General features: G+C 71.0%; 94 protein-coding genes and 4 pseudogenes. 47 read left to right on the top strand and 51 right to left on the bottom strand.

Going from position 1 to position 113,435, the window contains the following annotated elements; translation table 11 throughout:
* The first annotated feature begins 182 nt into the window (after positions 1 to 182).
* The 3 genes from STRAU_RS02345 (at position 183) to STRAU_RS02335 (ending at position 3,748) form a co-directional block, all read left to right on the top strand.
* Complete coding sequence (locus tag STRAU_RS02345) at positions 183 to 1,199, top strand: hypothetical protein (RefSeq protein ID WP_016638615.1); 1,017 nt, start codon at positions 183 to 185, stop codon at positions 1,197 to 1,199.
* 103 nt (positions 1,200 to 1,302) lie between these two features.
* A complete protein-coding gene (locus STRAU_RS02340; RefSeq protein ID WP_016638614.1) occupies positions 1,303 to 2,829 on the top strand; it encodes an amino acid permease in 1,527 nt (508 codons plus the stop codon).
* Between the two features lie 115 nt (positions 2,830 to 2,944).
* Entirely contained in the window at positions 2,945 to 3,748 is an 804-nt protein-coding gene (locus STRAU_RS02335) for a GNAT family N-acetyltransferase (protein ID WP_016638611.1), read from the top strand.
* A gap of 56 nt (positions 3,749 to 3,804) precedes the next feature.
* On the opposite strand, the gene STRAU_RS02330 is transcribed toward STRAU_RS02335, so the two are convergent.
* Positions 3,805 to 4,638, bottom strand: coding sequence for a PIG-L family deacetylase (locus STRAU_RS02330; protein ID WP_037657112.1), 834 nt, complete (start codon positions 4,636 to 4,638; stop codon positions 3,805 to 3,807).
* Between the two features lie 200 nt (positions 4,639 to 4,838).
* Here STRAU_RS02330 and STRAU_RS39865 point away from each other — a divergent pair, with 200 nt between their 5' ends.
* Together STRAU_RS39865 and STRAU_RS02320 are read left to right on the top strand one after the other, a co-directional pair.
* A complete protein-coding gene (locus STRAU_RS39865; RefSeq protein WP_016638609.1) occupies positions 4,839 to 5,441 on the top strand; it encodes a HutD/Ves family protein in 603 nt (200 codons plus the stop codon).
* A gap of 145 nt (positions 5,442 to 5,586) precedes the next feature.
* Positions 5,587 to 6,594 carry a helix-turn-helix transcriptional regulator gene (locus STRAU_RS02320; RefSeq protein WP_037657110.1) on the top strand — a complete coding sequence of 336 codons (1,008 nt, stop codon included), beginning with the start codon at positions 5,587 to 5,589 and terminating at the stop codon, positions 6,592 to 6,594.
* A gap of 39 nt (positions 6,595 to 6,633) precedes the next feature.
* Here the strand turns inward: STRAU_RS02320 and STRAU_RS02315 are convergent, their stop codons facing one another.
* Both STRAU_RS02315 and STRAU_RS02310 read right to left on the bottom strand, forming a co-directional pair.
* A complete protein-coding gene (locus tag STRAU_RS02315) occupies positions 6,634 to 8,175 on the bottom strand; it encodes an MFS transporter (RefSeq protein WP_016638606.1) in 1,542 nt (513 codons plus the stop codon).
* Positions 8,176 to 8,214: 39 nt separating this feature from the next.
* Positions 8,215 to 9,159, bottom strand: a complete 945-nt coding sequence (locus STRAU_RS02310) for a Gfo/Idh/MocA family protein (RefSeq protein ID WP_016638605.1) — start codon at positions 9,157 to 9,159, stop codon at positions 8,215 to 8,217.
* Positions 9,160 to 9,356: 197 nt separating this feature from the next.
* Here STRAU_RS02310 and STRAU_RS43400 point away from each other — a divergent pair.
* The 7 genes and pseudogenes from STRAU_RS43400 to STRAU_RS02290 form a co-directional block, all read left to right on the top strand.
* Positions 9,357 to 9,551, top strand: a pseudogene (locus tag STRAU_RS43400) (DNA-binding transcriptional regulator); the annotation flags it as partial.
* Between the two features lie 46 nt (positions 9,552 to 9,597).
* On the top strand, positions 9,598 to 9,723 hold the full coding sequence (locus STRAU_RS43395) for a hypothetical protein (RefSeq protein ID WP_016638604.1): 126 nt from the start codon (positions 9,598 to 9,600) through the stop codon (positions 9,721 to 9,723).
* A gap of 566 nt (positions 9,724 to 10,289) precedes the next feature.
* Positions 10,290 to 10,400: a keywimysin-related RiPP gene (locus tag STRAU_RS41245; protein ID WP_016638602.1), complete on the top strand. Its 111-nt coding sequence runs from the start codon at positions 10,290 to 10,292 to the stop codon at positions 10,398 to 10,400.
* A 26-nt stretch (positions 10,401 to 10,426) separates the two neighbouring features.
* Entirely contained in the window at positions 10,427 to 12,277 is a 1,851-nt protein-coding gene (locus STRAU_RS02305) for a lasso peptide isopeptide bond-forming cyclase (RefSeq protein WP_037657108.1), read from the top strand.
* A 44-nt stretch (positions 12,278 to 12,321) separates the two neighbouring features.
* Positions 12,322 to 12,576, top strand: coding sequence for a lasso peptide biosynthesis PqqD family chaperone (locus tag STRAU_RS02300; protein WP_016638601.1), 255 nt, complete (start codon positions 12,322 to 12,324; stop codon positions 12,574 to 12,576).
* On the top strand, positions 12,573 to 13,007 hold the full coding sequence (locus tag STRAU_RS02295; RefSeq protein WP_016638600.1) for a lasso peptide biosynthesis B2 protein: 435 nt from the start codon (positions 12,573 to 12,575) through the stop codon (positions 13,005 to 13,007). The genes STRAU_RS02300 and STRAU_RS02295 overlap by 4 nt, the downstream gene beginning before the upstream one ends.
* Positions 13,004 to 14,845: an ABC transporter ATP-binding protein gene (locus tag STRAU_RS02290; RefSeq protein WP_016638599.1), complete on the top strand. Its 1,842-nt coding sequence runs from the start codon at positions 13,004 to 13,006 to the stop codon at positions 14,843 to 14,845. The genes STRAU_RS02295 and STRAU_RS02290 overlap by 4 nt, the downstream gene beginning before the upstream one ends.
* A 1,686-nt stretch (positions 14,846 to 16,531) precedes the next feature.
* On the opposite strand, the gene STRAU_RS02285 is transcribed toward STRAU_RS02290, so the two are convergent.
* From STRAU_RS02285 to STRAU_RS02275, 3 genes are read right to left on the bottom strand one after another with little or no spacing between them, the layout of a single operon-like run.
* Positions 16,532 to 17,044: a flavodoxin domain-containing protein gene (locus STRAU_RS02285; protein ID WP_016638598.1), complete on the bottom strand. Its 513-nt coding sequence runs from the start codon at positions 17,042 to 17,044 to the stop codon at positions 16,532 to 16,534.
* 13 nt (positions 17,045 to 17,057) lie between these two features.
* Positions 17,058 to 17,789, bottom strand: coding sequence for a CBS domain-containing protein (locus tag STRAU_RS02280; RefSeq protein ID WP_016638597.1), 732 nt, complete (start codon positions 17,787 to 17,789; stop codon positions 17,058 to 17,060).
* 30 nt (positions 17,790 to 17,819) lie between these two features.
* Positions 17,820 to 20,591, bottom strand: coding sequence for a bifunctional acetate--CoA ligase family protein/GNAT family N-acetyltransferase (locus tag STRAU_RS02275; protein WP_016638596.1), 2,772 nt, complete (start codon positions 20,589 to 20,591; stop codon positions 17,820 to 17,822).
* Positions 20,592 to 20,870: 279 nt separating this feature from the next.
* Between STRAU_RS02275 and STRAU_RS02270 the strand changes: the two genes are divergently transcribed.
* From STRAU_RS02270 to STRAU_RS02255, 4 genes are all read left to right on the top strand, one after another.
* A complete protein-coding gene (locus STRAU_RS02270; RefSeq protein WP_016638595.1) occupies positions 20,871 to 21,767 on the top strand; it encodes a universal stress protein in 897 nt (298 codons plus the stop codon).
* 84 nt (positions 21,768 to 21,851) lie between these two features.
* On the top strand, positions 21,852 to 22,856 hold the full coding sequence (gap, locus tag STRAU_RS02265) for a type I glyceraldehyde-3-phosphate dehydrogenase (protein ID WP_016638594.1): 1,005 nt from the start codon (positions 21,852 to 21,854) through the stop codon (positions 22,854 to 22,856).
* A 23-nt stretch (positions 22,857 to 22,879) separates the two neighbouring features.
* Positions 22,880 to 23,731, top strand: coding sequence for a universal stress protein (locus tag STRAU_RS02260; RefSeq protein WP_016638593.1), 852 nt, complete (start codon positions 22,880 to 22,882; stop codon positions 23,729 to 23,731).
* A gap of 177 nt (positions 23,732 to 23,908) precedes the next feature.
* The gene (locus STRAU_RS02255; RefSeq protein ID WP_016638592.1) at positions 23,909 to 25,663 is read left to right on the top strand and encodes a sensor histidine kinase; all 1,755 of its coding nucleotides are present in this window, start codon (positions 23,909 to 23,911) and stop codon (positions 25,661 to 25,663) included.
* Here the strand turns inward: STRAU_RS02255 and STRAU_RS02250 are convergent.
* From STRAU_RS02250 to STRAU_RS02235, 4 genes are all read right to left on the bottom strand, one after another.
* Positions 25,649 to 26,650 (bottom strand): Acg family FMN-binding oxidoreductase, encoded by a 1,002-nt coding sequence (locus STRAU_RS02250; protein WP_016638591.1) that lies wholly within the window; start codon positions 26,648 to 26,650, stop codon positions 25,649 to 25,651. The two genes, STRAU_RS02255 and STRAU_RS02250, sit on opposite strands and share 15 nt — an antisense overlap.
* A 132-nt stretch (positions 26,651 to 26,782) precedes the next feature.
* Positions 26,783 to 27,484, bottom strand: a complete 702-nt coding sequence (locus tag STRAU_RS02245; RefSeq protein ID WP_037657149.1) for a response regulator — start codon at positions 27,482 to 27,484, stop codon at positions 26,783 to 26,785.
* A 79-nt stretch (positions 27,485 to 27,563) separates the two neighbouring features.
* Positions 27,564 to 28,286, bottom strand: a complete 723-nt coding sequence (locus tag STRAU_RS02240; protein WP_037657148.1) for a CBS domain-containing protein — start codon at positions 28,284 to 28,286, stop codon at positions 27,564 to 27,566.
* Between the two features lie 37 nt (positions 28,287 to 28,323).
* Positions 28,324 to 28,788 (bottom strand): cyclic nucleotide-binding domain-containing protein, encoded by a 465-nt coding sequence (locus tag STRAU_RS02235; RefSeq protein WP_037657105.1) that lies wholly within the window; start codon positions 28,786 to 28,788, stop codon positions 28,324 to 28,326.
* A 281-nt stretch (positions 28,789 to 29,069) separates the two neighbouring features.
* On the opposite strand from STRAU_RS02235, the gene STRAU_RS02230 reads away from it, so the two are divergent.
* Positions 29,070 to 29,738 (top strand): DoxX family membrane protein, encoded by a 669-nt coding sequence (locus STRAU_RS02230; RefSeq protein ID WP_037657103.1) that lies wholly within the window; start codon positions 29,070 to 29,072, stop codon positions 29,736 to 29,738.
* A 36-nt stretch (positions 29,739 to 29,774) separates the two neighbouring features.
* Here the strand turns inward: STRAU_RS02230 and STRAU_RS02225 are convergent, their stop codons facing one another.
* From STRAU_RS02225 to STRAU_RS02215, 3 genes are all read right to left on the bottom strand, one after another.
* Positions 29,775 to 32,201 carry a glycoside hydrolase family 65 protein gene (locus tag STRAU_RS02225; RefSeq protein WP_016638586.1) on the bottom strand — a complete coding sequence of 809 codons (2,427 nt, stop codon included), beginning with the start codon at positions 32,199 to 32,201 and terminating at the stop codon, positions 29,775 to 29,777.
* 2 nt (positions 32,202 to 32,203) lie between these two features.
* A complete protein-coding gene (locus STRAU_RS02220) occupies positions 32,204 to 32,947 on the bottom strand; it encodes an HAD family hydrolase (RefSeq protein ID WP_016638585.1) in 744 nt (247 codons plus the stop codon).
* A 69-nt stretch (positions 32,948 to 33,016) separates the two neighbouring features.
* Entirely contained in the window at positions 33,017 to 35,410 is a 2,394-nt protein-coding gene (locus tag STRAU_RS02215; protein WP_016638584.1) for a phosphoketolase family protein, read from the bottom strand.
* A gap of 82 nt (positions 35,411 to 35,492) precedes the next feature.
* Between STRAU_RS02215 and ppk2 the strand changes: the two genes are divergently transcribed.
* Entirely contained in the window at positions 35,493 to 36,302 is an 810-nt protein-coding gene (gene ppk2, locus STRAU_RS02210; protein WP_016638583.1) for a polyphosphate kinase 2, read from the top strand.
* A 14-nt stretch (positions 36,303 to 36,316) separates the two neighbouring features.
* On the opposite strand, the gene STRAU_RS02205 is transcribed toward ppk2, so the two are convergent.
* Together STRAU_RS02205 and STRAU_RS02200 are read right to left on the bottom strand one after the other, a co-directional pair.
* On the bottom strand, positions 36,317 to 37,204 hold the full coding sequence (locus STRAU_RS02205) for a universal stress protein (RefSeq protein ID WP_037657145.1): 888 nt from the start codon (positions 37,202 to 37,204) through the stop codon (positions 36,317 to 36,319).
* A gap of 24 nt (positions 37,205 to 37,228) precedes the next feature.
* Entirely contained in the window at positions 37,229 to 38,128 is a 900-nt protein-coding gene (locus STRAU_RS02200; RefSeq protein ID WP_016638581.1) for a universal stress protein, read from the bottom strand.
* A 381-nt stretch (positions 38,129 to 38,509) separates the two neighbouring features.
* Between STRAU_RS02200 and pflB the strand changes: the two genes are divergently transcribed.
* Positions 38,510 to 40,771, top strand: a complete 2,262-nt coding sequence (gene pflB, locus STRAU_RS02195) for a formate C-acetyltransferase (RefSeq protein WP_037657101.1) — start codon at positions 38,510 to 38,512, stop codon at positions 40,769 to 40,771.
* Complete coding sequence (gene pflA, locus STRAU_RS02190) at positions 40,768 to 41,514, top strand: pyruvate formate-lyase-activating protein (protein WP_016638578.1); 747 nt, start codon at positions 40,768 to 40,770, stop codon at positions 41,512 to 41,514. Before pflB ends, pflA begins: the two co-directional genes overlap by 4 nt.
* 32 nt (positions 41,515 to 41,546) lie before the next feature.
* Here the strand turns inward: pflA and adhE are convergent, their stop codons facing one another.
* From adhE to STRAU_RS43390, 6 genes and pseudogenes are all read right to left on the bottom strand, one after another.
* Complete coding sequence (gene adhE, locus STRAU_RS02185) at positions 41,547 to 44,207, bottom strand: bifunctional acetaldehyde-CoA/alcohol dehydrogenase (protein WP_016638577.1); 2,661 nt, start codon at positions 44,205 to 44,207, stop codon at positions 41,547 to 41,549.
* 180 nt (positions 44,208 to 44,387) lie between these two features.
* The gene (ppdK, locus tag STRAU_RS02180; RefSeq protein ID WP_016638576.1) at positions 44,388 to 47,075 is read right to left on the bottom strand and encodes a pyruvate, phosphate dikinase; all 2,688 of its coding nucleotides are present in this window, start codon (positions 47,073 to 47,075) and stop codon (positions 44,388 to 44,390) included.
* A 230-nt stretch (positions 47,076 to 47,305) separates the two neighbouring features.
* Positions 47,306 to 48,247: a universal stress protein gene (locus STRAU_RS02175; RefSeq protein WP_016638575.1), complete on the bottom strand. Its 942-nt coding sequence runs from the start codon at positions 48,245 to 48,247 to the stop codon at positions 47,306 to 47,308.
* Positions 48,248 to 48,571: 324 nt separating this feature from the next.
* On the bottom strand, positions 48,572 to 48,988 hold the full coding sequence (locus STRAU_RS02170) for an NUDIX hydrolase (RefSeq protein WP_203227338.1): 417 nt from the start codon (positions 48,986 to 48,988) through the stop codon (positions 48,572 to 48,574).
* Positions 48,989 to 49,053: 65 nt separating this feature from the next.
* Positions 49,054 to 49,239 (bottom strand): hypothetical protein, encoded by a 186-nt coding sequence (locus STRAU_RS38795; protein ID WP_016638573.1) that lies wholly within the window; start codon positions 49,237 to 49,239, stop codon positions 49,054 to 49,056.
* A gap of 417 nt (positions 49,240 to 49,656) precedes the next feature.
* A pseudogene (locus tag STRAU_RS43390) lies at positions 49,657 to 49,934 on the bottom strand (hypothetical protein); the annotation flags it as partial.
* 255 nt (positions 49,935 to 50,189) lie between these two features.
* On the opposite strand from STRAU_RS43390, the gene STRAU_RS02160 reads away from it, so the two are divergent.
* The 4 genes from STRAU_RS02160 (at position 50,190) to STRAU_RS02145 (ending at position 53,681) form a co-directional block, all read left to right on the top strand.
* Complete coding sequence (locus tag STRAU_RS02160) at positions 50,190 to 50,474, top strand: helix-turn-helix domain-containing protein (protein ID WP_037657098.1); 285 nt, start codon at positions 50,190 to 50,192, stop codon at positions 50,472 to 50,474.
* A gap of 290 nt (positions 50,475 to 50,764) precedes the next feature.
* Positions 50,765 to 51,001 (top strand): helix-turn-helix transcriptional regulator, encoded by a 237-nt coding sequence (locus STRAU_RS02155; protein ID WP_016638570.1) that lies wholly within the window; start codon positions 50,765 to 50,767, stop codon positions 50,999 to 51,001.
* 450 nt (positions 51,002 to 51,451) lie between these two features.
* Positions 51,452 to 52,285 carry a tyrosine-type recombinase/integrase gene (locus STRAU_RS44380; protein WP_310592215.1) on the top strand — a complete coding sequence of 278 codons (834 nt, stop codon included), beginning with the start codon at positions 51,452 to 51,454 and terminating at the stop codon, positions 52,283 to 52,285.
* 343 nt (positions 52,286 to 52,628) lie between these two features.
* The gene (locus STRAU_RS02145) at positions 52,629 to 53,681 is read left to right on the top strand and encodes a beta family protein (RefSeq protein ID WP_037657137.1); all 1,053 of its coding nucleotides are present in this window, start codon (positions 52,629 to 52,631) and stop codon (positions 53,679 to 53,681) included.
* A 227-nt stretch (positions 53,682 to 53,908) separates the two neighbouring features.
* On the opposite strand, the gene STRAU_RS02140 is transcribed toward STRAU_RS02145, so the two are convergent.
* Entirely contained in the window at positions 53,909 to 55,075 is a 1,167-nt protein-coding gene (locus STRAU_RS02140; protein WP_037657096.1) for a magnesium and cobalt transport protein CorA, read from the bottom strand.
* Positions 55,076 to 55,251: 176 nt separating this feature from the next.
* Between STRAU_RS02140 and STRAU_RS02135 the strand changes: the two genes are divergently transcribed.
* Positions 55,252 to 56,409, top strand: a complete 1,158-nt coding sequence (locus STRAU_RS02135) for a winged helix DNA-binding domain-containing protein (RefSeq protein ID WP_037657093.1) — start codon at positions 55,252 to 55,254, stop codon at positions 56,407 to 56,409.
* Positions 56,410 to 56,424: 15 nt separating this feature from the next.
* On the opposite strand, the gene STRAU_RS02130 is transcribed toward STRAU_RS02135, so the two are convergent.
* Positions 56,425 to 57,078, bottom strand: coding sequence for a LysE family translocator (locus tag STRAU_RS02130; RefSeq protein WP_016638565.1), 654 nt, complete (start codon positions 57,076 to 57,078; stop codon positions 56,425 to 56,427).
* A gap of 64 nt (positions 57,079 to 57,142) precedes the next feature.
* Positions 57,143 to 58,054 carry a helix-turn-helix transcriptional regulator gene (locus STRAU_RS02125; RefSeq protein ID WP_016638564.1) on the bottom strand — a complete coding sequence of 304 codons (912 nt, stop codon included), beginning with the start codon at positions 58,052 to 58,054 and terminating at the stop codon, positions 57,143 to 57,145.
* Between the two features lie 156 nt (positions 58,055 to 58,210).
* Between STRAU_RS02125 and STRAU_RS02120 the strand changes: the two genes are divergently transcribed.
* Both STRAU_RS02120 and STRAU_RS02115 read left to right on the top strand, forming a co-directional pair.
* A complete protein-coding gene (locus tag STRAU_RS02120) occupies positions 58,211 to 59,920 on the top strand; it encodes an AMP-binding protein (protein WP_016638563.1) in 1,710 nt (569 codons plus the stop codon).
* A 17-nt stretch (positions 59,921 to 59,937) separates the two neighbouring features.
* Complete coding sequence (locus tag STRAU_RS02115) at positions 59,938 to 61,575, top strand: AMP-binding protein (RefSeq protein ID WP_016638562.1); 1,638 nt, start codon at positions 59,938 to 59,940, stop codon at positions 61,573 to 61,575.
* A gap of 83 nt (positions 61,576 to 61,658) precedes the next feature.
* Here STRAU_RS02115 and STRAU_RS02110 read toward each other — a convergent pair whose 3' ends face one another.
* Positions 61,659 to 62,327 (bottom strand): hypothetical protein, encoded by a 669-nt coding sequence (locus STRAU_RS02110; RefSeq protein ID WP_037657091.1) that lies wholly within the window; start codon positions 62,325 to 62,327, stop codon positions 61,659 to 61,661.
* Between the two features lie 342 nt (positions 62,328 to 62,669).
* On the opposite strand from STRAU_RS02110, the gene gcl reads away from it, so the two are divergent.
* The gene (gene gcl, locus STRAU_RS02105) at positions 62,670 to 64,448 is read left to right on the top strand and encodes a glyoxylate carboligase (RefSeq protein ID WP_016638560.1); all 1,779 of its coding nucleotides are present in this window, start codon (positions 62,670 to 62,672) and stop codon (positions 64,446 to 64,448) included.
* An 82-nt stretch (positions 64,449 to 64,530) separates the two neighbouring features.
* On the opposite strand, the gene STRAU_RS02100 is transcribed toward gcl, so the two are convergent.
* The gene (locus tag STRAU_RS02100; RefSeq protein ID WP_016638559.1) at positions 64,531 to 65,070 is read right to left on the bottom strand and encodes a hypothetical protein; all 540 of its coding nucleotides are present in this window, start codon (positions 65,068 to 65,070) and stop codon (positions 64,531 to 64,533) included.
* A 152-nt stretch (positions 65,071 to 65,222) separates the two neighbouring features.
* Between STRAU_RS02100 and STRAU_RS02095 the strand changes: the two genes are divergently transcribed.
* Positions 65,223 to 65,801, top strand: coding sequence for a YdeI/OmpD-associated family protein (locus tag STRAU_RS02095; RefSeq protein WP_016638558.1), 579 nt, complete (start codon positions 65,223 to 65,225; stop codon positions 65,799 to 65,801).
* Between the two features lie 404 nt (positions 65,802 to 66,205).
* Here the strand turns inward: STRAU_RS02095 and STRAU_RS02090 are convergent, their stop codons facing one another.
* From STRAU_RS02090 to STRAU_RS02080, 3 genes are all read right to left on the bottom strand, one after another.
* The gene (locus STRAU_RS02090; protein WP_016638557.1) at positions 66,206 to 67,663 is read right to left on the bottom strand and encodes a catalase; all 1,458 of its coding nucleotides are present in this window, start codon (positions 67,661 to 67,663) and stop codon (positions 66,206 to 66,208) included.
* Positions 67,664 to 67,878: 215 nt separating this feature from the next.
* Entirely contained in the window at positions 67,879 to 68,769 is an 891-nt protein-coding gene (locus STRAU_RS02085; protein WP_016638556.1) for a 2-hydroxy-3-oxopropionate reductase, read from the bottom strand.
* 47 nt (positions 68,770 to 68,816) lie between these two features.
* The gene (locus STRAU_RS02080; protein ID WP_016638554.1) at positions 68,817 to 69,635 is read right to left on the bottom strand and encodes a TIM barrel protein; all 819 of its coding nucleotides are present in this window, start codon (positions 69,633 to 69,635) and stop codon (positions 68,817 to 68,819) included.
* Between the two features lie 145 nt (positions 69,636 to 69,780).
* On the opposite strand from STRAU_RS02080, the gene STRAU_RS02075 reads away from it, so the two are divergent.
* From STRAU_RS02075 to STRAU_RS02040, 8 genes and pseudogenes are all read left to right on the top strand, one after another.
* Positions 69,781 to 70,059: a thiamine-binding protein gene (locus STRAU_RS02075; protein ID WP_037657089.1), complete on the top strand. Its 279-nt coding sequence runs from the start codon at positions 69,781 to 69,783 to the stop codon at positions 70,057 to 70,059.
* Positions 70,056 to 70,433: a helix-turn-helix domain-containing protein gene (locus tag STRAU_RS02070; protein ID WP_016638555.1), complete on the top strand. Its 378-nt coding sequence runs from the start codon at positions 70,056 to 70,058 to the stop codon at positions 70,431 to 70,433. The genes STRAU_RS02075 and STRAU_RS02070 overlap by 4 nt, the downstream gene beginning before the upstream one ends.
* A gap of 180 nt (positions 70,434 to 70,613) precedes the next feature.
* Positions 70,614 to 71,153, top strand: a complete 540-nt coding sequence (uraD, locus tag STRAU_RS02065) for a 2-oxo-4-hydroxy-4-carboxy-5-ureidoimidazoline decarboxylase (RefSeq protein ID WP_016638552.1) — start codon at positions 70,614 to 70,616, stop codon at positions 71,151 to 71,153.
* Positions 71,150 to 71,566, top strand: a complete 417-nt coding sequence (gene uraH, locus STRAU_RS02060) for a hydroxyisourate hydrolase (RefSeq protein ID WP_016638551.1) — start codon at positions 71,150 to 71,152, stop codon at positions 71,564 to 71,566. Before uraD ends, uraH begins: the two co-directional genes overlap by 4 nt.
* 5 nt (positions 71,567 to 71,571) lie before the next feature.
* Entirely contained in the window at positions 71,572 to 72,504 is a 933-nt protein-coding gene (pucL, locus tag STRAU_RS02055; protein ID WP_016638550.1) for a factor-independent urate hydroxylase, read from the top strand.
* A 61-nt stretch (positions 72,505 to 72,565) separates the two neighbouring features.
* Positions 72,566 to 74,000, top strand: a pseudogene (locus tag STRAU_RS02050) (nucleobase:cation symporter-2 family protein).
* Between the two features lie 45 nt (positions 74,001 to 74,045).
* Complete coding sequence (locus tag STRAU_RS02045; RefSeq protein ID WP_016638548.1) at positions 74,046 to 75,446, top strand: 8-oxoguanine deaminase; 1,401 nt, start codon at positions 74,046 to 74,048, stop codon at positions 75,444 to 75,446.
* Positions 75,447 to 75,676: 230 nt separating this feature from the next.
* Entirely contained in the window at positions 75,677 to 77,143 is a 1,467-nt protein-coding gene (locus STRAU_RS02040) for a nucleobase:cation symporter-2 family protein (protein ID WP_016638547.1), read from the top strand.
* A 66-nt stretch (positions 77,144 to 77,209) separates the two neighbouring features.
* Here the strand turns inward: STRAU_RS02040 and STRAU_RS02035 are convergent, their stop codons facing one another.
* The gene (locus STRAU_RS02035; protein ID WP_016638546.1) at positions 77,210 to 80,158 is read right to left on the bottom strand and encodes a helix-turn-helix domain-containing protein; all 2,949 of its coding nucleotides are present in this window, start codon (positions 80,156 to 80,158) and stop codon (positions 77,210 to 77,212) included.
* A gap of 266 nt (positions 80,159 to 80,424) precedes the next feature.
* Between STRAU_RS02035 and STRAU_RS42170 the strand changes: the two genes are divergently transcribed.
* Complete coding sequence (locus STRAU_RS42170; RefSeq protein WP_016638545.1) at positions 80,425 to 80,571, top strand: hypothetical protein; 147 nt, start codon at positions 80,425 to 80,427, stop codon at positions 80,569 to 80,571.
* Between the two features lie 60 nt (positions 80,572 to 80,631).
* Here the strand turns inward: STRAU_RS42170 and STRAU_RS02030 are convergent, their stop codons facing one another.
* On the bottom strand, positions 80,632 to 81,501 hold the full coding sequence (locus tag STRAU_RS02030; protein ID WP_016638544.1) for a chitosanase: 870 nt from the start codon (positions 81,499 to 81,501) through the stop codon (positions 80,632 to 80,634).
* Positions 81,502 to 81,854: 353 nt separating this feature from the next.
* Here STRAU_RS02030 and STRAU_RS02025 point away from each other — a divergent pair, with 353 nt between their 5' ends.
* Positions 81,855 to 82,499, top strand: a complete 645-nt coding sequence (locus STRAU_RS02025; RefSeq protein ID WP_016638543.1) for a DUF4360 domain-containing protein — start codon at positions 81,855 to 81,857, stop codon at positions 82,497 to 82,499.
* An 89-nt stretch (positions 82,500 to 82,588) separates the two neighbouring features.
* Here the strand turns inward: STRAU_RS02025 and STRAU_RS02020 are convergent, their stop codons facing one another.
* Together STRAU_RS02020 and STRAU_RS02015 are read right to left on the bottom strand one after the other, a co-directional pair.
* Entirely contained in the window at positions 82,589 to 84,856 is a 2,268-nt protein-coding gene (locus STRAU_RS02020; protein WP_016638542.1) for an alpha-N-acetylglucosaminidase, read from the bottom strand.
* Positions 84,857 to 85,015: 159 nt separating this feature from the next.
* Positions 85,016 to 85,612: a hypothetical protein gene (locus STRAU_RS02015; RefSeq protein ID WP_158691995.1), complete on the bottom strand. Its 597-nt coding sequence runs from the start codon at positions 85,610 to 85,612 to the stop codon at positions 85,016 to 85,018.
* A gap of 250 nt (positions 85,613 to 85,862) precedes the next feature.
* Here STRAU_RS02015 and STRAU_RS02010 point away from each other — a divergent pair, with 250 nt between their 5' ends.
* Positions 85,863 to 87,707: an alpha-L-fucosidase gene (locus tag STRAU_RS02010; RefSeq protein WP_016638540.1), complete on the top strand. Its 1,845-nt coding sequence runs from the start codon at positions 85,863 to 85,865 to the stop codon at positions 87,705 to 87,707.
* Positions 87,708 to 87,726: 19 nt separating this feature from the next.
* Here the strand turns inward: STRAU_RS02010 and STRAU_RS02005 are convergent, their stop codons facing one another.
* The 3 genes from STRAU_RS02005 to STRAU_RS01995 form a co-directional block, all read right to left on the bottom strand.
* Complete coding sequence (locus tag STRAU_RS02005) at positions 87,727 to 88,308, bottom strand: TetR/AcrR family transcriptional regulator (protein ID WP_016638539.1); 582 nt, start codon at positions 88,306 to 88,308, stop codon at positions 87,727 to 87,729.
* A gap of 9 nt (positions 88,309 to 88,317) precedes the next feature.
* Complete coding sequence (locus STRAU_RS02000; protein WP_259299803.1) at positions 88,318 to 89,550, bottom strand: Cmx/CmrA family chloramphenicol efflux MFS transporter; 1,233 nt, start codon at positions 89,548 to 89,550, stop codon at positions 88,318 to 88,320.
* A gap of 183 nt (positions 89,551 to 89,733) precedes the next feature.
* Positions 89,734 to 90,501, bottom strand: a complete 768-nt coding sequence (locus STRAU_RS01995; RefSeq protein WP_037657134.1) for a GNAT family N-acetyltransferase — start codon at positions 90,499 to 90,501, stop codon at positions 89,734 to 89,736.
* A gap of 106 nt (positions 90,502 to 90,607) precedes the next feature.
* On the opposite strand from STRAU_RS01995, the gene STRAU_RS01990 reads away from it, so the two are divergent.
* Positions 90,608 to 94,102, top strand: a complete 3,495-nt coding sequence (locus STRAU_RS01990) for an nSTAND1 domain-containing NTPase (protein ID WP_016638536.1) — start codon at positions 90,608 to 90,610, stop codon at positions 94,100 to 94,102.
* On the opposite strand, the gene STRAU_RS39855 is transcribed toward STRAU_RS01990, so the two are convergent.
* Both STRAU_RS39855 and STRAU_RS01985 read right to left on the bottom strand, forming a co-directional pair.
* On the bottom strand, positions 94,050 to 94,265 hold the full coding sequence (locus tag STRAU_RS39855) for a DUF397 domain-containing protein (protein ID WP_078620919.1): 216 nt from the start codon (positions 94,263 to 94,265) through the stop codon (positions 94,050 to 94,052). The genes STRAU_RS01990 and STRAU_RS39855 overlap by 53 nt on opposite strands.
* Entirely contained in the window at positions 94,262 to 95,095 is an 834-nt protein-coding gene (locus STRAU_RS01985) for a helix-turn-helix domain-containing protein (protein ID WP_052028918.1), read from the bottom strand. The genes STRAU_RS39855 and STRAU_RS01985 overlap by 4 nt, the downstream gene beginning before the upstream one ends.
* A gap of 156 nt (positions 95,096 to 95,251) precedes the next feature.
* Between STRAU_RS01985 and STRAU_RS01980 the strand changes: the two genes are divergently transcribed.
* Complete coding sequence (locus STRAU_RS01980) at positions 95,252 to 95,686, top strand: ATP-binding protein (RefSeq protein WP_037657084.1); 435 nt, start codon at positions 95,252 to 95,254, stop codon at positions 95,684 to 95,686.
* Here the strand turns inward: STRAU_RS01980 and STRAU_RS01975 are convergent.
* The gene (locus STRAU_RS01975) at positions 95,667 to 96,347 is read right to left on the bottom strand and encodes a hypothetical protein (protein WP_016638533.1); all 681 of its coding nucleotides are present in this window, start codon (positions 96,345 to 96,347) and stop codon (positions 95,667 to 95,669) included. The two genes, STRAU_RS01980 and STRAU_RS01975, sit on opposite strands and share 20 nt — an antisense overlap.
* A gap of 86 nt (positions 96,348 to 96,433) precedes the next feature.
* Between STRAU_RS01975 and STRAU_RS01970 the strand changes: the two genes are divergently transcribed.
* Complete coding sequence (locus STRAU_RS01970; protein WP_016638532.1) at positions 96,434 to 97,309, top strand: oxidoreductase; 876 nt, start codon at positions 96,434 to 96,436, stop codon at positions 97,307 to 97,309.
* A gap of 16 nt (positions 97,310 to 97,325) precedes the next feature.
* Here the strand turns inward: STRAU_RS01970 and STRAU_RS01965 are convergent, their stop codons facing one another.
* From STRAU_RS01965 to STRAU_RS01950, 4 genes are all read right to left on the bottom strand, one after another.
* Positions 97,326 to 97,748: an acyl-CoA thioesterase gene (locus STRAU_RS01965; RefSeq protein WP_016638531.1), complete on the bottom strand. Its 423-nt coding sequence runs from the start codon at positions 97,746 to 97,748 to the stop codon at positions 97,326 to 97,328.
* A gap of 34 nt (positions 97,749 to 97,782) precedes the next feature.
* The gene (locus STRAU_RS01960) at positions 97,783 to 98,415 is read right to left on the bottom strand and encodes a hypothetical protein (protein WP_016638530.1); all 633 of its coding nucleotides are present in this window, start codon (positions 98,413 to 98,415) and stop codon (positions 97,783 to 97,785) included.
* Between the two features lie 64 nt (positions 98,416 to 98,479).
* Positions 98,480 to 99,391 (bottom strand): TIGR03619 family F420-dependent LLM class oxidoreductase, encoded by a 912-nt coding sequence (locus STRAU_RS01955; RefSeq protein WP_016638529.1) that lies wholly within the window; start codon positions 99,389 to 99,391, stop codon positions 98,480 to 98,482.
* Positions 99,392 to 99,540: 149 nt separating this feature from the next.
* Positions 99,541 to 100,134 (bottom strand): histidine phosphatase family protein, encoded by a 594-nt coding sequence (locus STRAU_RS01950; protein ID WP_016638528.1) that lies wholly within the window; start codon positions 100,132 to 100,134, stop codon positions 99,541 to 99,543.
* Between the two features lie 136 nt (positions 100,135 to 100,270).
* Here STRAU_RS01950 and STRAU_RS01945 point away from each other — a divergent pair, with 136 nt between their 5' ends.
* The gene (locus STRAU_RS01945) at positions 100,271 to 101,947 is read left to right on the top strand and encodes a glycine/sarcosine N-methyltransferase (protein WP_016638527.1); all 1,677 of its coding nucleotides are present in this window, start codon (positions 100,271 to 100,273) and stop codon (positions 101,945 to 101,947) included.
* A 103-nt stretch (positions 101,948 to 102,050) separates the two neighbouring features.
* On the opposite strand, the gene STRAU_RS01940 is transcribed toward STRAU_RS01945, so the two are convergent.
* Genes STRAU_RS01940 through STRAU_RS01930 form a run of 3 tightly spaced genes read right to left on the bottom strand, consistent with a single transcriptional unit; the run spans position 102,051 to position 105,212 of the window.
* Entirely contained in the window at positions 102,051 to 103,268 is a 1,218-nt protein-coding gene (locus tag STRAU_RS01940) for an FAD-dependent monooxygenase (protein WP_037657130.1), read from the bottom strand.
* A gap of 48 nt (positions 103,269 to 103,316) precedes the next feature.
* A complete protein-coding gene (locus STRAU_RS01935) occupies positions 103,317 to 103,967 on the bottom strand; it encodes a cysteine peptidase family C39 domain-containing protein (protein WP_016638525.1) in 651 nt (216 codons plus the stop codon).
* Positions 103,968 to 104,000: 33 nt separating this feature from the next.
* Entirely contained in the window at positions 104,001 to 105,212 is a 1,212-nt protein-coding gene (locus tag STRAU_RS01930; RefSeq protein WP_016638523.1) for a pyridoxal phosphate-dependent aminotransferase, read from the bottom strand.
* Between the two features lie 84 nt (positions 105,213 to 105,296).
* Here STRAU_RS01930 and STRAU_RS01925 point away from each other — a divergent pair, with 84 nt between their 5' ends.
* Entirely contained in the window at positions 105,297 to 105,953 is a 657-nt protein-coding gene (locus STRAU_RS01925; protein ID WP_016638524.1) for a winged helix-turn-helix transcriptional regulator, read from the top strand.
* A 96-nt stretch (positions 105,954 to 106,049) separates the two neighbouring features.
* On the opposite strand, the gene STRAU_RS01920 is transcribed toward STRAU_RS01925, so the two are convergent.
* Together STRAU_RS01920 and STRAU_RS01915 are read right to left on the bottom strand one after the other, a co-directional pair.
* Entirely contained in the window at positions 106,050 to 106,799 is a 750-nt protein-coding gene (locus STRAU_RS01920) for a hypothetical protein (protein ID WP_052028919.1), read from the bottom strand.
* Positions 106,799 to 108,100, bottom strand: coding sequence for a VWA domain-containing protein (locus tag STRAU_RS01915; RefSeq protein ID WP_037657080.1), 1,302 nt, complete (start codon positions 108,098 to 108,100; stop codon positions 106,799 to 106,801). Before STRAU_RS01915 ends, STRAU_RS01920 begins: the two co-directional genes overlap by 1 nt.
* Positions 108,101 to 108,170: 70 nt before the next feature.
* On the opposite strand from STRAU_RS01915, the gene STRAU_RS01910 reads away from it, so the two are divergent.
* Positions 108,171 to 109,094, top strand: coding sequence for a HipA family kinase (locus STRAU_RS01910; protein WP_016638520.1), 924 nt, complete (start codon positions 108,171 to 108,173; stop codon positions 109,092 to 109,094).
* A 119-nt stretch (positions 109,095 to 109,213) separates the two neighbouring features.
* On the opposite strand, the gene aceB is transcribed toward STRAU_RS01910, so the two are convergent.
* Positions 109,214 to 110,836, bottom strand: a complete 1,623-nt coding sequence (aceB, locus tag STRAU_RS01905; RefSeq protein WP_016638519.1) for a malate synthase A — start codon at positions 110,834 to 110,836, stop codon at positions 109,214 to 109,216.
* A 221-nt stretch (positions 110,837 to 111,057) separates the two neighbouring features.
* Positions 111,058 to 111,681: a nucleotidyltransferase family protein gene (locus STRAU_RS01900; protein WP_016638518.1), complete on the bottom strand. Its 624-nt coding sequence runs from the start codon at positions 111,679 to 111,681 to the stop codon at positions 111,058 to 111,060.
* Between STRAU_RS01900 and STRAU_RS44630 the strand changes: the two genes are divergently transcribed.
* A complete protein-coding gene (locus STRAU_RS44630) occupies positions 111,680 to 112,192 on the top strand; it encodes a DUF5955 family protein (RefSeq protein ID WP_397892049.1) in 513 nt (170 codons plus the stop codon). The two genes, STRAU_RS01900 and STRAU_RS44630, sit on opposite strands and share 2 nt — an antisense overlap.
* 251 nt (positions 112,193 to 112,443) lie before the next feature.
* On the opposite strand, the pseudogene STRAU_RS01895 reads toward STRAU_RS44630, so the two are convergent.
* A pseudogene (locus tag STRAU_RS01895) lies at positions 112,444 to 113,367 on the bottom strand (aminotransferase-like domain-containing protein); the annotation flags it as partial.
* Positions 113,368 to 113,435: the final 68 nt, after the last annotated feature.

Here is a 113,435-nt window from a genome sequence, read left to right as displayed (position 1 = left end):
TCTGCTCGTCGGCCCGCACCGCTGTCCTTCGCATGCCTGTGTCAGCCCGTCCCGACTGCCCCGAGAGTCCTCCCGCCTATGGCCGCCAGTGCACACCATTCGGTGTCGTGCTCACATCACCCGGCGAGCCGCAGCGCTCCCGGCAGGCCCAACAGGTCACCCTCCGGCCGAGAGGGGCACTGATGGCGAGTTCGAACCCGGCCGGCCGTGACACGGACCTGTATGCGGCGGTGCAGGGCATTCAGGCGGGTTACTGGATGGAGATGCGGCAGGTCCTTGCCCGCACGGGCACCTGGCAGCAGTGGACGTCCCGTACTCAGGTCCTCGGGATTGTCGCAGCTCAGGCCAACGTCGTGGAGTTGTGGCTCGAAGAGGAACCGGGGAGCCTCGCTGCCCGGGTGATGTACGCCAGAGTCGCCACCGAACGGGTGCTGCAGGCCCACCGAAGGCACTGGGCGCGTGACTCCCGGAAGAAACAGGACCTGGAGAGACTGGTGGCCCGGGCCCGGGACGCGTGTCACAGGGCGAGCGAGGGGAACCCCGACGACTCGGTGCCCTGGATCTGCCGCCTGGCCCTGGCCGAAACGGACACAACAGGACGCTATGCGGAGCATCACGTGGCTCCGCCACCCCACGAGTATCTGCTGCCTTACGGGCCATGGGGCCTCCTTGGGGAGGCGCACCGCCGAGATCCGTTCAACCGCGAGGCATGGCACCGCATGTCCCAGGCGCTCCAGGCCCATCCGGGTCCGGCGGGCCGCCAGGCGGTCGCGACGGATTTCGCCCGCTGGACGGTCTCTTTCGCGCCGCCCGACTCGCCCCTGCTTCTGCTGCCTCTCTACGCCCGCGTGCAGGAGCACCGGGAGCGGCGGGACAGAGGAGTCGAGGTCATGCTGAACCTGCTGTGGACCAGGGAGGACAGCACCCGGGCCGTCACGCAGGCATTCGAGGGCTGGTTCCGGAAGTGCGACCCGGCCACCAGTTCCCAGCTGGATCTGAACTACCTCGCATACGCCCTGGCGAGGGGCGGCTTCCCGCAATGGGCGACTGAAGTCTTCGACGCCATCGGCGACTTCGCCACTCCCGCCCCGTGGCAGTACGACGCCCGGCACCCGGAGGACCAGTGGCGGAAGGCATTCGAAGAGGACCGCGTCGCCTGCCTGAGATCCCACCCGCGGCATACGGGAAAACACCCGTGACCGCCGGCCCGGCCCCACGGTCCGGCGCCGCCCCGCCCCGCCGGCGGCCCGACGGCCACCCCGCCCGCCCCCCTTACTTTCAGCTTTCCTGTGCGGAGAACCAATGACTTCGGTAAGAGCACGGCGCCAGCAGCCGAACCCGGTCACCGACGACGGGGAGGACGCGCGCATCCTCCAATCGCTGGGCTACACCCAGCAACTGCACCGCAGGATGGGGGCTTTCGGTAATTTCTCCGCCTCCCTGTCGGTCATATCGATCATGTCGGGGACCTTGCTGCTGTTCGGCTTCGGCCTGAACTCGGGAGGCCCCTCGGTCATCGTGTGGGGATGGCTCGCCGTCGGGCCGCTGGTGCTGTGCCTGGCCGCGGCCCTGGCGGAGATCACCTCCCGCTACCCCACCAGCGGCGGCCTGTACTACATGGCCCGCCAGCTCGGAGGTGAGCGGTGGAGCTGGTACACCGGCTGGCTCAACCTCCTGGGCCTGCTCGGCGGAATCGCCGCCCAGGACTACGGCATCGCGACGTTCACCGCCGCGTGGATGAACCTGCAGTTCGGGCACACGCCGACCCCGGAATCCCTGCTGCTCCTGTACGGGATCATCCTCGCGCTGCACGCGATCCTGAACCTCTTCGGCACCCGGCTCATGAACATCCTGACGACCGTGAGCGCGTGGTGGCACCTGGCAGGAGCCGTCGTCATCATCGGCGCCCTGGCGTTCGTGCCCTCCGACCACCAGTCGGCCGGCTTCGTCCTCGGCGAGTTCACCAACAACACGGGCTGGGGCGTCCCGGTCTACGTGATCCTGCTGGGCATGCTGCTGCCGGTCTTCGCCCTGGCCGGGTACGACACCTCGGCCCACTTGAGCGAGGAGACGCACCACGCCTCCGTCGCCGCGGCCCGCGGGATCTTCCGCTCGGTGGCGGTGTCCTGGATCGCCGGCGGCATCCTGCTGCTCACCCTGCTGTTCGCCATCCAGGACTACGCCACGACGCTGTCAGGGCCGACCGGCGTACCAGTGGCACAGATCCTTCTGGACGCGCTGGGCGAGGCGGCGGCAAAGGCCCTGCTCCTGGTGATCATCGTGGCCCAGTTCCTGTGCGGCTACACCGTGACCGCCAGCGCCAGCCGGATGATCTACGCCTTCGCCCGGGACGGTGCCCTGCCCGGATCGGGGCTCTGGAAGAAGGTCAGCCCCCGCACCGCCATCCCCGCCAACGCGGTCTGGCTCGCGGTCGCCGTGGCCTTCCTGCTCGCGCTGCCGTCCTTGTACTCCAACACGGCGTTCTCGGCGGTGACCGCCATCTCGGCCGTGGGCTTCACCTCGGCCTACGCCATCCCGGTGCTGCTGCGACTGCTCCACCGCGACCGATTCACCCCGGGGCCCTGGAACCTGGGCCGCTGGAGCCGGCCGATCGGCTGGGTGGCGGTGGTGTGGGCGGGTGCGGTCACGGTGCTGTTCCTGCTGCCGCAGAGCAGCCCGATCACCGCCAATACCTTCAACTACACCCCCGTCGCCGTAGTGGTGGCCTTCCTCATCGCCGCCCTGTGGCGGCGCTTCGGACGCGACTCCTACCACGTGCCCCGCTCCAGTTCCCCGACCGAGGACAAACAGTTCGAGGGCATCATCTAGTGGCAGCGACACCGCAGCACCCGCAGCACCCGCAGCACCCGCAGCACCCGCAGCACCCGCAGCACCCGCAACGCCCTGAACGCCCTCAACACCCTCAACGACCCATGGGAGTACGGTGACTGGCCTCACGGAGTCCATCGAATCGCTGGAGCAGCTCACCGTGGCCTGGCGCGCCATGGTGCTCGACCGCGACGTGGACGCGGATGTACGCGACCTGCCCGGCATCGCCGTCCGCTGGGCCGACAGCCGATTCTCGTTCTGGAACTGCGTCACCCTGACCGACCAAGGAGCAGGAGCCGCTCTCCTCACGCAACGTCTGAGCCAGGCAGCGGACATCATGCGTGCGAAGGAGCACCCGGGCTTCCTGTGGCTCTTCGAGGACCTCCTCGACGACGAGGCGCGCACCGCGCTGCCCACGGCGGCCGAGCAGGCCGGCCTCCAGTACGCCTTCCCCGGCAGGGGCATGGCCGGAGACCTGCTGCCCATTCCCGAGCCGGTCCACCCCGACCTGACGTTCGTACGGGTGCGCACGGACGAGCACTTGCGGGCCTACGCGGACCTCCAGTCACGCGCCTACGGGTTCCCCGTGGAGGACGGCCGCGCCGGCCTGGTCGGATCCGCGCACTGGAAGAGCGAGATGTACGCCTACCTGGGCATGCGGGGCGACGTTCCGGTGGCGTGCGCCGCGACGGTCGAGGCGCAGGGCCGCCTCTTCGTCGCCTTCGTCGCCACCGACCCGCGGTGGCAGCGCAGGGGCTACGGCGAGGCGGTCACGCGCAAGGCGCTGTACGAGGGCGCCCGGGCCACCGGGCTGACCCGCGCCACGTTGCACGCGACCGCCGCCGGGGCTCCCGTATACCCGCGTATCGGCTTCACGCCGAACACACCCATCCACTTCTACAACGTGAAGGGGCTATAGCCGGTCCCGGGACCTGCTGCGGCCGGCCGGTGTGGATCGGAGGCGGCGCCCGGAGATCAGCGCAGCCCGGCGAAGAGGTCGTTCTCGGGAACGGCTGCCCCGGTGGCGTCCTTGACACGTACGAAGGTCTCCACGCCCATCAACTCGCCGAACCTCTGCTTGCCCATCTTGAGGAAGAAGATGTTCTCGCCCTGGCTGGCGTGCGCGGCCAGGGCGTCGAACTTCTGGCTGCTGAACGCCGTGGTGTCCACCCACGTGGTGATCTCGTCGTCGGGGAGGCCGATCTCGGCCATCGCGGCGGCCTCGGCAGGATCCGGCTCCGGCATGTCCGGATGCAACTCGCGCATGATCTCGCCGAACCGCTGCATGCCCGAGCGGGGCATCGTCGTCCAGTACACCTTGGGTGTCAGTTCGGTCAGCTCCAGCGCCGCCATCGTGATGCGGTGGGCCTGGATGTGGTCGGGGTGGCCGTAGAAGCCGTTCTCGTCGTAGGTGACGACCACGTCAGGCCGGTAGTGCCGCATGAGTTCCGCGAGGCGGGCGGCGCCCTCCTCCACGGGGGCCTGCCAGAAGGACCCGGGGGCGTCGTTGCTCGGCCAGCCCATCATGCCGGAGTCGGCATAGTCCAGCAGCTCCAGATCGCTGATCTTCAGGACGTCGCAGCTCTCATTGAGTTCTTGACGGCGCATCGAGGCGACGGCCGCCGGATCGTGCCCGGGATCGCCTGGTTTGGCGCCCCCCGGTCCGTCACCGCAACCGCCGTCGGTACACGTCACGAGTACGGTGCGGATGCCCTCCGCCGCGTACTGCGCGAGGATCCCTCCGGTTCCGGTGGCCTCGTCGTCGGGGTGGGCGTGTACTGCCATGAGCGTCAAGGGCCGGTCGGTCATGAAAGGTCCTCCTGCGGAGATACGTCTTGGTACGAGTGCGCGGCGGGCGTACCGCGCTCCCTCGATCGATGCAACTGTGCCGACCGGGCCGGGTGTTCCCGGCTCACTGCCCCGCGCTTCTCCCGCGTAGGCTGGCCCCGGACTTGGTGATCATGCGCCTGGGCGGTCGGCCGGACGGCGGAAGAGGGAGGCGGCGTCGGATGGGCGGAGACGTTCTGCGCTGGAGCGAATACCGCAGCATGCCGTGGCGCAACGGCGGCGGTACGACCCGGGAGGTCGCGTCGGGCACCGTGCGGGCGACCCCGGCCCCGGCGGAGTCCGCGGACGGCTTCGACTGGCGGGTGAGTGTCGCGGACGTGGACGCGGGAGGCCCCTTCTCCTCCTTTCCCGGGATCGACCGCGTGATCACGCTGGTCGAGGGCGACGGCATGGTGTTGACCGTGGACGGGACCCCGCAACCGGTCGGGCCGTTGAGCCCCTTCGCCTTCTCCGGCGACGCGGCGACGGACTGCCGCCTTGAGGCGGGCGCGGTACGCGACATGAACGTGATGACGCGCAGGGGCCGGGCGACGGCACAGGTGCGGATCGTGGCCGTCGCCGCCGCAGAGGTGGCGGAGACGGCGTGCGCCGCGGGTGAGACGCTCCTCGTCATGGCCGTCACCGAAGGGATCGCCGTCGGCGGACCGGACATGCAGGAGACCGCCCTCGGCCGTCTCGACTGCGTACGTCACGAAGGCCCGGGGGTGCTGACTCTGGGGGGCGAAGGCGCAGTGGCCGAGATCAGGATCACCGCGGCGCGCTGACGTGAACATCGTGTGGCCGCCGCCGCCGATGGCCTTCGGGTTGACGACGGTGCCCTGCTCCTGGGTGACGAAGGACTTGACGACCTTCGACGGTAGGCGTCCAACAGGTCAGCGGGCGTCCTATTGATCCGTGAGGGTGAGCGGCATGAGCGCAGATCCCGTGGCGACCCGCGGCGTACGAGACCCGGCGGCCCGTCTGCTGCAGTTGCTTTCGCTGCTCCAGGCTTCGCGCGACTGGACGGGCGTCGAGCTGGCCGAGCGGCTCGGCGTCACGCCGCGCACCATCCGCCGCGACATCGACCACCTGCGTGAGCTGGGCTACCCCGTCGAGGCCGGCCAGGGCAACATCGGCGGCTACCGCCTCGTCGCCGGGACCGCCATGCCGCCGCTCCTCCTGGACGACGACGAGGCCGTGGCCATCGCGATCAGTCTGCGCACCGCTTCCACCGCCACGGTCAGCGGCATCGAGGAGACCTCGCTGCGGGCCCTGGCGAAGCTGGAGCAGGTGCTGCCCTCGCGCCTGCGCCACCGCGTGAGGTGCCTGGCCCAGGCGGCCACCGCCGTCCCCCATCCCGTCGCAGGACCCGACGCCGATCTCCTGGCCGCCCTCGCCGCGGCCTGCGTGGCCCACGAGAAGATCCGCTTCAGCTATGCCCCGGGCCGCGGCGAGCCGTCGCGGCGGCTCGCCGAACCGGTGCGCCTGGTGGCCGCGGGACGGCGCTGGTATCTGGTCGCGTACGACCTCGACCGGGGCGACTGGCGCACCTTCCGCGTCGACCGGATCGACGCACTGCACCGCACCGGCTCCCGCGTCCCCGAACGCGCGCTGCCCGACGGCCAGGACGCGGCCACGTATGTGGCGGGCGTCCTGGGCGCCGGTCCTGGCAGCTGCCGCGCCGAGGTGATCGTGCACGCTCCGATCGAGCGCGCGGCCGAGGGCGTACCGGCCTCGCTCGGCGTCCTGGAACAGCTCGACGAGCACAGCTGCCGCCTGCGTACGGCCCCGGACACCCCCGAGTACCTCGCCTTTCGCATCGCCGCCCTGCGTCTGGACTACACCCTGGTCGGGCCGCCCGAGATCGTCCCGCACCTGCGGCGGATCGCCGAACGGGCCCTGGGCGCCATCGAGGCAGTCCGGGGCCAGGATCGATGAGCCGAGTGGCTCAGGACGTATCGCTGAACCCGCTCCGCGTCACCGGGCGGCCGCGGAGCCGTCGGCGGCCTCGGCGCCGACGGACGCGCCGGCGCGCCCGGCCCCGCGCGGTATCGCGTACAGCACCGCGAAGGCGGCGAGGAAGGCTCCGGCGACGTACGGCAGGGTGTGCGCGAAGGCGTCCGGCATCTTCGGAGCCTGGGTGACGGGGTTGCCGTCGCCACCCAGCTGGTTGAAGAAGATCAGCGAGGAGAGGGCGGTGCCGACGGCCTGGCCGAGCTGGACGGTGGTGTTGTTCAGGCCCGAGGCCGAACCGGCGTGCTCGTGCGGCACCTCGGACAGGATGATGTCCGCGAGCGGCGCGACGATCAGGCCCATGCCGATCCCCATCGGGACGAGGGGCAGCATCGCCTGCCACAGCGCGATGTCCGCGCCGTAGTGGCCGACCAGCCACGCGAACAGGACCATCCCCGCCGCGGCGGTCAGCGCGCCGGACTGGAGCACGGCGCGGCCGAAGCGCGGCACCAGGATCTGCATCGAGACCCCGGCCCCGGCCATCAGCAGCAGGGACAGCGGAAGGCCGGACAGGCCCGCCTTCAACGGCGAGAAGCCGAGGCCGAGTTGCAGGTAGAGCGTCCAGGCCAGGAAGAAGACGCCGGAAGCCAGCCCGAAGAGGAGCTGCACGCCCAGGCCGCCGGTGAAGCTCTTGCGGGTGAAGAGGGACAGGACGACGAGCGGGGAGCCGCCGCGGGCGATGACCCGGCGTTCGTACGCGACGAACAGCGCGAGCACGGGTACGGAGGCCGCCGGCATCACGTACGTCCACACCGGCCAGCCCAGCTCGCGGCCCTGGATCAGCGGCAGGACGAGGCAGAGCAGGCCGACCGTGGACAGAAGCATGCCGCCCACGTCGAGCCGGGCCGCGTGCCCGGACTTCGACTCGCGGATCAGGACCGCGCCGACGATCAGGCCGAGCACGCCGAGCGGCAGGTTGACCAGGAAGATCGGCCGCCAGCCCATCCCGAACAGATCGCCCTCGACGAGGAGTGCGCCGACCAGCGGCCCGGCCAGGACGCCCAGCGCGGTGACCGCGCCGAAGACGCCGAAGACCTTGCCCCGCTCCTCCTTCGGGAAGGAGACGTGGATGATCGACAGGACCTGGGGCACCATCAGCGCGGCCGCAGCCCCCTGCGCGATCCGGCCGGCCAGGAGCACCTCGGGGGCGGTGGCGATGCCGCAGACCAGCGAGGTGAGGGTGAACCCGGCGACCCCGACGAGGAAGACCTTCTTGCGGCCGAACAGGTCGCCGAGGCGCCCGCCGGTGATCAGGCCGAGCGCGAAGGCCAGGGCATAGCCGCCGACCACCCACTGGATCTGGGCGGTGGAGGCCCCGGTGTCCTCCTGGACGTGGGGGATGGCGATGTTGACGACGGTCACGTCCACCGCGTCCATGAAGGCCGCGACGAGGAGGACGACCAGCGCCGCCCACCGGCGGGGATCCGCCGCCGCCGGTGGGGGAGCGACCAGCGCGTCATCCGCTGCCGCTTCTATGACGGTTGGTTGTGATTTGTTCTCGGACATGCGATCGACGGTAGAGGTCCAATAGGACGCCCAATGTCCTCACGGCACGACCTCGTTGACCATCCGGTCGACGTCCAGGGTCAGTTCGAGGGCGTCGAGGACCGTCGCCGGGGCGATCTCGTTGTCGGCCTCGCCGCGCAGGCAGGCAAGGACGTGGTCGATCATCGCCGCGTACTGGTCGGCGGGCGGCAGCTCCAACTCCCGTACGCCGTCGGGGGTGTAGGCGGTGAGGGTGCCGGTCGGCCTGCCGTCGAAGCCCATCGTCGACAGCGACTCGAGGACTCCCTGGGTGAAGGTGGCGGTGTAGCCGCCGCGGGCGCCCCACGGCATGGGCATCAGCGAGGAGACCGAGTCGCGGGCCATGGCTCCGTCGAAGCGCAGGACCGCCTCGATGGCGGCGCTGTCGTCGTCGCGGGCGACGGTGCTGACGTCCACACGCCGGGGCTTGCCCAGGGTGCGGGTGACGATGTCCATGTCGCCGTGCATGGCCTCCAGCGGCAGCACCTTCAGTCCCAGGGAGAACCCCGGCCACAGGTGGGCCGTCCGGTTCCACAGGGCCAGCTGCTCCAGACGCCCGTAGGTGCCCTCGCGTACGGCGTCGAACAGGACCCGGTTGGCCGGGATGAACCGCTCGTACATGTCCACGAACACCTGCTTGTCGCTGCGCTCGGCTGCCTCGGCCACGCGCCGCGCGTCCTCCAGGTTGTCGGCCAGCGGCAGCTCGACCAGGACGTGCTTGCCCGCCTCCAGCGCACGGAGCGCGTACGCGGCGTGGAGCGGGACGGGCAGGCAGATGTCGACGAGGTCGAAGTCGCCGTCGAACGCCTGGTCAAGGTCGGTGGCGGCGGTGAGCCCGAACTGTTCGGCCACTGTGGCGGTCTTCTCCGGGTCGCGGCCGAACATCACCACTTCCACGTCACCGCGCGCGGCGTAGACGGCCGCGTGCGCCTGGCCGAAGTTGGTGCCGAGCAATGCGATCTTCATGAGGTGTCTCCTTCGCGTCCCAGTGCCGTCGTACGGCTTCGGCTCGTACGACCTCGAGCCCGGCCGGTGGCCTCGCGCTCCCGCGTGATCGGCCGGCGCGGGCCTGTCGGACGGCTGGGGTCCGCCCTCCATCCGTCCCTGACGCTAAGCCCCTTTTAGGACACTTCACGCCCTAATAGGCTGGGAGCCTGAACGGCATGACCTTGCCCGCCCGCATGCGCCACCAGGTCTCCGCCGTGCACACCGCCACGGTGCCGCTGGCCTGGGGCGTCGGCCCGCAGGCCGACCCGGTCGCCCTCGCCACCCTGGCCGCCGCCTGCCGTGACCACGAGACCGTCACTTTCGACCACCGCTCCCGGCAGGCCACGGAGCCCACTGCCCGCCGTGTCGAGCCCCACGCGCTGGTGGCGGCCGGAAGCCGCTGGTACCTCGTCGCCCATGACCTGGACCACGCTCCGGGGTGCTGCCGAACTCGCCCCGTACCTGGAGGAGTTGGGGCAACAGCTACTCGGTGCCGCCCGCACGCTCGGCGAAGCGCCGAACCACGAGGAGGCGGACCAGTGAACGCAACGGACCCTTACCCCGCCCCTTTCCGGGCCTCCGCCGTGGGCTATGCCTCGATCCTGCTCGAAGCCGGAGAGTCCGTTGTCGGGCTGGCCCGCCGGCTCGGGCACTCGTCGCCGAGGACGCCAAGCCCGGGGCCGTACCGGTACCTGTGTCGGCGGAGCCCTCTGTGTATGTGGCGGACCTCGGTTCGTACCTGCTCGCGTTCCGGCATCGGGACACCTCTTGGGTCAGGCTGCGGCGGAATTGCATCGAACGTGAATGCATCTGTCGCACGCATTGCCGTATTTCGGCGCCTCGATATGCGAATGTCGCTCACTCATGGGAAACACCAACCACTCCCGATATCAGCTGTTCATGGGTGAGATATCGAAGGCGGTGCGACTGTATTTTTTCCTGCGCGGGCTGGCTTCGTATGTCGGGAACGGCGCTAGTATTTCTATACGACCAGGCCCCTGGTACGTGACAGGCAATTATGCCGATCACGAATGCGCCGGGGCCGATGCGCGCCGGTTTCTCGGTTCGGCCAGGGTGCCAGGTACATCAGAGATCACTGAGGAGACGTCATGAAGAAGGCGTACGAAGCCCCGACCCTCGTCCGGCTCGGGACGTTCCGTCAGCGGACCGGTCTCTTGCAGCGCCACGGCAACGACCGTCTGATCTTCAGCAAGAACTAAGGCAGCCGGCTCGCAGAATCGACGCCATGCCTACGTCGCATGAGACGGGGGGAGTGGGCCCCGGTGACGCACACTTCGCGGTCCTTCCGGACTGCGTGGACGCGATCGCCGCGGCCCGCTCCTTTCTCCGCCCAGAAGCCAGGACCCTGGCGCATCCCTCGGGTCGGCCGTGGCTGGTCGGCCGGTGGAGCGACCAGGAAATCGTCACCGCGCACGCCGGGCGGGCCGCCATCGCCGTGGTGGGCTGCTGCTCGGTCGGACCGGACGAACTCAAGGGGTACGCAGAGCGGTTGCGGGACCTCACCGAACTCGACGCGCTGGCCCGAAGGCTCTCCGGCAGCTTCCACCTCGTCGCCGCGCTCGACGGACGGCTGCGCGTGCAGGGGACCGCATCCGGCCTGCGCCTCGTCTTCCACGCGATCGTCGACGGCGTGCAGGTGGCCGCCACCAGTGCCGAGGTGCTCGCCGCCGCGACCGGCGCTGAACCGGACGAAGAACGGCTGGCCGTACGGCTGTTGTGGCCGGCTCCCTACCCGCTGTCGGAGACCTCGCTCTGGCGGACCGTGACGGCCGTTCCCCCCGAGGACGCGGTGGTCGTCGCGCCCGACGGGCGGACGGCCCGGCACTCGCGCTGGTGGGCGCCGCCCGACCCGGTGCGCTCCCTGGCTGAGAGCGCGCCCTTGGTGCGGGAGGCGCTGGCGGACGCCGTCGACGCCCGTACGAGCGCGGGCGGAGTGGTCAGCTGTGACCTGTCCGGCGGCCTGGACTCCACCTCGGTCTGCTTTCTGGCCGCGCGGTCACCGGCCCGTGTGGTGGCCAGCACCTGGCCCGGCCGCGACCCCGCCGACTCCGACCTGTACTGGGCCAAGAAGGCCGCCCGCTTCCTCCCGGACATCGAGCATGTGATCTGGGACGCCGACGAATCCCCGCTGGTGTACGACGACTTGCTGGCGATCGACGACCTCATCGACGAGCCCACCATCGGCGTCATGGACCGGTCACGCGTCCTGCACCACCTGCCCGGGCTGGGGCAGCGAGGCAGCCGAGTGCACCTGACCGGCATCGGAGGCGACCACGTCGCCTGGTGCTCCGAAGCCTATTACCACCGCCTCGTCCGTACCCGCCCGCTGATCGCCCTTCGGAACCTACGCGGCTTCCGAACCCTGTTCCACTGGCCGCTGGGCGCCACCGCGCGCGCCCTGGCCGACGCCCGGCCCTACGGACAGTGGCTCGCGCACTCCAGCCGAGACCTGCGCGAGGCAACGGCGCCGCCCGTCAGCGGAACCCTCGGCTGGGGGACACCACCGCGCCTGTTCGACTGGATCACCCCCGAGGCGGCACGCGTCGCCGGGCAGGCACTGCGCGACGCGGCCGCGAGCGCCGTACCGCTCCACCCCGACCGGGGCATGCACACCGACCTCGAACAGATCCGCAGCTGCACGAGGATCGTCCGGCAGTGGGACCGGATGGCCGCCCGCGCGGGCGTGCCCATGGCCTCACCGTTCTTCGACGACCGGGTGATCGAGGCATGCCTGGCCGTCAACCCCATCGAGCGCGTCACGCCCTGGGCCTACAAGCCCCTGCTGACCACCGCCATGCGGCAGATCGTGCCGGACGTGTGCCTGGAGCGTGCCAACAAAGCACAGGCATCCATGGACGCCTCCAACGGATTGCGCGAACGCCGCGGCGACCTCATGAAGTTGTGGGAGGACTCGCACTTGGCCCAGCTCGGCCTGGTGGACGGCCGAGCGCTGATGGAGCTGGCCCGACGGCCGTCCACACCCGGGCTGGGCGAAGGAACTTTGTATTCGACGATCGCCTGTGAAGTGTGGCTGCGAAGCCTTTCTCGTCATAGGCGAGAGGTTTTCAGAGGCTGAAGGCTCAAGGGTTCGCCGGTTTTCGGCAGAAAAGGACTCGGCATATGGCACTGCGTTTCGCCCCTGATATCACCACCGCGGAGACGGAATACGGCACCGTCCTGCTCGACCAGCGCAGCGGTCACTACTGGGAGCTCAACCCCACCGGCACACTCGTGGTCCGGACACTGCTCGAAGGCGGCGAGGAAAAGGACGCGGTCGACGCGGTCATCGCCGAATTCGACATCGACCGCGCCCAGGCCGCGCAAGACGTCGCGGCGCTCATCCACCTGCTGCGGACCTCGGGGCTGACCGCATGACGACACCGAGCGCACTGACGCGGCCGACGGGCATCCCGCTCACCCGACGGCTGGCCGCACGGCTCGTCCTCATCGCCGCCTTCCTTCTGTCCTTCCTGCCACCGCGCCGGATCCGGGCGGTACTCAACGCCGTACGCCGTGGTGCGGCGCCCGCCTCCGCCACGCAGGCCAAGTCCGCACGGGACGCGATATGCGCCGTCAGCCTCCGGTGCGCAGGCCCCCGCGGCTGCCTTCCGCGCTCCCTGGGCACCGCACTGCTGTGCCGGCTCGGGGGAACCTGGCCGACCTGGTGCACGGGGGTGCGTATGGTTCCCCCGTTCACGGCGCACGCCTGGGTGGAGATCGATGGCCGACTGGTGGACGAAGGAGTACCGGACGACTACTTCAGCCGCCTCCTGACTGTCCCCCCGGTAGGGCGGCCGACTCGGTGAGCGAGAAGGCCGCGGCCACGGGCGCGGACGGCCCGTCGGTGCCGGGCGCGATCGCCGCCATGTTCCGGCTCACCGCCGGGCACCGGTCGGCGATGACGATCGCCTCGGTGCTCACCTTGGGGGGCTCCGCCCTCGGTCTGGCCCAGCCACTGCTCGCCAAGACCATCGTCGACGCGAGTTCCCACGGACACATCGTGGTGCCGGTGCTGGTCCTCGCGGCCCTCTTCGTCGCCGAAGCGGCGACGGGCGCGGCCGGCCGCTTCGTCCTGGAACGCATGGGTGAGGGAATCGTCCGCGGCCTGCGCAGCAGTCTGGTCAGCCGGCTGCTGCGCCTGGAGATGCGGGAGTACGACAGGCATCGCACCGGCGATCTGATCTCCCGGGTCACCACCGACACCTCCCTCCTGCGCGAGGTCGTCTCACAAGCGCTGGTGGACCTGATGACCGGCTCCCTCGTCGCCGTGGGAGCCCTGGCGCTGATGTTGTGGATCGACCCGCTGCTGCTGCTCATGGTGCTGCTGACCGTCGTCGCGGCGGCCGTGGTGGTGGCCTCGCTGCTGACCGGGCTGCGCACGGCCGCGGAGCACATGCAAGGGGCCATCGGGGCGATCGCCGCCGAACTGGAACGGGCGCTGGGCGCGCTGCCGATGGTGCGGGTGCACCGGGCCGAGGAGCGGGAAGCCGAGCGCATGGGGGCGTGCATCGACACGGCGTACAGCGCAGGCGTACGCACCGCGCGGCTGTCATCCGTGCTGAGCCCCGCGGTCGAACTCGCCGTGCACGGTTCGTTCCTGCTCGTCCTGGTCATCGGCGGCCTGCGGGTGAACGGGAACGCCAACACACTCGGTGACCTCGTCGCCTTCATGCTCTACGCCACGTACCTGATGGTGCCGCTGTCGTCGGTGTTCCAGGCGGTCGGCTTGGTGCAGCGGGGGATGGGAGCCTTCCAGCGCATCGACGAGGCGCTCTCCCTGCAGGCGGAGCCCGCGGAACCGGAGCCCGCGGAATCGGAGTCGCCGAAGCGGCCGGTGCCCGCCCGCTGCTCCCCACGGCCCGCCCCGACCACGCCGGAGCCCGCCCTCGCCCTCGACGACGTGTGGTTCGGCTACCGCCCCCACTGCCCGGTCCTCCAAGGCGTCTCCCTGACCGTGCCACCCCGCCGGCAGGTCGCCCTGGTCGGCAGGTCGGGCGCGGGAAAGAGCACGATCTTCGCCCTGATCGCACGCTTCTACGAGCCGGACTCCGGCACGCTCCGGTTCGACGGGCATCCGGCGGCCGAACTGGGCCGCCCGGAGTGCCGCTCGCGCATCGCCGTCGTCGACCAGAACACCCACGTCGTCCACGGCTCGCTCTGGGACAACATCACCTACGCGGCGCCCACGGCGAGCCCGGCCGAGGTCCGGAAGGCTGTCGAACTCGCCAACCTCACCGATGTGATCGACCGCTTGCCCGGCGGTCTGAACGGCACCGTGGGCGAACGGGGCAGCACTCTCTCGGCGGGAGAACGCCAACGCGTGGCCCTCGCCCGGGCCCTCCTCACCCGCCCCTCTCTGCTCCTCCTGGACGAACCCACCTCCCACCTGGACGCCATCAACGAAGCGGCGCTCAGCCGCGTGCTCCAGGACGTCACACGTCAATGCGCCCTTCTGGTCATCGCCCACCGCCTCTCCACGGTCCAGAACGCCGACCAAATCATCCTGCTGGAAGCAGGCCGCGCCATCGCCGCGGGGCGCCACGAGGACCTCCTGACGACCAGTGCCGACTACCGGGAACTGGTGGCGGGGCAGGCGCTGCGGACTCAGAGCACGAACGGGCGGGGGACGATGCGGCTTCGCTGACCTGCGGCGGTCAGATCGATGCGTAGCACTTGCCCCCCCGGGATGGAACGACCATTTGAGAGCTCTCGAATCGGTTGTCCTCCACCCCGACGCCAAGGCGCAATATGAGGGTCAGCCAGGCGTCATCACGCCATCAACAACGCAGTCGCACAGCGCCACCGGTGCCCCTCAGTGCTCGCAAGACGAAGGGAGAACCATGCGCTATCACATGGCCACCCGGGATCGGCGCCCTTCCGGGTGCGGTACGGGCAAGTGGACATAGGCTTTGAACTGTGCGGCTCAGATCCGCAAGCCTGGAAAGCCTCCGTCACCAAGTCCCAGACCAACTCGACAGGAAAGAACGTCGGGTTCTGCTGGTCAGAGACTGGGAACGCAGACCCGCCCACGCCGAGGCCATGGTGAGCCTCGGGATCATCACGCTCATGACCCACACACCGCAGTGGCCGCCGGAAACCGGCGGCCACTGCATTGGAGAGAGGTGATCCTGATGGACACCCCGGAACCAGCTCCCGATCTCGCGGCTTGACGCCCCTGACCAGCCTGATCGTCCCAATCACATCAAGATCCGGGGCCCCAAGACCGCAAGGCGCTGGCGACAGCCTCGACTTCCCCTACAAAGAGACGTGGCTGCCTCCAGAGACTTCAAAAGCTTGGCCGTCATAGAGGCATGTGTAGGTGTTGTTGACACTGTTTCCGACCAATGACAATGAGTCCGGTGACAGTGGTTTCCCGATTGCCTCAGTGACGCCTGACAAGCAGGGATTGGCGGCGGCAGCAGGGCCCGCTGCGAGGAATCCTGCTACGGCCGCTACGGCGAGGGCGGCGGCGATGCGATGCAGCACCGTTCTCTCCTTCTGTGGAAATGCAGACGTGCTGCCAGGCTTCGCACCGGGACATTCAGCGAACCCCTGATTCACCCTCAAGGGACCTCAAACCGCACTGAAGAGTGGTCCTGGCATGTCCCTTTCGAAGCAAGTTCTGACGGTCTGCGGTGGCTCCGCCTGGCAACGTTCGAGCTGATCAGCGGCGGTGGGGCCAAACGAAGACGTCGCCCGGCCTTCAAGCATGTGGGGCCAGGATGGCCGATATCGAGGGGCCGATTACAGGCGTAGAAGCCAGCCTTGGCCTGGTGGACAAGGTCGCGCTCATCCCTGCGCGAGTGGGGCACGGGCTTAGGAGGGTTGTTCCGTTCGAGGGTAGGGAGACTGTGGTTCTGGGGATGGATCTTCCTTCTGCGTCTATATCCGCCTGGCTTCCTCTGACGAGTCTTCGATTGGATACCCGGCGTCTTGCAGCATGCGGATGCCGGTCTCCAGCGACGGCACTCCGGCAGTCACGCCCTTGACCACTTTCGAGGATTGCTGCCCGGTCGGTTGAGGTGTGCGGCCCAAACGCCAGCCGGCAGGGGCACGTGGCCCCTTCGGGTCAGCCTTCGGCGCGGCCCGCTTGGTGGATGCGCTGCACCATCAGAGGATGCCGTTTGGTAAGCGCACGCCGGGGGCGCGTTGAGGGTGCGAGCCAGCATTACACACCCGAAGTACCGCGTTAAGGCGGGACGTGTAGCCGCGGTCTGCTGCGGCGGGAGCGCCCACGAACAGCACGATGCCGGCGCAGAGCACCGCCCATGCCTCGATCACGTCCGAGCGGCGCCGCAGTCGCCACCACAGAACCCGGGAGGACGTGGTTTCAACTGCTCGTGCCTCCGGGGGAGTTGAGCTCGCTTGCGATTCCGTCCGCCCACGCCGACACGGCTTCGAAGTCGCGGAAGTCGCCTCCCTTGCCGGACTGCACGATCATCCGGGCGATCCGGCCACGGGCCCGCTCGTCGAGGCGGCCCCCGAAGGTCACGTGCCCCCGGGCGTCGAGCCTGCGCGCCACGCGTCGCACGGAGGGCGACGGCGGCAGGTCCCGCTGTGACGCCGAGGAGTCCAGCGGACCGCTGCTGAACAGCCACAGCGGGCGACGGGACAGAGCACGCCGGTGCCGCCGAGCGAAGCGCCGCGCATCACGCTGCCAGCGTCCGGCGTACAGTGCGCCGCCGAGCACCACGGCGTCGTACGCGGAGACATCCCGCACCTCCCCCGCCGCCCGCACCTCCGTCGCCAGCCCGGCCCCGCCGAGCACGGCGCCGACGGCCCGGGCGAGCTCGGCGGTGGATCCGTACGTCGACCCGTAGGCGACAAGGACCGTGCCTGCCATGGCCGTACCCCTCTCACAGCCTGCGCAGCCAGTCGTCGGCGACGCCGTGCAGTGCCTCGTCCGAGGGCCGCAGATGGGAGTCGTCCAGGCGGTAGTGGAGCTTGTCGACGACCGCGACCACGCCGTCGATCTGCCGGGTCATCCGGACGGCGACGGATATGTCGCTGCGCCGTTCGAGCTGTCCGCGCAGTGTCACCACGCCGTCGAGGACTTCGACGGCGATGGTCCGCGGCGCGAGCCACAGTGTCTGCACGAGTACTTCGTCGACGACATCGCAGCGAATCTCCGCGTCGGGCCGCAGGAACACCTGAAGCAGGTCGCGGCGCGTGACGATGCCGACGAGACGTTCCTCCTCGTCCAGGACGGGCAGCCGTTCGACGCGGTGCCTGGCCATGGTGCGGGCGGCCTCGGCGATGGTGTCCTCGGCGTGCACGGTGACGGGGGGCTGGGACATCAGTTGTCCGGCGGTACGGGCGTGGGCCTTGGCCGTCCGCCTGCGCGCGCCGGGGAGCAGCTTTCGCCAGCGGATGGCCGGCGTCGGCTCGTAGGGATCTTCGGCCTCTGCCTGGCGGGCCATGAGGTCCGTCTCGGAGAGCACTCCGATGACGTACTGCTCGTTGTCCACCACCGGCAGTCCGCTGATGCGGTGGCGGTCCAGGAGCCGGGCGATCTCCTTGAAGGGGGTGTCGTACGTGGCCTGGACGACGTCCGTCGCCATGACGGTGCCGACCTTGCGGTGCTTCATGTCTTCGCCTCCTCGGCGGGATACGCGTCCTCAGCGGAGCCGTCGCAGTTGTCGCAGATAGGGGTCCTGGGCCCGGCGTGGCAGTACGCGTACGCGCACGTCGAGTGCGGTGATCCGGTCCGGCCGGGCGAGGACGGGGTTGAGGTCGGCTTCGGCGAGCTGCGGCAGGTCGCTCGCCAGTCGAGAGAGCCGCAGCAGCAGTTGCTCGATGCCCTCCAGGTCGACCGGCCCGCCGCCCCCGCCGCCGAACAGCAGCGGGGCGCAGCGGGGCGCGGTGATCAGTTCGTGGACGTCGTGGTCGGTGAGCGGTGCGAGGCGGGCCGCGTGGTCGGCGAGCACCTCGGTGGCCGTGCCGCCGTGCCCGAACAGCACCAGCGGCCCGAAGACCTCGTCCTGCACGACCCCGGCGAACAGCTCAACACCGCGCGGGGCGAGAGGCTGCACGACCACGCCCGTCATCAGGTGGCCAAAGCGCACCTCGAAGTCCCGGTAGGCGGCGCGGACCTGGGCGTCGCCGCGCAGGTCGAGGTGGAGCGCGTGCTCCTGGCTCTTGTGCAGCAGGCCGGGCCAGTGTGCCTTCAGTACGACGAGTCCGTCGGGGCCCTTGAGGCGTTCGGCGGCGAGCACCGCGTCGTCCTCGGTCTCGGCCCACGCCCAGGGAAGCTGGCGGATGCCGTAGGCGTCCAGGAGCTCGGCGCACTCGCGCGGGCCGAGCCAGCCGCCCTCCGGGTGCCGGTCCAGGTAGGCATCGATGGCGGTGTGCGCACGGGCCGGGTCGATGCCGTCGGGGTCGGGCACGGTGCCGGACGGCTGGGCGAGCCAGCGGGTGCGTGCGGCGGCGTGGGCGAGAGCGCGGGCGGCGGCCTGCGGGTCGGCGTAGGCGGGGACCGTACCTTCCTCAGCGGGCAACAGCCGCACCGGCAGGTCCTGGTCGAGCAGGACCGCGGCGACCGGCCGGTCGCGGCGCCGGTCCGGGGTGTGGGTGAGGGACCGGACCAGCGCGTCGCCGGTCGCGGCGGCGACCGCGGTGGGCACGAGTGCCGCCAGGACCGCGTCGACGCGGCCGCTTGCGGCGAGGAGGCGCACGCAGGCGCGCAGTTGCTCCTCGCCGACTGCCGCGGTGGCGTCTACGGGATTGGTGGCGGTGGCCCCTTCGGGCAGGACGGCGAGGACGTCGTCGATGAGGTCGGTGCCGAGCGGCGGGAGAGTAAGTCCCGCTTCGGCGCAGGCGTCGGCGGTGAGGACCCCGGCGCCGCCCGCGTTGGTCACCACCGCGACGCGGGTCCCGGCGGGCAGTGGCTGGCTGTGCAACAGGGCGGCGGCTTCCAGGAGTTCGCCGACCGAGCGGGCGGCGGTGATGCCGGCCTGCTGGAAGAGGGCCTGGCGCGTCATGGTCGACGTGGCGGCCGCCGACGTGTGCGAGGCGGCCGCCGCCCGCCCGGCCTCGGTACGGCCCGCGTCAACCGTCAGGATGGGCATCCGCCGGGTGGCACGCCGTGCGGTGCGCGCGAAGGCGCGGGGATTGCCGAACGACTCCAGGTGGAGCAGCGCCAGCTCGGTACGCCCGTCGCACTCCCACCACTGGAGCAGGTCGTTGCCGCTGACGTCGTACTTGTCGCCCAGTGACACGAAGCTGGACACGCCCACGCCCAGTCGGGCCAGCCCGCTGAGCAGTGCGATGCCCACACCCCCGGACTGCACGGCGACTCCGGCCGTTCCGGGCTGCGGGTGCGCGGCCGCGAACGTCGCGTTCAAGCGCACATCCGGTTCCGTGTTGGCGAGACCGAGGCAGTTGGGGCCGACCAGGCGCATCCCGTGGGCCCGGCAGATGTCGAGCAGCGTCCGTGCCTGGGCGGCGTCGAGCCCGGCGGAGACGCTGACGAGGGCGGCCACGCCGAGCTTGCCGCACTCCTCGGCGGCCGCCGGGACTTGGTCCGCGGGCACGGCGAGCACCGCGAGTTCCGGTACGTGTGGCAGGGAGGCGAGGTCGGGGTGGGTGTGGACGCCGAGGACGGTGGCGGCGTTCGGGTTGACGGCGAACAGACGGCCGGTGAAGCCGCCGGTGCACAGGTTGCGCAGGATCGCCCGGCCGACCGAGCCCGGCTTGCGGCCCGCGCCGATGACGACGACTGACTCGGGGCGCAGCACCGGCCGCAGGCTCGCCACTCCGGCCGTGCGGTCCCGGAAGTCGACGGACGTCAAATAGGCGTCGCTCTGGGCGAGTTGAACGACGCATTGGACCTCGGTGCCCTCGAAGTGGCGGGCGGTACTCAGGCCGAGATCCGCGAAGACCTTCAGGACCTCGTGGTTCTCGGCGAGTGCGTCGGCGGTGAACGCGGTGATTCCGGCGGCGCGCGCAGCGGACACCAGGTGCTCCAAGAGCAGGGTGCCGACGCCACGGTGGTGCCAGTGGCCGTCGACGGCCAGCGCGATATCGGCCGTGACGGTGCCCGTATTGATGGCGTCGGCGCTCGTGGTCTCGTACTCGGCGATCCCGACCAGGTGTCCGTCGTGCTCGGCGAGCAGCGCGCGGTACCCGGAGCCTCCCCGGCGCGCGCTTCGCGGATTACCCGGCACGCTACGGCCGGCCACGCGCGCCGCCGCTTGCTCGGCCGACCGGTGGCTCGCCACGAAGAACCGCAGCCGCAGGTGCTCCGGCGACATGCCTTCGTACAGGCGAAGCACCGCGTCGTGGTCGGCGGGTCCGCCGGGGCGTATGCGAACGGTGGTGCCGTCGGAGAGCAGGGCATGGGCGATGTCGGGGACCGTGGCGGGTGAGCGGGGAGCTGCGCTGCTGGCCATCGTGTACCTCGCGCTGGCGTTCGGTCGGTTGATGTCTTCAGAGTCGTGCCGGACACCTGCGCTGGGCAGTGGCCGACCGGGCACGAGCTCGAGGGCCGATCGACCCCTTCCGGGGGCCGCTCGCCTCTGCCTCGCTGGAGTACGTCACCCGGCGGCCCGGTCAACCACGGGTACTGCACCACTCGGCGGGCGAGCCGAACAGCTCCGGGACGGGACCGGGTGGCCCCTGCACACGCGACCCCGTCGGCACGACGCTTGCGACAAGAGGGGGTGAGGACGATGGTCCTGCCGATCGTGGTGGGCCTGGACGGCTCACGTGAGAGCGCCTTCGCCGCGGACTGGGCGGCCAGGGAGGCGGCACGCCGCGGGCTCCCGTTACGTCTGGTGCACGCCTGGGAGGGGCTGCCGGGGAACGAGGAACCGGTGCACCTGCCGGAGTTGAAGGTTCCGCGGGACTGGGCGCGGCGTGTCCTGCGCACCGCCGTGGACCGGCTGGCCGCGCAGCATCCACAGGTGAGCCTCACTGCCGAGCAGATCCGCCGGCCGCCCGTTCCCGCGCTGGTGGCGGAGGCGGAGTCCGCAGCGTCACTGGTGCTCGGCAGCCAGGGCTTCGGCGGGCTCGGCGGGCTCCTCGCAGGGTCGGTCGCCACGGCCGTGGTGGCACGCGCGCGGACGCCGGTCGTGCTGGTTCGCGCGGGTTTCGACGCCGTCGACGAGCATGTGCCGAACGGCGACGGGCAGACCTCGGCCGATACGCCGCACCGCCCGGTGGCGCTGGCCCTCGACCTTTCGCACGACTGCGACTCGCTGCTCGGCTTCGCCTTCGAGGCCGCGCGGCACCGCGCCGCACCTCTGTACGCGGTGTACGCCTGGAGGCGTCCACACTCCCACGCCGGCACGGACGAACAGGGGTACGTGCCGGGCCGGTGGGACGCCGAGTGGGCACTGGCCAGCGTGCTCGACCCGTGGCGTGACAAGTACCCGGAGGTCACCGTCCACGCGGAGGCGGAGCATACCCGTCCCGTCCACGCCGTCCTGCGGGCGGCGGAACACGCGGGCCTGCTCGTCCTCGGCCGCGAGATGCGCCGGAGCCCGGCGGGCGGCCACACGGGCCACGTCACGCGCATGGCCATCCAGCACGTCAGGTGCCCCATCGCCGTTGTCGCCCACGACTGAGCCACCACGGCTGATCAGCGGAACACGGTTCACCCGACAACTGGCCGTGCCTGTCACCGCCACCATGACCACAAGGAGCCGTACATGACCGTCCGCATAGGCATCAACGGATTCGGCCGCATCGGCCGTACCTACCTGCGCTGCGTCCTGCAGCGCGGCTCGGACGTCGACGTCGTCGCCGTCAACGACATAGCCCCGGTGGGGACGATGGCGCATCTGCTGGAGTACGACTCGACGTACGGCAGGCTCCGGGAGGACATCGTGCACGACGACACGTCGATCACCGTGGGAGGACACCGCGTCGCGGTCACGGCGGAGCGCGATCCGGCCGCCCTGGACTGGCGCAAGGAGCGCGTGGACGTGGTCGTCGAGTCCACGGGCCGCTTCCGCGACCGCGACGCGGCGGCCCTGCATCTCAAGGGCGGCGCTCGCAAGGTGCTGCTCTCCGCCCCCGGCAAGGGAGTCGACGCCACCGTCGTCATGGGCGTCAACCAGGACACGTACGACCCCGGGCGGCATCAGATCCTCTCCGCCGCCTCCTGCACCACCAACTGTGTCGTTCCGATGGTGACGGTCCTGCACGAGCACTTCGGCATCGTCCGCGGCCTGATGACCACCGTGCACGGCTACACCAACGACCAAGCCCTCCTCGACGGCCCGCACAAGGACCTCCGCCGGGCCCGCTCCGCGGCGCTCAGCATCATCCCCACCAGCACGGGCGCGGCGCGCGCCGTCGGCGCCATCGTGCCCGACCTGGACGGGGCCCTGAACGGCCTCGCGCTGCGCGTGCCCGTGGAGGACGGCTCGCTGACCGACCTCACCGTGGTGCTGCGGCGCGAGGCAACCGCCCAGGAGATCAACGCGGCCTTCGACGAGGCGGCCTCCGGCGAACTGTCCGGCGTCCTGCGGGTGTCACGGGCCCCGATCGTCTCTCGCGACGTCATCGGCGACTCCGCCTCCTGCGTGTTCGACCCCGCCCTCACACAGGCCCATGGCGACCTGGTGAAGGTCTTCGGGTGGTACGACAACGAGTGGGGCTACACCAACCGACTGCTCGACCTGACCGAGTACGTGGCCGCACGGCTGTAGGCGGCAAGAGGGAGGCGCGTGCCATGGAGCGAACGATATGCAGCGGAGTCGACGGATCGCCCGAGAGCCTGGCGGCGGCCCGGTGGGCGGCGGAGGAGGCCGTTCTGCGTGACGTGCCGCTGCACCTGATCCACGCGGGGGACCGGGGCCCCGAGGAGCCCGGACAGGCGGGTGCTGTTGCACGACGCCTTGCCCGGCAGATCCTGGACGAGGCCCAGGAAGGGGCGAGGTCGGCCTGCCCGACCGTCCGGCTGACGGACGAGCACGCCGCAGGGCCCGCGACGGCCGCGTTGCTGCGGGCGGGCGACGACGCGGTGATGACCGTGCTCGGCTCACGCGGTCTGAGCGCGGTCGCGGGACTGCTCGTCGGCTCGGTCGCCCAGGGCGTCGTCGCACGGACCACCCGCCCCGCCGTGCTCGTGCGGGCCGTCGAGTGGCAGCCGGACGGCGCCGTCGTCCTGGGCATCGACGTGACGGAACCGTGCGACGAGGTGATCGAGTTCGCCTTCTCCTCCGCCCTCCTGCACCGCGTGCCGCTGCACGTGATGCACGCCTGGAGCGAACCGTCCCCCGCAAGCATCGGCTCGGGCGAGATCGCCTTGGTGGAGGAGCCGAAACGGATGAAGGAGTGGCAGGGGTTCGTTGATGCCGTCCTGCAACCGTGGCGTCTGAAGCACCCGAATACCGCCGTCACGGAAACCGTCGAGAAGGGACGCCCCGCGTCTCTGCTTCTGGAGGCCGCCGCGGGTGCCGGGCTGCTCGTCGTCGGCAGGCGGGTGCGGGAGCGCCCGCGCCTCGGTCCGCAGACCGGGCCCGTGACCCACAAGGTGATCCACCACGCGACATGTCCGGTGGCGGTGGTGCCGCACCTGTAGTGCGCGGGCGTCCGTCCGCGGTTCCCCACGCGGGCGGGTGACCGGCCGCTGATCCCGGACGCCGGCAAAAGGTCCTGGCCAACATGACTACGGCCTGTACGTGAAACCTCTCGCAGAGGTTGACGGACCAGTACGGTGGGAGAGAGGTGCGTGGCTGTCGAGCCGCACTTTGGCTGTGTGATCCGGTCGGAGGAAGCGGTGAGTGAGGAAACGCGGAAGGAACCCGGCCAGCACCTACCCAAACTGCGGCTGGACGAGTTGCTGGACGAGCTGCAGTCGCGGATCGACGCGGCACGCGGCACACAGGACCGGGTGCACAGCCTGCTGGAGGCGGTGCTCTCGGTGGGCAGGGAGCTCGGGCTGCCGCAGGTGCTGCGGCGCATCGTCGAGGCCGCGGTCGTGCTGGTGGATGCGGAGTACGGTGCGCTCGGCGTGATCGGAGACGACAGCAAGCTGGCGCAGTTTCTGACAGTCGGCATCGACGATGAACAGCGCGCGCGGATCGGCGATCTACCCAGTGGGCATGGCATTCTTGGCGAGCTGATCCGGCATCCGCAGCCGTTGCGGCTGCCGGAACTCTCCGAGCATCCCGCTTCCCACGGCTTTCCGGCGGACCACCCGCCGATGCATTCGTTCCTGGGCGTGCCCATCCGGGTACGCGACCAGGTCTTCGGCAACCTGTACCTCACGGAGAAGCGTGGTGCCGCCGAGTTCGACGCCGAGGACGAGGCGGTGCTCTCCACCCTCGCAGTGGCGGCCGGCGTCGCCATCGAGAACGCACGCTTGTACGAGGAGGCCCGCCTGCGTGAGCGCTGGCTGCGGGCCAGCGCGGAGGTTACCCGCGCGTTGCTGTCCGGCGCACCGGGCGGGAGGGTGCTGGAACTGATCGTCGAGCAAGCCCGCGAGATCGTCTCGGCCGACGTGGGGATGATCGCGGAATATGTGGTCAGGACCGAGGAGCTGCGGCCGGTGCTCGCCGTCGGAGCGGACGTGGAGCGACGCAGCGGCCTGCGGCTCTCCGCTCAGGACGGCTTCGTCGGAGCCGCCCTCACCACATCCGAGCCGGTGGTCAGCGCCGACATCCGGCACGACGCCCGTACCGGCGAGGACGCGGCACAGTGGACCGGGCTCGGCCCCGTAGTGGCTGTGCCGCTCGGCGCGGGAGGCAAGGCCCGCGGGGTGCTGCTACTCGGGCGCACGGCCGGGCGGACGCCGTTCTCCGGTGCGGACACCGGACCGCTGCTCGGCTTCGCGGGCCAGGCGGCGCTGGCATTGGAACTCGCCGAGCGGCGCCAGGACGCCGAACAGGTCGCTCTCCTGAAGGACCGCGACCGGATCGCCCGCGACCTGCACGATCTGGCCATCCAGCGGCTGTTCGCCGCCGGGATGACGCTGCAGAGCACTCAGAGGTTCGTAGACCACCCCCAGGCCGTCGAGCGGCTGTCCCGCACCGTCGACGACCTCGACGACACGATCAAGATCATCCGCTCCACCATCTTCGGACTGCGCACGCACGGCGAGGGGACAGTGGAGGACGGGGGACTGCGGGCCCGCGTGGCGGAGACGGTCAGAGCCTCCACCACGTCGCTCGGCTTCGCGCCCGCACTGCGGGTCGAGGGGCTCGTGGACACCGACGTACCGGCCGATGTCGCCGACCATGCGGTCGCGGTCCTCAGCGAGGCGCTCAGCAACGCCGCCCGGCACTCCGGTGCGTCGTCCGTGGACGTCCATCTGTGTTGCTCCGGTGGTGAGTTGACCCTCACCGTCGCGGACAACGGCTCCGGCATTCCGAAGAACGCCGCGCGGAGCGGCCTGGGCAACATGGCGGACCGGGCCCGCGTGCTCGGTGGGGAGATGACGTTCCGCGAGCGCCCGGAGGGCGGAGGGACCTGTTTGGTGTGGCGCGTACCTGCACGCTCAGCCACGGCTTGATGATCCATCGTGGGTGATCACCTGGCGCGCCGCGAGACGTGGGGACGGCAGCCCTTCCGGACCATAGCCGAGGCGGATCACCATCTGAGCGTGCGCGGTACGGTCTCCGGGTTCGTTCACCAGGCGCTCACGCAGGTCCGGCCACTCAAGGGCCTGGTGCAGCAGCGAAGCACATACCCCGTGCGCCGTGGCCACCAACAGCACGCGTTCGAGCGCCTGTCCGGCCCGTAGCCAGTCCACCCGCCGGTCGCGCGCGGTGGACAGCACGGCGATCGAGGGGCGCTTCTCGAAGGGGCGGCTGACGAGCACGGCCGGATGCCGGTGGGCGCCGAAGTCCCGCATCGGGATCCGCTCCCGGGCGTCCTGCTGCCCCAGGGCCGCGGGCTGGATGCCAAGGCCCGTGCCGTCCGGGCCATGTACCCAGTGGCGGCTCTCCGAGGCCCGGCCGGCGTCGGTGCTCGTGCGGCGCTCCGCCTCACACATGAGCCTCAGCAGACGGTCCGTCTCGGCGGGCCCCGGGCGGGCCAGTTCGGCACCTTCGGCACGCGCGGCCGCGGTGAGCGCGTTCAGTACGGAGCTGGGCAGCGACCGCCCGGAGAAGGGGAACCGGCTGCTGTGTCGGCGCCATAGGGCGTCGTACAGGTCCGACAGGCGCGTCGGGCTGCCGGTGGCGGTGCGGCTGAGAGGGACGGCGGCGAGCAGGTCCGGCTCGTCGGGGCGCGGCAACAGCCTGGGCACCGAGGTCCAGCCGAAGTGCGCCACCGCCACCCGGAGATTGAAGGTCGCACAGCCCACGGACAGGTGCAGGGCGCGGCCGGTCGGGTCGATGTGGCGCAGCCCGCGCCGCGCCACGGCACGGATCTCCACGGCGAGGTCGTCGGGATCGAGGCGGAAGCGCCAGGGCTGGGTGTTGTGGATCGAAGGGGCGGCCACGGCCGCGGCGACGAGTTTCTCGAGCGTGGCCGCGTCGAGTACGGGAGTGCGCATCAGGAACTCCTCCCCGCCCGAACCGACACGGGTCGGCGGGCGATGCGGTGAGCAGATCCAGCGTGGCCGCCCCGGGCGACGGCGGGGGAGGGGCCGTGCGGCCCCGCGCTACGCCGTACGGCCTCCGCGGCGTCACTCCGGGGGCGGCTGCCGGGTCTCCGGCTGCTCCAACTGCGAGGCGAGGACGGCGGCCTGTACGCGGCGGTGCACGCCGAGCTTGGCCAGGAGCCGCGAGATGTGGTTCTTGACGGTCTTCTCCGACAGAAAGAGCCGCTTGCCGATCTCCCGGTTGGTGAGTCCCTCCCCGATGAGCGCGAGGATGTCCCGCTCCCGGGTCGAGAGAGAGGCGAGTTCGGGCGCGACGGTGGGGGTGTCGGCGGGCTCCGCGCGCAAGGAGCGCATCAGGCGGGCGGTCGTCGCAGGATCGAGCATCGACTGGCCCGAGGCGACCGTGCGTACCGCGGAGACGAGGTCGGAGCCCTTGATCTGCTTGAGTACGTAGCCGGCGGCGCCGGCCATGATGGCGTCGAGCAGGGCGTCCTCGTCGTCGAACGACGTCAGCATCAGGCAGGCCAGCTCCGGCATCCGGCTGCGGAGCTCGCGGCAGACGGTCACGCCGTCACCGTCCGGTAGGCGTACATCCAGGACCGCCACATGCGGACGGAGCGCGGGGCCCCGTACCAGCGCATGTTCGACGGTGTCGGCGTCACCCACCACCGAGATGTCCGGCTCGGCCTCAAGGAGGTCGGCCAGACCGCGTCGGACGACCTCGTGGTCGTCCAGCAGGAAGACGCGGATCGGGTGTGACTCGGTGAAGGTGCGTGCCTCGCTCATGTCGACCCCTTCTTCCCGGTGGACGACGGGCCGCGGGCCGCCCGTCGCGACGATCATCACCCCGTCGGGCCGAGAGGCACTAGGGCCGACCGGGCCCACCCTCTTCATGATGTGCCGTGATCGGCCCCGCTCCGTGGCCGTTCGGGAGCCGGTGTCGTCCGGTGTCCTCGGCGAGAGCGAACTCCACGGCCACGACACCCTCGACCGCTCGGGCGAGGCGGGCGGCTGCCGGAACCAGGTCCGGGTCCCCGACGCGTCCTTTGACCGTCACGACCCCGCCGCGTACCTGGACCCACACGGACGAGCCAGGTGCGGGGAAGAGGTAGGACACCACCTCCCGGCGGACCTCCTCGGCGATGTCCTCGTCGTCGCGCAGGAACACCTTCAGCAGATCCGCGCGGCTCACGATGCCCACCAGGCCGCCCTGCTCGTCGACGACCGGAAGGTGCTTGATCCTTTCCCGCGACATGGTCCGCGCGGCGGCGGCGAGCGTGGTGTCGGGGCTCACTGTGACGGCCGGCGAGGTCATCAGGGCTCTGGCGGTCGTGCCGTCCGCCTTCGTGGCAGCACTGAGACGCCGCAGCCGCTCGCTGCTGTCGAGAGGACCCTCGCGGAACTCCTCCTTGGGTAGGAGATCGGTCGCGGACACGATTCCGAGGACGCGGCCGCCGCCCAGCACTGGCAGGGCGCTCACCTGGCGGTCTTGCATGATCCGGACGATCTCCCTGAAGGGCGTCGTGCGGCGGACGGCGAGGACGGAACGCGTCATGACGTCGCCCACGATGTGCGGGATGGTATGCACGGCGGTCACCCCTCGGGAGAGCCTGACCCAGCGGAGGTCACAGGGTGCTTCCGCTGCCGTACGGGGCGTACAGGTCAAGGAGTCGGGTGCGCGTCGAGTGCAGCCGGTGGGCGACGATGCCGCCCACCCACTCGGCGACGTGCCGGCCGAAGAGGGGATTCTCCTGGCACATCGCTCGCACAGCGACGGCGTCGAACTCGTAGGCCCGTACCGGCGCGGTCGCCTCGCCGCCAAGGTGCCAGACGTGCGGGGTGAACAGCCAGGACCAGCCGATGAGTTGGCTGTGTCCGAGGGTTTCGATGACGGCTGCGCGCCGGCCGGGCACGTGCAGGTCCAGCGCGACCGTGCCGGTACGGATGATCCAGAACCGGTCGGCGTGGCCGCCCTCCTCGAAGAGACGGGCGCCCTGCGGGAACGACACTTCGCGGGCGATGTCCATCAGCCGGCGCTGGTCGGCCGCGGGCAGCGCCTTCAGCGTGCTCGGCATGGGGGAAAAGTTCATGGCGTGCCTCCAGGAGGGTGTGAGCACTCGCCACTTCCATGATGTTCCCGGGCCGCCCCGCACTCCAAGGGCCTGGTGGCCCCCTCGCCGGGCCGGTCGGTACCGCCGCTCGGCGCGCGATCGCGTCCGACATCCTGAGGGCCGCTCCTCGACTTGCGCAGGGCTGGGCCGGGCGAGCCTCCCCGCGGGGCCGGGTGGTCCCGCGGGGACGGGCCGTGTGGCACCACCGGAGCGGACCTTTGGCATCCGGCGGACGAGGTGCGCGGTGAGCAGAGTGAGTGATGTCAGGTACCGGGATCACCGTTCACGAGAAGGGCATCACCATGGCCGTGCACGACCACCCGCACCACGGCACGGGATTTCACCTGCCGTCGTTCCGCAGGGCACGACGCGACTCGTCCGATATCGCGGTGACGCACCGTGCCGACACGCGCACAACGCGGGACTACGCCTTCGCCTCACTGCGCCTGCTGACCGGGTTCGTCTTCTTGTGGGCCTTCCTCGACAAGACCTTCGGCTTCGGGTACGCCACCCCGTCAGGCAAGGCGTGGATCGACGACGGCTCGCCGACCAGGGGTTTCCTCGGCAATGTGGTGGCCGGCCCGATGGAGTCCACGTTCCACTCGTGGGCCGGGGCCGCCTGGGCCGACTGGCTGTTCATGCTGGGCCTGCTTGGCATAGGGGTTGCCCTGGTCAGCGGCATCGCACTGCGGCTCGCGGCGCTGGCCGGAACCGCCATGATGGTGCTGATGTGGATGGCCGAATGGCCGCCCGCCAAGCACCTCTCCGACGGCGGCGCGAGCATGTCCACGAATCCCTTGGTGGAGTACCACGTCATCTACGCCGTGGCGCTCATCGCCCTCGCGGCGGCCTCCGCCGGTGACACCTTGGGCGCGGGCCGGCTGTGGGCCAGGCTGCCCTTCGTCCGGAAGAACGGTTGGCTGCGCTGACCCAGCGGCCGCGGGCCGGGGCAGGCGTGGACGGATTCAATCCGTCCACGCCGTTTCCCGGTCGGTGAGGAGGAGCGTGCAGGACTCCCCGGGCCCCACGGGCACAGTTCGGTCGGCCAGCGCGATGTCGATCGGGTCCCGGTCGGATTCCGGCACGGTGATCCGCAGCTTGCCCGCGCTCAGCCGCAGCTGCACACCCCAGTGTCCCCGGTAGCGGATCGCGAAGCCGTACTCGGACAGCTCGGGCAGCGGTACGGGGTCGAGGCGCAGGGTCCCGTCACGGGTCTCGAGGCCGGTCAGGCCGCGCTGGACCAGGTCGAGGGTGCCGGCCATGGCGCCGAGGTGGATGCCCTCGCCCGTAGTGCCGCCCTGTACGTCGGCGATGTCCCCGGCCAGGGCCTCCTGGACGTAGGTCCAGGCGTCGGTGCGTCGGGCGCGGGCCAGGATCCAGCCGTGGACGAGGCTGCTGAGGGTGGATCCGTGGCTGGTGCGGGACAGGTAGTGGTCGACGGTGCGCTGCCAGGTGGCATCGTCGATGACGTATCCCAACTGCTTGAAGAGACCCTGGAGTTCGGCCGGCGCGAAGAGGTAGCCGAGCATCAGGACGTCGGCCTGTTTGGACGCCTGGTAGTGGTTGACGCTGTCGTTCTCGGCCTCCAGGATCCGGTCCAGGCGGCGGATGTCGCCGTAACGCGCCCGGTACGCCGCCCAGTCGAGCTCGGCCAGCTCGCCGTACCCCTCGAACTGGCTGATGACACCGGAGTGGAAAGGCACGTGCAGCTTTCGTGACACGTCCTCCCAGGCGTCGAGTTCCCCGGGGGCGAGGCCGATGCGCTCGCCGAGGTCCCGGCGCCGCGGTTCGGGCAGGCCGCGGACCACGTCGAGGGCCCGGGCCAGCACCCAGGCGGCGGTGACGTTCGTGTACGCGTTGTCATCCAGGCCCGGCCGTGAGGACCCCGGATACGCCTCGTGGTACTCGTCGGGGCCGACGACACCACGGATCCGGTAGCGGCCGAGCCCCTCGTCGTACGTGGCGAGCCCGGCCCAGAACCGGGCGATCTGCGCCAGCATCTCGGCGCCCTTGGTGTGCAGGAACTCGCTGTCGCCGCTGGCCTCGCAGTATTGCCACACGTTGTACGCGATCGCCGAGCCGACGTGGTGCTGGAGGCGGGAGTGGTCGGGCAGCCAGCGGCCCGAGCGCGGGTTGAGGTGGAGTTCCTGCGTCTCCTCGCGGCCGTCGCTGCCGCTCTGCCACGGGTACATGGCGCCGCTGTGCCCGGCGTCACGGGCGGCGAAGCATGCCTGCTCCAGGCGCCGGTGGCGGTAGGTGAGCAGGGCGCGGGAGACCTCGGGGAAGTGCAGGTTGAGGTAGGGCAGGACGAACAACTCGTCCCAGAAGACATGCCCCCGGTATGCCTCGCCGTGCAGCCCCCGGGCCGGGACGCCGACGTCCAGGTCGGCCGTGTGTGGGGAGAGCGTCTGCAGGACGTGGAAGAGGTGCAGCCGCAGCACCGGCCCCGCCCTGTTGGGCACGTCCAGCTCGGCGTTGCGCCACAACTGCTGCCAGGCCGTGCGGTGGGAGGCCAGCAGGGCGGTGGCGTCGGGCGCACGGCGTACCCGGTCGACGGCAGCGTGCAGCGGGTCACTGATCGCCGCGTCGCGCGAGGTGTGCAGTGCGACGGTCTTGTCGACGGTCACGGTCCGCCCGTCGGTGAGAGAGAGCCGCAAGCGCTGGACGGCCCGCCCGTCGTCGTGCGCGACGGAGATCGTGGTCGGGGCGTCGGTCGTGGTCCGGGCGGCCAGGCCGACGCGGATGTCGGAGGTCGTGGTGCGACAGCGCAGCCACACCGTGACGCTGTCGTCGGAAGCACCGGTGTGGGCGTGGGTGAGGTGACGTGAGGCCAGCTGTCGGTAGCGATCGACGCCGGAGTTGGTGACGGTCCCGTCGATCGCCGCTTCGACTTCCAGTCCGCCGGACCAGCCCTCCGCCGTGAATTCGGTGCGCAGCAGCGCCAGATGAGGGTCTGCCATGTGGAGCAGGCGCAGTTGGCGCACCGCGAGGACGCGGCCGCTGTCGTCTTCGTAGCGCAGGGTACGGGTGAGCGTGCCGGAGCGCAGGTCGAGGCTCTGGCGATGGTCGAGTACTTTGTGAGTGTCGGGGGACAGCCACTCGCCCGGGCCGGTACGGAAGCGCAGCGGCAGCCAGTTGGGCAGGTTGACCATGTCCTCGTTCTCGACCTTGCGTCCGGCCAGGTCGGACGTGAGGCGGTTGTAGCAGCCCGCGGCGTACGTGCCGGGGTAGTGGACGGAGTCGGCGGCGCACTCCGGGGCGGCGCCGCGTGTCGCGAAGTAGCCGTTGCCGAGAGTGCACAGCGACTCACGGAGCCGTTCCTGGGCAGGGTCGTAGCCCTCGTACTCCCAGGTCCAGTCGGTGAGGTCGGGCGAGTCGGTCCCGTCGGGCATGCTCAGTCCTCCGATGTGAGCAGATCGGCGAGGTCGTCGACCACGAGGTCCGCGCCGTGGTTCAGGAGCGCGGCACGGGTGGCCGGGGTGCGGGCCCGGTCCACGCCGACGACCAGGCCGAAGCCGCCGCGCCGCCCTGCCTCCACGCCCGCGAGAGCGTCCTCGACGACGGCGGTGCGGGCGGCGGGGAAGCCCAGGCGGCGGGCGGCCTCCAGGAACAGGGCGGGTTCGGGCTTGCCGGGCAGGTTCAGGCGGGCGGCCTCGGCGCCGTCGACCAAGGTGTCGAAGAGGTCTCGTACACCGGCGTGATCGAGGAGTTCCGGGGCGTGCCGGGACGCGGACGCGGCGGCCCGGGGAATCCCCGCGGACCGCAGGACGCGCAGCAGCCGGACGGTGCCGGGATAGGCGTCGATGCCGTGCTCCCGCAGTCGCTCGGTGAAGAGCCGCTCCTTGGCGGCGGCGACGGACCGCACCTCGTCCTCGGCGGGGGCGAGCCCGCGGGATTCGAGGAAGGACCGTGCCCCGTCCAGACGTGACTTGCCGTCGACGTACCGCAGATAGTCGTCGTGCTCGTCGAAGGGGCGCTGGTGGTCCTGACGGTCACGCAGATGGACGTCGAAGGCCGCCTTCCACGCGGCGGCGTGCACCCGCGCCGAGTCGGTGATGACGCCGTCGGTGTCGAACACCGCGGCCGCCGTGCCCCGCAGCGCACGGGGCACGGCGGCCTGGGCGGGACCGGCGCTCATCGGGAGCCGCCGGAGCCTCGGCTTGCGCTCGTGGTCATGGTGGTGCGCTCCTGTTCGGGCCGGGCCACGTCAGGCGGTCCAGGTCCAGTCTGCGACCTCCGGGAGATCGGTGCCGTGTTCCCGGATCCAGGCGTGGTGTCGCAGCCGGGTGTCCTCCATCTGCTGGCGTACGTCGGCGGCGCGGACGGCGAGGCCGGGGACACGGTCGATGACGTCCATGACCAGGCGGTAGCGGTCGAGGTCGTTGCGGACCACCATGTCGAAGGGCGTCGTGGTGGTGCCGATCTCCTTGTAGCCGCGCACGTGCAGATTGGGGTGGCCGGTACGGCGGTAGGCGAGGCGGTGGATCAGCCACGGGTAGCCGTGGTAGGCGAAGATGACCGGCTTGTCCTGGGTGAACAGGGCGTCGTACTGGGCGGCGGGCATGCCGTGCGGGTGCTCCTCGGCGGGCAGCAGGCGGGCCAGATCGACGACGTTGACGACCCGCACCGCCAGCTCCGGCAGATGGTGACGGAGCAACTGCGCCGCGGCCAGCACCTCCTGGGTGGGCACGTCACCCGCGCCGGCGAGCACCACGTCCGGCTCCCGCGAGCTGTCCTCGGTACCGGCCCAGGTCCAGATCCCCGCACCGCGGGCGCAGTGGGCGCGGGCCTGGTCGAGGGTCAGCCAGTCGAAGCAGGGCTGCTTGCCCGCGACGATCACGTTCACGTAGTCCCGGCTGCGCAGGGCGTGGTCGGCCACGGACAGCAGGGTGTTGGCGTCCGGGGGAAGGTAGACCCGTACGACCTCCGGAGACTTGTTGAGGACGTGGTCGATGAAGCCGGGGTCCTGATGGGAGAAGCCGTTGCTGTCCTGGCGCCACACATGCGAGGTGAGCAAGTAGTTCAGGGAGGCGATGGGCGCGCGCCAGGGCAGGCGACGGGAGGTGCGCAGCCACTTGATGTGCTGGTTGACCATCGAGTCGACGATGTGGACGAACGCCTCGTAGCAGGAGAACAGGCCGTGCCGGCCGGTGAGCAGATAGCCCTCCAGCCAGCCCTGGCAGGTGTGTTCGGAGAGGATCTCCATGACCCGGCCGTGCCGGTCCAGGTGCTCGTCCACGTGCACCATCTCGGCCTGCCATGCCTTGCCGCTGGCGACGTACACCGCCTGGAGGCGGTTGGAGGCGGTCTCGTCCGGGCCGACGATGCGGAAGTCGCGCCGCTCGCCCGTCGCCGCCATGACGGTTTCGAGCAGGTCGCCGAGGACGCGGGTGGGCTCGTGCAGGGTCGCGCCCGGCTTGTCGACGGCGACCGCGTACCGCTCCAGCGGCGGTATGGGCAACTCGCGCAGCAGCAAGCCTCCGTTGGCGTGCGGGGTCGCGCCGAGGCGCCGCGCGCCGTCGGGGACGCAGGCGAGAACCTGCCCCCGCGGTCGGCCCCGCTCGTCGAAGAGTTCCTCGGGCCGGTACGAGCGCAGCCACTCCTCCAGTTGCTGCAGATGTTCTGCGTTGTCGCGCACCCCGGCCAGTGGGACCTGGTGGGAGCGCCATGTGCCCTCCACCGGCAGCCCGTCGACCTCGGCCGGGCCGGTCCAGCCCTTGGGGGTGCGCAGCACGATGACGGGCCACAGAGGCCGGTCGGTCCCGCCCTCCTGGCGTGCCGCGCGTTGGATCTCGGTGATGCGGTCCAGGGCGGTGTCCATCGCCTGGGCCATGTCCTGGTGCACCTGCATCGGGTCGTGCCCCGTGACGTGGAGCGGGGCGTGACCGTATCCCCGCAGCAGTTCGTCGAGTTCGGCCTCGGGGAGCCGGGCGAGCACCGCGGGGTTGGCGATCTTGTAGCCGTTGAGGTGCAGGATCGGCAGCACCGCGCCGTCGTGTACGGGGTCGAGGAATTTGTTGGAGTGCCAGGAGGCGGCCAGCGGCCCCGTCTCCGCCTCACCGTCGCCGATCACGCAGGCGACCAGGAGCTGAGGGTTGTCCAGTGCGGCGCCATAGGCGTGGGACAGGGCGTAGCCGAGTTCGCCGCCTTCGTGGATGGAGCCCGGGGTCTCCGGGGCGACGTGGCTCGGCACCCCGCCTGGGAAGGAGAACTGACGGAACAGTCGCTCCATGCCTGCCGCGTCCCGGCTCACGTCGGGGTATGTGGTGCTGTAGCTGCCTTCGAGCCAGGAATTGGCGAGGACCGCAGGACCGCCGTGACCGGGTCCCCAGATACACAGGGCGTCTTGGCCACGCTCCTTGATCACACGGTTGAGGTGTGTGTGGACCAGATTGAGGCCGGGCGAGGTGCCCCAGTGCCCGAGCAGCCGCGGTTTGACGTGCTCGGGCCGGAGCGGCTCGGTGAGCAGGGGATTGGCCAACAGGTAGATCTGGCCGACCGCCAGGTAGTTGGCGGCCCGCCAGTGGGCGTCCAGCGTGCGCAGTTCCTCGTCGGTCAACGTCGTGCTGCTGTCCGGGTTCTCTTGCTTGGCGTTGGACATGAAGAACCTCGTGAACGTCGTTGGATGGGTCGAGTAGTGATCGAGGAGCAGTCGGGGGGCGGTCGATGAGCAAGGAGGCGGAATGGCCGGAAAGAAGAAGCGCCCCGCGTCGCTGCCGCGTGGCATGTACGAGCGGGAGCTGCTGCGACTGCAGACGGAGCTGGTGAAACTTCAGGAGTGGGTGCGCGCGGAGGGCGCCCGGCTCGTCGTGGTGTTCGAGGGACGGGACGCGGCGGGCAAGGGCGGCACCGTCAAGCGGGTCGCGGAGCATCTCAACCCCCGGGTGGCTCGGATCGTGGCCCTCCCCAAGCCCACTGAACGCGAACGCACCCAGTGGTACTTCCAGCGTTACATCGCGCACTTGCCGGCGGCAGGGGAAATCGCGCTGTTCGACCGGAGCTGGTACAACCGCGCCGGCGTCGAGCACGTGATGGGCTTCTGCTCTCCGGAGGAGTACCAGCTGTTCCTCCGCCAGTGCCCGGTCTTGGAGCGGATGCTGGTGGAGGAGGGGATCCTGCTGCGCAAGTACTGGTTCTCGGTGAGCGACGCGGTGCAGCAGGAGCGGTTCCGGCGGCGCCTGGAGGATCCCGTGCGGCGCTGGAAGCTCTCGCCGATGGACCTGGAGTCCATCACCCGGTGGGAGGCGTACTCGCGCGCGAAGGACGACATGCTGGTGCACACCGACACCGCGGAGGCTCCGTGGTACGTGGTGGAGAGCGACGACAAACGCCGGGCCCGGCTGAACATGATCGCCCACCTGCTGGGGTCGCTGCCCTACCGCGAAGTGCCGCCCCCCGTACTGGAGTTGCCGCAACGCCCGCCGTCGACCGGCTACGTACGCCCGCCCAGGGAGCTGCAGACGTACGTACCCGACCACGCGTCCCGACTCTGATCGGGGCAGCACCGTCACGCCCGCTGCGGGACGACGGCGACGGGGCAGGCGGAGTGGTGCAGTACCGCGTGCGTGACCCGGCCGAGCTGAAGCCCGAGGTGTCCGTGACGGCGGCGAGCGCCCACGACCAGGAGGTCGGCGGTGGCCGAGGCATCCACCAGCGCTGTGCGCGCCGCCCCCTCGACGATCCGCGGACGCACCCGCACGGACGGATGCTCCTCCGCGGCATCCCGCAGGGCCTCCGCCACGAGCTCCGTGGCGCGTCGCTCGTGGTCGTGGGCGGGATCACCGGCCGTGAGAGGAGGGTCGAAGGTCTCGTGCGCGGGGCATCGCCACGCCCGCACGGCGTGCACAGCGGCGTGACGGTCGGCCGCCTCCTGGAACGCGAAGCGCACCGCCGCCGAGCCCGCCTCGTCGCCGACCCCGAGCACGATCCGCTGCGCTGCGCGGGTCCAGGGTCCCTGTCCGCGGCCGTCGCGCAGCACGACCACGGGGCAGGCGGCCCGGGCGGCGACCGCCAGGCTGACGGAGCCGAGCAGCAACTCGGCGACCCCGCTGCGGCCGCGGGACGCCACGACCACCATGGAGGCGTTACGCGCCTCCCGGAGCAGGGCGCTCACCGCGTCGGCGCGCAGCACCTCGGCCGAGATCTTCAGATCCGGTGCGCGACGCTCAGCCCGTTCGGCGGCACTGCCGACGATGAGGTCGGCGCGTACCCGCTCCGAAGGCTTGCCCAGAGCCTGGGCCAGCGCGGGCCCTTCGTAGCGCTCCCACAACGAGGCGTACACCAGCCGCAACGGCACGCCGTGCAGGGCAGCCTCGTCCGCCGCCCAGTCCACGGCGCGCAGGCTCGGATCGGAGCCGTCGATTCCGGCCACCACGGGCAGTTCCATGCTCGGCATCTCGCTCACCCGTTCTCTCCGGGGTCAGTGGTGCGGGACGACGGCGACCGGCGCGGCCGCGTGATGCAGCACCGCGTGCGTGACCGGCCCGACGCGGGCGCCGACCGGCGAGGTGCGGATCCGGCGTCCGACAATCACGAGCGAGGCGTCGCGGGAGGCATCGACCACGTGGTCAGCGGGTTTGCCGGGACGGGATTCCTCGCGGACCTCGACGGACGGGAACTTCTGCCGCCAGGAGCGGAGGGCCTCGGCCAGAATCTCCGCGTCGTCTTCGGCCAGCTGGGCGTTCAACTCGGGATCCTCGGGAAGGCCGTAGGCGAAGTAGGGAGGCAGCGGCCAGGAATGGAGCACGCGCAGGGCGGTGTCACGGCGCGCCGCGGCCTCGAAGGCGAATTCGATCACTGACGCATCGGGCGATACGGCGTCGAGCCCCAGGATGACCGGTCGATACGGCGTCGCGGCGGACGGGACACCGGACGGATCCTTGGCGTGCTCGTCCGCGGCCTGCTCCCCGGCCCGGACGAGGACGACCGGGTGCCGGGCGTGGGCCACCACGGCTTGCCCGACGGATCCGACCAGGAAGCCGCTCAAGCCGCTCAGCCCGCGCGACCCGAGAACCAAGAGGTCGGCGTCGTCCGCCGCGGCGGCCAGCACCTCACTGGGACGGCCACTGAGCTGCTCCACGCTCACGGACACACCGGGGTGACGCAGCCGAAGGCCCTCTGCCGCCTCACGGGGCACCCGGACCATCTCGTGCTGCTGGGCCTCGCCACCGAGGAACGGGGCGTACGCCAGGGGAACGGGCTGCCAGACGCTGACCAGCTTCAGCTCCGCGCCGAGCAGCCCCGCCTCGCGGGCGGCCCACTCGGCGGCCGCCTGGCTCTCGGGCGAGCCGTCGAAACCGGCTACGACAGTGTGGGACATGACGCGTACCTCCTGGTCAGAGCCGGACCCACGTCGAGGGTGGAGGGTCGTACCGCCCCTCGACGCCTCACGGCCTCGATTCGCACCTGGCTTCGATTCCAGCGTCGGGGGCCGGGCCACTGGAGTGGAAGGGCCGACGGGGCCCGGGCCTGGGCCGACCGGCCCTCATTTGAACTCCAGGAACTCACGGCCCCTGCGGCACGGCCACACCGGCCCCAGGGAGCGGCGGAACAGGGGCCGGACGGCACCACGCCTGCCACCGCACGGCCCCTGCCCCGGGCCCTCGGCGCACACGAGCATGAAATGCGCAGGGGCCACGGCACTTCGAGAGGGGCCGGTGAGCCCCGCGGACAGCAACGCGATCCGATGCGGAGGCAAGTGATGACGACGGTGGCTCCGACAGATGTGGCGACTCCGAGGACCGAGTGGCGCGGCCTCGCGGGCGAACGGTGGCGCGAGCACGTGGACGTGCGCGACTTCATCCAGGCCAACTGCACGCCGTACGAAGGCGACGCGGTCTTCCTCACCGGCCCCACTCACCGTACGCGCGCCGTCTGGGAGAAGGTCAGCGCGCTGTTCCCCGAGGAACGGCGCAAAGGGATCCTGGACGTCGACGCCGCCACACCTTCGACGATCACCGCGCACGCTCCCGGGTACATCGACCAGGACCTGGAACTCATCGTCGGTCTGCAGACCGACGCCCCGCTGAAGCGCGCGATCATGCCGAACGGCGGCCTCCGCATGGTCGAAACCAGCCTGCAGGCATATGGATACCGGCCCGGCCCGTTCGTGACCAAGGTCTTCGGTACCTACCGCAAGACCCACAACGATGGCGTCTTCGACGGCTACACGCAGGTCATGCGGGCCGCCCGCAGGGCGGGGATCATTACGGGCCTCCCGGACGCGTACGGCCGCGGACGGATCATCGGCGACTACCGACGCCTGGCGCTGTACGGTACGAATCGCCTGATCGCCGCCAAACGCGCCGAGCGCGCCCTGCTGGACGCCCGCCCGTCCACCGAGGAAGTGATCCGTGATCGGGAGGAACTCGCGGAACAGATAAGGGCGTTGGCCGATCTGGCGCGCATGGCAGCCGGTTACGGCTGCGACGTCACCCGGCCGGCTGCGTCGGCGCACGAGGCCGTGCAATGGCTCTATCTCGGCTACCTCGCCGCGGTGAAGGAGCAGAACGGCGCCGCGATGTCCCTGGGCCGCACGTCCACCTTCCTGGACGTGTACCTCCAGCGGGACCTGGACGCGGGCGCCATCGACGAGAGCCGCGCCCAGGAGCTCATCGACGACTTCGTGATCAAACTGCGGCTCGTACGGTTCCTGCGCACGCCCGAGTACGACGCCCTGTTCTCCGGTGACCCCACCTGGGTGACCGAGTCGATCGGCGGCATCGGCGCGGACGGCCGCACCCTCGTCACCCGCACCTCCTTCCGCTTCCTGCAGACCCTCTACAACCTCGGGCCCGCGCCCGAGCCGAACCTGACCGTGCTCTGGTCGCCCCGGCTGCCCTCCGGCTTCAAGGAGTTCTGCGCCCGCGTCTCCATCGACACCAGCGCGGTCCAGTACGAATCCGACGAGCTGGTGAGGCCGCTCACCGGCGACGACACCGCGATCGCCTGCTGCGTGTCCGCGATGGCGGTCGGCAAGCAGATGCAGTTCTTCGGAGCCCGCGTCAACCTCGCCAAGGCGCTGCTGTACGCGATCAACGGCGGTCGGGACGAGATGACGGGCGAACAGGTGGGGCCCGAGACACCCGCGCTGAGCGGCGAGCACCTGGAGTACGAGGAGCTGAGCGCGGCGTACGACCGGATGCTCGACTGGCTGGCGGAGACCTATGTCGGCGCCCTCAACGTCATCCACTTCATGCACGACAAGTACGCCTACGAGCGGATCGAGATGGCGCTGCACGACTACCCTGTGCACCGCTTCATGGCCTGCGGGATCGCCGGCCTCTCCGTCGCGGCCGACAGCCTGTCCGCGGTCAAGTACGCCCGGGTGAAGGTGATCCGCGACGACTCCGGTCTGGCCGTCGACTACGAGACCGAGGGCGAGTTCCCCGCCTACGGCAACAACAACGACCGCGTCGACGCGCTCGCCGTCGGCCTGGTGGAGACGTTCATGGCGAAGGTGCGCAAGCACTCCACTTACCGCGACGCCGAGCACACCCAGTCCGTGCTGACCATCACCTCCAACGTCGTCTACGGCAAGCACACCGGCAACACCCCCGACGGGCGCCGCGCCGGACAGCCCTTCGCGCCCGGCGCCAACCCGATGAACGGACGGGACCGGCACGGGGCCGCGGCTTCAGCCCTGTCCGTGGCGAAGATCCCGTACGAGCTGGCGCGCGACGGTATCTCGCTGACCACCTCGATCACCCCCGAGGGCCTGGGCCACGACCCCGCCGAGCGGGCCGGGAACCTCGTCGGCGTACTGGACGCCTACATGGCATGCGGCGGCTTCCACATGAACGTCAACGTCCTGGACCGGGCCACGTTGGAGGACGCCATGAACCACCCGGAGAAGTACCCGGAGCTGACCGTCAGGGTCTCCGGATACGCCGTCAACTTCGTCCGCCTGACGCGCGAGCAACAGCTCGACGTGCTCAGCCGCACCTTCCACGGCGCACTGTGAACACCACGAACGGGCTGGTGACAGGGCGCGTCCACTCCTGGGATCTGTCCACCGGAGTGGACGGCCCCGGCACCCGTTTCGTGCTGTTCGTCAGCGGATGCCCACTGCGCTGTCTCTACTGTGCGAACCCGGACACCTGGCGCATGCGCGACGGGCGGCCGTTCACCGCCGACGAGGTCATGGCCGAGATCGACCAGTATCGTCCGTTCATCACCACCGCCGGCGGAGGGGTGACCCTCACGGGCGGCGAGCCCCTGCTCCAACCCGCCTTCACCGGCACCGTCCTGCGTCGCTGCAGGGAGGCGGGATTGCACACCGCCCTGGACACCTCCGGGTTCCTCGGCGCCCGCGCCGACGACGCCCTGCTCGCCGACACCGATCTCGTGCTCCTGGACATCAAGTCCTTCGACGTCGCGACCTACCGCAAGCTGACCGGGGGTGAACTCGCCCCCACCCTCGGCTTCGCCACCCGCCTGGACCATCTCGGCATCCCGGTGTGGATCCGCTACGTCCTGGTCCCGGGCCGGACCGACGACGCGGCCGCCATCGACGGCCTCGGCGCCTTCCTGGCCGGTCTGGGCAACGTCGACCGAGTGGACGTCCTGCCGTTCCACAAGCTGGGTGCCCACAAGTACGAAGCCCTGGGCCTTCCCTTTCCGCTGCGGGACACCCCCGGCCCGGGGCCCGACCTCGTCGAGCGGGTGCGCCGGCAGTTTCACGCCCACGGTTTGCGGGCGCACTGAGCCGGCGCGCGGCGCGGCTCTCGGCCGTGTGCCTATGGGCGCGGCCCGCCGTCCGTTCCGTAGAACGCCGCCCGCATCATCTCCTGCATGTCGTCGAGCATCGGCATGCGCGGGTTGGCGGGCGCGCACTGGTCCTCGTAAGCGTTCAGGGCCTGCTGGGGGAGAGCGTCGAGGAAGGCGTGCTCCTCGACGCCGACCGACTTGAACGACGGCTCGATGCCCACGGCGTCGCGCAGGTGCTCCACGGCGCACGCCAGCGATTCCACACCCTCCCGCGGGGTGGCCGCGGACAGACCGAGCGTGCGGGCCACGTCCTGGAAGCGTTCGGGAGCGCGGTAGTTCTCGTACTTCGGCCAGCCCGTGAGCTTGGAGGGGACAGTGCCGTTGTAGCGGATGACGTGGGGCAGCAGGATCGCGTTGGTGCGGCCGTGCGCGACGTGGAAAGTGGCGCCCAGGGTGTGGGACATGGCGTGGACGATGCCGAGGAAGGCATTGCCGAAGGCCATGCCCGCGATGGTGCCGGCGTTGTGCATCTTCTCCCGGGCCTGCGGCCGGTCCGCCCGCTCGTTCACCGCTGCTTCGATGTTCTCGAAGACCATCCGGATCGCGTGCAGGGCCAGGCCGTCGGTGAAGTCGTTGGCGTACACCGACACGTACGCCTCGATGGCGTGGGTGAGGGCGTCGAAGCCGCTGTCCGCCGCCAGCGCCGGGGGCAGTTGGGTGGTGAGCAGGGGGTCGACGATGGCCACGCTGGGTGTGAGGGCGTAGTCGGCCAAGGGGTACTTCTTGCCGGTGGCCGGATCGGATATCACCGCGAAGGGCGTGACTTCGGCGCCGGTGCCCGAGGTGGTGGGCACGCACACCAGACGGGCCAGCGAGCCGAGAACGGGAAAGCGGAAGGCGCGTTTGCGGATGTCGGAGAACTTGTGCCGCATGTCGGCGAAGTCGACGTCCGGCTGCTCGTACAGCAGCCACATCACCTTGGCGGCGTCCATGGGCGAGCCGCCGCCGAGCGCGATGATGGTGTCCGGGCGGAAGTCCCGCATGAGGTCGGCCCCGTGCCGGACGGAGTCGATGCTCGGCTCCGGCTGGACGGTGTCGATGACCTGTATGGTGACCGGCTCGCGGCGACGCTGCAGGACACGTGTGACGCGGTCGACGAAGCCGAGGCGGGTCATGGTCGCGTCGGTGACGATGGTGACGCGGTGGACGTCCGGCATGTCGGCGAGGTAGCGGATGGCCTGCGGCTCGAAGTAGATCTTCGGCGGGACCTTGAACCACTGCAGATTGTTGCGGCGCGTGGTGAGGCGCTTGATGTTCAGCAGTTGGACGGCGGAGACGTTGTTGGACACCGAGGTGCTGCCCCACGAGCCGCAGCCGAGCGTCAGCGACGGCAGAAGGTTGTTGTAGATGCCGCCGATGGCGCCCTGCGACGAGGGGGAGTTGACGATGATCCGGACGGTCTTCAGGTGCCTGCCGTATGCCTCAGCCAGTGCGGAGTCGTCGGTGTGGATGACGGCGCTGTGGCCCTGGCCGTGGAAGGCGACCATGTCCGCGGCCAGGGCGAAGCCCTGCTGCTCGGAGTCGGCGCGTAGCAGGGCGAGTACGGGGCAGAGCTTCTCGCGGGTCAGTGGCTCGTCCCGGCCGACTCGCGTGGCCTCGACCAGGATGAGCGAGGTGTCGTCGGGCACGGAGAAGCCGGCCTGCTCCGCGATCCACGCCGGGCTCTGGCCTACGGCTGCGGAGTTGACCTTGGGCTCGCAGCCGGAGCCCGCCGCGCCGACGGGAAAGAGGAACGCCTCCAGCTTCGCCTTCTCATCGGCGGTGGCCAGATGGGCGTGCAGGGTGCGGAACTCGGCCAGGGCCGCGCCGTAGATCTCGTCGTCCAGGATGACGGCCTGTTCGGAGGCGCAGATCATGCCGTTGTCGAACGCCTTGGACAGCACGAGGTCGTTGACGGCCCGGGGCAGCCGCGCGCTCTTGTGGACGTACGCGGGTACGTTGCCCGCACCCACGCCCAGAGCGGGCTTGCCGGCCGAATAGGCGGCCCGGACCATGGAGTTGCCGCCGGTCGCGAGGATCAACGCGACGCCCGGGTGGTGCATCAGGGCGCCGGTGGCCTCGAGGGACGGTGACTCGATCCACTGCACGCAGTGCTCCGGGGCGCCCGCGGCGACGGCCGCGTCGCGCACGACCCGGGCCGCCTCGGCGCTGCACTGCTGGGCGGCGGGGTGGAAGGCGAAGACGACCGGGTTGCGGGTCTTCAGAGCCAGGAGCGCCTTGAAGATGGTGGTGGAGGTGGGGTTGGTGACGGGAGTGATGGCGCACACCACGCCCACCGGCTCCGCGATCTCGACGATGTCCTCAAGGTCGTCGCGGGCGATCACGCCGACGGTCTTCATCGGACCCATGCTGTGCGTGACGTGCTCGCAGGCGAACATGTTCTTGACGGCCTTGTCCTCGAACACGCCGCGCCCGGTCTCCGTCACCGCGAGCCGAGCCAGCGCGGTGTGCTGGTCCAGGGCGGCGACCGATGCCTTGCTCACGATGTGGTCGACCTGTTCCTGGGTGAGCGACTCGTAGTCGGCGAGTGCCTTGAGTCCGGCCGTCACCAGCCGGTCCACGGCGACAGCTGTGTCCGTTGGCGTCCTGATGGCCGGGGCGGCACTGAGGCGCTCGTCGCGTGCGGTCATCGGGGGCCTCCGTCGTCGAGAGCTGAATCCGTAGAGCAGGCGGCGTGAGGATCTGTCCCTGGGCCCACGCCCCTACCACCACGAGCGTCGCGCGGAACCGGTGGTGAACCCAGGTGCCGTTGCGCACCGGGGGAGCGGCCGACGGGTACCGGTGTCCAGGGCCGGACGGCCCTGCTGTCTTCACCTGCTGTCGGACGCCTCCGTGTCGGTGAGCGCGGCCCGTCCGGCCTCGAGGCGGGCCACGGGTACGCGGAACGGCGAACAGGAGACGTAGTCGAGGTCCGCGGCGTGGAAGAAGTGGACGGACGCGGGGTCACCGCCGTGTTCACCACAGACCCCGACCTTCAGATCGGGCCGCGCCGCACGGCCTTCGGCGACGGCGATGCGGACGAGTCGGCCCACGCCTTCGGGGTCGATGGTCTCGAACGGGGAGACTTTGAAGATGCCCTTGTCCAGGTAGGCGGAGAAGAACGCCGCTTCGACGTCGTCGCGGGAGTAGCCCCAGGTGGTCTGGGTGAGGTCGTTGGTGCCGAAGGAGAAGAACGCCGCCTCCTGCGCGATCTGACCTGCCGTCAGGGCAGCCCTGGGTAGCTCGATCATCGTGCCGACCGGGCAGCGGACTGCCATCCCCGAAGCCTCGGAGACAGCGGCGAGTGTCTCATCCACTTCCTCACGCACCAGGCGCAGTTCTTCGACCGCATCGATCAGCGGCACCATGATCTCCGCCCGGGGATCGCCGCCCGCCCGCTTGCGTTCCACGATCGCTTCCGCGAGGGCTCGGACCTGCATCGCGGTCAGGCCCGGTGCCACCAGTCCGAGGCGCACGCCGCGCAGACCGAGCATCGGGTTCTCCTCATGCATCCGGTTCACGGCTGCCAGCAGTTCGGCGTCGTGCGCGCTGGGCGGGTTGCCCTGGGCCTCGGCGGTGGCGATACGGACGGACAGCTCGGTGCGGTCGGGCAGGAACTCGTGCAGGGGCGGATCGAGGAGGCGGATGGTCACCGGCAGCCCGTCCATCGCCTCCAGAATGCCGATGAAGTCCTGCCGCTGCAGCGGCAGGAGAGCGTCCAGCGCCCGTACGCGGTCGGCGTCGGTGTGGGCGAGAATCATCGCCTCGACGAGCTTCCTCCGGTCGCCGAGGAACATGTGCTCGGTGCGGCAGAGCCCGATCCCCTCGGCGCCGAACCGGCGGGCGCGCGCGGCGTCTTCGGGAGTGTCGGCGTTGGCCCGGACCCCCAGGCGCCGTACAGCGTCGGCCCGGTCCAGGGCACGGGCAACGGCGTCGACCAGCTCGCCGGAGCGCTCACCCGTCTCGAAGTACCGCATGACCTCGGAATCGACCAGCGGTGCCACCCCGGCGTACAGGGTTCCCGTGGAGCCGTCGACGGAGATGACCATGCCCTCTTCGATGGTGACGCCGCCCGCAGTGGTGCAACGGCGTCCCGGCGGGTCGATGACGAGGTCTTCGGCGCCGCACACACAGACCTTGCCCATGCCGCGGGCGACCACGGCCGCGTGGCTCGTCTTGCCGCCCCGGCTGGTGAGCACCGCCTGAGCGGCCACCATTCCGGGCAGATCGTCCGGTGTGGTCTCCTGCCGTACGAGGACGACCTTCTCCCCGGCGGCGGCGCGCCGGACGGCCTCGGCGCAGTCGAACACCGCGGCGCCGACGGCAGCGCCCGGCGAGGCCGGGATGCCGTGCGCCAGCGCCTCCCCGACGGCAGCCGTGTCGAACCGCGGGAACATCAGCCGGGCGGCTTCGTCGCCGCTGACGCGGGCCAGCGCCTCGTCGTGGGTGATCAGACCTTCCTCGGCGAGCCCGGCGGCGATGGCGAACGCGGCCTCGGCCGTGCGCTTGCCCACGCGGGTCTGAAGCATCCACAAGGTGCCACGCTCGATGGTGAACTCGACGTCGCACAGATCCCGGTAATGGCCCTCCAACGCCTCTAGATGGTCCCGTAGTTGGGCGTACGACGTGGGGTCGAGGCGTTCGAGGTCGGTCAGCGGGACGGTGTTGCGGATGCCCGCGACGACGTCCTCGCCCTGCGCATTGGGCAGGTAGTCGCCGTAGGGGCGGCGGCGACCCGTGGCCGGATCACGGGTGAAGGCGACACCGCTGCCGGAGTCGGGACCGAGGTTGCCGAAGACCATGCGCTGTACGTTGACTGCGGTGCCCAGAGTGTCGGAGATGTGCTCGCGCCGGCGGTACAGGCGCGCGCGTTGGCCGTTCCAGGACTCGAAGACGGCTCGGATCGACCGGCGCAGCTGCTCAGTGGGATCCTGCGGGAAGTCTTTGCCGGTTTCCCCGCTGATCAGGTTCTTGTAGGTCTCGACGAGCCGGGCGAGGTCCGGCGCGTCCAGGTGCAGATCGTCCCGGTAGTTCAGGGAGTCCTTGAGACGGGTGAGGGCTGCCTCGAACAGCGCGGGGTCGACGCCCATCACGGTGCTGCCGAACATCTGCAGGAGGCGGCGGTAGGAGTCCCAGGCGAAGCGCTCGCTCCCGGACACCTTGGCCAGCCCTCGTACGGAGTCGTCGGTGAGGCCGATGTCGAGGATCGTCTCCATCATCCCCGGCATGGAGAATCGAGCTCCGGACCGGACCGAGAGCAGCAGCGGGTCATCCGGCTGCCCGAGCCGACGCCCTGCCGACCGCTCCAAAACGCCGAGGCAGTCGGCGATCTCGTCAGCCAGGCCGTCCGGCTCGGTCCCCGTGGCGAGGAAGGCCCGGCAGGCATCGGTGGTGACCGTGAACCCGGGTGGCACAGGAAGGCCCAGTCGGGTCATCTCTGCCAAGTTGGCACCCTTGCCGCCGAGCAGGTCGGCCATGTCGCGGTTGCCCTCGGCGAACTCGTACACGTACTGGACCATGGCGGTGCACTTCCTTCCGGTGTCTGAGGGAGGACCGGGCTGAGGTCGCGCGCCGTTCGGCGGGGTCGGGTCAGCGGTCAGGGGTACGGAACCGGCTCCTCCCGGGCGCCCCGGGCCTTCAGTGTCGGACGCGTCGTCTCGATGCAGCAGGTGCTGGACGGTCGCTGCCCCAGGGCCGTCCGGCCCTGGGGCACGGATTCCGGTCCCCTGGCGTTGCGCGCCGTGGGGCGTCAGTCGTGCGGGACGACCGCGACGGGGGCGGTGGCGTGGTGCAGTACGGCGTGTGCGACCGGTCCGATACGCATGCCGAGGGCGCGACGGTGCATCTTGCGGCCGACCACCACCAGACCGGCCTGCGGGGCGGCCGAGAGGACGACGCTGGAGGCATGCGCCAGTTCGACGGCGTGGGTCACCGGCACCTTCGGGTACCTCTCACGCCACGGCCTCAAAGCGTCCGTCAGTGCCCTCTCCGCCTGCCTCGTGATCCCGCCCTCCTGCCCGGCCAGCCGCCCTACGGCAGGGCCGTACCCGTACAGCGGCGGCAGGTCGGGCGCGTGGACCGCGTGCAGGGCGGAACCGCGGACGGCGGCCGCGTTGAAGGCGAATTCGAGGAGCGGCGCGGGAATCTCAGCGGGTTCCTGCAGACCGACGACCACGTTCCCGCTGTCGTGCTCCGCTGCACCGCCGCCCTCGTTGGCCGGGCGATGGCCGGCCCGCACCAAGATCACTGGGCGCTGCGCCCGGGCCAGGACTTGCTGTCCGACGGAGCCCAGCAGGAATCCGGCGACGGCCCCGTGGCCACTGGAACCCAGCACGAGCATCTCGGCCGCCTCCGCCTCGGCCAACAGCACGGCAGGTGCCGTGTCGCAGATGAGCTCCGTGCTGACGGCCAGGCCCGGATGCCGATCGCACACCAGGTCCTTGGCCTCTTCCAGGACGCTCAGGGCCCATCGCTTCTGGGTGTCCAGGTCCTCCGCGACGGGCACGTCCTGCTGCCGCCAGATCCATGCCTGTACGAGACGCAAGGGGAGGCCGCGGTCCTCGGCCTCGCGAGCGGCCCACTCTGCGGCCGCCAGGCTTTCGGGGGAGCCGTCCAGGCCGGCGGTGACGGGGCGAATCATGGAGACCTCCATGGTTGAGGTGTGCGGGTCGTGGACCGGCGTGGCGGCCATGCTCCGAGCCTCATCATGTCGGGCCTGCGGTTGAAGGGGCCGATGGTCCCGTCCGGGGCTGTTCGGCGCTTGGGGGAGGCGCCCCAGATCTCGCCGGCGGTCAGCGGCGCCGACGGTGTGTCGAACGGGAATGCCAGGTGAGCACGCCATGTGGGGCCTTACTTTCGAAGGCCATGCGAGTGGGTGGCCGCGTGGCTCATCGTTCTCGCACACGGCCACGTCTGTCCAGCCAGGGCGGGAGACGCGGGAGGAAATCAGTCGCCGAACGACCTCACGGTGAGGTTGACGGAGGCAGCGTCTTGGGCCGCAGTGCCGGGCTCCGAGCTACGACTCGGTAACTCCGCGGATCAGTTGATCAATGTAATGACGGATATGAGGAGGCATCTTCTGCGGCAGCTGGCTCATCGGGAACAGCCGCAGCGCCTGCCCTTCCCCAAGGACTAGGTCTTGTTCCGCACCGTCCCATGAGCCGAGGAACACGTGCGGCGGGTTCTTGGCGGGCTCGTACGGCGTGACCGGGACCTCAGCGATCTCGTCCGGAACGACCCCGGTCTCTTCCTTGATCTCCCTGAGGACGGTGTCCATCGGTGTCTCACCCGGCTCGGCTCCGCCTCCGGGAAGCGACCAGTACCCCGGCCAACAGATCTCGGGCTTGTCGTCACGGTGCTGGAGGATGATCTCCTGGCGGCTCGTGAGGATGACTGCGACGCATCCGGGGTTCGTCTGCAAGGCGTCTGCCACGGCGTTCCTTTGGGCCTGTACGACAACGGCGGCTCCCCCAACGTAGCGTCAGGGGCCGACGTGTCTCAGGATTGTGCCGCGTTCTCCCTCTTCGCACGGGCGTACCCGAACGCCAGGTAGCGGTCCCACACTTCTCGTGCGGTGCTGTTCGGCGAGATGTGGCTGAGGGCGACCGAGATGGCCGTGGCAGCCGCGCACACCCCGCCCTGGACCTCGGGCAGGGTGGCGGTGACGGCACCGTCGGTCCCCACCCGTGCAGGCGCCGGTACAGCTCCACGGCCTCGTTGGCTTCCCCCGACACCTACGTCATGAGCAGGATCTCGCTCGCAGCCACCGGTGCTCCGCTTCAGGCTTGTCCCGTAATGCTGTTCGTGGGACGCCATCACCGAGCGTTGGTCGCAATCATGGCGGCCAAGCCGTACTGGCCGACGATCTGTGCCAGCCTCAACCTGGGGCACAGTCAGCCGCTACTGCCCGAGCGGGTGCTTCGACCGGAGGGTCGGATGCGAGTAGGCACAGAAACCGTCGTGGCCATATGTGCGGTCGTGATCGCGGTTGCCTCGCTCGTCGTCTCTGTCTACGAGGCGCGTGTCGCGCGGCAGCACAACCGTCAGTCGGTGCGCCCGCTCCTGCAGTTACAGCGGGGCTGGCAGCAAGGACGCAGGGCAGGTGACGATGTGCAGGTACCGCTTCCCGTCCGCACTCTTGTAGCGGCAGATCAGGCCAGCGGTGTGGAGCTGGTTGAGGTCGTCCTCGACGCCCATGGGCCCGTGCTCGGGGCGCAGGGACCACAGCCGGCCGGTGATGACGGCTGCCTGGTCGCGGTACCGGCAGTGGTCGTCGGCCTGGGTGAGCAGTCCGAAGAAGGTCCGCTCGGCGGAGAGGGGACTGCTGCCAGGGACTCGGATGCGAACGCCTCGGGCTTGGTGGTGCGGATACGGGCGATGTAGATCGACCACCTTTCGTGAATCGGGGGCGGGGGGATTCGGGCAGGGGATGGTGCGCTGATGCGTGGGCGACACAGCCACACCTACAGCCCAAAACTTCAGAGTTAACTCATGAACTCAGTACAACTTCCTGATGGGCCGCGAATGCAGTAGGCCCAGATCCCCGGTTGCCGAAATCGCCGTCGTACAGCGCATCGCTCACAGCAGACGAATAGCGCTTCCCTGAGGCGGCGTGCGGAAGCTGCAACACGACCATGCCTCCACGTCCTCTCCGAATCGGGCCCGCAGGACAGGCCGTTGCCCGCGCCATCGAGTCCACTCGCACCGCACTCGGCTATTCCCAGCGCCAGCTCGCCAGTCGCGTCACCGCGCTTGGGCGCCCCATGACCTTCACTGCTGTCTCCCGCATCGAACGCAGGGTCCGGCGCTGCGACATCGACGATCTCGTAGCCATCGCCATGGCCCTTGATGTCGCCCCGCACGCGTTGCTCGGCTGTCGCGCTCAGCCGCTGGCCCCGCTCAGCGAGGGCGCAACATAGCCGACGATCCCCGGTTAGCAAAACCGGGGATCCTCCGGACTATTGAGTCTCCCGAGGCGGTCCCGTCTCCATCCGTCGCGCAGAGCCTTGCGCAGCAGGTCCTGCGGCCAGTGGAAAAGGGTCCTGCCGAGGAATTGCCGCCACGGCATGGAGCCAATCGTCGTGACGGGGCGCTCGTGAATCCAAATTCCTAGCCGAAGGACCCCTTCTTGTCTGAAGTCGCCCCGCTTTCCCAGCGTCGTTACTCCGCGCTTCCGAATGCCTCCGCCATAGGACGGGCATTTCTTGGCGTGCAGGAAGCGGCGGCTTATCTCGGTATCTCGCCGCGCACGCTCTACGTCTGGCGGCACCGGCGGCAGGGGCCACCGAGCTTCCGGATGGGGGCCCGTGGGCGGGTGACGTACCGGCTCGACGCGCTCGACGCCTGGATACGGGAGCAGGAGCTGGCCGACTCGCGCTCCAACCCGGCCCTCGACCCCGTGAGCGCGGCCCCGCAGCGTCGGGTCGACCACTCGGCTACGGCCTGACGCACCAGCGGTAGCGGCACCCCCACCCCCAACCCCGAGGAAGTACTTGGCCGGCTATATAGAAGACCGCTGGATCAACAAGAAGAAGGACCCCACCAGCGGCAAGCGGGAGCGCACCGCCCGCTACGGGAAGGGCACCCGGTACCGCGTCGCCGGGATCCCCGGCGTACGGAACATGTCGTTCGACACGTTGGAGGACGCCAAGGCGTGGCTGCGCAGAGCCGGAACCGACAGCGAGCGTGGAGAGTTCGTCGACCCGCGCGATGGCTCCATCACGCTGGCCGACTACGTCACCCGCTTCTGGAAGGAGGGCGTGCGGGGCGCCCCTGGCACGATCAAGCGCGTCGACGCCCGCTTCCGCCTCCACATCCTTCCGCACCTCGGCACGGTGGGCCTGAGGGACATCTCGGCGACCGTCCTGCGTGGCTACATCGCCACGCTCGAAGGCGAATGCGCGCCGCGCTACACCCGCCAGATCCTGACGACCCTCTCGAACATCTTCGAGACGGCCATCGACGACAAGCGCCTCGTACGCAATCCGATGCGCGCCAAGTCGGTGCACTGGCCGAAGGTGCCGGAGGACCAGCGGGAGGCGTGGCCGCTGGAGACCGCGCAGCGTATGCGGGACGCGATCAAGGCGCGCTACCGCATCGCGGTCGTGGTCGCCCTTGGTTGCGGGCTGCGGCAGGGAGAGGTCTTCGGCTTCTCACCGGAGGACGTCGACTTCCAGCGCGGGATCATCCGCGTGCGCAGACAGGTCCAACTGCTCAACGGACGCTTGTACTTCGCGCTGCCCAAGGGCGGGAAGACGCGCATCGTCGACATGCCGGGGTCGGTCGCGGCCGAGCTGGCAGCGCACTTCTTGCAGTACCCGGCCGTCGAGGTCGAACTGCCATGGGGCGGGCCCGAGCCGGAGCGGGAGAAGCGGATGTTCCCGCTCGCCCTGACGACGACGTACGGCAACGCACTGCGGGCCACGACGAGGTCTGGAAGCCCGCCCTCGCTGCGGCCGGGGTCATCCCGATGCGGGAGAAGGGGCAGCGCTGGAAGGCATCCCGCAAGGATGGCTTTCACGTCCTCCGACACACCTTCGCCTCGGTCATCCTCGAAGCGGGTGAGTCCGTCGTCACGTTGGCCCGATGGCTCGGCCACTCCAGCCCGACGATCACGCTCGACCACTACGCGCACTTCACGCCGGAGGCCGGTGGGAAGGGGCGTGCTGCGGTCCACGCGCTGCTTGGTTCGATCCCCGCGTACGTCCCTGAGAGCCGGGTCGTGGCCTGAAGAACGGGTGGCACAGCACGCGCTGTGCCACCCGTTTGTGTTGTGCCGGGCCGCGGCCGCATGCGTCGACCCGTGAAACTCCGTAGTGAGTACGTCGTTTCTTGAGGGCCCACTGCTGCTGCCCCAGCCACCGCTCGCGGCTACGGCCTGCCCCGCTGTTGTCCGGCACAACGACTGCTACTGGACATAAGCGTGGTTCGAGTGTCCTGCTGAGGTCGTATGCCGCGTTGCATGGTCTATGCAGGCCATTTTGGCTGGCAACACCCTCTTTACCTGGAGTATTTGGGCCGCTCACCCTGGCAACTAGGGAAGAGGAGTGAACGGCGCAGAGGGGGAAGCCGTCATGCCCGGACCGCTGTACGTACCCATGCTTCCAGCCCGGCCTCATGCAGCGGGTGCATATCGCCGCCTGAGTCCGGACATCCAGCGGGACGTGGTGCCTTTGTGGAACCTTCCGCTACGCACTGGCCTTGGGCCTTCCGAACTCGGCGCCGCGTTCCGGGGCGACCTGCGTGTGGTGACCAAGGTCCAGCGCTACCACCCCGCCTGGCTGGACGCCCCGTTCGCGGAGGATTCCCAACGTTCCGTGCTCGCACTGCTCTTGCAGCGAGTAGTCGCTGAGGCCCCGCTGCGGCCGGTGACCGGGCCGGAGCGCGCCCGGCAGCAGCAGGTGTGGGCCTGGGAGACGGCCCGACGCTCCGGTGATGGGCTCGGCGTCCGGGTGCGGATGGAAGAGCAGTGGGACGCCGATGTCACAGGGGACGTACGCGACCTGCTGGCACAGGCGGATCTCGCAGTGGAAGTGGACCTGCTCCTTGATCTCGCCCGAGTTCTCTCTGACCGGCCTGAGGCGGGCAAGGAAGCGTTGAAGGCCCTGGACGCCCTGGTACCACTAGCGCCCTGGCGGACCGTCGCGGTGATCGGTGGGGGGATGCCATCGGTAACCGCCGACATGCTGACCCAGGGCTTGCACGACGCACCGCGTGTGGAATGGACCGCGTGGTGCGAAGCCACAGACAGCGGCCGGTCCTATAGTCCCCTGCTGACCTACGGTGACTATGGGATTCAGCCCGCCAGCGACCTTGCTCGCGTGGCGAGCGCTGGCAAGGGCGGCCCGCCATGGGGGCTCCTGCGCTACACCACCGAACAGTCCTACGTCGTCGCGAAGATGCTGGCGCGTGGCGTGGATCGCACAGCACACAACCGAGCGATGGCACGAGGGTTGTTTGAGACGCCCGGCTTCCGTTCGCCGGGCGCTAGCGCGGGTGAGGCGTGGATACGAGACTGCGCGCAGGGGCTCGGGGGAACCGGGAACTTCGGCACTTGGCTGTGGGTCGGTGCGGCCCAGCACATGACATACGTCGTCCGCAGCCTGCGGCTCAGCAATGCGTCGTAACGGCATGGCTCACACACTTGAACGGCCTCGCTTGCATGCTCTGTGACGAAATGGGGTCGTAAGTCGGTGCTGTCCCATGGTGCAAGGAGTTGACGGTCAGCGGTGAACGCAGGAGGCGACCCACTCCCCGGCGCTGCGCATTCTCCCCAGATTCTCCCCAGGGCGTCGAAACGAACTCCAAGGACTGTTCGCTCCTGTGAACTTCAGTGGTCGGTGCGGCCTGCTATCTACAGCCAGTCCCTCCGCTTGAAGATGAAGTACAGACTCACGCACACCACAGCCATCAGCAGGATCGCGAACGGATACCCGGCTGCCCACTTCAGCTCGGGCATCGTCTCGAAGTTCATCCCGTAGATCGTTCCCACCAACGTGGGAGCAAACAGGATGGCCGCCCAAGAAGAGATCTTCTTGATCTCCTCGTTCTGTTCGAAGCCCGCCTCCGCCAGCGCCCGCATCTCCGCGTTCTGTTGCTGCGTCACCAGCGTGGCGTTGACGGTGAGGATGTCGGTGAGGGCCTGGCGGAAGCCGTCGACGCGTTCGCTGGTGTGGGTGACGTGGTCGGCCACGTCGCGGAGGTAGCGCTGGAGTTCCTCGTCCGTGCGGTACTTCGCGAAGCCCGCCATCAGGCCGTGCAGCATGCTCACCAGGGGGCGGGTCGCGCGCTGGAACTCGACCATCTCGCGGGAGAGTTCGTAGATGCGGCGCGACACCTCGGGGTCGCCGCTGAAGACCTCGGTCTCGATCTCGTCGATGTCGTTCTGGACGCCGGACACGACGGGGGCGTAGCCGTCGACGACCGCGTCCAGGATGGCGTACAGGACAGCCTCCGGGCCGAGCCGCAGCAGTTCCGGGTCCTCCTCCATGCGGCGGCGCACCGCCGACAGGTCGGGGGCCGCGCCGTGGCGCACCGTGATGACGAAATCGGCGCCGACGAACACGTGCAGCTCGCCGAAGTCGACCTCCTCCGGGGCGTCCAGGTAGCGGGCCGCGCGCAGGACGACGAACAGCGTCTCGCCGTACCGCTCCAGCTTGGGGCGCTGGTGGGCCTCCATCGCGTCCTCGACCGCCAGCTCGTGCAGGTCGAACTCGGCCGCCAGGGACAGCAGTTCCGCCTCCGTCGGGCGGGCCAGGCCGATCCACGCCATGCCGTCGGGCTGCGCGCGCAACTCCCGGAAGGTGGCGGCGAGCGAGGTGGGGGAGGAGACGCGCACGCCGTCGCGGTACAGCGCCGCCTGGACCACGCTCGGGGCGCTCGCGGGGGCGGGGGTCTGCTCGGCGTGGGGCTGCGGCGCGTCGGCCGGCGGCCGGTCGGCCGTCGCGGGTTGGGAGGACGCCCGCCGCCAGGAGTGCTTGCGCGTCTGCTGTGGGCGGTGTGCTCGTCGCTCCGGAGTCACCGGCAGCCCTTCCGTGATTGGTCGGTCGGCTTCGTACGGGCCCGCGCGGTCCGCCCGGTTCGCTCGGCCCTGCGGCCCCGGAGCAGGATATATGCGGCAGATTACGTGGGCGCGACCGCGGCGGGCGGGGCTATCGCGGACCGTATGTGTCCGCAAGCGGCGCTAGCGTGCGGGGCATGACGAAGACCCCGTCGAGTGCGAAGACGTCCGCCGCGGCGACCCTCACCCCCCGCGCCCTCAACCGCGCCACCCTCGCCCGCCAGCTCCTCCTGCGCCGCGCCGAGATGTCCGCCGAAGCCGCCCTCACCCACCTCGTCGGGCTGCAGGCGCAGAACGTGAAGCCCCCGTACTACGCGCTCGCCGCGCGTCTCGCGGGGTTCGACCCGATGGAGCTGTCGCGGCTGATGAGCGAGCGCGCCGCGGTCCGTGCCGTCACCATGCGGTCCACCGTCCACACCCTCACCGCCGACGACATGCTCACGCTGCGGCCGCTGGCGCAGCCCGCCATCGACCGTGAGCTGCGGATGTTCCGGGGCGGCCTCACGGGCGTGGACCTGGACCGGCTCACCGCGCTCGCGCGGGCGTACGTCGAGGAGGAGCCCCGCACCCTCGCCCAGCTCCGCGCCGAACTCCTGCGGCACTGGCCGGACGCCGACCCGCAGTCCCTCGGCATCGCCGCCCGCGCCCGGCTCCCGCTGGTCCAGGTCACCCCGCGCGGCCTGTGGCGGCAGAGCGGCCAGGTCGCCCTCACCACCGCCGAGCACTGGCTCGGCCGCCCCCTCGCCGAAGCCTCCACGCCAGGTGGGCCCGACGCCCTCGACGACACCGTCCTGCGCTACCTCGCCGCCTTCGGGCCCGCCTCCGTCAAGGACATGCACACCTGGGCCGGTCTGACCCGCCTGCGCGGCGCCTTCGAGCGGCTGCGGCCCCGGCTGTGTACGTTCCGCGACGAGCACGGCGTCGAGCTCTTCGACCTGCCCGACGCTCCCCGCCCCGATCCGGACACCCCGGCTCCGCCCCGGTTCCTGCCCGAGTACGACAACCTCCTGCTGTCCCACGCCGACCGTACCCGCGTGGTGCCCGACGCGTACAAGTCCCGTACCTGGAAGGGGAACCAGCCCTTCTGCGTCTTCCTCGTCGACGGTTTCCTCGCCGGGGTCTGGCGCCTGGAGGAGGCCAAGGACGGCGCGGCGCGGCTCACCGTGGAGCCGTTCGGGACGCTGACGAAGGCGCGGCGCGAGGCGGTCGCCGCGGAGGCGGAGCGCACGGTGCGGCTGCTCGCGGCCGACGCGGCTTCGTACGACGTCGGGTTCGGCGCGGTCGTCGACGCGTAGGCAGGCCGCCAGGGCTCAGTCCGCGCGGCCCGTCGCCGCCACCGTCACCCCGAGCCCGATCATCGTGCACCCGCCCGCCCCGCCGATCAGCGCGAGCCTGCGGTCCGAGCGGGCGAACCAGGTGCGCGCCGCGGACGCGGTGAGGCCCCACAGGGTGTCCGTGACCAGGCCGATGCTGATCGGTACGAGGCCGAGCAGCAGCATCTGGAGGGGGACGTGGCCCGCCGAGTGGTCGACGAACTGCGGAAGGACCGCCGCCGCGAACACGATGCCCTTCGGGTTGGTCAGGCCCACGAGGACGCCGTCCAGGACGGTGCGGGCGTCGCCGCGCGCGGACTTCGCTCCGGACCCCGCCGCGCGGATCGCCTCCGCCTTCATCTCCTTGCGGTGCCGGAACGCCTGCGCCCCCAGGAACACCAGATACGCCGCGCCCGCCAGCTTCACCGCCATGAACACCGCCGCCGAACGCTCGACCAGCGAGCCGAGGCCGAAGGCGACCGCCACGATCATCAGGTACGAGCCCGCGACGTTGCCCAGGGCCGTCGCCACGGCGGTGCGGCGGCCGTGCGCGAGGGCGCGGCCTATCACGAACAGGACGCTCGGCCCCGGGATCACGATCACCAGCGCCGACATCGCCGCGAAGGCCAGAAATCTGTCGGTGGACACCATGCGGGTCCCACCCCCCATCCCCTAGGTGCGCTGTGTGCGGTCATTGAACAAGGCCCCGGGCCCGCTACGGCAGCAACCCCGCCCGCCGTGCCGCCACCACCGCCTCCCAGCGCGTGTGCGCGCCGAGCTTCCGCATGGCCGACCGCAGGTAGCTCTTCACCGTCTCCGGGCGCAGGCCGAGGCGCCGCGCGGCCGCCGCGTTGGTGGCGCCGCCGGCCAGGCAGGCGAGCACGTCCAGCTCGCGCGGGGCGAGACGGACCCCGGAGCGGGAGCCGGAGCCGCCGACCCCGGCCACGACGCCGACAGCCGACGCGACCGCCGCAGCCGACGCCGCCGTCAACATGTCGCTCACCGCGAGCAGTTCCTCCCGCAGCGCGGGATCACCGATCCGTGGGGCCAGCGCCCGCAGCGCCCCGTGGGCCTCCCGCACCCGCTCCCACGCCGCGTCCCCGGAGCCGTACCGCCGCGGGGGCAGCTCCGCGACCGCCTCCCGGGCCGCCGCCGCGAGCGCGGCCGCCTCGTCCCTGACGACGAGTGCCTGCTCCACGTCCCGGGCGGCCTCGACGGCCGCGGCGAGCGCCCGGTCGCCGAGCGGAAGCGCGGTGCGCAGGGCGCCGTACAGCAGGCCGCGCACCCGGCGGCGTACCACCAGCGGCACCGCGAGCACCGCCCGCAGGCCCTCGGGCTCGACGGCGGCGTCGTACTCGTGGCTGATCTGCCGGGACGTGCTGTAGTCCGTGACGGCGCACGGCCGGGCGAGGGCGACGGCCTTGCCGCCGAGCCCGTGGCCCGCGAAGATCGCGAGGCCGTTCAGGGAGCGCGTCGCCGTGCCGCTCAGCTCGGCGATCCGCACCCGCGAGGCGCCGTCCGCGCCGGTCACGAGCCCGCCGAAGGCCACGGGCAGCCCCGTCCCGCGGCGCAGCCGCAGCAGCGCGGCCCGTACGTCCGCCGTCTCGCCGCCGTCCGCAGCCGTCACGCGCGCGCCCCTTCAGCTCCCGGCCCCAGGGCCTGATCCACAAGACAGGTCCTGCCCCGCGCGGGACACCACCCCCGTCCGGGGGTAGTGAGACCTGCATCACGAATTACACGATGGTACGGACGAGCGGGGTCACGCGGAATGCGAGGAGCGCAGATGACGGCGACCGGAACGGGCGGCCGCACGGAGGACTTCCGTGCGGCACGGGACTTCCTGCTGCGCCACCGGGAGGACTACACGGCCGCGTACGAGGGCTTCGCCTGGCCGCGGCCCGCGACCTTCAACTGGGCCCTCGACTGGTTCGACGCGATCGCCGACGGCAACGACCGCACGGCACTGCACATCGTCGAGGAGGACGGCACCGAGACCCGGCGGTCCTTCGCGGGGCTCGCGCGGCGCTCCGCGCGGGCCGCCAACTGGCTGCGCGCGCTGGGCGTCGGCGCCGGGGACCGCGTCGTCGTGATGCTCGGCAACCAGGTCGAACTGTGGGAGGTCGCGCTCGCCGCGATGAAGCTGCGCGCCGTGGTGATCCCGGCGACGCCGCTGCTCGGCGCCGCCGATCTGCGCGACCGCATCGAGCGCGGCCGGGCCCGGCACGTCGTGGTGCGCGCCGAGGACACCGCGAAGTTCGACGACGTCCCGGGGGAGTACACCCGGATCGTGGTCGGCGCCCCCGCGACCGGGACACCTGACGCGCCGTCCGCGGAGTGGATCCGGTACGAGGGCGTCGACACCGCCCCGGAGGACTTCACGCCCGACGGCGTCACCCGCGCCGACGACCCCCTCATGCTGTACTTCACGTCCGGCACGACCGCCCGCCCCAAGCTCGTCGAGCACACCCATGTGTCGTACCCCGTGGGCCACTTGGCGACCATGTACTGGATCGGTCTCAAGCCCGGCGACGTGCATCTGAACATCTCCTCGCCGGGCTGGGCCAAGCACGCCTGGTCGAACCTGTTCGCGCCGTGGAACGCGGAGGCGACCGTCTTCATCCACAACTACACGCGCTTCGACGCCGGCCGCCTGATGGCCGAGATGGACCGGGCGGGCGTCACCAGCTTCTGCGCGCCGCCCACCGTGTGGCGCATGCTCATCCAGGCCGACCTCACCCAGCTCCAGGCGCCGCCGCGCGAGGTCGTCGCCGCCGGTGAGCCGCTGAACCCCGAGGTCATCGAGCAGGTGCGGCGCGACTGGGGGGTGACCATCCGGGACGGCTTCGGGCAGACCGAGACGGCCGTCCAGGTCGCCAACACCCCCGGCCAGGAGCTGAAGCCCGGCTCCATGGGGCGGCCCACGCCCGGCTTCCGTGTCGCACTGCTCGACCCGGTGACGGGCGAACCCGGCGCCGCCGAGGGCGAGATCGCGCTCGACCTGTCCGCCGCCCCCGTCGGCCTGATGACCGGCTACCACGGCGACCCGGAGCGCACCGCAGAGGCCATGGCGGGCGGCTACTACCGCACCGGCGACATCGGCGCCCGCGACGCCGATGGATACCTCACCTATGTGGGCAGATCGGACGATGTCTTCAAGGCGTCCGACTACAAGATCTCGCCCTTCGAGCTGGAGAGCGCGCTGCTCGAACACGAAGCGGTGGCCGAGGCGGCGGTCGTGCCCGCCCCGGACCCGGTGCGCCTCGCCGTGCCCGAGGCGTACGTGGTGCTCGCCGAGGGCCACCAACCCGGGCCCGACACCGCGAAGTTGCTGTTCGAGCACTCGCGGGCGGTGCTCGCCCCGTACAAACGCGTACGCCGCCTGGAGTTCGGCGCGCTGCCCAAGACGGTGTCCGGCAAGATCCGCCGCATCGAGCTGCGGGAGGCGACGGTCAAGGGGTCGGACGCGGAGTACCGCGAGGAGGACTTCCGGTGAGCACGACGGCGGGTCCGGTGGGTCCGGTCGGTTCCGAGGGCGCGCCCGGCGCCGCCGCCCTTTCGTACGCCCACGGCACCAGCAGGACACCCCTGCTCGGTGACACCATCGGGCAGAACCTCGACCGGGCCGTCGCCGCCTGGCCGGACCGGGACGCCCTCGTCGACATCGCCGCGGGCACCCGCTGGACGTACGCCGAATTCGGCTCCGCCGTCCGCCAGTTGGCGCGCGGGCTCATCGGCTCGGGCGTCGGCAAGGGCGACCGGGTCGGCATCTGGGCCGTGAACTGCGCCGAGTGGGTCCTGGTGCAGTACGCCACCGCGCGCGTCGGCGCCATCATGGTGAACATCAACCCGGCCTACCGGGCACACGAGTTGGCGTACGTCCTGAAGCAGTCGGGTATCTCGCTGCTCGTCGCCACCCAGCGGCACAAGACCAGCGACTACCGCGCGATGGTCGACGAGGTCCGGGGCGAGTGCCCGGCGCTGCGGGCCGTGCACTACATCGAGGACGGGTCCTGGGACGCGCTGCTCGACGCGGCGCGGTCCGTCAGTGACAGTGAACTCGCGGCCCGCGAGGCCGAGTTGAGCTGTGACGACCCGGTCAACATCCAGTACACCTCGGGGACCACGGGCTTCCCGAAGGGCGCCACGCTCTCCCACCACAACATCCTCAACAACGGGTACTGGGTGGGGCGCACCATCGGCTACGGCGAGCAGGACCGGGTGTGCCTGCCGGTGCCCTTCTACCACTGCTTCGGCATGGTCATGGGCAACCTCGGCGCCACCTCGCACGGCGCGTGCGTCGTGATCCCGGCGCCGGCGTTCGACCCGGTGGCCACGCTGCACGCCGTGGAGCGCGAGCAGTGCACGTCGCTGTACGGCGTGCCCACCATGTTCATCGCCGAGCTGAACCTCGCCGACTTCGCGACGTACGACCTGTCGACGCTGCGGACCGGGATCATGGCCGGGTCGCCGTGCCCCGTCGAGGTCATGAAGCGGGTCGTCGCCGAGATGCACATGGAGGAGGTCTCCATCTGCTACGGCATGACCGAGACCTCGCCCGTCTCCCTCCAGACCCGGATGGACGACGACCTGGAGCGCCGCACCGGCACCGTGGGGCGGGTCCTGCCGCACATCGAGGTCAAGGTCGTCGACCCGGTGAGCGGGGTGACGCTGCCGCGCGGGGAGTCCGGCGAGCTGTGCACACGCGGGTACAGCGTGATGCTCGGCTACTGGGAGGACCCGGAGCGGACCGCCGAGGTCATCGACTCCGGGCGCTGGATGCACACGGGCGACCTCGCGGTCATGCGGGACGACGGGTACGTCCGGATCGTCGGACGCATCAAGGACATGATCATCCGGGGTGGCGAGAACGTCTATCCGCGCGAGATCGAGGAGTTCCTGTACGGCCACCCGAAGATCGCCGACGTGCAGGTCGTCGGCGTGCCCGACGAGCGGTACGGCGAGGTACCGCTGGCCTGCGTCATCCTGCGGGACGCGGGGGACACGCTGACGCTGGAGGAACTGCGGGGCTTCTGCGCGGGGCAGCTCGCCCACTACAAGATCCCGGCTGGGCTGCGGATCCTGGAGAGCTTTCCGATGACGGTGTCGGGGAAGGTGCGGAAGGTGGAGCTGCGGGAGCGGTTCGGCTGAGGTTGGGCCGCGGGCCCCGGTGAGCGGGTTCAGTGCCGCCGCTGCGCGGCGGATTTCCCCACCCACCCGCCCGCCCTTCCTCGCTACGCGCCTGTTGCCGTCAGTTCGTCCGCCGCGGCGTTCAGCGGCTCCGGCGTGCCCGACAGGTCTATGCGGAACAGGGCCACCTTCAGCTCGTCTGCGCGGGCGCGGGCCAGGGGTGTGAAGTCGCACAGGGCGAAGCACACGCAGGTCGCGGAGCGCGTCATGGCCGTCAGCCAGGCGCACTCGACGTCCCGCAGTGAGGCGTGCCGTACGGTCGGCTCGACCTGCGCCACCACACCGAGCGCGGTGAGCCGGGTGCCCGACGGCGGGCGCTCCTCGTCGGGGCCCGCGTCGCGCACGTCCTCGTAGCCGAGCCAGCGCAGGAACAGGGCCGCCGTGGTCACCGCGTCGCGGGCGTCGCGGACGGGCAGGGGGCGGAACGCGGCCCGGGGCGCGGGCGCCGCGCCGTCCTGGGCCACCGGCACCCGCAGCACCGTCCCGCACGCGCACCCCAGCTCCGGCCGGGGCCAGTCCGCCGCCCGCCCGCAGGCGCCGCAGCGCACCGTCACCCAGGCGTCCGCCCGCGTCCGGTGGGTCAGCGGGATCGCGGCGCCGTGCGTGACCGGCGGGACGACGGGGGCGCCGCAGACGCAGGGGAACGCCGGGGGAGCGTATGCCTGTTCGTGGCGGCACACCGGGCACCGCACCAGGACGCCGTCCGCCGTCATCGCTTCCACCGCCGCCCTGTGCGCTCCGTCGCCGCCGGGCCGCGCCCCGCGGCCCCGAGCGGACTTCCGGCCATCCCCGGCCGTCGGCCCGCCGGGGCCATCGTCGTACGAAAGCGGCCATCCCGATACGCCATTTTGAGCTGGAGGACGCCCCGGGATCCCTTGACGGCCCTCCCGCACCCGCCTACATTGCTTCCATATAGCAGAACATAATTTCCGCAATGTGGAAGTTGCCCGCGAGGCGGGCCACGGCGCGGAAGCAGGACCGGAATTCACAGCTCACCGCGGGGCGCGACGGGAGCCAGAATTCGCCAGCCGAAGCAGGAGAACTCAATGGCTCGTATGACCGCTGCCCGCGCGGCAGTCGAGATCCTCAAGCGCGAGGGCGTCACCAACGCGTTCGGCGTGCCGGGGGCCGCGATCAACCCCTTCTACAGGGCACTGAAGGAAGGCGGCGGCATCGATCACACCCTCGCCCGCCACGTCGAGGGCGCCTCCCACATGGCCGAGGGGTACACCCGCACCCACCCGGGCAACATCGGCGTCTGCATCGGCACGTCGGGTCCGGCGGGCACCGACATGATCACCGGCCTCTACTCCGCGATCGGTGACTCGATCCCGATCCTGTGCATCACGGGCCAGGCGCCCACGAACGTGATCCACAAAGAGGACTTCCAGGCCGTCGACATCGCCTCGATCGCCAAGCCGGTCACGAAGATGGCCGTCACCGTCCTGGAGGCCGCGCAGGTCCCCGGCGTCTTCCAGCAGGCATTCCACCTGATGCGCTCCGGCCGCCCGGGCCCGGTCCTCATCGACCTGCCCATCGACGTCCAGCTCACCGAGATCGAGTTCGACCCGGAGACGTACCAGCCGCTGCCAATCTACAAGCCGGTCGCGAGCCGCGCCCAGATCGAGAAGGCCCTCGGCATGCTCCTGAACTCCGAGCGGCCGCTGATCGTCGCGGGCGGCGGCATCATCAACGCCGACGCGTCCGAACTCCTCGTGGAGTTCGCCGAACTGACGGGCACTCCGGTGATCCCCACCCTGATGGGCTGGGGCACCATTCCGGACGACCACGAGCTGAACGCCGGCATGGTCGGCCTGCAGACCTCGCACCGCTACGGCAACGCGACGTTCCTGGAGTCCGACTTCGTCCTCGGCATCGGCAACCGCTGGGCCAACCGCCACACCGGCTACAAGCTGGACGTGTACCGCGAGGGCCGCACGTTCGTGCACGTCGACATCGAGCCGACCCAGATCGGCAAGATCTTCGCGCCGGACTACGGCATCGCGTCCGACGCCAAGGCGGCCCTGGAGCTCTTCGTCGAGGTCGCAGAGGAGCTGAAGGCCGCGGGCGAGCTGCCCGACCGCGGCGAGTGGATCGCGCGGGGCCAGGAGCACAAGTCCACGCTGCTGCGCCGCACCCACTACGACGACATCCCCATCAAGCCGCAGCGTGTCTACGAGGAGATGAACAAGGCGTTCGGCCCGGAGACCCGGTACGTCTCCACCATCGGCCTCTCCCAGATCGCCGGCGCCCAGATGCTGCACGTGTACAAGCCGCGGCACTGGATCAACTGCGGCCAGGCGGGCCCGCTCGGCTGGACCGTCCCGGCCGCGCTCGGTGTCGCCACCGCCGACCCGGACGCCCAGGTCGTCGCCCTCTCCGGCGACTACGACTTCCAGTTCATGATCGAGGAACTGGCCGTCGGCGCGCAGCACCGCATCCCCTACGTCCACGTCCTGGTGAACAACTCCTACCTGGGCCTGATCCGCCAGGCCCAGCTCGGCCTGGACATCAACTTCCAGGTCAACCTGGAGTTCGAGAACCTCAACTCGCCGGAGCTCGGCGTCTACGGCGTCGACCACGTCAAGGTCGCCGAGGGTCTCGGCTGCAAGGCGATCCGCGTGACCGACCCGAACGAACTGGGCGCCGCCTTCGAGCAGGCCAAGAAGCTGGCGCAGGAGTACCGGGTGCCGGTCGTCGTCGAGGCGATCCTGGAGCGGATCACCAACATCTCCATGAGCCGCACGGCGGACATCAGCGACGTCACCGAGTTCGAGGAGATCGCCACGGAGCCGTGGCACGCGCCGAGCTCGATCAAGACGCTGAAGGCGTAATACGTCCCAGCCGTTCACGGCGTGCCCCAACGGGAGGCCCCCGCCCCGGAGTTCAGCTCCGGGACGGGGGCCTTCCCGGTGCTCAGGGCCGGCGGCGGCGTACGGAGTAGTGGACGGCCAGGGCGAGGACCAGCGGGCCCCACAGACCGGCCGGCAGGACGCAGGCCCGGAACAGGAACTCCCAGGCTCCGTTGTCGAACCCGTCGAGGGACACGAAGCCGAGGGCGGCGAAGGTGAAGGGCCCGAACAGGGCCGTCGCGCCCAGGCCGCCGAGCGTCGCGGGGATCAGCGCGGCCACGGGGCGCACCCGCCGTCCGCCCAGGAGCGGGACCCAGGAAGGCACCACCTCGCCCCACCCCCGCACCAGACCGAAGCTCAGCAGCGCGAGGGCCTCGGTGAGCAGGCTCAGCCCGAAGATGTACGGCACGGAGATCCACAGGCTGCCGATCGAGCCGTTGTCCGTGCCCATGTCGAACCCGAAGGCGAAGGGCAGCCGCCACAGGCACTGCGGGAGCAGGACGAGCGGGATGAGGTGCGCGACGCGCTCGGCCCAGCGGGGGACGTGCCTCTCGTGGACAGAGGGTGTCTGAACTGCGGGCGTCTGAACTGCGGTCGTCGTCATGGCACTTACTCTTCCGCCCGGCCGCGAGGAGATCGTCAGCTCCCGCGCCGGTCCGTCTCCGTCGCGCGGGGGAGAGGGACGTACACCGTGGCAGGAGGCGGGTGGGCGGATACCGTGGCGCGAGGTGACGCACGGACCGAAGGAGTTTTCCCATGGACACGCTCGACGGACTTCCGGTCCTCGCGTTCGCCGACCGGCGGGCGCTGGAGGAGTGGCTCGACGCCCATCACGAGGACAGCCCCGGCGTCTGGCTGAAGCTCGCCAAGAAGGCGTCGGGCGTCCCGTCCGTGGCGGGTCAGGAGGTGATCGACCTGGAGCTGTGCTTCGGGTGGATCGACGGTCAGCGCCGCCGGCTCGACGAGACGTACTTCCTCCAGAAGATCACCCCGCGCCGCCCGCGCGGCACCTGGTCGAAGCGGAACATCGACCGGGCCGAGGCCCTGATCGCCGAGGGCCGTGTGCGGGAGCGCGGCCTCGCCGAGATCGCCGCGGCGAAGGCGGACGGGCGCTGGGACGCCGCGTACGACGCGCAGGCCGAGGCGACGGTCCCGGACGACCTCGCGGCGGCGCTCGACGCCGAACCGCGGGCCAGGCGGACGTACGACGGCCTCGGCAAGACGGACCGGTACCTGGTGATCCTGCGCCTGCAGACGGCCCGGACGGCACGGACGCGGGCGGCCCGCCTGGAGCGGATGGTGGCGGCGCTGGCGGCGGGGGAGAAGGTGCGCTGAGCCCGGCGGGCGAGAGTGCGTCGAGCCCCCGGGGCGCGAGGGCGCCCCGGGGGCTCGGGAGTTGCTGCTGAGTCGGGAAGTTGCTGCCGTCCGACGGCGCGCGACTGGCGGAACATGCGTACGCGCCGCCGGACGGAATCCATGGGGAGGCCCCGAACAGAGCGGAACAGAGCAGAACAGAGCGGGACCGCGGCGGCCGGGCGACAGTCCCCGGCCGCCCTTCCTCAGGTCGAAAGGGTGCCGGGAGACCTTCACCACCGCACTGGCTCGCACGAACCGCCGCGGTCCTCGTCGTCCCGCCCGCCGTGGGACCACCCCTCATCCGGGTCCACGGCGGCGCGGGTCTCCGCGCCGAGAAACTGACCTCCCGTCAAGTCCCCGGCGCAGTCAGGGATTCGAAGAACTCAGTCCTCGCGCAGGGCGCGGACCGCCGCCTCCACGCGCTTGCCGTAGTCGGCGTCGGCGGCGTGGAAGTGGGCGAGGTTCTTCTCGATGACGTCGTCGCGCGACACCTGGGACAGGCCGCCCGCGATGTTCGCCACCAGACGGGACTTCTCCTCCTCGGACATCAGCCGGTACAGCTCGCCCGCCTGGAAGAAGTCGTCGTCCTTGGTGTGGGCCGGAGCCTCGTGCGTGCCGGTGTGGCCGTTGATGGCCAGCGGGGCCGACAGCGGCTTGCCGGTCTCGGCGGGGCCGTCGTACGAGTTCGGCTCGTAGTTCTTGCGGTCGCGGCCGTAGGCGTTGGACGCCATGAGGCCGTCGCGGCCGTAGTTGTCCGCGGTCGTCGCCTTCGGAGCGTTCACGGCGAGCTGGGTGTGGTTGACGCCCAGGCGGTAGCGGTGCGCGTCGGCGTAGGCGAACAGGCGGCCCTGGAGCATCTTGTCGGGCGAGGGGCCGATGCCGGGCACGAAGTTGTTCGGGGAGAACGCGGCCTGCTCGACCTCGGCGAAGACGTTGTCGGGGTTGCGGTCGAGGACCAGGCGGCCCACGCGCTGGAGCGGGTAGTCGCTGTGCGGCCACACCTTGGTGAGGTCGAACGGGTTGAAGCGGTAGTTCGCCGCGTCCGCCGCCGGCATGATCTGCACGTGCAGGGTCCAGGACGGGTTCACGCCGCGCTCGATGGCCTGGAGCAGGTCGGTCTGGTGCGAGTTCGGGTCCTTGCCCGCGAGCTCGGCGGCCTGCTCGGAGGACAGGGAGCGGACGCCCTGGTTCGTCTTGAAGTGGTACTTGACGAAGAAGGCGTCGCCCTGCGCGTTGGTCCACTGGTAGGTGTGCGAGCCGTAGCCGTTCATGTGGCGGTACGACGCCGGGATGCCGCGGTCGCCCATCAGCCAGGTCACCTGGTGCGTGGCCTCGGGGGCGTGCGCCCAGAAGTCCCAGACGTTGTCCGGCTCCTGCTTGCCCGTGAACGGGTCGCGCTTCTGCGAGTGGATGAAGTCGGGGAACTTCAGCGGGTCCTTGATGAAGAAGACCGGCGTGTTGTTGCCGACGAGGTCGTAATTGCCCTCTTCCGTATAGAACTTGAGGGCGAAGCCGCGCGGGTCACGGACCGCGTCCGCGCCGCCGAGGCTGTCGGCCACCGTGGAGAACCTGAGGAAGGTCTCGGTGCGCTTGCCGACCTCGCCGAGGAAGGCGGCGGAGGTGTACGCGGTGACGTCGTCGGTCACCTCGAAGTAGCCGTAGGCACCCGAGCCGCGGGCGTGCACGACGCGCTCCGGGATGCGCTCACGGTTGAAGCGGGCGAGCTTCTCCAACAGGTGCTGGTCCTGGAGGAGCAGCGGGCCGCCGACGCCGGCGGTGGCGGAGTTCTGGTTGTCGGCGACAGGAGCGCCGGACTCGGTCGTGAGCACACGCTGCGACATGGTGGTGGGGTCGGCCTTCCGTGCTGTGGCTGCTGACGTGATGGGGAGCGTAAGGACCCCTGAGCTGCTGCGTCAACAGTTTGTTGAAGTTGCGGAGAAGGGTGGGGTTCCGGGCCGCGGCGGCGTCTGGGCGCGACAGGACAGGTGTCAACGCCGCCGCGGCCCGGAAGTCTCGGGCTCCGTGCGGGAGCTTCAGGCCCGGTGCGGGCCCGCGCTCAGAGCTGGGCGCCGGAGAGGCGCTCGACGGAGCGGAGCAGCGCGGAGTGGTCGAGGCCGCCGTCGCCCTGCGCGCGCAGGCTGGCGACGAGCTGGGCGACCACGGCGCCGACGGGCAGGGCGGCGCCGACGTTGCGGGCGGCGTCGGTGACGATGCCCATGTCCTTGTGGTGCAGGTCGATGCGGAAGCCCGGCTTGAAGTCGCGGCTCAGGAAGTTGTCCTTCTTGCGGGTCAGGACGGTCGACCCGGCGAGGCCGCCGTTGAGGACGTCCAGGGCCGCCTTCAGGTCCACGCCGGACTTCTCCAGGAAGACCACGGCCTCGGCGCACGCCTGGATGTTGACGGCGACGATGAGCTGGTTGGCGGCCTTCACGGTCTGGCCGGAGCCGTGCGGGCCGCACAGCACGATGGTCTTGCCGAGCGCGTCGAACAGCGGCTTGGCCTGGTCGAAGTCGGCCTGGTCGCCGCCGACCATGATGGACAGGACGGCCTCGACGGCCCCGGCCTCGCCACCGGACACCGGGGCGTCCAGGACCCGGATGCCCTTGTCCTTGGCGGCCTTGGCCAGGTCGACGGAGGTCTGCGGGGTGATCGACGACATGTCGACAAGGAGTGCGCCGGACCTCGCGTTCTCCAGGATGCCGTCCGGGCCGTACGCGATGGCCTCGACGTGCGGCGAGGCGGGCACCATCGTCACGATGACGTCGGCGTCCCTGACGGCCTCGGCGATCGACGCGGCGGCGGTGCCGCCGGCCGCCGGGAGCCGCTCCAGCTTGTCCTGCTCCAGGGTGAAGCCGGTGACGGAGTACCCCGCCTTGATCAGGTTCTCGGACATGGGCGATCCCATGATGCCGAGTCCGATCCAGGCGACCTTGGGAAGCGTGCTCATGAGGGAACCTCTCCTACTCGGTTACTCGGTGTTTCTGTCTCAGCTCTTCAGGACAGCCAGCCGAACGACTCGGCGCTGGGGCGGTCGCCCGCCTTGTACTCCAGGCCGACCCACCCGTCGTATCCCGCCCTCCGGAGCTGGTCGAGCAGCTCCTCCAGGGGCAGGGACCCGGTGCCCGGGGCGCCGCGGCCGGGGTTGTCGGCGATCTGCACGTGCCCGGTCTTGGCGGCGTACCGCTCGATGACCGACGGCAGGTCCTCGCCGTTCATGGACAGGTGGTAAAGGTCCATGAGGAACTTGGCGTTGCCGAGGCCCGTCGCGGCGTTCACCTTGTCCACGACCTCGATCGCCTTGGGCGCGCTCACGAGGGGGCACTTGGGCGACTCGGGGGCGTTGAGCGCCTCGATCAACAGGATCGCGCCCACCCGGTCGGCCTCGCGTGCGGCCAACACCAGGTTTTCCAGGGCGAGTTCGTCCTGCACCGCCGGGTCCACGCCGTCGACGCGGTTGCCGTACAGGGCGTTCAGCGCCTTGCAGCCCAGTGCCTTGGCGAAGTCCGCCGCCACCGCGAGGTTCGCGCGGAACTTGGCGCTCTCCTCGCCGGGGATCGACAGCGCCCCGCGGTCCGGGCCCGGAAGCTGTCCGGCGTAGAAGTTCAGGCCCACCAGCTTCACGCCCGCGTCCTCGATCGCCTTCTTGAGGGCGTCGAGCTCGGACCGCTCGGGGGTGGGGGCGTCGACCCAGGGCCACCACAGCTCGACCGCGCCGAAGCCGGCCTTCGCGGCGGCCGCGGGCCGCTCCAGGAGCGGGAGCTCGGTGAAGAGGATCGACAGGTTCACATTGAAGCGCTGGTCGGAGTATCCCATGGGGCTTCCGCGCTCCTTCCGTATTGCGGAAGTTCATTTCTGCTTGATGGAAGGTTGCATCCGATCCGCGGAACCTGTCAAGAGCCGCCGCCGGAAAAACAAGAGGCGCCGCCGAGGAATCGCGGCGTCGCGTTAAGTTGGCGCCGTGCGATTGAGAGTGGAGTTCACGACCGAGCCCTTCGACCTCGAAGAGGCGCCGCCCCACGCCCTGGCCGCCCGGGACGTCATCCAGGACGCGGAGCTGGACGCCGTGGACGTCGGCCCCTTCGGCAACACCGCCGAGGGCGACGTCGACGCGGTCCTCACGGCCGTCGACGCGATGCTGCGCCGGTCCCTCGGCGCCGGCGCCACCCGGGTCTCGCTCCAGGTCAATGTGATCGCGGAGCCGGGCGAGCGGACCGCGCCGGGGGAGGTCGCCCGGTGACCGCCTTCGGGGACGACCCCTTCGCGGCCGCGGTCAAGCCGCTGGTGGACGCCATGGGCGGCGAGATACTGCCGCCCGGCCAGGCGGGCCCGGAGGACGTGGTCCTGGCGTGGGAGGGCGAGGACGTGCTCGCGGTTCGGCTTCCGCAGCTCGCGGACTCCCTCGACCACATCCTGCTCGCCCTGGAGCGCAAGCGCGGCAAGCCCCTGGCCGAGCTCGACCGCAAGGCCAAGCAGGAGGTCGTACGGATACTCGAGGCCCGTGGCGCGTTCTCCGTGCGCCACGGCGTGGAGACGGTGGCGAGCGCCCTCGGGGTCTCCAGATTCACCGTGTACAACTACCTGAACAGGGAAAACGCCGCGAAGGACAAGTAGCACCACAAGGAGCGCCCCCGGGAGGGGTGCGAGCGGCGTCACGCTGCGCAGCCGAGCCGTCACCCGTGTCGCGGGGTGACGGCTTCTTTGTTCAAATGATTTCAACAAACTGTTGACGCGCTGTTGTTGAAGGTCTTAGCTGTTCCGCAGCCCGTCCAGCACAAGGCCACGGAGGCTCCCGTGACTTCGAGTACGACGCCGGGCATCGCCCGGTTCAACGCCTTGGAGGAGGCCGCGGCCACCACCGCGCTCCACGAGGTCTGCGCCTCTTCGGCCTGGGGGAGGAAGTTGCTCTCCCGGCGCCCCTACACCACCGCCGAAGCCCTCTACGCCGCCAGCGACGCCGCCATGGCCGAGCTGACCGCCGACGATCTGGCCGAGGCGATGGCGGGGCACCCGCCGATCGGGCGCCCGAAGCCGGGAGACCCGACCTCGTCCCGCGAGCAGGCCGGCATGGCCGGGGCGTCCGAGGACCTCAGGACCGAGATGCTCGAACTCAACCTCGCCTACCAGGACAAGTTCGGCCACGTCTTCCTGATCTGCGCCACCGGTCGGACCGGCGAGCAGATGCGGGACGCGGTCCGGGACCGGATCGGCAACTCGCCCGAGCAGGAGCGGGAGATCGTCCGCACCGAACTCGGCAAGATCAACCGCATCCGTCTGGCCCGCCTCGCGGAGCGAGCGGAGCTCGCAGAGCAAGCAGAGGAAGAGAACGCATGAGCACCGAACCCGCGGACAGCACGGCCTCCGTGTCCACGCACATCCTGGACACCAGCGTCGGCCGCCCCGCCGAGGGCGTCGCCGTCACGCTCGCCGCCCGCGGCGGCGACGGCGCGGACTGGGTGGCGCTCGGCGGCTCGGAGACCGACGCGGACGGGCGCTGCAAGGACCTGCCGGCGCTGCCGGCGGGCACCACCCACGTACGTCTCGACTTCGCCGTCGAGCCGTACTTCCTGAAGCCGCAAGAAAAGCAAGCCGAGGCGCAGCAGGACGCCCCCGCGAATCGGGACAGCGGTGCGAACGGAGTGTTCTTCCCCGAGGTGGCGATCACCTTCGCCGTCGTACCGGGCGAGCACTACCACGTACCGCTGCTGCTCAACCCGTTCGGCTACTCCGTTTACCGAGGGAGCTAGCGAAGATGCCCACCATTCTGGGACAGAACCAGTACGGCAAGGCTGAGAACCGGGTCGTCAAGATCACGCGGGACGGCGACACCCATCACATCAAGGACCTGAACGTCTCCGTCGCCCTCTCCGGCGACCTGGACGACGTGCACTACAGCGGCTCGAACGCCAACTGCCTGCCGACGGACACCACGAAGAACACCTGCTTCGCGTTCGCCAAGGAGCACGGCATCGAGTCCGCCGAGCAGTACGGCATCCACCTCGCGCGGCACTTCGTGGACAGCCAGCCCTCGATCCACCGGGCGCGCATCCGCATCGAGGAGTACGCCTGGGAGCGCATCGCCGCCTCCGACGCCAACTCGCAGTTCATCGGCGCCGACGAGGTCAAGCACTCCTTCGTGCGCAAGGGCCAGGAGACACGGCTCGCCCAGATCACCTACGACGGCCGGCACTTCGAGGTCCTGAGCGGCCTGAAGGACCTGACCGTGATGAACTCCACGAACTCCGAGTTCTGGGGCTACATCAAGGACAAGTACACGACGCTCAAGGAGGACTACGACCGCATCCTGGCGACCTCCCTGTCGACGTGGTGGCGGCACAACTGGACCAGTGACGAGCAGCGCATGCCGAACTGGGAGAAGTCCTACGAGCAGGCCAAGAAGCACATCCTGCAAGCCTTCGTGGAGACGTACTCCCTGTCGCTGCAGCAGACGCTGTACCAAATGGGTTCGCGGGTGATCAACAACCGCAGCGAGGTGGACGAGATCCGCTTCTCCGCCCCGAACAAGCACCACTTCCGCCAGGACCTGTCCTTCTGCGGCCTCGACAACGAGGCGAAGGACGGCGCGGTCTACTACGCCGCCGACCGTCCCTACGGCCTCATCGAGGCCACCATCCTGCGCGACGGCGCCGAGGCGAGGATCCCGGTCGACATGACCAACCTCTGACGCGGGACGCGCGCCCCGGCACCTGACGCCGGGGCGCGCCACACCGGAGGGAACGACAGCTATGGCACAGCCCGCAATACCCGACGGGACGTCGACTCCCGCCTGTCACCCGGTGGACGAGTGCCACCCGGTGGACGAGAAGCTCCGCCCCTCGCGGCTCGTCCCCGCCGCGCTCCAGCACATCGCCGCCATGTACGCGGGCGTCGTCCAGCACATCGCCGGCCATGTACGCGGGCGTCGTCACCCCTCCGCTCATCATCGGTCAGGCCGTCGGCCTCGACACCGCCGCCCGGACCCGGCTCATCGCCGCGAGCCTGCTGATCGCCGGCCTCGCCACCCTCCTCCAGACCCTCGGCGTCAAGGGCTTCGTGGGCAACCGCCTGCCGTTCGTGAACGCCGCCTCCTCCGCGGGCATCGCGCCCATCCTCGCCATCGCCGAGAACAGTGCGACGGGACACCAACTCCCCGCCATCTACGGCGCGGTGATGGTCGCGGGCGTCTTCTGCCTCGCCGTCGGCCCCTTCTTCGGCCGGCTCCTGCGCTTCTTCCCGCCGCTCGTCACCGGCGTCGTCATCACCCTCATCGGCGTGACGCTGATGCCCGTGCCCGTCACCTGGGCGCAGGGCGGCGACAAGGAAGCCGCCGACTTCGGCGACATGCGCTTCCTCGCGCTCGCCGCCTTCACGCTCGTCGTGATCCTGCTCTTCCAGCGCTTCGGACGCGGCTTCCTCAAGCAAGTCGCCCTGCTCATGGGCCTGTTCATCGGCACGCTCGCCGCGATCCCGTTCGGCCTGGCCGACTTCGCCGCCCTGAGGTCCGCGCCCGTCGCCGCCGTCCCCGAGCCCTTCGCCTTCGGCGCCCCCGAGTTCCAGCCCGCCGCGATCCTGTCCCTGTGCATCGTGATGCTCGTCCTGATGACCGAGTCCAGCGCCGGCATGCTCGCCCTCGGCGAGATCTGCGAACGCAGGACGGACGGCAGGACCATCACGCGCGGCCTGCGCACCGACGGCATCGCCACCCTCGTCGGACCGGTCTTCGGCGGCTTCCCCACCTCCGCCTTCGCGCAGAACGTCGGCGTCGTCTCCCTGACGCGGGTACGCAGCCGCTATGTCGTCGCCGTCGCGGGCGGCGCGCTCATCGTGCTCGGCGCCTTCCCCATGCTGGGCGCGGTCGTCAGCCTCGTACCCATGCCGGTGCTCGGCGGCGCGGGCATCGTCCTCTTCGGCTCCATCGCGGTCAGCGGCATCCGTACGCTCTCCGAGGCGGGCCTGGACGACAGCTCCAACATCGTCCTGGTGGCCGTGTCGCTCGGAGCGGGCATCATTCCGCTCGCCGCGCCCACCTTCTACGCGGACTTCCCCGCGTGGGCCCAGACCGTGCTCGGCTCCGGCATCAGCGCGGGCGCGCTCGTCGCGGTCTCGCTCAACCTGTTCTTCCACCATCTCGGCACCCGTGGCAGCGCCCAGAACGCGGCCCCGGCACTCAAATCTTCCTAGGGTCATGCCGTGCCCACATCGCCACTCGCAGGAAAGGGAAGCACCATGGCTGCATCGGCAAACCCCGAAGGCGCCGCAGCGCGCATCGTCATCGAGAACTGCGCCATCGCGACCGTGGACGCCAACGACACCGAGTACGCCTCGGGGTACGTCGTCGTCGCGGGCAACAAGATCGAGTCGATCGGCGCGGGGAAGGCTCCCGAGGGCCTGGAGAACGTCGGGCGCCGCGTCGACGGCACCGGCCACCTGGTCACCCCCGGCCTGGTGAACACGCACCACCACTTCTACCAGTGGATCACCCGCGGCCTGGCCACCGACCACAACCTGTTCAACTGGCTGGTGGCGCTGTACCCGACGTGGGCGCGCATCGACGAGCCGATGGTCCGCGCCGCCGCGCAGGGCTCCCTCGGCATGATGGCCCGCGGCGGCGTCACCACCGCCATGGACCACCACTACGTCTACCCGAAGGGCTCCGGCGACCTGTCCGGCGCCATCATCGGAGCGGCCCGCGAGATGGGCGTGCGCTTCACCCTGGCGCGCGGCTCCATGGACCGCAGCGAGAAGGACGGCGGCCTGCCCCCGGACTTCGCCGTCGAGACCCTGGAAGGCGCGCTCGCCGCGACCGAGGAGACCGTCAAGAAGCACCACGACGCGTCCTTCGACGCCATGACGCAGGTGGCGGTCGCCCCCTGCTCGCCGTTCTCCGTGTCCACCGAACTCATGAAGCAGGGCGCCGAGTTGGCGCGCCGCCTCGGCGTACGCCTGCACACCCACGGCAGTGAGACCGTGGAGGAGGAGAAGTTCTGCCACGAGCTGTTCGGCCTGGGCCCGACCGACTACTTCGCGTCGACCGGCTGGCTCGGTGAGGACGTGTGGATGGCGCACTGCGTCCACATGAACGACTCCGACATCGAGGCGTTCGCGCGCACCGGCACCGGCGTCGCGCACTGCCCCTCCTCCAACGCGCGGCTCGCCGCGGGCATCGCCCGCGTCCCCGACATGCTCGCGGCGGGCGTGCCCGTCGGCCTCGGCGTGGACGGCACCGCGTCCAACGAGTCCGGCGAACTGCACACCGAACTGCGCAACGCTCTCCTCATCAACCGCCTGGGCGCCCACAAGGAAGCCGCCCTGAACGCCCGTCAGGCCCTGCGCCTGGGGACGTACGGAGGAGCCCAAGTCCTGGGCCGCGCGGGCCAGATCGGCTCGCTGGAGGCCGGCAAGCTCGCCGACCTGGTCCTCTGGAAGATCGACGGCATCGGACACTCCTCGATCGCCGACCCGGTCACCGCCATCGTCTTCGGCGCGGCCGCGCCGGTGACCCTCTCCCTCGTGAACGGTGAGCCCGTCGTCGAGAACGGACGACTGCTGCACGTCGACGAGGACGCCATCGCCCGCGTCACGCGGGACGAGGCGCAGCGACTGGCGCGCATCCCCGCCGAGAGCTGACCCCTGGATCTCCGGTCGGGGGGGACGGCCCCCGACCGGACTCGAGCAGCCGAGCGGGCTGCTCGAGTGCCGCCCCGGAACGTGGCCCAAAGCTTCACGTTGCCGGGGCGGTCAGTACTACCTGGGCGCTTCAACAACCGCATACCGAGCAAGTCCTTGCATCACGCACCACCTCCCAGAAGCGCGTGCCGGCCGGCGGCCGGCACAGGAAAACAACCGGAGGAGCCGCAGTGGCGTCCAAGCCCAGGTTCACCAAGCAAGGCACCACCCCCACCCCCGATCCCGAAGGGGCACCGCCCCCCGAGGGCACGCTCCATCCCGTCGACGAGAAGCTGCCACCGCTGAAGATGGCCACCACGGGCCTTCAGCACGTCGCCGCCATGTACGCGGGCGTCGTCGCGCCGCCGCTCATCGTCGGCGCGGCCGTCGGCCTGTCGGCGAAGGAACTCACCTTCCTCACCGGCGCGTGTCTGTTCACCGCCGGTCTCGCGACGTTCCTCCAGACGCTCGGCATCTGGAAGATCGGCGCGCGCCTGCCGTTCGTCAACGGCGTCACCTTCGCCGGTGTCGCGCCCATGCTCGCCGTCGTCGACTCGACGAAGGACAAGGACGACGCGCTGCCGATCATCTTCGGCGCGGTGATCGTCGCGGGTCTGCTCGGCTTCATCGCGGCGCCGTTCTTCTCGAAGATGGTCCGCTTCTTCCCGCCCGTCGTGACGGGCACGGTCATCACCCTCATCGGCATCTCCCTGATGCCGGTGGCCTTCGGCTGGATGCAGGGCCCGAACCCGGCGGCCGGCGACTACGGCTCGACCAAGTACCTGTCCCTCGCGGGCGCCACGCTCGTGATCGTGCTCCTCCTGCGCCGCTTCACGCGCGGCTTCGTGAAGCAGATCGCGGTCCTGCTCGGCCTGGTCATCGGCACGCTGGTGGCGATCCCGTTCGACGTCACGGACTTCGGGCCGGTCGCCGACGCGGACGTGGTCGGCTTCCCCACGCCGTTCCACTTCGGCGCCCCGCAGTTCGCCGCCGCCGCGATCGTCTCGCTGTGCGTCGTCATGGTCGTCTCCATGACCGAGTCGACGGCCGACATGCTCGCCCTCGGCGAGATCGTGGACCGCCCCGCAGACGAGAAGACCATCGCCGCGGGCCTGCGCGCCGACACCCTCGGCTCCGCCGTCAGCCCGCTCTTCAACGGCTTCATGTGCAGCGCGTTCGCGCAGAACATCGGCCTGGTCGCGATGACGAAGATCCGCTCCCGGTACGTCGTCGCCACCGGCGGCGGCTTCCTGGTCCTGATGGGCCTGTGCCCGATGGCGGCCTCGCTCATCGCGGTGGTGCCGCGCCCGGTGCTCGGCGGCGCGGGCGTCGTCCTGTTCGGCTCGGTCGCCGCCAGCGGCATCCAGACCTTGGTCAAGGCGGGCCTGGAGAAGGACAACAACGTCCTGATCGTCGCCGTGTCGCTGGCCGTCGGCCTGATCCCGATCTCCGCGCCGGAGTTCTACCACGCGTTCCCGGAGACCGCGAAGATCATCCTGGACTCGGGCATCTCCACCGGCTGCGTCGCCGCGGTCGTCCTGAACCTGCTGTTCAACCACACCGGCAGGGGCGGCGAGGCCGACGAGGTGACGGCGCCGATGGAACCGGGCGGCGAGATCTCGGAGACCCGGGTGCCGAAGCAGGCCGCGGCCCACTGAGCCACCCCCGGCGGCCCCTCACGAGGCCGCGTCCCCCTCGGCGCCCACCGGCGGCCCCTCCCGCGGTCAGTTCTCGCGCGAGGGGCTGTCCCCGTCCTCGTCCCCGTCCTCGTCCCCGTCCTCGTCCGGCCGCCGGGCCAGTGAGGCACGGCACGCCTCCGCCTCCTCACGTGCCATGCCCGCGACCCGGCTGTCCCGGCCGACCGTCGCGAGCAGTTGCTCGTACGTCGTGACAGCGGTCGCGCAGGAACCTCCCACGCACGCGGCGCGGGCCCGCCACAGCAGGGAGGCGTGCCGGTGCCGCTCGGGGTCCTCCCCGCCGGGACCCGGCGCGTCCAGCGTGGCGTCCAGCGTGTCCAGTTCGTCGACGGCCGCGTCGGGCCGCCCGCACTCCAGGAGCGTGCGGACGAGACGGAAGCGCGTGCCGATCACCAAGGAGTGAAGGGGCGGCAAGTGGGCCAGGAGCCCCTTCAGGACGCACTCCATATCGGCCGTGGCCTCCGCGAACCGCCCTGCCTCGACGAGGAGTTGGGCCCGCTGCTGGTAGAGCTTCACCACGTTGCGGCCCACCGCGCTGAGCGGCTCCGGCACCGACAGGTATCGCTCCAGCAGTTCGTCGACGACCGCGAGGGCCTCCGCCCGGCGCTCCTGACGCGTCAGGTTGCCGCAGAGCAGGTACGAGGTGTCCAGATACAGGACCGAGTCCTGCTCGCCCGCCTTCTCCAGCTCGGCCAGCTGGTCGCGGTGCGCCCGCTCGGCCTCCGGCAGCAGCCCGGCCTTCTCCAGCGCGTGGCCCACGTGATGGCGCACCGCCACGTCGTCGCCGTCCTCGTGCCCCGCCGACAAGTCGGCAAGCAGCGCCCGGGCCTCGGTCTGCGCGGCCTCGGTCTTGCCCGCTTCGGCGAGCACCTGCACGTACTCGGCATGGATGGTCATGGCGCCGCCCAGGCCGACGTCCGCGTGGCGCAGCACGTCGAGGACCGCGTGGTACTCCCGCTCCGCCTCGTCCAGCCGCTCGGCGCGCCACAGTTCGTGGGCCCAGGCCGCCCGCGCCGACAGGGTGACGGGGGCCTCCTCACCGGCCTCGGCGCGCGTCGACAGATACGCCTCACGGGTGGGTTCGACACCCTCGGCGAGGGTGCGCCGGATGAATTCCTCGGCCGGGTGCCCGTCGGGGAGGTCCTCTGTCCGCTCCTTGAGCAGCAGGTCCAGCATCCGCCTGGTGTCACGGCTGTTGGACACCACGGCGTAGGAACGCGCGTTCCGCCCGGCCCACAGGAACACGGCGAGGGCCTCGACCTCCGCGCTCGGCACGGCTCGGACGCCCGCTTCGATGTGGGGCAGGACCAGTTTCCAGATCTTCCACATCTCGGGGGCGCGCGGGTCGATGTGCGAGACGAACTGGGCCACGGCAGCCGCGGCCCGCCAGAGCCGCTCGCGTTCGGGGCCGGTCGACTCCTGGACGCGCAGCGCGTTCGCTTCGAGGACCAGCGGGTGCACCGTCAGGCACGGGAGGATCTCCGTGGCCTGTTCGTCGACGTCACCGTTCCTGCCGAACGTGATGTCCTCGACGCTCAGCAGCCCCAGGTCGACGAGTCCTTCGAGCGCCGTTTCGCAGCGGTCCGCGCGGGCGGTCTCCGGGAACAGGCCCGACTTCTCCAGCACATCCAGGTCGAGCAGGAACGCGGGGAGCGGGGCGTGTGCGAAGCAGGAGATCAGCCGCATGAGGAGCCGCGCCTCCGGGAGGCCCTGCTCGGCCAGCAGATCGAGGCTGATCTCCCACGTGCTGCTGATCAGCCTTCGATAGCGTCGCTGCTCACCGTCCGGTCCTGCCGCGGCCTCGGGCGCGCCGCCCGCCCCGCGGTCCAGCAGCCCCGTGCCGAGCCGGTCGAGTTCGCGCGCGTACCCCGCGAAGTCCCGCAGCTGGGCCTCGCCGGTGGCGTGTCTGCGCAGCAGCCCCGCGCCGCGCCCCGCCCGGGCCAGATAGGAGCCGGCGAGCTTGAGTGCCAGGGGCATCCCGCCCAGGCGGCTCGCCAGCGCCCGCGCGTCCTCCATCGGGCCGGCGTTGCCCGCGAAGTCGACCAACACCTCGGCCCCGTCGTCGGGGGAGAGCACGCCGACCGGACGGCAGGTGGCCTCGCCGCCCCACACGGACGGGTTGCCGATCCGGGTGGTGACGACGGTGAGCCCGGCTCCGCCGGGGCGGATCCAGCCCGTTCCGTCACCGGGTGAGCCGTACCGGGACGCCGTGCGGTCCGGCTCGTCGACGTTGTCGACCACCAGCAGCCAGGGCTGCTCGGCGGCGTCCAGGGCGCGCCAGACCAGGTCCATCGCGCTGGACTTCCCCGCCCAGGCGTCCTCGATCTGCGGCTCGGGGACGGCGAGGACGCGTGCGACCTGGCGCATCCCGGTGACGAGGCTGTCCTGCGTCGCGGCCGAGAGCCAGAAGACCTGGTACCCGAGGTCCTTCGCGAGCCGGGCGAGCCCCAGCGCCACGGTGGTCTTGCCGCAGCCGCCGACTCCGTGCAGCACCTGGATCCGGTCGCGGTCCGCGGTCAGCGCGTGCCGCAGTCCGGCCATCAGCTCGTCGCGGCCCCTTACCCGGGGCGGCAGTTCGCCGTACGGGGCACGCACGGTGAAGGTGCCCGGCAGCTGCGGGCTCCGGGACCCGGCCACCGGCACGGCGGGCGGGAGCGGTGTCGGGTCGGCGGCCGCGTGCCCGGCGCGGGTCAGCCGCCGCCACTCCGTGTCGGCCGCCTTGGCCCGCTCCTGCAGCCGCCGCCAGTCCGCGTCCGGTGGGATCCGGCAGCACCTGAGCAGCTTCGAGACGGTGTTCCACGTCGGCGTCCGGGAACCGCTCAGGGCCTCGGAGATCGTGCTGCGGCTCAGGTCGCAGGATCCGGAGACGTCCCGTACCCCGGTGAAGCCCGCCCTGTCGAGCCGCAGCCGGAGCCGCTCGGCCAATATCCGCATGTCCTCGGGTGCCCGCGGGTCGACCGGCTTCAGGTCTTTCATGCGCCCCTCCGTGTGCCACGACCCGACCGAGAGTACGTGCTGGGTCGGACAGCCGGAGGGTGTCCGCGGATGTCCGGGACCGTCCGGATCCGGACACCCGGACACGCCGTCCGTCCGCAGGTCCGCGCGCTCTTGTCCGGGGCCCGTCCGGCGGGTGTCCGCGGCCGCTTCAGGCCACCCGGTTCCCGCTCGTATCCAGATGCCACGGGACGGCGGACCGCCGTTCGAAGCGGGGCCCCGCGGGGGCCGGTCGAAGGGAACGGGCCATGCTGATCGTGGAGTTCGCCGTGGAGCACGGCGAAGACGCCCTGAACGCGCTGCGGCTCGCGCGTCTGATGTACGCGGTGTGGCGGATCTCCCGGGACGCCCGACGGACCCGCCGCGAGCGACCCGCCCCGCCCGCGGGTTCCTGAGCCGGTGCGCCCGAGGCTCGCGGCGGATTCGTCCGCCGTGAGCCTCGGGCGCAACAGCGGTCAGCGGGCGATGTGGAACGACTCCCCGTACACCTTCCAGTCCAGCGGCGGGTTCAGGCTCAGGTTCTTCTTGTTGAGGAACACGCGCTGCGCGGTGTCCACGCGGCTGGTGTCCTCGTGGGCCTGCTCCTGCTTCATCGCCCACACCCGCGCGTCCAGGAACGCGTGCAGGTACGTGACCTCGTCGCCGCCCTGCGCCGGGGGCTTGGCCTTGGTGAGGGCGCGCTTGCGGATGTTGGTGAAGCTCGTCCTGTCGCCGCCGTCGCCGTGCATGACGATCGCGTCGTAGTACGCGAACTGCCCGAGCGTGCCGATGCCGTCGGCCTTGCCCCGCTTGACCGCGGGGTCGAAGTAGACGCGGTCGCGCTCGTCGTTCTGGGCCTGCTGGAACACCGGGTCCTTGGCGGCCTTCGCCCAGTCCTTGGTGTAGTTGGGGTCCAGGCCCTCGTGCGAGTCGGAGCCGTCCACCTCGCGCAGCGCGGGCAGGTACTTCGCGAGTACGTTGCCGGGCTTGCGCTTCGCGTACAGCTCGACGAGATCGAGCATGTCGCCGGTGCCGGAACAGAAGCCGATGATGCCCGCGGTGTAGCCGCGGCCGTCGCCTATGTCCTCGATGTACTTGTACTGCGCCTTCCAGTCCAATGAGGAGTTCTCCGCGCTGGAGACCAGCTTCATGGCGATCTCCTTCTTCGCCGGGTCGTCGAGACCGGGGGCGGCGGAGCGCGCGGGGGCGGTGTCCGCGGCCACGGGTGCCGGGGCGGCGCCGGCGACCTGGGTCAGGGCGAGCGGTCCGGCGACCAGGGCGGCGCCGACGAGGCCGATGACAGCACGTCGCGGGGTGCGACGGTGGGGGGTGCGATGGGCGTGCAACGGGGCCTCCAGGTGGGGGAGTTCAGCGTTCCGCTATCTGTTAGGAAGGTTTCCTACCAGAGTTTGGGGGTGACGTATACCCGTCAAGCACGGCTCGGTACGGCGCGGCGTGTCTCCCCGTCGGCCCCACGGGTCGCGCGGCGGAACCGGTACATGGCCGGACATCGCCCTAGTCGCTGCTCACGTTGGTCCGTACTATCCCAACACCCTCAGCCTCCGCTCATCGCGCGCAGGCCGCTCGGCCCCCGCGCGAGGGCTGAGTCAGTTCCTCCCAGCACAGCTCCAACCCCCACCTCACGGCGGTCCGCTCTGCACGTCTGCCGTCGTGAGCCGAAGCAATGAATGGGAGAACCATGTCCGTTGCACTGCTGGCCGGTGGCGCTCTCGCCGCCCTGATCGGCGCGGGGCTTCCCGCCGCCGATCCATCGGGGATCAGTGATCCTCCGCCGGACAAGATAGTGATCGAAATTGCCACCGTGAACGGATCCGGCTGCCCCAGAGGCACCGCAGCCGTGGCCGTCTCGGAGGACAACACCGCCTTCACCGTCACCTACAGCGACTACCTCGCCCAGGCGGGCGGCACGTCCTCGCCGACGGCGTTCCGCAAGAACTGCCAGCTCAGCCTGATCGTGCACGTCCCGCACGGCTTCACCTACGCGATCGCGAGCGCCGACTACCGCGGCTTCGCCTCGCTCGAGCGCGGCGCCAAGGGCACCGAGAAGGCGTCGTACTACTTCCAGGGCTCCCCGGACACCGGGAGCAAGTCGCACTCCTTCTCGGGGCCGATCGCCGACAACTGGCAGGCCACCGACGAGACCGAGGTCACCCAGCTCGTCTGGGCGCCCTGCGGCAAGAAGCGCAACTTCAACGTCAACACCGAGCTGCGCGTCGACGTCGGCACCTCGGACCGCACCAAGACCAGCTTCATGACGATGGACTCCACGGACGGGGCCATCAGCACCATCTACCGCGTGAAGTGGAAGGAGTGCCCGAACTGACCGGCCCTCGGTGAGGCACTGATTCGATTCTGGTGAGGGGGCCGCGCCCGCGGCGCACTTGTGCGCGAGCCGTCCGCGGGCGCGGCACGTCAGCGGGACGCGGCGAGTTCGTCGCGTACCTGCTTCGCGATCGTGTACGTGTCCCCGGTGGGCCGGACCGCGAGGCGGCCCGGATCGCGGGCCCAGCGGTCCTCCAGGGCGAACCAGTCGGTCTCCTTGAGGTCCTTCGGGTCGCGGCCCTCGTCGAGGGCCGCGCGCAGCTCGGTGAAGTACGTCTTCCAGCGCAGCCGGTAGAGCCCGCCGACCAGCCCCGCCCACTCCCGGTTCGCGTAGTCCTTCAGACCCTTGTCGGCCCCGGCGCGGGTGCCCCACACCGTCACCAACGACAGCTGGTCATAGGCGAGTTGGTCCCGTTCGCGGGCGTCGGCCCCCCAGTCGCGGGCGTCGGCCACCCAGCGGCCGAGCAGATGCCGGCCGTCGGTGGCCACGAGCCGGTCGAGGAGGTCGAGCAGGCCGAGCCAGGTGCGGGTGAGCGCGTCGAAACGGGCGGTGTCCCGCCGGTCGTACGCCTCCTTGATCCGCGGCAGCAGGACCCGGCTGCGGTTGGACAGGGCCTGCCGGGCCACGTCGAGCAGATCGCGACGGTACGCGGACGACCCCCGCAACTCCCGCCGTACCAGCAGGAGTTCGTCCAGGGCGGGCTCGAAGTCCGCCGCCTCGTACCGCAGCGCCTTCGGTGACCAGGAGGCCGCCGACGTCACCGCGAGCCCCGGACGCGCGCCGAAGAGACCGTCGGCTCCCTCGGCCCACTTGTCGGCGCGGGTCGTGCCGTACGCGGTGCGGCGCAGCACGTCCCAGGCGGCCCGGGCGTGCGGATCGGCAGCTCCGTAACGGCTCACCGACCATGCGGCGAACCACTTCTTCAGGTCCAACTCGCCGTCCAAGTCGCCGTCCAGCCAAGGCAGTTCGGAGAAAAGCGCGAAGGCGGCCGGATTGTTGTCGGCGGCCTCCGGCATCAGCGCGATGCCGCGCAGGGTGCTGCCGTCCTTGGTGCGCCACTTCTCGTACAGCTCGGCCCAGTCCGGGGTGTTCGCGCCGAGGACGGTGTGCCCGCCGAAGTTCCAGATCGAACCGAAGGTGTACGGCGTGGAGCCCCAGTCGGACTCGCGGTCGGTGACGGTGGGGAAGCGGTCGGAGAGCCCGTCGACGACGAGCATGCGGGACTTGTCGACGGCGTCGGTGAGGGCCTTCGGCGGGTTGTGCTGCCAGCCGAGGATCACCCAGACCGCGCCGGGGTGTGCCGCCTGAAGGGCCTTCTCCACGCCCTTCGCGGCGGCCGCGACCGGCACGTCACCGGGCTTGCCGCCCTCGTGCAGCAGATCCATCTTGTACAGCGTCGAAGGACCGAACAGCTCGTCCTGCGTCCGGTAGAAGGCCGCCGCCACCCGGGCGAACAGGTCCGTGCGCGGATCCAGCCAGTCCGGCCGGGCGAACCCGACCCAGTCGCCCTGCGGCACGGTCCGCGCCCCCGGATTGCGGTCCGCGAAACCCGCCGGGACGGTGCCGAAGTAGCCGGGCAGGACCGGCGTCATGCCGAGCTCGCGCGCCCGGTCGGCGATGCGGCGGCCGAGGCGGGCGCGTTTCGCGAGCAACTGCCGTGACACGGGGTGCGGGAAGGACGACATGTTCTGCAGCAGCCACCACGGCTGGTGCGCGGGCCCCGGCACCCAGGCCCGCAACTCCTCGTCGCCGTACCCGAATTCCTGGAAGAGCCGGTGGTAGAGGGCGTCGGCACCGGAGTACACGAGGACTTCGTTGTAGCCGTGCAGGGCGAGTACGTCGAGTTCGCGCTCCCAGTAGTCCCAGTCGGCGTAGGCGTTCGTATAGCCGTCGTTGGTGTCGTTGAGGACGAAGCGGTGCGGGACGTTGGCGCGTCTGGTGACGGGGGCGCCCGGGGCGGGCAGCGTCGCCGGGAGGTCGGTCTGGTCGCCCGCCCAGGTGATCGAGGCGTGCGCGGTGTGCTTCAGATAGTGGTTCAGGCCGGTGAGCTGGACGGCGGCGGTGGGCCCGGACACGACGACGTGCCCGCGCTTCCCGGACACCCGGAAGGCGTCCCCGGCACCCGGCTCGCCCTCCTCGGTCCTGAACGTGATCTGTTCCCAGTGCCGGGGGAGCAGCCGCCGTGCGGCCGCGCGGGCCGCCGCGGCGGGCCCGGTCCCGGTACGCGTGCGCACCGCCGTCCCCGCGCCCGGGCCCGGGGAGCCCTGCGACGACGCGGGCGAACAGGCCATGGCTGCGGCGCCGGCCGTACCGGCGAGCGCGGTCAGGACGGTGCGGCGGCGGGGCGGGTGCGGCATGCGGGGCTCCGGGGGTCGGGGCGGGCGCGGTGCGGACCGGGTGACTCGTGTCGTACCGAGGTGACTCTTGCCCGCCGCCGCCCCGTTCCGTAACCCTCGGGCCGGAGGTTGGCTGCCCCTTCACTCTCCGGCCGGACGCCGTTCGCCCGGGTGTCCCGCTCAGGCGGGCGGCTGCGTCCGCCGGAAGTAGTCGTTGCCGCCCTGGCCGGGCCAGGCGAACGTGAGCTGCCCGCCGCTGAGCGTGGCCTTGCCGGTGCCGACCTCGCCCATGCAGGTCGCGCGGATCTCCATGGCGGACGTGATGGTCCCCGGGCACGACTTGGTGCCGGAGCGCATGTCCATCGAGGTGCCGTTGACGGTCAGGACGATCAACCGCCCGCCCGAGCCGCGCGTCACGTGGTACCAGGTGCCCTGCACGGACTGCGGCCCGGTGGCGGGGCGCGTGGTCTTCTTCGGGGGCACGGCGGGCGCGCTGGTGCGCGGCTTGGTGGGGGTGGCGGCCGCGGTCGGCGTGCTGGTGCGCGCCGGGGTGGGGGAGGCGGTCGCCTTCGGCTTCTTCGTACGGCTCGGGGTGGGCGACGCGGTCTTCTTGGCGCCGGCCTTCTCGCCGTCGTCCTTGGCGGGCTCCTGCACGGACCCGGTGGAACCCGACGCGCCCTTGTCGCGCTTCTTGTCGTTGTCGTCACCTCCGCATCCGGTGAGCGCGAGGGCGAGCACGGCGGCGGCGCAGGTGGCAACGGCAGGTATTCGGCGCACAGAGATGTCCTGAATTCCGGTTGTGGTGGGGGGACTTGGAGGAGCCTGCCACACGCCTGATCGCGAGATCCAGAGTGGCCAAACATGTTCCTGGGATTAGTTCGAGTGCACCAAGGACCACCGGAATTCATCGGACCAGAGGGCGTCGTACGTCCCAACTGGGCCCGAGGAAGCCCTCGTTCCCCCCATTGACATCCGATGTATCCGCTTCTACGTTCCCGAGCGTTCCGTCAACGAACAGGAGCCGCTCATGCGACGAAGAGTCACCGGACTCGCCTTGCTCCTCAGTGCCGCGCTCGCGGCCGCCGCCGTGCCCCTCGCGGTCGCCGCACCCGCGGAAGGTACCCCCGCCCTCGCCCCCGCCCCGCCCCGGCCGGCCGGGGGCCCCGGCACCGACCACGCCACCGACGATCCCTTCACCGCCGACCGCGCCAACTGGTTCCGCCAGGACCGCTTCGGCATGTTCATCCACTTCGGCGCCTACTCGAACCTGGAGGGCGAGTACAAGCGCCCCGACGGCTCGGTCTGCCGGAACGCCGAGTGGATCAAGCGCGAGTGCAAGATCCCCGCCGCGGAGTACGAGAAGCAGGCGCGGAGCTTCGACCCGGCCGACTTCGACGCGAAGGCGGTCGTGCGGGCCGCCAAGGACGCCGGGATGAAGTACATCGTCATCACGTCCAAGCACCACGAGGGCTACGCGATGTGGCCGACGAAGGTGAACTCCTACAACCTGCGCGACCACTCGTCCTTCGACAAGAACCGCGACATCCTCGCCGAGCTGAAGACGGCGTCCGACGACGCGGGCATCAAGCTCGGCTTCTACTACTCGATCTGGGACTGGCACGACCCGGACTTCCCCGACCCGGCCACCTTCCCGAAGTACGAGAAGCGCATGTACGCGCAGCTCAAGGAGCTGGTCGACACCTATGACCCGGCGCTGCTCTGGTTCGACGGCGAGTGGGACACCGAGGACCCGCACAACCCGTGGACCGCGAGGGACGGCGAGCGCCTGGAGTCGTATCTGCGCGGCCTGGACCCGGACCTCGTCATCAATAACCGGGTCGGCAAGCGCCGCGTCGTCGACGGCGACTACGGCACGCCCGAGCAGGAGATCCCGGACGCGCCGGTCGACGGCCAGCTCTGGGAGTCCTGCATGACGCTCAACGACCACTGGGGCTTCGCCCGCTACGACCAGAACTGGAAGTCGAGCCGGACGCTCGTACGCAACCTCCTCGCGACCACGTCCCGCAGCGGCAACTACCTCCTGAACGTGGGACCCGACGCGCGCGGCCGCATCCCGCAGCCGTCCGTCGACCGCCTCAAGGAGATGGGCACCTGGCTGCGCACGGCGGGCCAGGGCGAGGCGGTGTACGGCGCGCGCTACGGCGGCCTCGTCGAGGAGCCGAAGTGGGGCGCGGTGAGCCGCAAGGGAAACAAGCTGTACGCGGCGGTCACGCAGTGGCCGGGCGCGGGTCGGTCCCTGCACCTCACGGCGCGCACGGACTTCGCCGTCAAGTCGGCCCGCGTCCTTGGCAGTTCGCAGAAGGTGACGGTCACCAAGGCGGGTGACGGCTACGACATCACGCCGTCCGGCGCCGCGACCAACCCCACCGCCACCGTCATCGAACTGACCGTGGACCCCGGCCGCGCGGCCCGCCCCGGCACCGGCAAGGGCCTCAAGCAGGAGATCTTCGACAACGCGGAACTGAGCGGAGCCCCGAAGCTCACCCGGGTCGACCCGGCGGTCAACCACGCCTGGAAGTTCCAGGGTTCACCGGACGCGTCGATCCCCTCCGACCGCTTCGGCGTCCGCTGGTCGGGCTCCATCGAGCCGCGGCACAGCGAGACGTACACGCTCACGACGGTCTCGGACGACGTCGTCCGCGTGTGGATCGACGGCAAGCTCGTCATCGACTCGTGGAACCCGCACGAGCCGAAGATCGACAAGGCGCAGGTGGCGCTGACGGCCGGAAAACGCCACAGCATCCGCATCGACTACGCGGAGAACACCGGCGAGGCGCACATGAAGCTGCTGTGGTCCAGCCCGAACCAGCCCCAACAGGTCGTCCCCCGCACCCAACTGTTCGCGCGGTAGAACGCTCTATTTAGTCGGACTAGAGGTCCGCGAGCGCGCTGTCCACGGTCGCCAGGAGAGCCTTCCGGTCGTCCTGGACCCGGCTCAGCACGCGCAGGCCGTAGTACGTGCTCTGTACCTGGCGGGCCAGGGTGCGGGCGTCGCGTCCCGACGCGATCTCCCCCGCATCCTGGCCCGCCCCCACGACCGCGCACAGCTCGTCCTCGACCCGGTCGAAGCAGCGCCGCACGGCGCGCTTGACGTCCGGGTCGAGGGCGGCGACCTCGGCGGCGGCGTTCATGGCGAAGCAGCCGCGCCGCCCCTCGGCGTCGTCGAGGTCGCTGTCGAGGGAGTGCAGCATCATGGCGCGCAGCCGCTCCTTCGCGGAGCCGGGCTCGTTCAGGCGCGCGATCTGCTCGGCGGTGACCGTCTCGTAGTACCGCCCCAGGGCGCGCAGATACAGCTCGCGCTTGCCGCCGAAGGTGTTGTAGAGGCTCGAAGGGCCGAGCCCGGTGCTGTCGCACAGGTCCCGGGTGGACGTGCCCTCGTACCCATGGCGCCAGAAGGTGTCCATGGCCGCGGTGATGACGCGGTCCTCGTCGAACTGTCGTGGCCTGGCCATGACGGCACACTAACTGTTTTGGAATACCTTTTCAAAACGTGGCCGCGGTATCTGCGCTGCCGTGCGCTCAAGCCTGGCCGCCCACAGTGCGCCCACGCACCCCACGGCGGCGAGACCGGCGCCGACCCAGGCGACGGATGTGTATCCGTATCCGGCGCCGATGGTGAGCCCGCCGAGCATCGGCGCCAGGGTGTTGCCGACGTTGAAAGCTGCCGTATTGGTGGCGCCGACGAGGGTGGGCGCGTCCGGCGCGAGCGTGAAAACGCGGGACTGGAGGGCGGGGTTGGTGACATACCCGGCGAGACCGAGCAGGAAGGTCAGGCCGATCACGACGACGAGCGTGGTGTGCGCGGTGAGGGCGAGGGCCGCGGAGATGACGGCGAGCGCGCCGAGCCCCACGGCGAGCGTGCGGACGGAGTGCGACTGGGCGGTGCGGCCGCCGATGATCAGCCCGATCATGCCGCCCGCCCCGAACAGCGCGAGCACGGCGGGCACCCCTCCCTCGCCGAGACCGCTCTCCTCCGTCAGGAAGGGCGCGAGATAGCTGAAGGTGACGATCACCGCGCCGAAGGCGAAGGCGGTGATGGCGTACGAGAGCCAGAGCTGCGGCCGTGCCATGCCGCGCAGTTCGGCGCGCACGGAGCGCGGCGCCTCGCCCTCGCTCCCGCCTGCCGGAATGGCGAAGGCGGTGCACAGCAGACTGACGGTGGTGGCGATGGCCACCGCCCAGAAGGCGGCACGCCAACTGGCCGACTGGCTGAGCACGGTGCCCGCCGGTACGCCGACGATGGTGGCCATGGTCAGCCCGCCCGCGACGAGCGCGACGGCCTTGCTCTGGGCGGCGCTCGGCACCAGCGCCACGGCGGTGGCCACGGCCACGCCCCAGAACCCGGCGTAGGCGAGCGCGCTGACGACCCGGGTCACGAACAGCGCGGCGTACCCGGGCGCGAGCGCGCCCACGACGTGCCCCGCGATGAACACCGCCTGAAGCCCCACCAGCGCGGTCCGACGCGGCCACCGCAGCGTGGCGACGGCGAGCAGCGGCGCGCCGACGACCATGCCGATGGCGAAGGCGGAGATGAGCAGCCCGGCGTCGGGAATCGAAACCCCAAGGTCCTCGGCCATGCCGGGCAGCAGCCCCGACAACATGAACTCGGAGGTCCCTTGGGTGAAGATCCCGAGCGCCAACACATAGACGGCGAGCGGCATACGGGTGCCGCTGTTTTGGAGCGAGTGCTTCATAACGAGGACGCTAGCATGTTCTGAAGCACTCGATTCAAAACGAGGGCGCGATGAAGGCGCTCGGTAACGGAGGCGCCCCGTCAGGGGCGCGGGGCTCTGTCTATTTGCGGCTCCGCCGCGTGGGCGCGGGCTCCGCCGCGTGGGCGCGACCAGCCCAGGCACCGCCGCAGCCGACCGAATCGCTCAAGCGGCAGTAACGGCGTACTCCGTAAACACACCGCACGCGGTGAACCCAAGGCGCCGGTACACCGGTTCCCCGTCCGGCGACGCCTGGAGGACGACGGTGGGAAACCCCGCAGCCCGGGCGGAGCCCAACGCGGCGAGGGTGATCGCCCCGCCATACCCACGGCGCCGCTCGCCGACGAGCGTGGAGACGTTGTAGACCCCGGCGACCCCCGCGTACAGAAACACCTCGGCGGTGCACACCGCACGGCCACCCACGTACCCGACGAGAAGCCGAGCGGGGCACCCGGGCGCAAGGACCTGCTCGGCCGCGTCCGCGTAGAAGCGCCGCACGGTACCGGCGGGCGGCTCCCAGTTCGCGGCGAGAACGCGGGCGTAGTCGGCAAGCTCCCGCTCGGTCCGGACGGGCCGGATGTCCAGGCCGTCGACGTGAGGCGAGGCCGGGGCAATGCTGAGGTCGGCCCACATCCCGACCTCCCTCTCGGAGGCCGGAAGCCCCGCCGCAGCGAGCCGCACCCCGAGATCGCCGGGCGCGGACGCGGGCCCCACCCACCACGAGAACGTGCGCCCCCGCGCCCGCAGTTCGCGGACGACCGCCGCGATCCGCGCGTCCGCGCTCTCGGCGGTGAAGCGTGCCGTGGCGACGATGTTGAAGGTGTCGTCGTCGATGCCGCTGTCCGCGACGAGCAGGTCGTCGGTCTCCGTGACGGTCGCGCCGGGCAGGCGGCGGTGCAGATGGCAGGCGTGCTCGGCGAGGTTGCTCTCCATGCGGGCGAGCAGCTCGGGCGGGGTGGGGGAGTGGTCGCTCACGCACGCATCATGTTTCATCCCGGCCCCCGCCTGTCCAACGAATTCCGCTGCTTAGGCTGTCCGGGTGGACCGGCGCCGGCTGAAGCTCTGTGTGGACGTACTGCTCGTGCTCGTGGCCGCGCTCATGGGGCTCGCGGCGAACTACGCGACCAGCCGGACCGACCACGTGCCGTGGGTGCTGCGGGTGTTGCGGGACTGGTCGCTGCCGCTGCTCGGCCTCGCGGTGCTGCTGCTCGTGGCCGGGCAGGTGTGGCTGCACCTGCTCGACCGGCCCGCACCAGCCCGCCCGGCGTGGGACTCAAGTCAGCCTCCCTACCCGGGGCTTGAGGCGTTCACCGAGGACGACGCGGGCGTCTTCTTCGGCCGGGACCGGGAGATCGCGGAGCTGGTGGCGCGGCTGCACCCGGTCTCGGCGGTGGCCGCCGCGCGCCGCTGCGTGGCCGTCATCGGGCCGTCCGGCAGCGGCAAGTCGTCCCTGGTGCGGGCGGGGCTGCTGCCCGCGCTGGCCGCGCGGCGGGAGCGGTGGGCGGTGGTGCCGCCGTTCGCGCCCGGGACGGACCCTGTGGCAGGGCTGGCTTCCGGTCTCGCGGCGGTGAGGCCGCTGCGGGAGTCGCACACGGTACGTGGCGGACGTACCGCTCCGGTCCTGCTGGTCGTCGACCAGCTCGAGGAACTGCTCACGCTGGCCGGGGAGCATGAGCGCGAGGCGTTCCTGGAGAGGGTGGCCGAGGCCCTGGAGGCCGACCCGCACCTGTGGGTCGTGGTCACGCTGCGGTCGGACTTCCTGACGGAGTTCCTGGAGACCGGGCACGCGGCGCTGGCCCAACAGCCCGTACTCATCGGGGCACTTGGGCGCACCGAGCTGTTCGAGGTGATCGAGAAGCCGGGGGAGCGGGCCGGGCTCGCCTTCCCGCCCGCGCTGGTCGCCCGCATGGTCGACGACACCGGCGGCGGCGACGCGCTGCCGCTGCTCGCGTACACCTTGCAGGCGCTGTTCCTGCGGGCGCGCGACCGGGGAGCGGTGACCGAGGACGACTACGGCCAACTCGGCGGAGTCGCCGGGGCGTTGTCCGACCAGGCCGACCGCATCCACGCGGAGCTGCGCGCGGCGGACGCGGGCGCGCCGGTGCTGCCGACGCTGCTGAAGTTCGTGTCCCTGGAGCACGGGGAGCCCACCCGGCGCCGGGTGGCGCGGGCCGACCTCGCGCCGGGCGAGCGGGCGGTCGCGGAGGCGTTCGTCGCGGGGCGGCTGCTCACCGGCGACGGGGACGTGCTCGACGTGGCGCACGAGGCGCTGTTCCGCCGGTGGGCGCCGCTGCGGGAGGCGGTCGCGGCCGGGGAGGAGACGCTGCGGCGGCGCACGGAGCTGGAACGGGCGGCGCGGGACTGGGCCAACGCGGGGTGGCGGGACGCGTATCTGTTCAGCGGGGAGCGGCTGGCGGTCGCGCGGCGGTGGGTGGACGAGGCGCCGGACGCGTTCGCGGGGGTGCAGCTGGTCGTCGACTTCCTCGACATCTCGGTGCAGCACGACTCGGCCGCGCTGGAGCGGATGGCTGACGCCGTGGCGCGCCGGGCCATCGAAGTCGCCCCGCGGGACCCGGAGTTGGCGGTCCTCGCCGCGCTGGCGGCCGTCGAGGAGTGCGCGCCGACTTCGGTCGCGCAGCAGGCGCTGCACGCGGCGCTCAACGTGGCCCATCGGCGCGCGGTCTTCCGGGGGCACGAGCAGGACGTCAACTGCGTGGCCTGGTCGCCCGACGGGACGCGTCTCGCGACGGCGTCGGACGACGGGACCGTACGGGTGTGGGACCCGGAGGGGCGGGCCGAGCCCGTTGTCCTCACCCGGGCCGGTGGCGGGGAACGGGTGCAGGCCGTCGCCTGGGCGCCGGACGGCGAGCGGATCGCGGCGGGGTCGCGGGACCGCACGATCACGGTGTGGGACGTGGGGACGCGGGCCGAGCTGGGGGTGTGCGTCGGGCACGACGCGCCCGTGGCGAGCGTCTCCTGGGCACGTGACGGCGTTCGGCTGGTCAGTGCTGCTACCGACCACGTCGCCCGTCTTTGGGACACGGGGACGTACGCAGGGACGGCTGTTCCGGTGGAACGCGGCCGGTTGGGGTGGAACGTGGCGTGGTCGCCGGACGGGCGTCAGATTGCCGCCTCATCGGCCGAAGGCGCCGTCGTGCTGTGGCGCCCGAGGGATCAGGCCGTTCGCCACCTCGCCGACGGAGGCGGCGCCGTCATGGCGCTCGCGTGGTCACCGGGCGGCGACCGCCTCGCCTCGGTGTCGGAAGACAGGAAGACCAGGGTCTGGGACGTGCGCCGGTGGTCGAGGGTGGGCATCCTTGAGCCCGCCCACTGTTTCACGACCCTGGAGCCTCTGAGCTGCGTCACGTGGTCCACGGACGGCGACCGCATCGCCGTGGGCGACGACCGCACCCTGCGCGTGTGGACCCTGGAAACCCGCGAGGAGCTGGCACTCGTCGGCCACGCCGACAGCGTCAACTCCGTGTCGTGGCAAGGCGACCGCATCGCCTCCGTGTCCCGGGACCGGACTCTGGCCCTGTGGGACCTCCACGCGCCGGGCGGTCAGCTCCAGACCCTGCGCGGCCACGAGGGCTCCGTCGTGAGCGTCGACTGGTCCCCGTCAGGCACTCACCTCGTCACCGGCGGCGTCGACGGAACCGTCAACGTCTGGGACGTGGCGGAAGGACGCGTGTCGGCGACGACACACACCGGCCAGGTGGGCGGTGCCGTGTTCTCACCCGACGGCACCCGGATCGCCGTCGCCGACCACAGCGGCCACGCGTTCCTCTGGCATCCGCCCGCGGTGACCGCGCTCGCCTTCCTGGACGGCCACCGCGAGGCCGTCACCTCCCTCGCCTGGTCCCCGGACGGCACCCGCCTCGCCACCACGTCCCGCGACGGCACCAGCCGTGTCTGGGACGCGAGCGACGGCCGCGAGCTCATGACGCTGATCACGGGGAGGTACTGGCTCGGCGGCGCCGCCTGGTCCCCCGACAGCCGCTACCTCGCCACATCGCTCACCGACAAGGCGTTCCGTGTCTGGGACGTCGAGCAGGGCACGGCCGTGGCGACCCTCGAAGGCCACACCGACTACGTGTGGCGCATGGCCTGGTCGCCCGACGGCCGCCGCGTCGCGACCGGCTCGCGCGACCGCACCGTCCGCCTCTGGGACCCGTTCGACGGCACGGAGTTGCGCACGATGACCGGCCACACGGACCGGGTGCAGGGTATCGGGTGGTCCCCGGACGGTACGCGCCTCGCCACCGCGTCCTGGGACCGCACGGTCCGCCTCTGGGACCCGGCCGAGGGCCGCGAACTCGCCGTCGTCGGCGTCCACGACGACCAGGTCAACGATCTCGTCTGGTCGCCGGACGGCAGTCGCCTCGCCACGGTTTCCCGTGACCGTACGCTCCGCATCTGGAACCCCACGACGGACCTGAACCCGCTTCTGGAGCGGGCCCGTTCCCGCGTCTTCCGCGACCTCACGGACGAGGAGCGGCGCAGCCTGCTGCTTCCTGCCCGGAGGCGTACGTGAGGAAGTCCGCCCACGCGGCGGGGCCCAGGGCGAGCTGGGGGCCCTTGGGGTTCTTGGAGTCGCGTACGTGTATGGCGGCGGGGCAGGGGGCGACTTCGACGCAATCGTCGCCGTCCCCGCTGCTGTAGCTGCTCTTGAACCAGGTCAGTTCAGTGGTGCTCATTGCGCTCCTCGCATCCGCTGCAGCAGGCTCACCGAGTCTTTGAGGGAGAGGGCCTGCGAGCGCATCCTGGCATACCGAGTCTGGAGCACGCTGATCTCTTTCGGGTCGGAGATGAGCTGGCCGTAGCGCTGCCCCTCGCAGTACGCGAACCACTTGTTGTCCGGGGTCTCTAGGAGCCGCATGGGGCCCGCCAGCCCGGCGTGGCTCTCGCTCACAAGCGGCATGACCTGGATCTCGATGTTGCGCCGCTCGGCCAAGCCGAGGATGTGGTCGATGAGTTCCAGGGCGACCGCAGAGCCTCCGATCCGCCGGTGGAACAGGTGCTCTTCGAGGATGAAGCTGTACGCCGTGTTCGGCCGCTCCGTGAGCAACGTCTGCCGCTCCAAGCGCGCAGCGAGCTGTGCTTCGACCTGTTCGTCGCGCAGCGGCGGAAGTTGGCCTGCGAACAGAGCATGTGCGTACGCAGGAGTCTGCAACAGGCCCGGAACCATCCGGCATTCGTACGTGTAGAGCGTGATGGCCTCCTGCTCCAACTGAGCCCACCGCTTGAACCACGACGCCAACCCCCGCTGTCGGGAAAGCTGATGCACCACCAACCGCAGCGTCCCGAACGCGTCCAGCGTCGCCTCCGACTGGTCGACGAACCGGGGCGGCGGAAACCGCCTCCCCTGCTCAATAGACGCAATGAAGTGCGCCGAGTACCCGATCTCAGGAGCCAGGGACTCCTGCGTGTACCCGGCCCGCTTGCGGAAACTCTTCAGAGCCGCACCGAAGGCCTTCAGGCCATCCGTCGGCTCGGGCTCATTCGTGCCAGGCGTGCTTGACGACATCACGGGTCTCCCCAGACGCTTGCGTACCGTTCCCCGCCAACGCGCCCATGCTCACGGACAGTTACCCGTACTGTCCACACTTCGCACCCGTACACTTACGGAGCGTACGAGTTCGGCCCCTGCCGCCGGGCGCCGTCGCAGGTCACGGTGGGCGCCATGCCAGCCCAGGTGCAAACCCCCACACCAGCACACACGTTCACGCAGCGCATCAGTGCCACCCCGCGCGGGGCCCGCCTCGCCCGCAGGCTCACGCGGTACCACCTCGACGGGTGGGGCATCCCGTACGACAGCGAACTCTCCGACGCGGTGGCCCAGGTGGCCGCCGAACTGGCCGCGAACGCGGCGACCCACGGCCGCGTGTCGGGCCGGGACTTCGCGCTGCGCCTGCTGCTCCTCGCGGACGGCGTACGTATCGAGGTGACCGACACCCGGACGGAGTGCCGCCCGCCGGAGAGACCTGAACTGCCGTCCCCGGACGAGGAGTCGGGCCGGGGCCTCGTCCTGGTGGCGGCCCTCGCCACCAGGTGGGGCGTCGACGCCCGCTCCGTCGGCAAGACGGTGTGGGCGGAGGTCAGCCCGCCCGGCGGCTGAGCACCCCCGCCTGGAAGCGCGACGTCGCCCCGAGCTCCGCCATCAGCGCGGCCACCCGCCGCCGGTACGTCCGCAAGGACATGCCGAGGCGGCGCGCGGCGGCCTCGTCGGTCAGCCCGGCCGCGAGCGCGGCGAGCACCGCGCGGGACTCCTCACCGAGGACGGGCGGGCGGGCGGCGGGCGCCCCCAGGCAGTCGGCGAGGTCGTCGGCGGCCTCCCACGCCGCGTACAGCAGGGACCGGACGCCCTCGACGACGACGGGCTCGCTGATCACCGTGTACGTGCGGGCGCCGCGCGCCTCGGAGCCCGCGAGGATCGCCACCCGCCCGTCGATGACGATCGCCTCGCGCGCGAGCGGCGCCGAGGAGATCCGCACCTGCGCCCCGGACGCGGCGATCCGGGCGAGGCGCCGCTCGGACTCGGGGTCGCCGAGGGCCTGCCGTGTGTACACCTTGCGCATCGCGAGGCCGTCCGGGCCGGGCCGCAGCCGGGGCCGCCGCCCGTCGTTGAAGACGGCGTTCGTCCCCGCGGACCACGTGACGAGATCCGTGGCCCCGCACAGGTACTCCGTGCGCGCCGACGCGATCAGGTCGCCGGCCCGCCGCACCAGTTCCGCCTCGCCGCGCAAGGTGACGACCGCCGCCGCTCCGCCGTGCTCCATGTCCCGTCCCGCCTCCCCGTTTCCGCGGGCTGGCAGCAACGTGCCACCCCGGCCCGCGCCGCCCGCCCCGCTCGCAGGATAGGGCCATGCCGAACGTGAACGACATCCACGCCTCCGCCGCCGGCCGCCTGCTCATCGGCGGTGACCTGCCCGTACAGCGCATGGGCTTCGGCGCCATGCGGCTGCCGAGCCGCACCTGGGACGGCCCTCCACACGACCCCGTCAACGCCCGCGCGGTGCTGCGCCGCGCCGTCGAACTCGGCGTCGACCACATCGACACGGCCGCCTTCTACTTCTACAAGGACCTGGCCGCCAACGACTTCATCCGCGAGGCCCTCCACCCGTATCCGGAGGACCTCGTCATCGCCACGAAGGTCGGCCCCGACCGCGACCGCGACCACAACTGGCTGACCCCCGCCGACCCGGCGAAGCTGAAGGCCGACGTCCACCGGAACCTGCGCCGGCTCGGCCGCGACCGGCTCGACCTCGTCTATCTGCGCTTCCACGCCGACGAGGGGCCCGGCAACGGCCGCTTCGAGGCCCTCGCCGAACTTCGCGAAGAGGGCCTCATCCGGCATCTCGGCGTCAGCAACGCCACGCCGGAACAGCTCGCCGAGGCCCAGTCCGTCGCGCCCGTCACCGCCGTGCAGAACAAGTTCAGCCCCGTCGACCGGGGCGCCGACGCGGTGGCCATGGTCGAGCTCTGCGCCCGGCAGGGCATCGCCTTCGTGCCGTTCTACCCGCTCGGCGGCACCGGCGCCCCGCACATCGAGGGGCTGCGGCGGGTCGCCGAGCGGCACGGCGCGACGGCCGCGCAGGTCGGCCTCGCCTGGTCCCTCTCCGTGTCCCCCGCGGTCCTCGCCATCCCCGGCACGTCCTCCCTCGACCACCTGGAGGAGAACATCGCCGCGGCCGCGCTCCGCCTCGACGCCGCCGACCTGGCGGAGCTCAGCGGCACCTGACCCGCACGGGCCCGCGTCAGAGGCCGAGCACGCGCGGGTCCGAAGCCAGCGCTCTGAAATACTCCGCGGGGTCCGGCACCATTCTGCGCTCCTTGAGGTCGAGCAGGCCGCCGAGGCCGGTGACCGTCGCGGCCACCGTGCCGTCCGCCTTGGTGATGGTCTGCTCGACCCGGAACTTCTTGCCCTCGCTCCACACGAACACGCAGTCCACCCGCACCTCGTCGCCCGCGCGCAGCTCGCTGCGGTACCGCACGGTGTTCTCCAGGGCCACGGGTCCGACGCCCTTGCCTATGAGGTCCTGCTGGTCGATGCCCGCCGCGCGCAGGATCGACCAGCGCGCGTGCTCCGCGTACTGCAAGTACACGGCCTGGTTGAGGTGGCCCTGGGAGTCCGTCTCGTACCCACGGACGGTGACGCTCACGGCGAACGGCTCGGTCACGGCTTCTCCTTCGAGTCGGTGCGATTGTCCACGGTCACGCGCGCCGCGGTGACGCGAGGGCGTACCGCCTGCCGGTGCGGGCCTCGGCGTGTTCGCTGACCTGCCAGCCGGCCCGCTCCAGGGCCGTCCCGCAGGCGCGCACGCCCTCGGCTGTGGGCTCGCGGACCGCGACGGCGTCCGGCTGCTCCGTCGCCGTCACGCGATAGCCCTCGCGGCCGGGGCGGGCCGGGGTGCGGCCCGCGGCCTCCAGGGCTATCGCGGCGGCCTGGGTGAGATGCGCGCGCTCCCACGCGCACGGTCTCTCCCGGTCGCCGTCCGGATTCGTCATCCGGCGCATCTCGACCAGGCCCAGCCACGCGTCGCGCACCTCGCGGGCCCGCGCGGGGCCGTCCTCGCCGAGCGGGGCCTCCTCCGTGCCCGTGCGGGCCGCGAACACGCCCCGCACGGGCTCCACGGGGGCCGTCTCCGGCGCCGCCCCCGCCGGCTCGTCCCGGACGCGGTGGCCCGCCGGCGTCAGGAAATACGCGTGCGGCGGGCGGGGGTGCCGGAACGCGAGCTGCAGCCGCACGAGTGCGGTGAGCTGCGCATCCGTCCCCGTCAGGCGGCCCGTGACCGGGTCCGCCGCGGCGATGATCCGCCGCTGCGCGGGCGTCGTCGGCTTGGTCATGGTTCCGATGGTGCCTCGTGCCACTGACAACGGGGGCCCGCGGGGCGGTGGGGCGCCGCCCGGGTCAGCGCACGGTGCCCGACGCCAGGTCCACGACCTGCTCCGCGATCAGTTCGAGCAGCGCACGGTCCGCGTCGGCGCTGGCGCGCTCGGCGGGGTTGCCCGGGTACGTGTCGAGCAGCACGTGGGTGGCGCCCAGCTCCTCCAGCGCCGTCAGGTCGGCGCGGAGCTGGTCCGCGCTGCCGTGGCCCAGCGGGCGCTCGGGGGTGTCCGGGTGCGGGGCGAGCCGGAGCTGGAGGCGCGGCACCAGCTCCGGCACCGTCCGTCCCGCCGCGTCCGCCGCCGCCGCGAGCCGGGGGAGCGCCTCGCGCAGGCCCGCGAGCGTCGGCATGAACGGGTGCCAGCCCTCGCCCAGGCGGCCCGCCCTGCGCACCGCCGCCGGGGAGTTGCCGCCCACCCACACCGGCGGGTGCGGGGGTGTCGCCGGGGCCGGGGCCGTGCGGACGTCCGTGTACGCCACGTAGCGGCCGTGGTACGTCGTCGGGTCGTCCGTCCACGCCGCGCGTATCGCCGCCAGGTACTCGTCCGTGATCGCGCCGCGCTCCCCGAAGGGGATGCCCAGCGCCTCGTACTCCGGCCTCGACCAGCCCACTCCCGCGCCCAGGATGAAGCCGTCCCTGTGCATGCGGTCGATGTTCGCCGCGAGGCGGGCCGTCTGGAGGGGGTGGCGGTACGGGATCACTGTGACCGTGGTGCCCAGGCGGAGGCCCGGGACGCGGCCCGCGAGGTGGGCCGCCAGCACGAACTGGTCGTAGAACGGGGCCGGGTATGCCTCGTGCACGTCCTGTGTCACCGCGATGTGGTCCGAGATCATCGCGAAGGTGAAGCCCAGGTGGCGGGCGGTGGTTGCCTGCTGGGTGAGGGTTTCCGGGGTCGTCCCCGGGCCGAAGTTGAGAAGATTTACGCCGTATCGCATACGTCGCAGTGTCCCTGATCGGCGATCAAGTGCGGGGGGTGGGGCGGGGGTTGTTCCCTGCCGGGCTTTCCCCAGCCCTACCCCTTCCCGGCTGTATCAATTTGCGGCTCCGCCGCGTGGGGGGGCTCCGCCCCCGGCAGGGCCCCGCCTCAGGGGCGGACGTTCCACGTGGCCAGGACCGGGCGGCCGTGTTCGTGGCTCAGGCGGCTCACGGTGCCTGTGGAGAGTTGGAAGTGGGCGCCCGCCGCGGGGGGCAGACCCAGGCGGCGGGCCGTCAGGACGCGGAGGTAGTGGCCGTGGGCGAAGAGCACCACGCTGCCCTCCGTGTTCGCGAGCGCGGCGTCGACCTTGGCGAGCATGCGATCAGCCCGGGCACCGACGTCCTCGGGGCTCTCCCCAGGATGCTCCGGCGGCCCAGCGGCCACCCCGTCGGTGAAGAGGAACCAGTCCGGGCGAGATCGGTGGATTTCGACGGTGGTGACACCTTCGTACGCCCCGTAGTCCCACTCGGCCAGATCCTCGTCCACCCGCGCATGCCCGAACCCGGCAAGCTCCGCGGTCTCGCGCGCGCGCACGCGCGGGCTGGTGAACGCGGCCTCGACGCCGTACTTCCCGATGAGCGGCGCGAGCGAGCGGGCCTGGTCCCGGCCGTGGTCGGTGAGAGGGACGTCCGACCAGCTCGTGTGCTGTCCGGACAGGGACCACTCGGTCTCTCCGTGGCGGACGAGGAGAAGATCACCCATGGTGTCGACGGTCCTGTTCTGGTCGGCGGAATGTCAGCTCCGCGTATGTATACGAAGCCCGGACGCTTAGCAGTACCCGCCTCGGGATAGCGATGTGCCCAGGCCATCCCCCAATTGAAGTCGAAGGGCATTCATCGTGCATCCGGCTCAGAAGTTCGGCGACAACCCCGTCGAAGTACGAGAAACCGGCCACTACACGGAGGAATACGTACCCAGCTTCGTGGAGAAGTGGGACTCGCTCATAGATTGGGAACGGAGGTCACGGAGCGAAGGCGACTTCTTCATCGACCTGCTGCGCAAGCGGGGCGTGAAGAGCGTGCTCGACGTGGCGACGGGCACCGGGTTCCACTCGGTGCGGCTGCTCGCCGCGGGGTTCGACACCGTCAGCGCGGACGGCAGCGCCGACATGCTGGCGGCGGCCTTCGCCAACGGCATGAAGGACGGTCACGTCATGCGCGTCGTCCAGGCGGACTGGCGCTGGCTCAACCGCGACGTGCACGGCGAGTACGACGCCATCGTCTGCCTCGGCAACTCCTTCACCCATCTGTTCTCGGAGCGCGACCGCCGCCGCGCGCTCGCCGAGTTCTACGCGATGCTCAAGCACGACGGCATCCTCGTCCTGGACCAGCGCAACTACGACGCCATCCTCGACGACGGCTACACCAGCAAGCACAAGTACTACTACTGCGGCGAAGACGTCTCCGTGGAGCCCGAGTACGTGGACGAGGGGCTCGTGCGGATGCGGTACAGCTTCCCGGACGACTCCGTGTACCACCTCAACATGTTCCCGCTGCGCAAGGACTACACCCGGCGGCTCATGTCGGAGGTGGGGTTCCAGAACATCGAGACGTACGGGGACTTCCAGCACACCTACCGGGGCGAGCAGCCCGACTTCTTCGTGCACGTCGCGGAGAAGGAGTACCGCGACGACGAGGAGGACGAGCGGTACACCGGCGCGGTCGGCGTCGCCCGCAACTACTACAACTCCTCCGACGCCGACACCTTCTACGCCAAGGTGTGGGGCGGCGAGGACATCCACATCGGCCTCTACGAAGGCGCCGGCGAGCCCATCGCCGACGCCAGCCGCCGCACCGTCGAGCGGATGGCCGGCAAGCTCGGCCTCACCCGGGACTCCGTCGTGCTCGACCTGGGGTCCGGATACGGCGGCTCGGCGCGCTATCTGGCGTCGACGTACGGCTGCCGGGTCCTCGCGCTCAACCTCAGCGAGGTGGAGAACAAGCGCCACAAGGAGCTCAACCACGCCCGCGGCCTCTCCGGCCTCATCGAGGTCGTCGACGGGTCCTTCGAGGACATCCCCTACCCGGACGACGTCGTCGACGTGGTGTGGTCGCAGGACGCCTTCCTGCACAGCGGCAACCGCGCCCGCGTCCTGGAGGAGGTGACCCGCGTGCTGCGGCCCGGCGGGCAGCTCATCTTCACCGACCCGATGGCCGTCGACAACTGCCCGCCGGGCGTCCTGCAACCGATCCTCGACCGCATCCACCTGGACAACATGGGCTCACCCGGCTTCTACAAGCGCGAGCTGGAAGGGCTCGGGTTCGTGCCCTCCGGCGGAGGGCCCGCCGGACCGGGCGGAACCGGCGGATTCGAGGAGCACCGCGAGCAGTTGATCACGCACTACGCGCGCGTGCTCGAGGAGACCGAGCGACAGGAAGTACAGGGGCTGGCCGGCCAGGTCAGCCACGACTACCTCACGCAGATGAAGAAAGGGCTCGCCCGCTGGGTCGCCGCCGGGCGTGACGGGCACATCACGTGGGGCATCCTGCACTTCCGGCGCGGAGGGAGCGCCTGACAGGAGGCCGGAGCACCGGAGCACCGGGGCAGCGCCGACCGGCCCCGGTGCTCCGGCCCACGCGGGTCACTCCGCGCCCCCCGGCGGGCCACCGCCGCCGCGCTCAGCGCGGCCGCAGCTCACGCCCGCCGAACGCCCCCGTCCCGTCCGCCTGCTTCCACCACGCCTCCAGGCCCGCCTGGTCCAGGTCCCGCCAGCACGGCGTCTCCTCGACGAGGGCCCGGCCGAGCCGCCGGCCCAGGTCGACCATGGTGCGGCCCGCGACGGTGCGGTCGGTGTCGTACGACTCCAGGGCCTCCGGCCAGGTCGTCGCCGTGGCGATGGCGGACTCCAGGACCGTGGCGTCCTGCAGCGCCTTCACCGCGCCCGCGCCGGTGTGCGGGCGCGCGACCGTCGCCGCGTCGCCCGCGAGCAGCACCCGGTCCCGGGCGTAGCGGGGCGCCGTGAAGTCGTACATGGGCTGGAGGAACACCTCGCCCGGCGCGGTCGCGCGGACCAGGGCGCCCCAGTAGGGCGGCAGCAACTCGTCGGCCACGTACGCGAGATGGGCGCCGAGCGCGTCGGTGAGGCCGCCGGGCGGCAGGCTGGTGGGGTTGGTGAAGCCGAGGCCGGCGTCCAGGCCCGGGGGCGGCGCCGTGTACAGGACCCAGTTGACGCGGTGGCCGCCCGCGCCGTCCGGGATGCGGTAGACGATCACGTGCCCGCCGTCGAAGACGACGTACACGCTGTCCTCCGCGGCCCACAGGTGCGGATCGGAGAGACGGTCCTCGGGGTAGGCGCCGCGCCAGGCCAGATAGCCCGCGTACTCGGCGCCGAGGCCGGGGTGGGCGGCCGCGCGGACCATGGAGCGGTAGCCGTCCGCGCCGATCACGACGTCGAACCGCTCGGTGCCGCCGCCGGTGTCCACCTCCGCGCCGAACGGGCAGGACCGCACGGCCTCGACGGACGTGCCGGTGCGGAACTCCACGGACTCGGGCACCCGGCGCCGCAACTCGCCCCACAACGGGCCCCAGTTGTAGGTGCGGAACGGGAACGGCATCGCGCCGAGCTCCTTGCCGAGCGGGCCCGACGCCCGCTCGTCCCGCACGTACCAGCGGCGTCTGACGAGCTGCACCCAGGGCATGTCGGCGTCCATGTACCCGGCGGACTCCAGCTCCGCGTAGCGCGAGTTGTGCACCGCCAGGCCCACGCCCCGCTCCGCGAGCCGGCCCGCGGCCCGCTCGTACACCGTGATCTCGTCCGCGCCGCCACGGTGCGCCGCCAGCGCCATGGCGCACCCCGCGACGCTGCCGCCGACGACGGCGACCCTGCCTGAATGCATCATCACGCCATCCTGGCAGGCAAGATGACGTTCTGTCATGACCGCGATTCAGCGCGTGGCCGACACGCCCGACCTCGTGGCCATGGACACACCGCGGCCCGCGAAGAACGGCTCGAAGGCCGCCGGGGACAGCTCGGCGACGCGGGTGCCCGCGTCGATGCCCGACGAGTTGTGGAAGTGCAGGGAGCCGTCCGGCGCCCGCCCCGTGATCAGGACCAGATGCCCGCCCCGGCCCGGCGCGGGCCGCTCGGGGCGCCGGATCTCGAAGTGCACGGACACCATCACCGTCCGCCCCGCGTCGAGGAGCGGGACGATCTCGTCGAGCGTGAGGTGCCGGTGCACGGTCGCCTCCACGCCGTGCACGTCGCGTACGTACTCGGCGAACGGGGCGTAGATCAGCCCGCGGATCATGCCCCCGGCGTCCGGGGCGTCCTCGGTGTACGCCCCGTACTTCAGTGCGCCGTCGCGCAGCTCGAAGAGCGACGGCGCGTCCGGGCCGAGCGCCATCCGCAGGCATGCGATCCCGCAGAGATGGCTGCACCAGCGCGCGTAGTCCTCCAGGGTGGCGGCGCCCGACTCCCGCCAGGCCGGGTCGTCGGCCCGGTCATGACCCTCGTACACGATCTTCTCGACGAGGTCCGGCGAGGCGAACTGAGTGAGGGACGGGGTCCCGCAGGTGGTGCAGAGGCTCACCGACACGCTCCTGACTAGTGGCCTGGCCGCCGGGCCCGACTACTGGCGATAGCCGCTCAGGAAGCGGCCGATGCGGCTGATCGCCGCGTCCAGATCGTCAGCGTACGGGAGGGTGAGGATGCGGAAATGGTCGGGGCGCGGCCAGTTGAAGCCGGTGCCCTGGACGACCTGGATCTTCTCCTGGAGCAGCAGGTCGAGGACGAACTTCTCGTCGTCGTGGATCGCGTGCACCTTCGGGTCCAGGCGCGCGAACGCGTACAGCGCACCGCGCGGCTTCACGCACGAGACCCCGGGGATCTCGTTGAGCTTCTGCCAGGCGCGGTCGCGCTGCTCGTACAGGCGGCCGCCCGGGGCGGTGAGCTCGTGGATGGACTGGCGGCCGCCGAGCGCGGCCTGGATCGCGTACTGGGCGGGCGCGTTGGGGCACAGCCGCATGGAGGCCAGCATCGTCAGGCCCTCCAGATAGTTCCGCGCGTGCTGCTTCGGTCCCGTCACCACCAGCCAGCCGGAGCGGAAGCCCGCGACGCGGTAGGTCTTGGAGAGGCCGCAGAACGTCAGGACCACCAGGTCGGGGGCGAGCGCGGCGACGCTGTGGTGCACCGCGTCGTCGTACAGGATCTGGTCGTAGATCTCGTCGGCGAACACCATCAGGCCGTGCCGCCGGGCCAGGTCGAGGATGCCCTCGATGATCTCGCGGGGATAGACCGCGCCCGTGGGGTTGTTGGGGTTGATGATCACGACGGCCTTGGTGCGGTCGGTGATCTTCGACGCCATGTCGTCGAGGTCGGGGTACCAGTCGGCCTGCTCGTCGCACAGGTAGTGCACGGCCTTGCCTCCGGAGAGGGTCGTCACGGCCGTCCAGAGGGGGAAGTCCGGGGCGGGGATGAGGACTTCGTCGCCGTCTTCGAGCAGGGCCTGTACGGCCATCGTGACCAGCTCGGACACGCCGTTGCCGAGGAAGACGTCGTCCACGGAGAGGTCGTCGAGGCCGAGCGCCTGGTAGCGCTGGACGACGGCGCGGCGGGCGGAGAGGACGCCGCGCGAGTCCGTGTAGCCGTGCGCGCCCGGCAGCATCCGGATCATGTCCTGGACGATCTCCTCGGGCGCCTCGAAGCCGAAGAGCGCGGGATTGCCGGTGTTGAGGCGCAGGACGCTGTGGCCCGCCTCCTCCAGGGCGTTGGCGTGCTCGATGACCGGGCCGCGGATCTCGTAACAGACCTCGCTGAGCTTGCTCGACTGCCGGAACTCCATGCGGTGTGCCTCCCGTGGCGTGCGTTACTTGGTTTTACCAAGTCGCCGCTTGGAAAGTCCAACAACTTGTCTAGACTGCGACGCATGCCACCTCGACCGTCGACTCGTCCGCGCCGAAGCTACGACCAGTACTGCGCCGCCGCCCGCGCCCTCGACGCCGTCGGCGACCGCTGGACCCTGCTGATCGTCCGCGAACTCCTCGCCGGGCCCCGCCGGTACACCGACCTGCACGCCGATCTGCCCGGCGTCAGCACGGATGTGCTCGCCTCGCGGCTCAAGGACATGGAACAGGGCGGTCTCGCGGAGCGCCGCAGGATGCCGCCGCCCGTGTCGGCGTACGTCTACGAACTCACCGACCGGGGCCGCGAGTTGCTCCCCGTCCTGCGGGCGCTCGCCGTCTGGGGCGCCCCCGAGCTCGCCGAGCGCCGGCCCACCGACGCGGTGCGCGCCCACTGGTTCGCGCTGCCGCTGCGCGCGCACTTGGAGTCGCTCGGTTGGCAGGGGGTGGCTGAAGTCAGCCTGGACGAGGGGGACTTCCATGTGCGCGTGGGCGGTGACGACGAGGTCGTGTTCGGGGAGGGGCCCGCCCCCGTCGAACCGGACGCCCGCATGTCGCTGGACGCGGTGACGGCTGTTGAGCTCGGGCGGGGTGTGCTCGCCGTCGCCGACGGGGTGCGGGCCGGGCGTATCACCGTGACCGGCGAGGGCGCCTTGGCCAAGGCGCTGCGGGAGGGGACATAGCCTGTCCGGCGTTTGAGGACGAGGCGCGGAGTTTGAGGACGAGGCGCGGAGCGCCGACCAGGGGGAGAGGGGCGCAGCCCCATGGTCGGCGGGTCCTCAGGCGCCGGAAGGCGCCCTGCCCCGGGCGAGGGTGTAGCCGCCCACGCCCGCCAGGGCGGCCAGGACGCCGCCCGCGGCCGTCCACGCCCAGCGGTCCGTCCACCAGCCGGAGGCCCAGCCGTCCTCGGGCTCGGCGGCGGACAGCGCGGCGCGTTTGCCGGGTACGAGCGGCGCGCCCAGCGTGCCGTCCACCGCCGCCGCGCCGCCGATGTCCTTCGACGTGGCCTTCACCTCGGCGGTGACGGGCAGGCCGAGGTCGGCGGTCTCCACGCCCGTCGCGGTCAGGCGCACGTAGTACGTGCCCGGCAGCGGGTCGTTGGCCCACGGCTCCGACCACGCGCGCACGGTGCGCAGCGTGCAGGCGAGGTCGACGGAGGCCGCGTCCTTCGGCGCCGTGCGCGCCTGCATGCCGTACATGCAGGACTGACGGCGCCTCAGCCCGTCGTACACATCGATCCGCCACGTCGTGCCGGCGTGCCGCGACGCCGACGCGGGCAGCTTCACGGTCGCCTCGACGGTGGGCCGCTGACCGGCGTCCGCCGGGAACGACCAGTAGAGGTAGTCACCCGTCGAGGCACTCGCCGTGGCCCTGTCGCCCTGCGCGATCTCCGTCGCCGTACGGAAGGAGGTGCCCGCGTCGGCGGGGCCCTTGCCGTCGTCGCCGGAGGCGGCGAACGCGGCGCCGGAGGTGAGCAGCGTGGTGAGGCCCAAGAGCCCGGCCAGCGCCGCCAGTCGCTTCGTACGCATCAGTTCGTCCTCCAGACGGCGACGCGCCACCGCGACAGCCAGCCCCACAGCAGTCCGCCCACGAAGCCCGTGAGCACCAGCGCGCCGAGCAGCCACCAGCCGCGGCCCAGGCCGAACGCCGCCGCGTCGGAGGCGTCGTCGGGCGCGTCCACGACGTCGACGGCCAGCTCGACCGGCAGACCGGGCTTCGACTTGGCGTCGGCGAAGGCAGTGGCGGAGGTGGCGGAGTAGGAGTGGGAGACCTGGAGGCAGACGGTCTCCGTCCGGTCCTCGTCGTCCGCGCCGTCTTCGTCGTCGCGCTCCGGCTTCGGATACCGCAGCCCCGTCGAGATGGCGTCCGTACGCCCGTCACCCGCCTCCGAGCCGCGCACGATCTCGCGGTGGTGCTTGGTCACGGCCCGCATCAGCACGCCGTAGTCGTTGTTCACGGCCCGGTCGGCGCCGACGCTCACCGAGGCGCGCAGCTCCTGGCCCGGTTCGACGTCCACGCGGTACCAGCGGTGCTCGCCGAACTTCGCGCGGTCGGCGTACAGGCCGGGCTTCAGCTCCGGCGCGGCCGAGCAGCTGTCGGCGCCCGAGACGGCCACGGGCTTGACGACGGGATCGGCGGCGCGGTCCACCAACTGGCCCACGCGGTCGGAGAGTTCGTCGGTGTGCTGGATGGAGGTGTAGGTGCCGCCGGTGGCCTCCGCGATGCAGCTGAGCTGCTTGCGCATCTTGGTGTTCGGCACCAGGCCGAGCGTGTCGATGGTGAGGTCCACGCCCTGGGCCGAGATGTCCCGCGCCACCTCGCACGGGTCGAGCGGCTGGCAGGTGTCCTCGCCGTCGCTGATGAGGACGATGCGGCGCGAGCCCTCACCGCCCTTCAGGTCGCCGGCCGCCTTCAGCAGGGCCGGGCCGATCGGGGTCCAGCCGGTGGGCGACAGCGTCGCGACGGCGGTCTTGGCGTCCCTGCGGTCCAGCGGGCCGACGGGGTAGAGCTGCTCGGTGTCCTTGCAGCCGGTCTTGCGGTCGTCGCCGCGGTAGTTGGCGCCGAGGGTCCGGATGCCGAGTTCGACGTCCTCGGGAGTGGCGTCGAGCACCTCGTTGAACGCCTGCTTCGCCGCGGCCATCCGGCTCTTGCCGTCGATGTCGCGGGCCCGCATCGAACCGCTCACGTCGAGCACCAGCTCGACCTTCGGGGCGGCCTCCGCGTCGCGGTCCGGTTCGTCGTCGGCGTACGCCGTCACGGGCGAAAGCCCCATGCTCAGGCACGCGATCAGGGCGCAGAGCCCCGCCGCGAGCCGTTTTCTGATGATCATCACCGGATCTTATGGATCAAGGTCCGGGTGTTCCAAAAATGGCTTGCGGGGGGCGGTTAGGGTTACTGGTGTGCTGCGAGAAGTGACGACTGTCCGGTATCTGGAACCCCTGCGGTCGGGCGGCTCCGTGCCCGGCGTCGTCGAGGCCGACGACCTGGGGACGTACGTCCTGAAGTTCACCGGCTCCGCGCAGGGCCGCAAGGCGCTCGTCGCCGAGATCATCGTCGGCGAGCTGGGCCGCCGCCTCGGCCTGCGCGTGCCCGAGCTGGTGCTCGCGCACTTCGACCCGGCGGTCGCCGCGCACGAGCCGCACGCGGAGGTGCAGGGGCTGCTGCGGGCCAGCGCGGGCCTGAACCTGGGCATGGACTTCCTGCCGGGTGCCCGCGACTTCAGCCCGGAGTCCGACCTGTCCGACCTGGACGTCACCCCGCTGGAGGCGGGCAAGGTGGTCTGGCTCGACGCGCTCACCGCGAACGTCGACCGCACCGTGCACAGCTCGAACCTGATGGTCTGGCCCACCTTCGGCGTCCACGAGCCGCGGCTCTGGCTCATCGACCACGGTGCCGCCCTGGTCTTCCACCACCGCTGGGACGCCGCCACCGTGCTCGCCACCGCCGAGAAGGCGTACGACTTCCGCCAGCACGCGCTCGGCCGCTACGGCCCGGACACCGCGGCCGCCGACAGGGAACTGGCGCCCCGCGTGACCGAGGACCTCCTCCACGAGATCGCCGCGGAGGTCCCCGACGCCTGGCTCACCGACGAGCCCGGCTTCGCCTCCCCCGGCGAACTCCGCGAGGCGTACGTCACCTTCCTCGCCGCCCGCGCCCGCGCCTCCGCCGCCTGGCTCCCCACGGGCTTCGCGTCCCGCGCGCAGCTCGCCGCCGAGGACGCGCTGCGCGCCCGGGCCACGGAGGCGGGCCGCCCCGCCTGGCTCAAGCGCGTCCCGAACCTGCACGGCAAGCCGGACCCACGCCCCGCGAAGAGGTACCCATGAGCCACCGCGCAGAGCGCCCCGTAGGGGCGCGGGGCTGCTTCCATGTGCGGCTCCGCCGCGTGGGCGCGACCAGCCCCCACCGCCCCGCAGCCGAGACGCGTCCCGCAACCCCAGCGGCGCTACCGCAACCGCTCGTACGCAGGCAGCGTAAGGAAGTCCGCGTAATCCGCGTCCAGGGACACCTGGAGCAGCAGATCGTGCGCCTCCTGCCACTTGCCCGCCGCGAAGGCGTCCTCGCCGATCTCCGCACGGATCGCGGCGAGTTCGGCGGCGGCCACCTCGCGGGCGAGGTCGGCCGTCGCGGTCCGGCCGTCGTCGAAGACGACGCCCGCGTTGATCCACTGCCAGATCTGGGAGCGGGAGATCTCCGCGGTGGCCGCGTCCTCCATGAGGTTGAAGATGGCGACGGCCCCGAGGCCGCGCAGCCATGCCTCGATGTAGCGGATGCCGACCTGGACGGCGTTGACGAGGCCGTCGTACGTGGGCTTCGCGTCGAGCGAGTCGATGGCGATCAGGTCGCCGGCGGCGACGGACACGTCCTCGCGCAGGCGGTCCTTCTGGTTCGGCTTGTCGCCTAGGACCTTGTCGAAGGACTCCATGGCGATCGGCACCAGGTCGGGGTGGGCGACCCAGGAGCCGTCGAAGCCGTCGCCCGCCTCGCGGTCCTTGTCGGCCTTCACCTTCTCGAAGGCGACCTTGTTGACCTGCTCGTCGCGGCGGGACGGGATGAACGCCGCCATGCCGCCGATCGCGTGCGCGCCCCGCTTGTGGCAGGTGCGGACGAGGAGTTCGGTGTACGCGCGCATGAAGGGCGCCGTCATCGTGACCAGGTTGCGGTCCGGCAGGACGAACTTCTGGCCGCCGTCACGGAAGTTCTTGACGATGGAGAAGAGGTAGTCCCAGCGCCCCGCGTTCAACCCCGAGGCGTGGTCGCGGAGTTCGTAGAGGATCTCCTCCATCTCGTACGCCGCCGTGATCGTCTCGATGAGGACGGTGGCGCGGACCGTGCCCTGGGGGATGCCGACGTAGTCCTGGGCGAAGACGAAGACGTCGTTCCAGAGGCGGGCCTCCAGGTGCGACTCCGTCTTCGGGAGGTAGAAGTACGGGCCCTTGCCGAGGTCGAGCAGGCGCTGCGCGTTGTGGAAGAAGTACAGGCCGAAGTCGACGAGCGCGCCCGGGACCGGGCGGCCCTCCTCGTCGGTGAGGTGACGCTCATTCAGGTGCCAGCCGCGCGGCCGCATCACGACGGTGGCGAGTTCGCCCGCGTCCTTCAGGGCGTACGACTTGCCGGTGCGCTCGTCCGTGAAGTCGATGCGGCGCTCATAGGCGTCGGTGAGGTTGAGCTGGCCGAGGATCACGTTCTCCCACGTGGGGGCCGAGGCGTCCTCGAAGTCGGCGAGCCAGACCTTCGCGCCGGAGTTGAGCGCGTTGATCGTCATCTTGCGGTCGGTGGGGCCGGTGATCTCCACTCGGCGGTCGTTCAGGGCGGCCGGGGCGGGGGCCACCTTCCAGGAGTCGTCCGCGCGGACGGCGGCGGTCTCCGGGAGGAAGTTCAGGGTCGAGGTGCGGGCGATCTCGGCGCGGCGCTCCGCGCGGCGGGTGAGGAGCTCGTCACGCCGGGGCGTGAACCGGCGGTGCAGCTCGGCCACGAAGGCGAGGGCCGCGGGGGTGAGGACCTCTTCCTGCCGGGGCAGGGGCTCGGCGTCGACGATGGCCAGCGGGGACGGCGCTGGTGCGGACATGAGCTGTCACTTCCTTCAGCGGGCTTGCGGCCCCGCGGCACGGCACGGAGTGCCGCGGCGCCGAGATACGGCTGCGGGCGCCGTCTGACGTATCGGGCGCTTCTGAGCAGTGGATACTAGTTTCCTCATGGTGGAAGTTCAATGGTTTGTTGACGTCGAGATTCTCCTCGTCGACAGAACGTGGCGCTGAGTGCCATGCCTGTCACTCCAAGTGGACCAGCTCACTCCAGTCGCTCCAAGTCGGAGAACGTGTCGATGTCGTACGGCTCGGCCACGTCGCCGCACTCGACGGCCGTGACGGCGGCGGCGTGCTCCTTCAGGTAGGCGCGGGCCCCGCGGTCGCCCGTCGCGCTCGCCGCGATGCCGTCCCAGTGGTCGGCGCCGAACAGCACCGGATGGCCGCGCTCGCCCGCGTACGCCGCCGCAGCGAGCGTCCCCGGAGAGCGGTACGCGGCAAGGACCCGGGCCACCGCCTCCGCGCCGATGCCCGGCTGGTCCACCAGGCACACCAGCGCCGCGCCCGCGCCCGTCCCGCGCAGCGACGCCAGGCCCGCCCGCAGCGAGGACCCCATGCCCTCGCGCCAGTCCGGGTTGTCCACGAGCACGCACCCGGGCAGCGTCGCCCGCTCCCGTACGACATCGGCGGTGGCCCCGAGCACGACGTGCACGCCGGCGCACCCGCCGTCCCGCAGCGCCCGCGCCGCACGCTCCACGAACAGCTCGCCGCGGTGCTCCAGAAGGGCCTTCGGGCAGCCGCCGAGGCGCCGCCCGCCGCCCCCGGCAAGGAGCAGCCCGACGACCTCTCCGGAGGCGGTGGGGACGGAAGGTGACAGTGATTCGGTCATGACTCTTGCTTACCGCATGGGATCTGGGGACCCTGTTCCGGCCGGGGGCGTGGCCGAAAGTGGCGCCCGCGTCGCTGCGTGGCCCCCACCGCGCCCGCGCCCTTTCGGCGTCCGGCCGCCGCGGCGGGTCCGCCCGGGCCCGTCCGCGTACAGGCGCACACAACGACGTGCGAGGGGGAGAGCTGTGTTGCGGAGCGTTGGGCAGAGAGCGGTGACGGGAAGCTTCGAGGATCCGCGGGTGACGGAACTGCGGGCGGCCGTGTCCCGGCTGCGCCGTCAACTGGCCGCGTATCCGGGGGAGTTCCCCGACCGGGCGATAGCGGAGGACGAGTTAGCGGCACTCGCCGCGATGGCCGCGACGGGCGAGCCCGAGCCCCGCCGCCTGCGCCGCTCCCTGCTGCTCGTCGCGAGTTCGATCGGCTCGGTCAGTGCCCTGGCCGGTGCCCTCGCGGGAGTCCGGGGAGCGGTCGAGATGTTCGGGGAGTCGGGGGAGCCGCCGCATCCGGGGTGATGCGGCGGCTCTCGCGCGTGCGGCGGCCGGGCGGCTCCCGGAGGCGGGTCCGCGCGGGCGGCGGCGGGGCGGAGTGCGGGCGGCGGCGGGGCGGAGTCAGGCCACCCAGTCGGCGTGGCGCGGGTCGGCCCCGCCCGCCGCGTCCGGGCCGGAGGCGAGCGCGGCGGCCAGGCGGGGGGGAGCGCGGCGGCCAGGCGGGCGGCCGCCTCCTCGTACAGCTCGGGCGCCAGCGTGAACGGGATGCGCAGCCGGTGCTCATGGGTGCCGGGGTCCGCGCCGAAGCGGGAGCCCCCCTCGATGCGGACGCCGTGCCCGAGCGCCGCCCGCGCCAGGGAGGACGCGATGGGCGCGCCCAGGTCGACCCAGAGGGACAGGCCGCCCGGCGGCAACACCCAGCGCCACTCGGGCAGTTGACGGGTCAGCGCGGCGGCGAGCGCGTCGCGGGAGGCCCGCAGCCGCGGCAGCCGCTCGCCCAGCACCTCGTCGATGCCGCCCATCAGATGCAGCGCCACCAGCTGCTCGAGGACCGGCGTCGCCATGTCCGACGGAATCCGCGCCATGGCGAGCTCCGTGATCAGCCGTGACCCCGCCCGCACCCAGCCGATCCGCAGGCCGCCCCAGTGCGACTTGCTCAACGAGCCCACCGTGACGACCTGTTCGGCCACCCCGTGCGGTGCCAGCGACGCGAACGGCGGGGGCGACGGCACGTCGAGGGCGATGTCCGCGACCGTCTCGTCGATCAGCAGCCAGGTGCCGGTGGCGCGCGCCGTCTCCAGGATCCGCACCCGCTGCTCACGCGCCATCAGGGCGCCCGTCGGGTTCTGGAAGTCCGGTACGAGATAGGCGATGCGCGGCGCGGCCTGCCGCAGCGTCGACTCGACCAGGGCGGTGTCCCAGCCCGCGTCCGTCACCGGCACGGGCGCCGCGCGCAGCCCCGCGCGGCGGATGGCGTCCAGAGCGTTCGGGTACGAGGGGTTCTCCACCAGGACGCGGTCGCCGGGCCGGCCGAGCAGCGCCAGGATGAGCGAGATGGCGTGCTGCGAGCCCGTGGTGATCAGGATCTGGTCGGGCAGGGTCGGAAGGCCGCGCCGCGTGAACCGCGCCGCCACCGCCTGCCTCAACTCCGGGATGCCGTACGGGTGGTAGCCCGCCGTGGGGGCGTGCGCGGGCAGCATGGCGGCGGCGGCCGCGACCGCCTCGCCGAGCTGGGCCGCGGGTGCGGCGGGCGCGGCCACCGCGAGGT

It is taken from the genome of Streptomyces aurantiacus JA 4570, assembly GCF_000414115.1.
GTDB lineage: Bacteria > Actinomycetota > Actinomycetes > Streptomycetales > Streptomycetaceae > Streptomyces > Streptomyces aurantiacus_A.
This window is presented reverse-complemented; position numbering and strand designations above follow the sequence as displayed.

What these genes read in the sequence shown, in the direction of transcription:
- STRAU_RS02160 (WP_037657098.1), top strand. Translation starts at nt 50,190, where the DNA reads ATGCCTCCACGTCCTCTCCGAATCGGGCCCGCAGGACAGGCCGTTGCC.
- pflB (WP_037657101.1), top strand. Translation starts at nt 38,510, where the DNA reads ATGACGACGGTGGCTCCGACAGATGTGGCGACTCCGAGGACCGAGTGG.
- STRAU_RS02025 (WP_016638543.1), top strand. Translation starts at nt 81,855, where the DNA reads ATGTCCGTTGCACTGCTGGCCGGTGGCGCTCTCGCCGCCCTGATCGGC.
- STRAU_RS02330 (WP_037657112.1), bottom strand. Translation starts at nt 4,638, where the DNA reads ATGACCGACCGGCCCTTGACGCTCATGGCAGTACACGCCCACCCCGAC.
- ppk2 (WP_016638583.1), top strand. Translation starts at nt 35,493, where the DNA reads ATGGCCGGAAAGAAGAAGCGCCCCGCGTCGCTGCCGCGTGGCATGTAC.
- STRAU_RS01995 (WP_037657134.1), bottom strand. Translation starts at nt 90,501, where the DNA reads ATGGAGAGCAACCTCGCCGAGCACGCCTGCCATCTGCACCGCCGCCTG.
- STRAU_RS02295 (WP_016638600.1), top strand. Translation starts at nt 12,573, where the DNA reads ATGACGACACCGAGCGCACTGACGCGGCCGACGGGCATCCCGCTCACC.
- STRAU_RS01900 (WP_016638518.1), bottom strand. Translation starts at nt 111,681, where the DNA reads ATGACCGAATCACTGTCACCTTCCGTCCCCACCGCCTCCGGAGAGGTC.
- STRAU_RS01975 (WP_016638533.1), bottom strand. Translation starts at nt 96,347, where the DNA reads ATGGAGCACGGCGGAGCGGCGGCGGTCGTCACCTTGCGCGGCGAGGCG.
- STRAU_RS41245 (WP_016638602.1), top strand. Translation starts at nt 10,290, where the DNA reads ATGAAGAAGGCGTACGAAGCCCCGACCCTCGTCCGGCTCGGGACGTTC.
- STRAU_RS01920 (WP_052028919.1), bottom strand. Translation starts at nt 106,799, where the DNA reads ATGCGTACGAAGCGACTGGCGGCGCTGGCCGGGCTCTTGGGCCTCACC.
- STRAU_RS02145 (WP_037657137.1), top strand. Translation starts at nt 52,629, where the DNA reads ATGCCCGGACCGCTGTACGTACCCATGCTTCCAGCCCGGCCTCATGCA.
- STRAU_RS02225 (WP_016638586.1), bottom strand. Translation starts at nt 32,201, where the DNA reads ATGCCCGACGGGACCGACTCGCCCGACCTCACCGACTGGACCTGGGAG.
- STRAU_RS02020 (WP_016638542.1), bottom strand. Translation starts at nt 84,856, where the DNA reads ATGCCGCACCCGCCCCGCCGCCGCACCGTCCTGACCGCGCTCGCCGGT.
- STRAU_RS02345 (WP_016638615.1), top strand. Translation starts at nt 183, where the DNA reads ATGGCGAGTTCGAACCCGGCCGGCCGTGACACGGACCTGTATGCGGCG.
- STRAU_RS02275 (WP_016638596.1), bottom strand. Translation starts at nt 20,591, where the DNA reads ATGGCCAGCAGCGCAGCTCCCCGCTCACCCGCCACGGTCCCCGACATC.
- STRAU_RS01925 (WP_016638524.1), top strand. Translation starts at nt 105,297, where the DNA reads ATGCCACCTCGACCGTCGACTCGTCCGCGCCGAAGCTACGACCAGTAC.
- STRAU_RS01960 (WP_016638530.1), bottom strand. Translation starts at nt 98,415, where the DNA reads ATGACCAAGCCGACGACGCCCGCGCAGCGGCGGATCATCGCCGCGGCG.
- STRAU_RS01970 (WP_016638532.1), top strand. Translation starts at nt 96,434, where the DNA reads ATGCCGAACGTGAACGACATCCACGCCTCCGCCGCCGGCCGCCTGCTC.
- STRAU_RS02320 (WP_037657110.1), top strand. Translation starts at nt 5,587, where the DNA reads ATGAGCGCAGATCCCGTGGCGACCCGCGGCGTACGAGACCCGGCGGCC.
- STRAU_RS02085 (WP_016638556.1), bottom strand. Translation starts at nt 68,769, where the DNA reads ATGAGCACGCTTCCCAAGGTCGCCTGGATCGGACTCGGCATCATGGGA.
- STRAU_RS02285 (WP_016638598.1), bottom strand. Translation starts at nt 17,044, where the DNA reads ATGGCAGGCACGGTCCTTGTCGCCTACGGGTCGACGTACGGATCCACC.
- STRAU_RS02230 (WP_037657103.1), top strand. Translation starts at nt 29,070, where the DNA reads ATGTCAGGTACCGGGATCACCGTTCACGAGAAGGGCATCACCATGGCC.
- aceB (WP_016638519.1), bottom strand. Translation starts at nt 110,836, where the DNA reads ATGTCCGCACCAGCGCCGTCCCCGCTGGCCATCGTCGACGCCGAGCCC.
- STRAU_RS39855 (WP_078620919.1), bottom strand. Translation starts at nt 94,265, where the DNA reads ATGAGCACCACTGAACTGACCTGGTTCAAGAGCAGCTACAGCAGCGGG.
- STRAU_RS02280 (WP_016638597.1), bottom strand. Translation starts at nt 17,789, where the DNA reads ATGAAGCACCGCAAGGTCGGCACCGTCATGGCGACGGACGTCGTCCAG.
- STRAU_RS02305 (WP_037657108.1), top strand. Translation starts at nt 10,427, where the DNA reads ATGCCTACGTCGCATGAGACGGGGGGAGTGGGCCCCGGTGACGCACAC.
- STRAU_RS01940 (WP_037657130.1), bottom strand. Translation starts at nt 103,268, where the DNA reads ATGCATTCAGGCAGGGTCGCCGTCGTCGGCGGCAGCGTCGCGGGGTGC.
- STRAU_RS01930 (WP_016638523.1), bottom strand. Translation starts at nt 105,212, where the DNA reads ATGGAGTTCCGGCAGTCGAGCAAGCTCAGCGAGGTCTGTTACGAGATC.
- STRAU_RS02100 (WP_016638559.1), bottom strand. Translation starts at nt 65,070, where the DNA reads ATGACGACGACCGCAGTTCAGACGCCCGCAGTTCAGACACCCTCTGTC.
- STRAU_RS02270 (WP_016638595.1), top strand. Translation starts at nt 20,871, where the DNA reads ATGGTCCTGCCGATCGTGGTGGGCCTGGACGGCTCACGTGAGAGCGCC.
- ppdK (WP_016638576.1), bottom strand. Translation starts at nt 47,075, where the DNA reads ATGGTCCAGTACGTGTACGAGTTCGCCGAGGGCAACCGCGACATGGCC.
- STRAU_RS01955 (WP_016638529.1), bottom strand. Translation starts at nt 99,391, where the DNA reads ATGCGATACGGCGTAAATCTTCTCAACTTCGGCCCGGGGACGACCCCG.
- STRAU_RS01985 (WP_052028918.1), bottom strand. Translation starts at nt 95,095, where the DNA reads ATGTCGTCAAGCACGCCTGGCACGAATGAGCCCGAGCCGACGGATGGC.
- STRAU_RS02095 (WP_016638558.1), top strand. Translation starts at nt 65,223, where the DNA reads ATGGACACGCTCGACGGACTTCCGGTCCTCGCGTTCGCCGACCGGCGG.
- STRAU_RS02045 (WP_016638548.1), top strand. Translation starts at nt 74,046, where the DNA reads ATGGCTGCATCGGCAAACCCCGAAGGCGCCGCAGCGCGCATCGTCATC.
- STRAU_RS02200 (WP_016638581.1), bottom strand. Translation starts at nt 38,128, where the DNA reads ATGTCCCACACTGTCGTAGCCGGTTTCGACGGCTCGCCCGAGAGCCAG.
- STRAU_RS02005 (WP_016638539.1), bottom strand. Translation starts at nt 88,308, where the DNA reads ATGGCCAGGCCACGACAGTTCGACGAGGACCGCGTCATCACCGCGGCC.
- STRAU_RS44380 (WP_310592215.1), top strand. Translation starts at nt 51,452, where the DNA reads ATGCGCGCCGCGCTACACCCGCCAGATCCTGACGACCCTCTCGAACAT.
- STRAU_RS02245 (WP_037657149.1), bottom strand. Translation starts at nt 27,484, where the DNA reads ATGAGCGAGGCACGCACCTTCACCGAGTCACACCCGATCCGCGTCTTC.
- STRAU_RS02235 (WP_037657105.1), bottom strand. Translation starts at nt 28,788, where the DNA reads ATGAACTTTTCCCCCATGCCGAGCACGCTGAAGGCGCTGCCCGCGGCC.
- STRAU_RS42170 (WP_016638545.1), top strand. Translation starts at nt 80,425, where the DNA reads ATGCTGATCGTGGAGTTCGCCGTGGAGCACGGCGAAGACGCCCTGAAC.
- STRAU_RS02000 (WP_259299803.1), bottom strand. Translation starts at nt 89,550, where the DNA reads ATGAAGCACTCGCTCCAAAACAGCGGCACCCGTATGCCGCTCGCCGTC.
- STRAU_RS43395 (WP_016638604.1), top strand. Translation starts at nt 9,598, where the DNA reads ATGACCTGGACCACGCTCCGGGGTGCTGCCGAACTCGCCCCGTACCTG.
- gcl (WP_016638560.1), top strand. Translation starts at nt 62,670, where the DNA reads ATGACCGCTGCCCGCGCGGCAGTCGAGATCCTCAAGCGCGAGGGCGTC.
- STRAU_RS02175 (WP_016638575.1), bottom strand. Translation starts at nt 48,247, where the DNA reads ATGGCCGCCACGCCGGTCCACGACCCGCACACCTCAACCATGGAGGTC.
- STRAU_RS02080 (WP_016638554.1), bottom strand. Translation starts at nt 69,635, where the DNA reads ATGGGATACTCCGACCAGCGCTTCAATGTGAACCTGTCGATCCTCTTC.
- STRAU_RS02120 (WP_016638563.1), top strand. Translation starts at nt 58,211, where the DNA reads ATGACGGCGACCGGAACGGGCGGCCGCACGGAGGACTTCCGTGCGGCA.
- STRAU_RS02110 (WP_037657091.1), bottom strand. Translation starts at nt 62,327, where the DNA reads ATGACGGCGGACGGCGTCCTGGTGCGGTGCCCGGTGTGCCGCCACGAA.
- STRAU_RS02215 (WP_016638584.1), bottom strand. Translation starts at nt 35,410, where the DNA reads ATGTCCAACGCCAAGCAAGAGAACCCGGACAGCAGCACGACGTTGACC.
- STRAU_RS02300 (WP_016638601.1), top strand. Translation starts at nt 12,322, where the DNA reads ATGGCACTGCGTTTCGCCCCTGATATCACCACCGCGGAGACGGAATAC.
- STRAU_RS02260 (WP_016638593.1), top strand. Translation starts at nt 22,880, where the DNA reads ATGGAGCGAACGATATGCAGCGGAGTCGACGGATCGCCCGAGAGCCTG.
- STRAU_RS02315 (WP_016638606.1), bottom strand. Translation starts at nt 8,175, where the DNA reads ATGTCCGAGAACAAATCACAACCAACCGTCATAGAAGCGGCAGCGGAT.
- gap (WP_016638594.1), top strand. Translation starts at nt 21,852, where the DNA reads ATGACCGTCCGCATAGGCATCAACGGATTCGGCCGCATCGGCCGTACC.
- STRAU_RS44630 (WP_397892049.1), top strand. Translation starts at nt 111,680, where the DNA reads ATGACTCTTGCTTACCGCATGGGATCTGGGGACCCTGTTCCGGCCGGG.
- adhE (WP_016638577.1), bottom strand. Translation starts at nt 44,207, where the DNA reads ATGACCGCACGCGACGAGCGCCTCAGTGCCGCCCCGGCCATCAGGACG.
- STRAU_RS02310 (WP_016638605.1), bottom strand. Translation starts at nt 9,159, where the DNA reads ATGAAGATCGCATTGCTCGGCACCAACTTCGGCCAGGCGCACGCGGCC.
- STRAU_RS02205 (WP_037657145.1), bottom strand. Translation starts at nt 37,204, where the DNA reads ATGCCGAGCATGGAACTGCCCGTGGTGGCCGGAATCGACGGCTCCGAT.
- STRAU_RS01915 (WP_037657080.1), bottom strand. Translation starts at nt 108,100, where the DNA reads ATGATCATCAGAAAACGGCTCGCGGCGGGGCTCTGCGCCCTGATCGCG.
- STRAU_RS39865 (WP_016638609.1), top strand. Translation starts at nt 4,839, where the DNA reads ATGGGCGGAGACGTTCTGCGCTGGAGCGAATACCGCAGCATGCCGTGG.
- STRAU_RS02090 (WP_016638557.1), bottom strand. Translation starts at nt 67,663, where the DNA reads ATGTCGCAGCGTGTGCTCACGACCGAGTCCGGCGCTCCTGTCGCCGAC.
- STRAU_RS02135 (WP_037657093.1), top strand. Translation starts at nt 55,252, where the DNA reads ATGACGAAGACCCCGTCGAGTGCGAAGACGTCCGCCGCGGCGACCCTC.
- STRAU_RS02035 (WP_016638546.1), bottom strand. Translation starts at nt 80,158, where the DNA reads ATGAAAGACCTGAAGCCGGTCGACCCGCGGGCACCCGAGGACATGCGG.
- STRAU_RS01980 (WP_037657084.1), top strand. Translation starts at nt 95,252, where the DNA reads ATGCCAGCCCAGGTGCAAACCCCCACACCAGCACACACGTTCACGCAG.
- STRAU_RS02130 (WP_016638565.1), bottom strand. Translation starts at nt 57,078, where the DNA reads ATGGTGTCCACCGACAGATTTCTGGCCTTCGCGGCGATGTCGGCGCTG.
- STRAU_RS02340 (WP_016638614.1), top strand. Translation starts at nt 1,303, where the DNA reads ATGACTTCGGTAAGAGCACGGCGCCAGCAGCCGAACCCGGTCACCGAC.
- STRAU_RS01950 (WP_016638528.1), bottom strand. Translation starts at nt 100,134, where the DNA reads ATGGGTGATCTTCTCCTCGTCCGCCACGGAGAGACCGAGTGGTCCCTG.
- STRAU_RS02250 (WP_016638591.1), bottom strand. Translation starts at nt 26,650, where the DNA reads ATGCGCACTCCCGTACTCGACGCGGCCACGCTCGAGAAACTCGTCGCC.
- uraH (WP_016638551.1), top strand. Translation starts at nt 71,150, where the DNA reads ATGAGCACCGAACCCGCGGACAGCACGGCCTCCGTGTCCACGCACATC.
- STRAU_RS02220 (WP_016638585.1), bottom strand. Translation starts at nt 32,947, where the DNA reads ATGAGCGCCGGTCCCGCCCAGGCCGCCGTGCCCCGTGCGCTGCGGGGC.
- STRAU_RS02010 (WP_016638540.1), top strand. Translation starts at nt 85,863, where the DNA reads ATGCGACGAAGAGTCACCGGACTCGCCTTGCTCCTCAGTGCCGCGCTC.
- pucL (WP_016638550.1), top strand. Translation starts at nt 71,572, where the DNA reads ATGCCCACCATTCTGGGACAGAACCAGTACGGCAAGGCTGAGAACCGG.